The sequence below is a fragment of the Bacillus sp. MT(2024) genome (genome assembly GCF_036362845.1).
Lineage (GTDB): Bacteria > Bacillota > Bacilli > Bacillales > Bacillaceae > Bacillus > Bacillus velezensis.
This window is the reverse complement of record NZ_CP143632.1, coordinates 3912057-4021246: the sequence shown is the minus strand read 5'-3', so window position 1 is coordinate 4021246 and position 109190 is coordinate 3912057. Positions and strand designations below refer to the sequence as shown.

110 protein-coding genes, 4 tRNA genes, 3 pseudogenes and 1 riboswitch (1 of these 118 only partly in view) are annotated in these 109190 nt (G+C 44.8%); of the genes and pseudogenes, 87 read left to right on the top strand and 30 right to left on the bottom strand.

What is annotated here, in order from left to right; genetic code table 11:
* The first annotated feature begins 620 nt into the window (after positions 1-620).
* The 10 genes from rpmH to VP472_RS19985 all read left to right on the top strand — a co-directional run bounded on the left by rpmH (position 621) and on the right by VP472_RS19985 (position 9990).
* Complete coding sequence (gene rpmH, locus VP472_RS20030; RefSeq protein WP_003178075.1) at positions 621-755, top strand: 50S ribosomal protein L34; 135 nt, start codon at positions 621-623, stop codon at positions 753-755.
* Between the two features lie 154 nt (positions 756-909).
* Positions 910-1260 carry a ribonuclease P protein component gene (rnpA, locus tag VP472_RS20025; RefSeq protein WP_004392944.1) on the top strand — a complete coding sequence of 117 codons (351 nt, stop codon included), beginning with the start codon at positions 910-912 and terminating at the stop codon, positions 1258-1260.
* 160 nt (positions 1261-1420) lie between these two features.
* Positions 1421-2170 carry a YidC family membrane integrase SpoIIIJ gene (gene spoIIIJ / locus VP472_RS20020; RefSeq protein WP_071182106.1) on the top strand — a complete coding sequence of 250 codons (750 nt, stop codon included), beginning with the start codon at positions 1421-1423 and terminating at the stop codon, positions 2168-2170.
* Complete coding sequence (jag, locus tag VP472_RS20015) at positions 2167-2808, top strand: RNA-binding cell elongation regulator Jag/EloR (RefSeq protein ID WP_017418434.1); 642 nt, start codon at positions 2167-2169, stop codon at positions 2806-2808. Before spoIIIJ ends, jag begins: the two co-directional genes overlap by 4 nt.
* A 289-nt stretch (positions 2809-3097) precedes the next feature.
* Positions 3098-4477: a tRNA uridine-5-carboxymethylaminomethyl(34) synthesis GTPase MnmE gene (gene mnmE / locus VP472_RS20010; protein ID WP_004392954.1), complete on the top strand. Its 1380-nt coding sequence runs from the start codon at positions 3098-3100 to the stop codon at positions 4475-4477.
* A gap of 16 nt (positions 4478-4493) precedes the next feature.
* Complete coding sequence (mnmG, locus tag VP472_RS20005) at positions 4494-6380, top strand: tRNA uridine-5-carboxymethylaminomethyl(34) synthesis enzyme MnmG (RefSeq protein ID WP_070082677.1); 1887 nt, start codon at positions 4494-4496, stop codon at positions 6378-6380.
* Positions 6381-6393: 13 nt separating this feature from the next.
* On the top strand, positions 6394-7113 hold the full coding sequence (gene rsmG / locus VP472_RS20000) for a 16S rRNA (guanine(527)-N(7))-methyltransferase RsmG (protein WP_102422142.1): 720 nt from the start codon (positions 6394-6396) through the stop codon (positions 7111-7113).
* 121 nt (positions 7114-7234) lie between these two features.
* The gene (noc, locus tag VP472_RS19995; protein ID WP_007409900.1) at positions 7235-8086 is read left to right on the top strand and encodes a nucleoid occlusion protein; all 852 of its coding nucleotides are present in this window, start codon (positions 7235-7237) and stop codon (positions 8084-8086) included.
* A 298-nt stretch (positions 8087-8384) separates the two neighbouring features.
* Positions 8385-9146: a sporulation initiation inhibitor protein Soj gene (gene soj / locus VP472_RS19990; protein WP_007409899.1), complete on the top strand. Its 762-nt coding sequence runs from the start codon at positions 8385-8387 to the stop codon at positions 9144-9146.
* A complete protein-coding gene (locus VP472_RS19985; protein ID WP_070082675.1) occupies positions 9139-9990 on the top strand; it encodes a ParB/RepB/Spo0J family partition protein in 852 nt (283 codons plus the stop codon). Before soj ends, VP472_RS19985 begins: the two co-directional genes overlap by 8 nt.
* Positions 9991-10020: 30 nt before the next feature.
* Here VP472_RS19985 and yyaC read toward each other — a convergent pair whose 3' ends face one another.
* Positions 10021-10635 carry a spore protease YyaC gene (gene yyaC / locus VP472_RS19980; RefSeq protein WP_146275984.1) on the bottom strand — a complete coding sequence of 205 codons (615 nt, stop codon included), beginning with the start codon at positions 10633-10635 and terminating at the stop codon, positions 10021-10023.
* Positions 10636-10840: 205 nt separating this feature from the next.
* The gene (locus VP472_RS19975) at positions 10841-11278 is read right to left on the bottom strand and encodes a GNAT family N-acetyltransferase (RefSeq protein ID WP_225979770.1); all 438 of its coding nucleotides are present in this window, start codon (positions 11276-11278) and stop codon (positions 10841-10843) included.
* Positions 11279-11445: 167 nt separating this feature from the next.
* Here VP472_RS19975 and VP472_RS19970 point away from each other — a divergent pair, with 167 nt between their 5' ends.
* The 12 genes from VP472_RS19970 (at position 11446) to VP472_RS19915 (ending at position 20797) form a co-directional block, all read left to right on the top strand.
* Entirely contained in the window at positions 11446-12471 is a 1026-nt protein-coding gene (locus VP472_RS19970; RefSeq protein WP_088005468.1) for a YkvI family membrane protein, read from the top strand.
* Positions 12472-12556: 85 nt separating this feature from the next.
* Complete coding sequence (locus tag VP472_RS19965; RefSeq protein ID WP_004392973.1) at positions 12557-12763, top strand: DUF951 domain-containing protein; 207 nt, start codon at positions 12557-12559, stop codon at positions 12761-12763.
* A gap of 47 nt (positions 12764-12810) precedes the next feature.
* Positions 12811-14814, top strand: a complete 2004-nt coding sequence (locus VP472_RS19960) for a molybdopterin-dependent oxidoreductase (RefSeq protein ID WP_146275982.1) — start codon at positions 12811-12813, stop codon at positions 14812-14814.
* 126 nt (positions 14815-14940) lie between these two features.
* The gene (gene ychF / locus VP472_RS19955; protein WP_004392975.1) at positions 14941-16041 is read left to right on the top strand and encodes a redox-regulated ATPase YchF; all 1101 of its coding nucleotides are present in this window, start codon (positions 14941-14943) and stop codon (positions 16039-16041) included.
* Positions 16042-16152: 111 nt separating this feature from the next.
* The gene (gene rpsF, locus VP472_RS19950; protein ID WP_004392977.1) at positions 16153-16440 is read left to right on the top strand and encodes a 30S ribosomal protein S6; all 288 of its coding nucleotides are present in this window, start codon (positions 16153-16155) and stop codon (positions 16438-16440) included.
* Positions 16441-16479: 39 nt separating this feature from the next.
* Positions 16480-16998: a single-stranded DNA-binding protein SsbA gene (ssbA, locus tag VP472_RS19945; protein ID WP_004392979.1), complete on the top strand. Its 519-nt coding sequence runs from the start codon at positions 16480-16482 to the stop codon at positions 16996-16998.
* A gap of 43 nt (positions 16999-17041) precedes the next feature.
* Positions 17042-17281 carry a 30S ribosomal protein S18 gene (gene rpsR / locus VP472_RS19940; RefSeq protein WP_004392983.1) on the top strand — a complete coding sequence of 80 codons (240 nt, stop codon included), beginning with the start codon at positions 17042-17044 and terminating at the stop codon, positions 17279-17281.
* A gap of 188 nt (positions 17282-17469) precedes the next feature.
* A complete protein-coding gene (locus VP472_RS19935) occupies positions 17470-18051 on the top strand; it encodes a bifunctional transcriptional activator/DNA repair enzyme AdaA (protein ID WP_146275980.1) in 582 nt (193 codons plus the stop codon).
* Complete coding sequence (locus VP472_RS19930; protein ID WP_128574544.1) at positions 18048-18605, top strand: methylated-DNA--[protein]-cysteine S-methyltransferase; 558 nt, start codon at positions 18048-18050, stop codon at positions 18603-18605. The genes VP472_RS19935 and VP472_RS19930 overlap by 4 nt, the downstream gene beginning before the upstream one ends.
* Entirely contained in the window at positions 18602-19360 is a 759-nt protein-coding gene (gene xth, locus VP472_RS19925; RefSeq protein WP_146275978.1) for an exodeoxyribonuclease III, read from the top strand. Before VP472_RS19930 ends, xth begins: the two co-directional genes overlap by 4 nt.
* Before the next feature lie 62 nt (positions 19361-19422).
* Complete coding sequence (locus VP472_RS19920; RefSeq protein ID WP_146275976.1) at positions 19423-20361, top strand: LacI family DNA-binding transcriptional regulator; 939 nt, start codon at positions 19423-19425, stop codon at positions 20359-20361.
* Between the two features lie 55 nt (positions 20362-20416).
* Complete coding sequence (locus VP472_RS19915; protein ID WP_004392999.1) at positions 20417-20797, top strand: VOC family protein; 381 nt, start codon at positions 20417-20419, stop codon at positions 20795-20797.
* Between the two features lie 31 nt (positions 20798-20828).
* Here VP472_RS19915 and VP472_RS19910 read toward each other — a convergent pair whose 3' ends face one another.
* Entirely contained in the window at positions 20829-22160 is a 1332-nt protein-coding gene (locus VP472_RS19910; RefSeq protein ID WP_082998124.1) for an MFS transporter, read from the bottom strand.
* A 214-nt stretch (positions 22161-22374) separates the two neighbouring features.
* Between VP472_RS19910 and VP472_RS19905 the strand changes: the two genes are divergently transcribed.
* Positions 22375-23271: a CPBP family intramembrane glutamic endopeptidase gene (locus tag VP472_RS19905; RefSeq protein WP_102422139.1), complete on the top strand. Its 897-nt coding sequence runs from the start codon at positions 22375-22377 to the stop codon at positions 23269-23271.
* Here VP472_RS19905 and VP472_RS19900 read toward each other — a convergent pair.
* From VP472_RS19900 to VP472_RS19875, 6 genes and pseudogenes are all read right to left on the bottom strand, one after another.
* Positions 23268-25157 (bottom strand): thioredoxin domain-containing protein, encoded by a 1890-nt coding sequence (locus VP472_RS19900; RefSeq protein ID WP_146275974.1) that lies wholly within the window; start codon positions 25155-25157, stop codon positions 23268-23270. The genes VP472_RS19905 and VP472_RS19900 overlap by 4 nt on opposite strands.
* Positions 25158-25192: 35 nt before the next feature.
* Positions 25193-25348, bottom strand: a pseudogene (locus tag VP472_RS19895) (DUF255 domain-containing protein); the annotation flags it as partial.
* A gap of 146 nt (positions 25349-25494) precedes the next feature.
* Positions 25495-26184, bottom strand: coding sequence for a DUF554 domain-containing protein (locus tag VP472_RS19890; protein ID WP_049627734.1), 690 nt, complete (start codon positions 26182-26184; stop codon positions 25495-25497).
* A gap of 68 nt (positions 26185-26252) precedes the next feature.
* Entirely contained in the window at positions 26253-27065 is an 813-nt protein-coding gene (locus VP472_RS19885) for a MerR family transcriptional regulator (RefSeq protein ID WP_048367898.1), read from the bottom strand.
* Between the two features lie 161 nt (positions 27066-27226).
* Positions 27227-27394: pseudogene (locus tag VP472_RS19880) on the bottom strand (DUF255 domain-containing protein); the annotation flags it as partial.
* 148 nt (positions 27395-27542) lie between these two features.
* A complete protein-coding gene (locus VP472_RS19875; protein WP_146275972.1) occupies positions 27543-28454 on the bottom strand; it encodes a DMT family transporter in 912 nt (303 codons plus the stop codon).
* A 135-nt stretch (positions 28455-28589) separates the two neighbouring features.
* Between VP472_RS19875 and VP472_RS19870 the strand changes: the two genes are divergently transcribed.
* A complete protein-coding gene (locus VP472_RS19870) occupies positions 28590-30038 on the top strand; it encodes an aminotransferase-like domain-containing protein (protein ID WP_146275970.1) in 1449 nt (482 codons plus the stop codon).
* 205 nt (positions 30039-30243) lie between these two features.
* Here VP472_RS19870 and VP472_RS19865 read toward each other — a convergent pair whose 3' ends face one another.
* The gene (locus VP472_RS19865) at positions 30244-30678 is read right to left on the bottom strand and encodes a GNAT family N-acetyltransferase (RefSeq protein WP_146275968.1); all 435 of its coding nucleotides are present in this window, start codon (positions 30676-30678) and stop codon (positions 30244-30246) included.
* Positions 30679-30798: 120 nt separating this feature from the next.
* Here VP472_RS19865 and VP472_RS19860 point away from each other — a divergent pair, with 120 nt between their 5' ends.
* From VP472_RS19860 to VP472_RS19830, 7 genes are all read left to right on the top strand, one after another.
* Positions 30799-31251: a MarR family winged helix-turn-helix transcriptional regulator gene (locus VP472_RS19860; protein WP_014306189.1), complete on the top strand. Its 453-nt coding sequence runs from the start codon at positions 30799-30801 to the stop codon at positions 31249-31251.
* A 182-nt stretch (positions 31252-31433) separates the two neighbouring features.
* Complete coding sequence (locus VP472_RS19855; RefSeq protein WP_004393036.1) at positions 31434-32312, top strand: YitT family protein; 879 nt, start codon at positions 31434-31436, stop codon at positions 32310-32312.
* Between the two features lie 137 nt (positions 32313-32449).
* Complete coding sequence (locus VP472_RS19850) at positions 32450-32884, top strand: MarR family winged helix-turn-helix transcriptional regulator (RefSeq protein ID WP_004393037.1); 435 nt, start codon at positions 32450-32452, stop codon at positions 32882-32884.
* Positions 32885-32897: 13 nt separating this feature from the next.
* Positions 32898-33536: a nitroreductase family protein gene (locus tag VP472_RS19845; RefSeq protein WP_146275966.1), complete on the top strand. Its 639-nt coding sequence runs from the start codon at positions 32898-32900 to the stop codon at positions 33534-33536.
* Positions 33537-33566: 30 nt separating this feature from the next.
* Positions 33567-33935, top strand: a complete 369-nt coding sequence (locus VP472_RS19840; RefSeq protein WP_004393040.1) for a DUF1304 domain-containing protein — start codon at positions 33567-33569, stop codon at positions 33933-33935.
* A gap of 348 nt (positions 33936-34283) precedes the next feature.
* On the top strand, positions 34284-35501 hold the full coding sequence (locus tag VP472_RS19835) for an MFS transporter (RefSeq protein ID WP_146275964.1): 1218 nt from the start codon (positions 34284-34286) through the stop codon (positions 35499-35501).
* A gap of 50 nt (positions 35502-35551) precedes the next feature.
* Positions 35552-36061 (top strand): DinB family protein, encoded by a 510-nt coding sequence (locus tag VP472_RS19830; RefSeq protein WP_070082663.1) that lies wholly within the window; start codon positions 35552-35554, stop codon positions 36059-36061.
* A 77-nt stretch (positions 36062-36138) separates the two neighbouring features.
* On the opposite strand, the gene VP472_RS19825 is transcribed toward VP472_RS19830, so the two are convergent.
* The 7 genes from VP472_RS19825 to VP472_RS19795 form a co-directional block, all read right to left on the bottom strand.
* Positions 36139-36801 carry a GntR family transcriptional regulator gene (locus VP472_RS19825; protein ID WP_146275962.1) on the bottom strand — a complete coding sequence of 221 codons (663 nt, stop codon included), beginning with the start codon at positions 36799-36801 and terminating at the stop codon, positions 36139-36141.
* A 79-nt stretch (positions 36802-36880) separates the two neighbouring features.
* On the bottom strand, positions 36881-38437 hold the full coding sequence (locus VP472_RS19820) for a glycoside hydrolase family 32 protein (RefSeq protein ID WP_146275960.1): 1557 nt from the start codon (positions 38435-38437) through the stop codon (positions 36881-36883).
* A 61-nt stretch (positions 38438-38498) separates the two neighbouring features.
* Positions 38499-39920, bottom strand: a complete 1422-nt coding sequence (locus VP472_RS19815) for a glycoside hydrolase family 68 protein (protein ID WP_025650097.1) — start codon at positions 39918-39920, stop codon at positions 38499-38501.
* A 347-nt stretch (positions 39921-40267) separates the two neighbouring features.
* A complete protein-coding gene (locus VP472_RS19810; protein WP_281063059.1) occupies positions 40268-41185 on the bottom strand; it encodes an EamA family transporter in 918 nt (305 codons plus the stop codon).
* A gap of 235 nt (positions 41186-41420) precedes the next feature.
* Positions 41421-42668, bottom strand: a complete 1248-nt coding sequence (locus VP472_RS19805; RefSeq protein WP_128574537.1) for a DUF5068 domain-containing protein — start codon at positions 42666-42668, stop codon at positions 41421-41423.
* A 107-nt stretch (positions 42669-42775) separates the two neighbouring features.
* A complete protein-coding gene (locus VP472_RS19800) occupies positions 42776-43207 on the bottom strand; it encodes a hypothetical protein (protein ID WP_025854049.1) in 432 nt (143 codons plus the stop codon).
* 692 nt (positions 43208-43899) lie between these two features.
* Complete coding sequence (locus tag VP472_RS19795) at positions 43900-44829, bottom strand: manganese-dependent inorganic pyrophosphatase (RefSeq protein WP_004393053.1); 930 nt, start codon at positions 44827-44829, stop codon at positions 43900-43902.
* A gap of 206 nt (positions 44830-45035) precedes the next feature.
* On the opposite strand from VP472_RS19795, the gene VP472_RS19790 reads away from it, so the two are divergent.
* Positions 45036-45407 (top strand): winged helix-turn-helix transcriptional regulator, encoded by a 372-nt coding sequence (locus tag VP472_RS19790; protein WP_004393054.1) that lies wholly within the window; start codon positions 45036-45038, stop codon positions 45405-45407.
* Positions 45408-45443: 36 nt separating this feature from the next.
* On the opposite strand, the gene VP472_RS19785 is transcribed toward VP472_RS19790, so the two are convergent.
* Positions 45444-45929: a spore coat protein gene (locus VP472_RS19785; protein ID WP_017418488.1), complete on the bottom strand. Its 486-nt coding sequence runs from the start codon at positions 45927-45929 to the stop codon at positions 45444-45446.
* Positions 45930-46062: 133 nt separating this feature from the next.
* Between VP472_RS19785 and VP472_RS19780 the strand changes: the two genes are divergently transcribed.
* The 10 genes from VP472_RS19780 (at position 46063) to VP472_RS19735 (ending at position 56171) form a co-directional block, all read left to right on the top strand.
* On the top strand, positions 46063-46215 hold the full coding sequence (locus VP472_RS19780) for a hypothetical protein (protein ID WP_004393059.1): 153 nt from the start codon (positions 46063-46065) through the stop codon (positions 46213-46215).
* A gap of 243 nt (positions 46216-46458) precedes the next feature.
* Positions 46459-47394 (top strand): YybS family protein, encoded by a 936-nt coding sequence (locus VP472_RS19775; RefSeq protein WP_146275958.1) that lies wholly within the window; start codon positions 46459-46461, stop codon positions 47392-47394.
* A gap of 30 nt (positions 47395-47424) precedes the next feature.
* Entirely contained in the window at positions 47425-49404 is a 1980-nt protein-coding gene (locus tag VP472_RS19770) for a DHH family phosphoesterase (RefSeq protein WP_014306180.1), read from the top strand.
* A complete protein-coding gene (rplI, locus tag VP472_RS19765) occupies positions 49401-49850 on the top strand; it encodes a 50S ribosomal protein L9 (protein ID WP_004393063.1) in 450 nt (149 codons plus the stop codon). Before VP472_RS19770 ends, rplI begins: the two co-directional genes overlap by 4 nt.
* A 142-nt stretch (positions 49851-49992) precedes the next feature.
* Positions 49993-50556: a protein kinase family protein gene (locus VP472_RS19760; RefSeq protein ID WP_032858248.1), complete on the top strand. Its 564-nt coding sequence runs from the start codon at positions 49993-49995 to the stop codon at positions 50554-50556.
* Positions 50557-50643: 87 nt separating this feature from the next.
* On the top strand, positions 50644-51300 hold the full coding sequence (locus VP472_RS19755; RefSeq protein ID WP_004393067.1) for a PIG-L deacetylase family protein: 657 nt from the start codon (positions 50644-50646) through the stop codon (positions 51298-51300).
* Complete coding sequence (locus VP472_RS19750; RefSeq protein WP_094247328.1) at positions 51297-52631, top strand: glycosyltransferase family 4 protein; 1335 nt, start codon at positions 51297-51299, stop codon at positions 52629-52631. The genes VP472_RS19755 and VP472_RS19750 overlap by 4 nt, the downstream gene beginning before the upstream one ends.
* Positions 52621-53808, top strand: coding sequence for a carboxylate--amine ligase (locus tag VP472_RS19745; RefSeq protein WP_070082660.1), 1188 nt, complete (start codon positions 52621-52623; stop codon positions 53806-53808). Before VP472_RS19750 ends, VP472_RS19745 begins: the two co-directional genes overlap by 11 nt.
* Positions 53801-54856, top strand: a complete 1056-nt coding sequence (locus VP472_RS19740) for a phosphotransferase (RefSeq protein WP_146275953.1) — start codon at positions 53801-53803, stop codon at positions 54854-54856. Before VP472_RS19745 ends, VP472_RS19740 begins: the two co-directional genes overlap by 8 nt.
* A 22-nt stretch (positions 54857-54878) precedes the next feature.
* Entirely contained in the window at positions 54879-56171 is a 1293-nt protein-coding gene (locus VP472_RS19735) for a glycosyltransferase family 4 protein (RefSeq protein WP_146275950.1), read from the top strand.
* 55 nt (positions 56172-56226) lie between these two features.
* Here VP472_RS19735 and VP472_RS20175 read toward each other — a convergent pair.
* Positions 56227-56475 (bottom strand): annotated as a pseudogene (locus VP472_RS20175) (hypothetical protein); the annotation flags it as partial.
* An 82-nt stretch (positions 56476-56557) separates the two neighbouring features.
* Positions 56558-56701: a YycC family protein gene (locus VP472_RS19730; RefSeq protein WP_014306172.1), complete on the bottom strand. Its 144-nt coding sequence runs from the start codon at positions 56699-56701 to the stop codon at positions 56558-56560.
* Between the two features lie 118 nt (positions 56702-56819).
* Between VP472_RS19730 and VP472_RS19725 the strand changes: the two genes are divergently transcribed.
* Positions 56820-57029: a hypothetical protein gene (locus tag VP472_RS19725; RefSeq protein WP_015418617.1), complete on the top strand. Its 210-nt coding sequence runs from the start codon at positions 56820-56822 to the stop codon at positions 57027-57029.
* A 31-nt stretch (positions 57030-57060) separates the two neighbouring features.
* Here the strand turns inward: VP472_RS19725 and VP472_RS19720 are convergent, their stop codons facing one another.
* Entirely contained in the window at positions 57061-57258 is a 198-nt protein-coding gene (locus tag VP472_RS19720) for a DUF2188 domain-containing protein (protein WP_007407900.1), read from the bottom strand.
* A 169-nt stretch (positions 57259-57427) separates the two neighbouring features.
* On the opposite strand from VP472_RS19720, the gene dnaB reads away from it, so the two are divergent.
* From dnaB to VP472_RS19620, 20 genes are all read left to right on the top strand, one after another.
* Entirely contained in the window at positions 57428-58792 is a 1365-nt protein-coding gene (dnaB, locus tag VP472_RS19715) for a replicative DNA helicase (RefSeq protein ID WP_146275947.1), read from the top strand.
* Positions 58793-58909: 117 nt separating this feature from the next.
* Positions 58910-59323, top strand: a complete 414-nt coding sequence (locus VP472_RS19710) for a VOC family protein (protein WP_070082656.1) — start codon at positions 58910-58912, stop codon at positions 59321-59323.
* A gap of 238 nt (positions 59324-59561) precedes the next feature.
* Complete coding sequence (gene purA / locus VP472_RS19705) at positions 59562-60854, top strand: adenylosuccinate synthase (RefSeq protein ID WP_004393102.1); 1293 nt, start codon at positions 59562-59564, stop codon at positions 60852-60854.
* A 201-nt stretch (positions 60855-61055) separates the two neighbouring features.
* A tRNA-Lys gene (locus tag VP472_RS19700) sits at positions 61056-61131 on the top strand.
* 8 nt (positions 61132-61139) lie between these two features.
* A tRNA-Glu gene (locus VP472_RS19695) sits at positions 61140-61211 on the top strand.
* A gap of 84 nt (positions 61212-61295) precedes the next feature.
* Positions 61296-61372, top strand: a tRNA-Asp gene (locus VP472_RS19690).
* Positions 61373-61408: 36 nt separating this feature from the next.
* Positions 61409-61481: transfer RNA gene (locus tag VP472_RS19685), tRNA-Phe, on the top strand.
* A 335-nt stretch (positions 61482-61816) separates the two neighbouring features.
* A complete protein-coding gene (gene walR / locus VP472_RS19680; RefSeq protein WP_004393104.1) occupies positions 61817-62524 on the top strand; it encodes a cell wall metabolism DNA-binding response regulator WalR in 708 nt (235 codons plus the stop codon).
* Positions 62525-62530: 6 nt separating this feature from the next.
* Positions 62531-64366: a cell wall metabolism sensor histidine kinase WalK gene (gene walK / locus VP472_RS19675; RefSeq protein WP_004393106.1), complete on the top strand. Its 1836-nt coding sequence runs from the start codon at positions 62531-62533 to the stop codon at positions 64364-64366.
* Entirely contained in the window at positions 64356-65714 is a 1359-nt protein-coding gene (yycH, locus tag VP472_RS19670; RefSeq protein WP_004393107.1) for a two-component system activity regulator YycH, read from the top strand. Before walK ends, yycH begins: the two co-directional genes overlap by 11 nt.
* Positions 65701-66540 (top strand): two-component system regulatory protein YycI, encoded by an 840-nt coding sequence (locus VP472_RS19665; RefSeq protein WP_004393108.1) that lies wholly within the window; start codon positions 65701-65703, stop codon positions 66538-66540. The genes yycH and VP472_RS19665 overlap by 14 nt, the downstream gene beginning before the upstream one ends.
* A gap of 14 nt (positions 66541-66554) precedes the next feature.
* Positions 66555-67349 (top strand): MBL fold metallo-hydrolase, encoded by a 795-nt coding sequence (locus VP472_RS19660; protein ID WP_146275945.1) that lies wholly within the window; start codon positions 66555-66557, stop codon positions 67347-67349.
* 86 nt (positions 67350-67435) lie between these two features.
* Positions 67436-68632 (top strand): S1C family serine protease, encoded by a 1197-nt coding sequence (locus tag VP472_RS19655; RefSeq protein ID WP_146275943.1) that lies wholly within the window; start codon positions 67436-67438, stop codon positions 68630-68632.
* A 509-nt stretch (positions 68633-69141) separates the two neighbouring features.
* Positions 69142-69354, top strand: coding sequence for a winged helix-turn-helix domain-containing protein (locus VP472_RS19650; RefSeq protein WP_077723101.1), 213 nt, complete (start codon positions 69142-69144; stop codon positions 69352-69354).
* The gene (locus tag VP472_RS19645; protein ID WP_146275941.1) at positions 69351-70769 is read left to right on the top strand and encodes a sensor histidine kinase; all 1419 of its coding nucleotides are present in this window, start codon (positions 69351-69353) and stop codon (positions 70767-70769) included. Before VP472_RS19650 ends, VP472_RS19645 begins: the two co-directional genes overlap by 4 nt.
* A 231-nt stretch (positions 70770-71000) precedes the next feature.
* Positions 71001-72008 carry a ThiF family adenylyltransferase gene (locus VP472_RS19640; protein ID WP_146275939.1) on the top strand — a complete coding sequence of 336 codons (1008 nt, stop codon included), beginning with the start codon at positions 71001-71003 and terminating at the stop codon, positions 72006-72008.
* Positions 72005-73327 (top strand): periplasmic substrate-binding domain-containing protein, encoded by a 1323-nt coding sequence (locus tag VP472_RS19635; RefSeq protein ID WP_146275937.1) that lies wholly within the window; start codon positions 72005-72007, stop codon positions 73325-73327. Before VP472_RS19640 ends, VP472_RS19635 begins: the two co-directional genes overlap by 4 nt.
* 18 nt (positions 73328-73345) lie before the next feature.
* Positions 73346-74536: an MFS transporter gene (locus tag VP472_RS19630; RefSeq protein ID WP_014306161.1), complete on the top strand. Its 1191-nt coding sequence runs from the start codon at positions 73346-73348 to the stop codon at positions 74534-74536.
* Between the two features lie 27 nt (positions 74537-74563).
* Positions 74564-76189 (top strand): ABC-F family ATP-binding cassette domain-containing protein, encoded by a 1626-nt coding sequence (locus VP472_RS19625; RefSeq protein WP_070082649.1) that lies wholly within the window; start codon positions 74564-74566, stop codon positions 76187-76189.
* Positions 76190-76202: 13 nt separating this feature from the next.
* Complete coding sequence (locus tag VP472_RS19620) at positions 76203-76922, top strand: cupin-like domain-containing protein (protein ID WP_017418503.1); 720 nt, start codon at positions 76203-76205, stop codon at positions 76920-76922.
* Positions 76923-76967: 45 nt separating this feature from the next.
* On the opposite strand, the gene VP472_RS19615 is transcribed toward VP472_RS19620, so the two are convergent.
* Positions 76968-78383, bottom strand: coding sequence for a sigma-54 interaction domain-containing protein (locus VP472_RS19615; protein ID WP_404799123.1), 1416 nt, complete (start codon positions 78381-78383; stop codon positions 76968-76970).
* Positions 78384-78557: 174 nt separating this feature from the next.
* Between VP472_RS19615 and VP472_RS19610 the strand changes: the two genes are divergently transcribed.
* The 8 genes from VP472_RS19610 (at position 78558) to VP472_RS19575 (ending at position 85379) form a co-directional block, all read left to right on the top strand.
* Positions 78558-78845, top strand: coding sequence for an autorepressor SdpR family transcription factor (locus VP472_RS19610; RefSeq protein ID WP_015240946.1), 288 nt, complete (start codon positions 78558-78560; stop codon positions 78843-78845).
* Positions 78842-79477 carry an SdpI family protein gene (locus tag VP472_RS19605; RefSeq protein ID WP_109567565.1) on the top strand — a complete coding sequence of 212 codons (636 nt, stop codon included), beginning with the start codon at positions 78842-78844 and terminating at the stop codon, positions 79475-79477. Before VP472_RS19610 ends, VP472_RS19605 begins: the two co-directional genes overlap by 4 nt.
* Before the next feature lie 229 nt (positions 79478-79706).
* Positions 79707-80912 (top strand): ornithine--oxo-acid transaminase, encoded by a 1206-nt coding sequence (locus VP472_RS19600; protein WP_025650081.1) that lies wholly within the window; start codon positions 79707-79709, stop codon positions 80910-80912.
* A 223-nt stretch (positions 80913-81135) separates the two neighbouring features.
* Entirely contained in the window at positions 81136-82536 is a 1401-nt protein-coding gene (locus VP472_RS19595; protein WP_077723095.1) for an amino acid permease, read from the top strand.
* A 73-nt stretch (positions 82537-82609) separates the two neighbouring features.
* Positions 82610-83500: an arginase gene (gene rocF, locus VP472_RS19590; protein ID WP_007407883.1), complete on the top strand. Its 891-nt coding sequence runs from the start codon at positions 82610-82612 to the stop codon at positions 83498-83500.
* A gap of 131 nt (positions 83501-83631) precedes the next feature.
* Positions 83632-84747, top strand: a complete 1116-nt coding sequence (locus VP472_RS19585; protein ID WP_146275935.1) for a response regulator aspartate phosphatase — start codon at positions 83632-83634, stop codon at positions 84745-84747.
* On the top strand, positions 84734-84868 hold the full coding sequence (locus VP472_RS19580; RefSeq protein WP_007407881.1) for a hypothetical protein: 135 nt from the start codon (positions 84734-84736) through the stop codon (positions 84866-84868). Before VP472_RS19585 ends, VP472_RS19580 begins: the two co-directional genes overlap by 14 nt.
* 37 nt (positions 84869-84905) lie before the next feature.
* Positions 84906-85379: a GNAT family N-acetyltransferase gene (locus tag VP472_RS19575; RefSeq protein WP_017418509.1), complete on the top strand. Its 474-nt coding sequence runs from the start codon at positions 84906-84908 to the stop codon at positions 85377-85379.
* A gap of 29 nt (positions 85380-85408) precedes the next feature.
* Here the strand turns inward: VP472_RS19575 and VP472_RS19570 are convergent, their stop codons facing one another.
* Complete coding sequence (locus VP472_RS19570) at positions 85409-86389, bottom strand: aldo/keto reductase (RefSeq protein ID WP_146275933.1); 981 nt, start codon at positions 86387-86389, stop codon at positions 85409-85411.
* A 183-nt stretch (positions 86390-86572) separates the two neighbouring features.
* Here VP472_RS19570 and VP472_RS19565 point away from each other — a divergent pair, with 183 nt between their 5' ends.
* The 7 genes from VP472_RS19565 to VP472_RS19535 all read left to right on the top strand — a co-directional run bounded on the left by VP472_RS19565 (position 86573) and on the right by VP472_RS19535 (position 91817).
* On the top strand, positions 86573-87322 hold the full coding sequence (locus tag VP472_RS19565; protein WP_146277430.1) for a YiiX/YebB-like N1pC/P60 family cysteine hydrolase: 750 nt from the start codon (positions 86573-86575) through the stop codon (positions 87320-87322).
* Between the two features lie 10 nt (positions 87323-87332).
* Positions 87333-88496, top strand: a complete 1164-nt coding sequence (locus VP472_RS19560) for a hypothetical protein (RefSeq protein ID WP_146275931.1) — start codon at positions 87333-87335, stop codon at positions 88494-88496.
* A 5-nt stretch (positions 88497-88501) separates the two neighbouring features.
* Positions 88502-88759, top strand: coding sequence for a hypothetical protein (locus tag VP472_RS19555; protein WP_102422120.1), 258 nt, complete (start codon positions 88502-88504; stop codon positions 88757-88759).
* A 56-nt stretch (positions 88760-88815) separates the two neighbouring features.
* Complete coding sequence (locus VP472_RS19550; protein ID WP_165698148.1) at positions 88816-88986, top strand: hypothetical protein; 171 nt, start codon at positions 88816-88818, stop codon at positions 88984-88986.
* A 153-nt stretch (positions 88987-89139) separates the two neighbouring features.
* Complete coding sequence (locus VP472_RS19545; RefSeq protein ID WP_004393147.1) at positions 89140-89310, top strand: CxxH/CxxC protein; 171 nt, start codon at positions 89140-89142, stop codon at positions 89308-89310.
* An 80-nt stretch (positions 89311-89390) separates the two neighbouring features.
* Positions 89391-89870, top strand: a complete 480-nt coding sequence (gene rlmH, locus VP472_RS19540; RefSeq protein ID WP_013354196.1) for a 23S rRNA (pseudouridine(1915)-N(3))-methyltransferase RlmH — start codon at positions 89391-89393, stop codon at positions 89868-89870.
* Positions 89871-90017: 147 nt separating this feature from the next.
* Positions 90018-91817, top strand: a complete 1800-nt coding sequence (locus VP472_RS19535; protein WP_146275929.1) for a DUF262 domain-containing protein — start codon at positions 90018-90020, stop codon at positions 91815-91817.
* Between the two features lie 707 nt (positions 91818-92524).
* Here VP472_RS19535 and VP472_RS19530 read toward each other — a convergent pair.
* Together VP472_RS19530 and VP472_RS19525 are read right to left on the bottom strand one after the other, a co-directional pair.
* Positions 92525-92686: a hypothetical protein gene (locus VP472_RS19530; RefSeq protein ID WP_044052758.1), complete on the bottom strand. Its 162-nt coding sequence runs from the start codon at positions 92684-92686 to the stop codon at positions 92525-92527.
* 58 nt (positions 92687-92744) lie between these two features.
* Positions 92745-93299 (bottom strand): Pathogenicity island protein, encoded by a 555-nt coding sequence (locus VP472_RS19525; protein WP_095318288.1) that lies wholly within the window; start codon positions 93297-93299, stop codon positions 92745-92747.
* A gap of 314 nt (positions 93300-93613) precedes the next feature.
* On the opposite strand from VP472_RS19525, the gene VP472_RS19520 reads away from it, so the two are divergent.
* From VP472_RS19520 to VP472_RS19495, 6 genes are all read left to right on the top strand, one after another.
* Positions 93614-94630 carry an FUSC family protein gene (locus tag VP472_RS19520; protein WP_146275927.1) on the top strand — a complete coding sequence of 339 codons (1017 nt, stop codon included), beginning with the start codon at positions 93614-93616 and terminating at the stop codon, positions 94628-94630.
* Positions 94631-94699: 69 nt separating this feature from the next.
* Positions 94700-95716, top strand: a complete 1017-nt coding sequence (locus VP472_RS19515; RefSeq protein ID WP_146275925.1) for an XdhC family protein — start codon at positions 94700-94702, stop codon at positions 95714-95716.
* The gene (locus VP472_RS19510; RefSeq protein WP_146275924.1) at positions 95713-96333 is read left to right on the top strand and encodes an NTP transferase domain-containing protein; all 621 of its coding nucleotides are present in this window, start codon (positions 95713-95715) and stop codon (positions 96331-96333) included. The genes VP472_RS19515 and VP472_RS19510 overlap by 4 nt, the downstream gene beginning before the upstream one ends.
* Before the next feature lie 5 nt (positions 96334-96338).
* Positions 96339-98669, top strand: coding sequence for a xanthine dehydrogenase family protein molybdopterin-binding subunit (locus tag VP472_RS19505; protein ID WP_153986744.1), 2331 nt, complete (start codon positions 96339-96341; stop codon positions 98667-98669).
* Complete coding sequence (locus VP472_RS19500) at positions 98656-99498, top strand: FAD binding domain-containing protein (RefSeq protein ID WP_146275920.1); 843 nt, start codon at positions 98656-98658, stop codon at positions 99496-99498. The genes VP472_RS19505 and VP472_RS19500 overlap by 14 nt, the downstream gene beginning before the upstream one ends.
* Positions 99491-99955 carry a (2Fe-2S)-binding protein gene (locus VP472_RS19495; RefSeq protein WP_071392502.1) on the top strand — a complete coding sequence of 155 codons (465 nt, stop codon included), beginning with the start codon at positions 99491-99493 and terminating at the stop codon, positions 99953-99955. The genes VP472_RS19500 and VP472_RS19495 overlap by 8 nt, the downstream gene beginning before the upstream one ends.
* 51 nt (positions 99956-100006) lie before the next feature.
* On the opposite strand, the gene fbp is transcribed toward VP472_RS19495, so the two are convergent.
* The gene (fbp, locus tag VP472_RS19490; RefSeq protein ID WP_146275918.1) at positions 100007-101932 is read right to left on the bottom strand and encodes a fructose-1,6-bisphosphatase; all 1926 of its coding nucleotides are present in this window, start codon (positions 101930-101932) and stop codon (positions 100007-100009) included.
* 298 nt (positions 101933-102230) lie between these two features.
* Positions 102231-102311, top strand: a riboswitch (glycine riboswitch).
* Positions 102312-102456: 145 nt separating this feature from the next.
* On the opposite strand from fbp, the gene VP472_RS19485 reads away from it, so the two are divergent.
* Together VP472_RS19485 and VP472_RS19480 are read left to right on the top strand one after the other, a co-directional pair.
* The gene (locus tag VP472_RS19485; RefSeq protein ID WP_146275916.1) at positions 102457-103803 is read left to right on the top strand and encodes an amino acid permease; all 1347 of its coding nucleotides are present in this window, start codon (positions 102457-102459) and stop codon (positions 103801-103803) included.
* Between the two features lie 140 nt (positions 103804-103943).
* Positions 103944-105176, top strand: coding sequence for a Fic family protein (locus VP472_RS19480; RefSeq protein WP_102422106.1), 1233 nt, complete (start codon positions 103944-103946; stop codon positions 105174-105176).
* Between the two features lie 42 nt (positions 105177-105218).
* Here VP472_RS19480 and ahpF read toward each other — a convergent pair whose 3' ends face one another.
* The gene (gene ahpF / locus VP472_RS19475) at positions 105219-106748 is read right to left on the bottom strand and encodes an alkyl hydroperoxide reductase subunit F (protein WP_007614902.1); all 1530 of its coding nucleotides are present in this window, start codon (positions 106746-106748) and stop codon (positions 105219-105221) included.
* 13 nt (positions 106749-106761) lie between these two features.
* Positions 106762-107325 carry an alkyl hydroperoxide reductase subunit C gene (gene ahpC, locus VP472_RS19470; RefSeq protein WP_004393188.1) on the bottom strand — a complete coding sequence of 188 codons (564 nt, stop codon included), beginning with the start codon at positions 107323-107325 and terminating at the stop codon, positions 106762-106764.
* 298 nt (positions 107326-107623) lie between these two features.
* Between ahpC and VP472_RS19465 the strand changes: the two genes are divergently transcribed.
* Positions 107624-108310, top strand: a complete 687-nt coding sequence (locus VP472_RS19465; protein ID WP_146275914.1) for a VOC family protein — start codon at positions 107624-107626, stop codon at positions 108308-108310.
* A 36-nt stretch (positions 108311-108346) separates the two neighbouring features.
* Here the strand turns inward: VP472_RS19465 and VP472_RS19460 are convergent, their stop codons facing one another.
* Both VP472_RS19460 and VP472_RS19455 read right to left on the bottom strand, forming a co-directional pair.
* Positions 108347-108802 (bottom strand): RDD family protein, encoded by a 456-nt coding sequence (locus VP472_RS19460; RefSeq protein ID WP_102422103.1) that lies wholly within the window; start codon positions 108800-108802, stop codon positions 108347-108349.
* Between the two features lie 69 nt (positions 108803-108871).
* Positions 108872-109190: the 3' portion of an MFS transporter gene (locus tag VP472_RS19455; RefSeq protein WP_146275912.1), read on the bottom strand. 848 nt of this gene lie beyond the right edge of the window; the window shows 319 of its 1167 coding nt (coding positions 849-1167); its start codon lies off the right edge, out of view; its stop codon occupies positions 108872-108874.

Below are 109190 nucleotides of genomic sequence, written 5' to 3'. Positions count from 1 at the left end.
TATCCGGCACAGCCCTCCTTTTCTTTAAAAATCAGCGCCCTCCCCCTGTTATAGAACACAAAAAAAGAGCATATGGCTCTGACCATTCGTACACACGAAATGTTGAAAACATATAGTATAGTAGAAAAATAGCTTTTCGACAAATTCCACAAGTTGTGGACAACAATCTACACAAGCTGTGTGAAAACAATCCACAACTTATCCACAATTTGTGGATAAAGAGAATGGACTGGATAAGTAATTAAGAGTTAAAACACAAATATAATATCAAATTAAGCGAGGACTTGCAATGGTTCTCGTAATCTTATCCACAAACCTGACAACTTGTTGAAAAATCTTTGTCCACAGGGGTTAGCAATGTGAAAATGTTGTCGATAACGATTGTGGATATTAAAAAAAGACCGAAAAATTATCCACATGACGTTTTTCGGGGGAGCGCGGCTTTTTTTGTGCGTTAAAAAAAGGAATATGAAAAATAAGGTTTCTAATCTGGTTAAGGTATGTTATCCTATTATGGTTGTAAGAAATAAAAGCACTGCTGAAGTTGACAATGAATAGGCAGCACAAATATAATAAGTAAGACTGTCTTTAACAGCTATTCCTCGAGGGAGGTGTCATAAATGAAAAGAACATTCCAACCGAATAACCGTAAACGCAGTAAAGTTCATGGCTTCAGAAGCCGTATGAGTTCAAAAAACGGTCGTCTAGTATTAGCACGCCGTCGCCGCAAAGGCAGAAAAGTATTATCAGCTTAGGCCACTGAATAATGTCAGTGGTCTTTTTTCACATTAAGAGAAAAGAGATGTCATGCGTCGCCCGGTACTGGAGAAATTTCTTCAGTATTCCGGCGGCCCGTTTTTTTTAGATAGAAATAAAAGTTTCTGCGAGTGAATATCGGAGTGAATTAAAGTGAAGAAGCGAAATCGGTTAAAGAAAAATGAAGATTTTCAAAAAGTGTTTAAACGCGGAACGTCTATGGCAAACCGCCAGTTCGTGCTGTATACGCTTGATCAGCCGAAACAGGAAGAGCTCCGGGTAGGGCTTTCTGTCAGTAAAAAAATCGGCAATGCCGTCGTGCGCAATCGGGTGAAGCGGTTAATCAGACAGGCGGTTCAGGAGGAAAAAGAGCTGCTCAAGCCGAAAGATTTTATTATTATCGCAAGAAAACCCGCCGGCGACCTCAGTTTTGAAGAAACGAAAAAGAGTCTGCAGCACTTATTCAGAAAAACCTCATTATATAAGAAATCTTCGTCAAAATAGCTCATATTTTGTTTTCTTCACGTTTTTAAAAGCGCTTCCTTTTATTTGGCGAAAAATGAACGCCATTTGAAACTGAAAGATGCTAAAATACATACAAGGTTTATAAAGATTGGTATAGGAGGAAACGTTCTTGAAAAGGAGAATATGGTTACTACTGAGTATGGTCGGTATGCTCGTGCTGCTGGCCGGGTGCTCGAGTGTGAAAGAGCCGATTACGGCGAATAGTCCGCATTTCTGGGACAAATATGTTGTGTATCCATTGTCAGAAGTCATTACGTACGTAGCGAAACTGACGGGCGATAACTATGGTTTATCGATCATCATCGTTACGATTTTAATTCGTCTGCTGATTCTGCCGCTGATGATCAAGCAGCTTCGAAGCTCAAAAGCGATGCAGGCGCTGCAGCCTGAAATGCAGAAGCTCAGAGAAAAATACAGCTCTAAAGATCAAAAAACGCAGCAGAAGCTTCAGCAGGAAACGATGGCCCTGTTTTCAAAGCACGGGGTAAACCCGCTGGCGGGATGTTTCCCGATCCTGATTCAAATGCCGATTTTGATCGGATTCTACCACGCCATTATGCGTACGCAAGCCATTTCACAGCACAGCTTTTTATGGTTTGATTTAGGAGAGAAGGATCCTTACTATATTCTTCCTATCGTTGCCGGTGTGGCCACTTTTGTCCAACAGAAGCTGATGATGGCCGGAAATGCGACTCAGAATCCTCAAATGGCAATGATGGTATGGATTATGCCGATCATGATCATCGTATTTGCGATCAACTTCCCGAGCGCGCTTTCTCTGTATTGGGTAGTCGGAAACCTGTTTATGATTGCTCAGACATTCCTTATTAAAGGACCTGACATTAAACACGATCCGGAAACGCAGAAAGCCGGAGGAAAGAAAAAGTGAAGAAGGTGACTGCTGCGGGACGGAATGTCGAAGAAGCAGTTCAATCAGGCCTTCAGGAACTTCAACTGACGAAAGATCAAGTAGAAATAACAGTGGTGCAAGAAGAATATAAAGGGTTTTTGGGTATTTTCGGAAAAAAGAATGCGATCGTAGAACTTGAAGAGAAAAGAAATCCTGTTCAGGAAGCGAAAGCGTATTTGGAAGAAATCATCCATTCTATTGCCGGGCCTTCTGAGATTGTTACGGAAGAAAACAAGAAAACAGTCTGTTTTCACATTAAAGGTGAAAAAGCGGCGCTGCTTATTGGCAAAAGAGGACAAACACTCAATGCATTGGAAACATTGACGCAGCTTGTTTTGAACCGCGGCTCCGGCCAGTATCGCCAAGCCGTTGTCGACGCTGAGAATTATCGGCGGAAAAGAAGAGAAATTCTGGATCAGCTGGCAAACAGGCTGGCCAAGCAAGTGTCGAAAACGAAAAAAGATGTGCATTTAGAACCGATGCCGTCAGGTGAAAGAAAAATCATCCATGACGCGCTGTCAAAGCATCCAAATATCAAAACGTTTTCTACCGGTGAAGGCCGATACCGCCATCTCGTTATTTCCCATAAAGATAGCAGAAAACCGAAGTCCGGGTAAAATCGGAACTTCGGTTTTTTTATTGGTAAAAATGGCTCTATTCCTGAGCAGAATCGCATTTTTTGCGTTTAAGTTTTTTCTTTTTCGGTCTATGCTGTTGATAAAAAAGGTTTTAGGAAATAAAATTAATTGTTATTCACATGTGGATAAGTTAAAGTAATAAGGGATGAATTTCTGCCTTTGTGGATAACGTATCTTCCACTTCAAACCAAACTATGTTATCTTTTAATTTTGGCGTAAATAAAATTTTTTATATAGATGGAAACAGAGATAAAGAGAGGTGAACAGCATGGATACAATTGCAGCGATTTCAACTCCGATGGGTGAAGGCGCGATTGCGATCGTTCGGCTGAGCGGCCCGGAAGCCGTAAAGATCGCCGACAAAATGTACAAGGGTCCGAAAGGCAAAACGCTCAGTTCGGCAGAATCGCATACCATTCATTACGGGCATATCGCAGACAGTACGACGGGACGGATTATTGAGGAAGTCATGGTGTCTGTTTTAAGAGCGCCCAGAACATTCACAAGGGAAGATGTCATTGAAATCAACTGTCATGGGGGTATTGTGACGGTTAATCAGGTGCTCCAGCTTGCTTTAAGAGAAGGTGCGAGACTGGCAGAACCCGGTGAGTTTACGAAGCGCGCATTTTTAAACGGACGGATTGACCTTTCACAGGCGGAAGCGGTGATGGATCTGATCAGGGCCAAAACGGACCGTGCCATGAATGTCGCCATGAACCAGATGGAAGGACGGCTTTCCGCGCTTGTCCGCCGTCTGCGTGATGAGTTGTTAGAAACACTTGCCCATGTTGAGGTGAATATAGATTATCCGGAATATGATGACGTCGAAGAAATGACGCATCAGCTTTTAGTGGAGAAGGCAAGCGGCGTGAAGAAAGAAATCGAGGCGCTGCTCCGTACGTCTGAGCAGGGGAAAATTTTGCGTGAGGGACTGTCTACCGTGATCATCGGCCGTCCGAACGTCGGGAAATCCTCTCTGCTTAACAGTCTTGTCCATGAAACGAAGGCGATCGTAACCGATATTCCGGGAACGACGCGTGATGTGATTGAGGAATATGTCAATGTGCGAGGCGTGCCGCTTCGGCTTGTCGATACCGCCGGAATCCGTGAGACAGAAGACATCGTCGAAAGAATCGGTGTGGAACGGTCACGGCAGGTTCTGAAGGAAGCGGATCTCATTTTGCTTGTGCTTAACCACAGCGAAGCGCTTTCTGAAGAAGATGTGAAATTGTTTGAAGCGGTTGAGGGAATGGACGTCATTGTCATTATGAATAAGACGGACCTTGAGGCTAAGATTGACGCTGAGCGCGTCAAGGAATTGGCGAAAGGCCGGCCTGTCGTCACGACCTCATTGCTGAAAGAAGAAGGCATTCAAGATTTAGAGGAAGCGATTCAGTCGCTATTTTATACAGGAGCGATCGAAAGCGGAGATCTCACCTATGTCAGCAACACCCGTCATATTTCGATTCTGCATCAGGCCAAGCAAGCGATTGATGATGCGCTGAACGGAATTGAACAGGATGTTCCGATTGATATGGTGCAAATTGATTTGACAAGGTGCTGGGAACTGCTGGGCGAAATCATCGGTGATGCCGTCCACGAAAGCTTAATTGATCAGCTCTTTTCACAATTTTGTTTAGGTAAATAAAAGGGAGGAAAAAACCATGGGGTATGAAGCAGGCCAATACGACGTGATTGTCATCGGCGCCGGGCATGCCGGTGTTGAGGCTGCCCTCGCATCCGCGCGCCAGGGAGCCAAAACGCTTGTTTTGACGATTAATCTTGATATGGTTGCGTTTATGCCATGTAATCCGTCTGTCGGCGGCCCCGCGAAAGGGATTGTCGTCCGCGAAATTGACGCGCTCGGCGGAGAAATGGCTAGAAATATAGATAAAACTCATATTCAAATGAGAATGCTTAATACAGGAAAAGGTCCGGCCGTACGGGCGTTGCGTGCGCAGGCGGATAAATTCCAATATCAGCACGAAATGAAGCATACGCTGGAAAAAACACCGAATTTGACACTTCTTCAAGGGATTGCCGAGCGTTTAATCATTGAAGACGGAGAGTGCCGCGGTGTCATTACGCAAACCGGTGCTGAATACAAGGCAAAAACGGTCGTGCTGACAACCGGAACGTATTTAAGAGGGCGGATCATTCTCGGTGATCTGTCTTACTCAAGCGGCCCGAATAACCAGCAGCCGTCTATTAAACTTTCTGAGCACTTAGAGGAGCTCGGTTTTGATCTCGTCCGTTTTAAAACGGGCACGCCTCCTCGTGTCTCAAGCGATTCCATTGATTACAGCAAAACAGAAATCCAGCCGGGGGACCCGGTTCCGCGCGCTTTCTCATATGAAACGGTTGAATACATTACCGATCAGCTGCCTTGCTGGCTGACTTACACGAGTCCTGAGACTCATGAGATCATCGACAGCAACCTGCATCGTTCGCCGATGTATTCGGGTATGATTAAAGGAACGGGACCGAGATACTGCCCTTCGATTGAAGATAAAGTCGTTCGGTTTAATGATAAACCGCGCCATCAGATTTTCCTTGAACCGGAAGGCAGAAATACGCAGGAAGTATACGTTCAAGGTCTATCCACGAGTCTTCCTGAGGACGTGCAGCAGCGGATGCTGGCGACCATTCCGGGACTGGAAAAGGTGCAGATGATGAGAGCCGGATACGCGATTGAGTATGACGCGATTGTACCGACGCAGCTCTGGCCTACACTGGAGACGAAAAAAATCCCTAACCTGTACACAGCCGGTCAAATTAACGGTACATCAGGTTATGAGGAAGCAGCCGGGCAAGGAATTATGGCAGGGATCAACGCAGGGCGCAAAGCGCTTGGAAAAGAAGAAGTGATCCTCAGCCGTTCCGATGCTTATATCGGTGTATTGATTGATGATTTGGTAACGAAAGGAACCAATGAACCGTATCGTCTGCTGACTTCACGGGCGGAATACAGACTGCTGCTCCGTCACGATAACGCGGATCTTCGCCTGACGAAAATCGGCCACGAGATCGGCTTAATTTCTGATGAACGCTATGAAGCGTTTGAGAAGAAAAAAGCGGCGATCGAGGCAGAGAAAAAACGTCTCTGGTCTGTTATTATCAAGCCGTCTCCTGAGAATCAGGAATATATCCGTTCACTCGGCGGAAGCGAGCTGAAAGACGGAGTGCGCGGCACAGATTTAATGAAACGTCCGGAAATGAACTATGAAACAGTGACAAAACTTGCGCCTGCAGATTCTCCGGTTCCGCAAGATGTGGCGGAACAAGTGGAAATCCAAGTGAAATATGAAGGATATATCGAAAAATCCTTGCAGCAAGTGGAAAAGCTGAAGAAAATGGAAAACAAAAAAATCCCTGATCGGATTGATTATGACGCCATTAAAGGAATTGCTACTGAAGCCCGTCAAAAGCTGAAAGAAGTGCGTCCTTTATCAGTTGCTCAAGCGTCCCGTATTTCCGGCGTCAATCCGGCAGACATTTCAATCCTGCTGGTATACCTGGAGCAGGGCCGTATTGCCAAGGTAGCTGAATAGAAAGGATGACGGCATGAATATAGAGGAATTTACATCCAGTTTAGCGGAGAAAGGGATTTCCCTTTCTGACCGCCAGCTGGATCAATTCGAGTTGTATTACCGGATGCTCGTGGAATGGAACGAAAAAATGAATCTGACATCCATCACTGAGAAAAAGGAAGTTTATCTCAAGCATTTTTATGATTCGATAACGGCGGCATTTTATATTGATTTTGAAAAGGTCACCACTCTTTGTGATGTCGGCGCCGGCGCCGGTTTTCCAAGCCTGCCCGTCAAAATCTGCTTCCCGCATCTGCATGTCACCATCGTCGATTCACTGAATAAGCGGATTACGTTTTTGGAAACTCTCTCTGATGCTTTACAATTAGAGCATACGACATTTGTCCATGACAGAGCGGAGACATTCGGACAGCGGAAAGACGTCCGGGAAAGCTTCGATCTCGTGACGGCCCGTGCGGTGGCGCGTCTGTCAGTCCTGAGTGAGCTTTGTCTGCCGCTGGCCAAGAAAAACGGTATATTTGCGGCACTAAAAGCTGCAGCCGCTGATGAAGAGCTGAAAGCGGGGCAAAAGGCGATTAAAGTATTGGGAGGAGAGCTTGAACAAGTTCATTCCTTTACACTTCCCGTTGAAGAAAGTGAACGGAACATTATGATCATTCGCAAGACGAAAAGCACTCCGAAAAAATATCCGAGAAAACCGGGTACTCCAAATAAATCGCCAATTGAAGGGTAATTTAGACAGCCTGATGTGACAATTCCATCATATTTTCTGCAAAATTGATGAAGATACAGCAGGAAAAACCATGAGAAAATAGAATTATAAAAATGGCAGTTTTTAAAGGTGGTGTAGGTACATGAAGCATTCATTCTCTCGTTTCTTCGGGTTTGGTGAGAAGGAAGAGGAACCGGAGATAGCTGAGCATGATACAAACAAAGAAGAGATACTCGAAATACCGGTACATGCTATCGTTCCCAACCGTTTTCAGCCACGCACCATTTTCTCAGATGAAAAAATCAAAGAGTTAGCAATGACTATCCATACACACGGCATCATTCAGCCGATTGTTGTCAGACATACAGAAGATGAAGGACAATATGAGCTCATTGCGGGTGAAAGGCGCTGGAGAGCGGTACAGACGCTTGAATGGGAGAAGATTCCCGCAATTATTAAAGATTTTTCTGATACGGAAACAGCATCTGTCGCTTTGATTGAAAACCTGCAAAGGGAAGAATTGTCCTCCATTGAGGAAGCTCATGCGTACGCAAGGCTGTTAGAACTTCATGATTTAACACAGGAAGCCTTGGCGCAGCGCTTAGGAAAAGGCCAGTCAACGATTGCGAACAAGCTCCGATTGTTAAAGCTCCCGGAACCCGTCCAGGATGCGATTATGGAGAAAAAAATTACGGAACGTCATGCAAGAGCACTGATTCCGCTCAAACAGCCGGAGTTTCAGGTCACATTGCTTGCGGAAATCATTGAGAAAAGCTTAAACGTCAAGCAGACGGAAGACAGAGTGGTGAAAATGCTTGAACAGAATAAGCAGAAACCAAAGCCGAGACGCAAAGCGTTCAGCAGGGATACAAGAATTGCGATGAATACGATTCGTCAGTCACTGTCGATGGTAGAAGACAGTGGCGTCAGGCTGAACACTGAAGAAGAAGAATTCGAAGAGTACATCCAGCTTACCATTCGGATACCTAAATAAAAACTCTCCTGATCAGCAGGGGAGTTTTTATTTTAATCAAAAAACTATTTTGAGATAATGATAGATTTATTGTGCACTATACATTATATATGTAAAATTTTATCTTTTTGTGTCGTGAATTGTCTTTTTACAGTCAAAAAAGTCACTTTATCGGAGAACTTATATTAGAAAGTGTCTTTTTCGTTTACATTTTTTTCACTTGCTGATAAACAAATTATGAAAAAAATAAAACGCTTTACTCTTTTTTTGATAAGATAGAAACAAGACAGTACATGTTCATGTGAAGGTAGGTGACATCGTGGGAAAAATCATAGCAATTACGAACCAAAAAGGCGGAGTCGGGAAGACGACGACTTCTGTCAATCTGGGGGCTTGCTTGGCTTACATAGGTAAAAGGGTTCTTCTTGTTGATATTGATCCGCAGGGCAATGCAACGAGCGGATTAGGGATTGAAAAAGCCGATGTGGATCATTGTGTGTACGACATTTTAGTAGATGATGCAGATGTTACAGATATTATTAAACCGACTTCAGTAGAGAACTTAGATGTCATTCCGGCCACGATCCAGCTTGCGGGAGCGGAAATCGAATTGGTTCCGACGATCTCACGGGAGGTCAGGCTGAAAAGAGCATTAGAATCTGTGAAACAAAATTACGATTACATGATTATTGATTGTCCTCCGTCTCTCGGGTTATTAACGATTAATGCGCTTACCGCTTCAGATTCAGTCGTTATCCCGGTTCAGTGCGAATACTACGCTCTTGAAGGATTGAGTCAATTATTAAATACAGTTCGGCTTGTGCAAAAACATTTAAATACCGACTTAATGATAGAAGGAGTGCTTCTGACGATGCTTGATGCCAGAACGAATCTCGGCATTCAAGTGATAGAAGAGGTAAAGAAATACTTTAGAGATAAAGTGTATCAAACCATTATTCCTCGCAATGTCCGTTTAAGTGAGGCGCCGAGTCACGGCAAGCCGATCATATTATACGATCCGCGTTCGAGAGGTGCGGAAGTATATTTAGATTTAGCAAAGGAAGTGGCAGCGAATGGCTAAAGGCGGGCTCGGAAAAGGGATTAACGCGTTGTTTAATCAGGTTGATTTGTCTGAAGAGACAGTGGAAGAGATTAAAATCAGTGATTTACGCCCCAATCCTTATCAGCCAAGAAAACAATTTGACGATGAGTCATTAGCTGAACTGAAGGAGTCCATCATTCAGCATGGCATTCTTCAGCCCATTATCGTGAGAAAATCATTGAAGGGCTATGATATTGTAGCAGGCGAACGCCGTTACCGCGCCGCAAAACTTGCCGGTAAAGAGACAGTACCGGCTATCGTGCGGGATTTATCTGAATCGCTGATGCGGGAAATCGCTCTTTTGGAAAACCTTCAGCGTGAAGACTTATCACCGCTTGAAGAAGCTCTGGCATATGACTCACTGCTGAAGCATTTGGATTTAACCCAGGAACAGCTCGCTAAACGGCTCGGGAAAAGCAGGCCTCATATTGCCAACCATTTAAGACTGCTGACGCTGCCGGAAAGCATCCAGAACCTCATTGCAGAAGGTACGTTATCCATGGGACACGGCAGAACCTTGCTTGGTTTGAAAAATAAAAACAAGCTTGAACCGCTTGTGCAGAAAGTGGTTGAAGAACAGCTAAACGTCCGTCAGCTTGAGCAGCTGATTCAGCAGTTAAACAACAATGTTCCACGTGAAACAAAGAAAAAAGAACCTGTTCAAGATGTTGTGTTAAAAGAGCGGGAATCGTATTTGCAAAATTACTTCGGAACAACAGTCAATATTAAGAGACAAAAGAAAAAAGGGAAGATTGAGATTGAGTTTTTCTCAAATGAAGATCTTGAACGTATCCTGGAACTATTGTCCGAGAGAGAAGCGTAAAAACCATCTTTATTTATAAAAGATGGTTTTTTATATACGTCTTGTCAGCTTATGAAACGGACTGAGCCGTTCCTGCCGGCCTTCTGATTTATCTGTCAGCTGTAACCCCTCTGCTAAAACATTTGCCATGCTCATAACAAGATGAAGCCTCGTATTCTGCAGGACAAAATACTCCATAAACCCGCTGACATTGACGATTCCATTGATATGGACGTCACCGATTTCAGGAAGGTCTTTTTGAACACCTGCTCCGGGCTTCAGCGGCCCATCGCCGATTTGAAATGAGCCTACGCTTTTGACGCGGCCTAAACAAGCATCAACCGCTATAATAAACGGATTTTTATGTAGATGTTGAATATCTTTCAGCTTGTCTTTCATATTGACGGCGTGAACAGGATCTGACAGCGTGCCGTAAACGTGCAATCTGCCTAAATTCATTTTTTCTAACTTTGTTCCTACGAGCGGACCTAATGAATCTCCGGTCGACCGATCTGTACCGATACACACGGTGACTAACGGTCTGCCGGCTGCTTTACGTAAAGATGAAGTAAGGATCGCTTGTATTTGATTCGCAGCAGAAGAATCCGTATGGGATACATATTGTTTTGCCCGTTCTTGAGAAAAAAGCCTGCCTTTTCGATTCATAAGGTTCACTTCCTTGTCATGTCATACGAGTATTACATTGTTGTTTTTGGTGATGTATGGTTGTTTACAGTATATCCAGCGCTGCCTTTTTTTATGCTTATGTCATGATCAGCATGCCGGTTGTTTGAAAAGAGCGGGATAGAAAAAAGAACCCAGAGCAGTTATTCTCTAAGTTCATGAAAGAAATAAGACCATTTGATCTACATCAACATATTGCTGATGATCTAATTTCAGCGCTCTTTTTTCTGTAGAGAAGAGGATAAATCCTAACTGAGGCGCAGAGTTTTTTTGCGGGTTCATTTGTTGAAGTCACAGAGAGATGGAGCTGTTCTGTGTCTTTCATCTTTTTTGCTTGGCTGATGGCTTCCGTCATTAAAGCTTTTCCCGCGCCTGACCCTCGGTGTTTGGGGGAAATATACATAGAACCAATAACCGCAATGTGTCTTAGTTTAAACAGCGAATGCTTGGAGATCTTGAGGATTCCTATCAGTCTGTCTTGTTCAAAGGCGCCAAGCACGATGGCATTGCCGTCTTCAAGCCTTGCTTTGCATTTTTCGGATGGCCATTCTTTCTCCTCATCATAGCTGACGGCGAATGCGTCGGGGTGATCTTTCAAAGCTTTGAGCCTGATATCGGGTATCACTTGCGGTTAAACGCCTGATGTACATGATTTGAGCGCCTAACATAAATAAATTTTCTGAATAGTCAATCGTCGTTATCATACCATATTTGTCCCATTTGTATGAATGTTTGCCGCTGTCACTCAATATAGTAGCAATATGCGGAGATGATCAGAAATTTTATGAGGTGATGAGGGTGTGGAGAGCCGGGATGAAGTGGATGCTGCTCATATTAAGCAGCCAGATTGGGGCCGGGTATGCGAGCGGGCAGGAAATATGGCAGTTTTTCGGTGTCGAAAGCGGACTGGCTATTGTATTGTTTACAGTCATGTTTACGATTTCGGCTTATATTGTGTTGAAGATCAGCTATCGGGTTCAATCAACGCACTTTTTACCTGTGCTTGAGCATCTGATGGGGCCGGCTCTTGCTAAAGTCTATGATGTGCTTATTATGTTTTATTTGTTTTCAATGACGATGGTTATGATTGCCGGCGGCGGTGTGACACTGCAAATGTACAAGCTGCCGTTTTGGATCGGTATTTTTCTTCTTTGCATTGTGACCGTCGGTTTATTCTTTTGGGATATAAAAGGAATATTATCTCTGAATAGTATTTTGATACCGATTCTTGTAGCGGGGCTGTTATATGCATTGGTCTTTTTTCAGACAACCCATCATTACACGTGGACGATAGATTTGACCCGCCAGTATAATTGGCCGGCAAGCATTACCTTCACGTCCTTAAACATCCTTTCTGTTGTCGCTGTTCTTTCTTCAATCGGGAAAGATATGAAGGGACTGGGAGAAGCGAAAATCGCAAGCGTTGCAAGCGGGCTGATTTTCGGTATGATTTCATTTGTTTACAATGAAACGCTTGTACAGCTTTCAGGTAGTCTTACACAATATGAGATTCCTCTTTTCGCCGTCCTTGAAGGCGCTCCTTATCCGTTATTTCTTTGTATGGCCGCCGTGCTTTTTTTAGCCATCTATACGACAACGGTGACCGGTCTTTTCGGGCTGTCCAGCCGCATGCTTGCATTTGTGAAATTGCCGAGATGGACGCTCGTATCTCTTCTTTTAGCTGTGATGGTGCCTTTTACGACAATCGGTTTTTCAGATTTGATCGCCATTTTATATCCCATTTACGGGCTTTTAAGTCTTTATTTGCTGGTATGTCTTCTTCTTTACCCTATTTTAGGGAGATGGAAAAAAGTATAATGCTCATTTTGAGTGCGGCCGTTGCTCTTATCCTGTTTTTTTTTGTACAATAAATAAAGCAGTCTATGGAGAGAGGTGAAGGGTCTTGGCGGATAAAGACTTTGGCCTGAATGATATTGTTGAAATGAAGAAGCCGCATCCTTGCGGTGAAAACAGGTGGAAAATCATTCGGATGGGGATGGATATTCGGATCAAATGCACGGGTTGTTCCCACAGTGTCATGATTCCGAGAAGAGATTTTGAGAGAAAGCTGAAAAAAGTACTCGTCAAGCATGAGGAGCCTACATCATAAGGGGCTGGCGCTCATGCTTTTTCATATAGAGGAGAGGAAGAGGCCCGATGAGCAAAGTGCATCAGTCAGCGTGCCCGCTGAATTGCTGGGATAGCTGCGGCTTTTTGGTGACAGTTGAGGATGGAAAGGTGACGAAAGTAGACGGAGACCCGAATCATCCCATTACGGAAGGGAAAATTTGCGGCCGGGGCAGAATGCTGGAGACGAAAACGAATGCGCCGGAACGGCTTCGTTTCCCTTTAAAAAAGAAAGACGGCGAATTTGTCCGGATTTCCTGGGAGCAGGCGTTAGATGAAATTGCTGAAAAAATGGCGGTGATTAAGGAGACGCTGGGCACTGCCGCAGTGCTGCACAGTCATGACTACGCCAATAACGGTCTTTTGAAGGCGCTCGACCAGCGTTTTTTCAATGGATACGGCGGTGTAACCGAGATTGCGGGCAGCATTTGCTGGGGTTCCGGCATTGAAGCGCAGCGCTGGGATTTCGGGCGTTCTTACGGGCATGGACCGCTTGATATTTATCACAGCAAGCATGTGATCGTATGGGGCAGAAACGTGTCCCGGACGAATATGCACCTCTATCATCATCTGCAGCAGGTGAAGAAAAAAGGAGCGACACTGACGGTCATTGATCCTATTTTTAACCCGACTGCAAAGCTTGCCGACCGGTATATATCCGTCAAACCCGGCATGGATGGCTGGCTTGCGGCGGGTGTTTTAAAAATATTATGCCAAACCGGCAGAACCGATTCTGATTTTATTCAAAAGCATTCGGTTGGTTTTGAGGAAATAGACAAGCTTCTGCAGACGATTTCTTTTGAGGAGATCATTGAGAAAACAGAAACGTCTTTAGAAGTGCTTGAATATCTTGCCGATTTATATGCTGACGGTCCCGCCTCCACTTTTATGGGTCTTGGGATGCAGAGATATAAAAACGGGGGCGGGACGATACGGTGGATTGACGCTCTAGCTGCGGCGAGCGGAAATGTCGGTATCAAAGGCGGCGGCGCAAACTTCGGAAATGTGCAAGTCGGTGAAAGCTTTGCAAAGGCCGAGCTCACTCGTCCTGATTTGAAGAAAAGTTCGAGAACGTTTTCGATGATGACTCAAGCTGAAGAGGCGCTGAATGCAGCCGACCCGCCGATTGAGATGATCATCGTGACGTGCGGCAATCCGCTGACACAGGTGCCGAATACAAAAAAAGTGAAGGAAGCGTTTGAAAAAACATCGGTCACAGTGGCCATTGATTCGGTCATGACCGATACGGCGAAGCTCTGTGACTATGTGCTGCCGACGGCCGTTGTTTTCGAAGAGGAAGATATTTATTATTCCAGCATGTATCATCACTATGTTCAATATGGCAAGAAGCTTGCGGAACCGCAGGGAGAGGCAAAATCAGACCGCTGGATCTGGACGGAACTCGCAAAGCGTCTCGGATTCGGGGAGCTGTTTGATTACAGTACGGAAGATTTCTTAAAAATGGGGCTCTCTTCTTTGGAGAAAGAAGGAATCACCCTTGAGCAATTAAAGGAAAAAGGACATATGCCGCTTCCGGTTAAACAGGTTCCATGGAGTGATTTTCAATTTTTAACCCCGAGCGGAAAATTTGAATTCGTCTCGTCACTGGCAGAAGAGAAAGGATACAGCGGCCTCCCTCAATTGGAAGTGCCGGAGGAGTCTGTTTATCACGACGCCGGACTGGCCGGGAAATATCCGTATACGCTGCTGTCCATTCACCCGCAGCGCTCCAATCATTCACAGCACGTGCCGTTTATTGAAAAGCTTCAGCAGATTCAGGTGGACCTGTCGCCGGATATCGCGGAAGAGCTTTCTCTTCAAGACGGAGATACGGCAGAGGTTTACAATGACCGCGGCCGTCTGCGCGGCAGGGTGAAAATCATGAAGCAGGCTCACCCGAAGACGGTGAATATAGATGAAGGCATGTGGGCGGCATTCGGAGGCTCCGTCAACATGCTCACAAAGGATTCAAATTCCGATAATGGAATGGGAAGTACGCTTTTTGACTGTCTGGTAGCGGTTAAAAAAGGATAATCTAAGGAGAGAGAGGGCGGGAAATGCTTTTTTCTCAGCTTGTCTTTTCCTATGAACCTCCTTATAATTGCTCTAGGTTTACAATACGTTTATACGATGATGGTTTGATATAGAGGAGATGAAAGAATGGCTTTAACTGCTGGAATTGTCGGTTTGCCGAATGTCGGAAAATCGACGTTATTTAATGCAATTACCCAGGCTGGTGCCGAATCAGCCAACTACCCGTTCTGTACAATTGATCCGAACGTGGGGATCGTGGAAGTGCCGGATGAACGTCTGCAAAAGCTGACTGAATTGGTGAACCCGAAAAAAACGGTGCCGACTGCGTTTGAATTCACTGATATCGCGGGGATCGTAAAAGGCGCATCTAAAGGTGAAGGACTCGGAAATAAGTTTCTTTCTCATATCCGTCAGGTTGATGCGATCTGCCACGTTGTACGGGCATTCGCTGATGACAATATTACGCACGTGTCAGGGAAAGTCGATCCGATTGACGATATTGAAACGATCAATCTTGAATTGATTCTTGCCGACATGGAGACAGTCGAAAAACGCATCACACGTGTAAGCAAGCTTGCGAAGCAAAAAGACAAAGAAGCGGTTTTTGAATTTGACATTCTGTCTAAATTGAAAGAAGCTTTCGAACAAGAAAAGCCTGCCCGTTCCGTTGAATTTACGGAAGAACAGCAAAAGCTTGTGAAGCAGCTTCATTTGCTTACGTCAAAACCCGTGCTTTATGTGGCAAATGTAAGCGAAGATGAAGTGGCTGATCCTTCAGACAATGAATACGTTGCGAAAATCCGTGAGTACGCCGCGGGTGAAAATGCCGAAGTCATCGTCGTCTGCGCGAAAATTGAGTCTGAAATTGCTGAATTGGAAGGCGAAGAAAAGCAAATGTTCCTTGAGGAGCTCGGCATCGAAGAATCAGGTCTTGATCAGCTGATTAAAGCGTCATACTCTCTTCTCGGCCTTGCGACATACTTTACGGCGGGCGAACAGGAAGTGCGCGCATGGACATTCAGAAAAGGCATGAAAGCTCCTGAGTGTGCGGGTATCATCCACACTGACTTTGAACGCGGCTTTATCCGCGCTGAAACGGTTGCTTATGAAGACCTTTTGGCAGGCGGCGGAATGTCCGGAGCGAAAGAAGCCGGAAAAGTGCGTCTGGAAGGTAAGGAATATGTAGTCCAAGACGGAGATGTCATTCATTTCCGATTTAATGTATAGGACACAGTTGTAAAGGGACAAGAGCTTTGGTATAATATAAACTTGTGAGTAATAGAATTATTGCTCCTTGCCCATTATAGGGCCGCTTAGACCAAAAGGAGGTGCAAACAGATGAAAAAGTACGAAGTTATGTACATTATCCGTCCGAACATTGACGAAGAGTCAAAGAAGGCAGTTATCGAGCGTTTCAACAACGTATTGACTTCTAACGGAGCGGAGATCACTGGAACAAAAGATTGGGGTAAACGTCGTCTTGCTTACGAAATCAACGATTTCCGTGACGGTTTCTACCAAATCTTAAACGTTCAGTCTGAAGCTGCAGCGGTTGCTGAATTCGACCGTTTAGCTAAGATCAGTGACGATATCATTCGCCACATCGTTGTTAAAGAAGAAGAATAAGCAATTTGAAATATATAATGTTAAAAGGTGGTCTTTCATATGCTTAACCGAGTTGTATTAGTCGGAAGACTGACAAAAGACCCAGAGCTTCGTTATACGCCAAGCGGTGCGGCTGTCGCCACGTTTACTCTTGCTGTGAATCGTACATTCACGAACCAGTCCGGAGAACGTGAAGCCGATTTCATTAATTGTGTCACTTGGAGAAGACAAGCCGAAAACGTTGCAAACTTTCTTAAAAAAGGAAGCCTTGCCGGCGTAGACGGCCGACTCCAGACAAGAAATTATGAAAATCAGCAGGGACAGCGTGTCTTCGTGACAGAAGTCCAAGCTGAAAGTGTTCAATTTCTTGAGCCTAAAAACAGCGGCGGTTCTGGATCAGGCGGATACAACGAAGGAAACAGCGGCGGAGGCCAATACTTTGGCGGAGGCCAAAATGATAATCCGTTCGGCGGAAATCAGAACAACCAGAGACGAAATCAAGGAAACAGCTTTAATGATGATCCATTTGCCAACGACGGCAAGCCGATTGACATCTCGGATGATGATCTTCCGTTCTAATAGATTATCGCTATATTCATAACGAGAAAGGTGGGAAATGACAATGGCAGGAGGACGCAGAGGCGGTCGTGCGAAACGCCGTAAGGTTTGTTACTTCACTTCTAACGGCATTACGCACATCGATTACAAAGATGTAGATCTTCTTAGAAAGTTTGTTTCTGAGCGTGGTAAAATCTTACCTCGCCGTGTAACTGGAACAAACGCGAAATACCAACGTAAATTGACTATCGCGATCAAACGCGCACGTCAAATGGCTTTACTTCCATACGTAACTGGCGAGTAAGCCGAAAGAAAAGAGCAAGAGCCTGCGGGCTCCTGCTCTTTTTTTATATCAGTCCTCCTCCATCCTGCCGAAATGTTTCACATGAAACATGGAAGTGCTTCTTACACCTTTGTTATCTTGCTCCTCTATTCAAATACGCGTACTTATGCAATGAATTTGTTTATACTGAAGAACAGGGGGTGGCTGAGATGGAGACAGACAGAAATATCCTGACTGATGAAAAGTGGAGGGCAATCATACGCAATGATGCTTCTTATGACGGAGCATTTTATTATGCAGTAAAAACGACGGGGATTTTCTGCCGGCCTTCTTGTAAATCGAGAGTTCCGAATAAAGAAAACGTGCTGGTGTTTGATACGGCTGATGCAGCGCTCGATAAACATTTTCGTCCCTGTAAAAGGTGCCGGCCGAACGGTCTTCGTCTTCCTGATGAAGAATGGATTGCTCAAATCATTGAGTACATTGACCGCCATTATCACGAATCTCTGACTCTGAGTGTACTGGCCGAAATGTGTCACGGCAGCCCCTATCATTTACAGCGGACATTTAAAAAAATCAGGGGAATATCCCCGATTGAGTATATACAGAAAATAAGATTGTCGAAGGCGGAACACCTTTTAAAGCATACTGATATGACAGTCATGGAGATCGCTCTGACGGTCGGAATTCCAAACACAGCGCATTTCGCCACTCTTTTTAAAAAGAGAACCGGAAATTCGCCCACAGAATACCGAAAAACTGCCGGAATGGGAAAGGGAGGTTCAATATGAGTAAAGAGACAATGGTCTATTGGACACTTTTCACACGGAATGATTGGAGCCTGTATACAGCCGCCACATCTAAGGGGCTATGCTTTATAGGTTCAAATCATGGAAGCTTTGAAGAGCTTGAGCAGTGGGCAAAAAAATCACTGCCGCAATACCGATTGGCACGTGATGATGAGAAGCTGGCGTCTTACACGGCAGAGCTGTCCGAGTACATCGAAAATGGCAGATCAACTTTTTCAGTGCCGGTGGATCTTTACGGGACAGAATTTCAGCTTGCTGTATGGAAAGCGCTTATGGACATACCGTACGGCAAGACATACTCCTATTCGGATATAGCAGAAATGATTCAGAAACCGGCAGCCGTAAGAGCCGTGGGCGCCGCAATCGGGAAAAATCCGGTATTGATTACGGTTCCGTGCCATCGCGTCATCGGAAAAAACGGGAAACTGACCGGATTCAGAGGCGGTTTAGAAATGAAAAAGCAGCTGCTGGCATTAGAGGGCGGAAACATTGAAACACTGGAATGCGGGCTGAGCCGGACAGGAGGGAACACATGAAACTGATTTCTTGGAATGTAAACGGCTTGCGTGCCGTGATGAAAAAGATAGATATCAATACTTACGTTCAGGAAACGGCAGCGGATATTTTATGTCTGCAAGAAACGAAAGTACAGGACGGACAAGTATCATTACAGCTTGAAGGGTATCACGGCTATTGGAACTATGCGGTGAAAAAAGGCTACTCAGGCACGGCTGTTTTTTCGAAAGAAAAGCCGCTGCACGTGTTTTATGGATTGGGAATTGACGATCATGATCAAGAAGGACGGGTGATCACACTTGAATTTGAGAACGTGTTCGTCGTCAACTGTTATACGCCGAATGCCAAACGCGGATTAGAGCGAATTGATTACCGTCTTCAATGGGAAGCCGATTTTAAGGAGTATCTGCAGAAGCTTGACCGGAAGAAGCCCGTGATATTATGCGGCGATCTGAATGTCGCACACAGGGAGATAGACTTGAAAAATCCGAAAGCCAACCGGAAGAACGCCGGTTTCTCGGATCAGGAGCGGGAAGCGTTCAGTGCCCTGCTGAACACCGGATTTACCGACTCATTCCGCTATTTATATCCTGATCGGGAAGGCGCCTATTCCTGGTGGTCTTACAGGACGAACGCACGTGAGAAAAACATCGGCTGGCGGCTTGATTACGTCATTGTTTCAGACAGACTGAAGACGCGGATCAGCCAAGCGGCCATTTGTGCCGATATCATGGGTTCTGACCATTGCCCTGTTGAAATGACAGTGGATTTATGATGAGATAGCAGTAAGAGAAATCCACTCTTGCTGCTTTTTTATCACCGAAAATGGAGGAGCACATGGCAAATATAAAAGAGATTGCGAAACTGGCGAATGTGTCGGTGGCCACCGTATCACGCGTATTAAACCGACACCCGTACGTATCTGAGGAGAAAAGGCGTCTTGTGAATCAAGTGATGAAGGAGTTGGATTATACCCCTAATCGAACCGCCATTGATCTGATTCGCGGAAAGACCAATACGATCGGCGTGATATTGCCGTACAGTGACCATCCCTGCTTTGACAAAATTGTAAACGGTATCACGAAGGAAGCGTTTGCCCATGATTACGTGACAACCCTTCTCCCCACCAACTATGACCCCGCTATAGAGATGATCTATTTCGAACTGCTGAAAATGAAAAAGATTGACGGACTGATTGTCACGTCCCGCGCGAATGATTGGGAAACCGCCGTGCCTTACCTGGAATACGGCCCCATTGTCGCTTGTGAATATACGCAGCATCAAGAGATTCCCTGCGCTTATAATGACAGGCAGGCAGCTTACAGAGAAAGCTTTTTGTATTTGAAAAACCGCGGACATCAAGACGTTGCTTTTACATGTGTGCGGGAAGCGGAAAAAAGCCCGAGTACGGCCGACAAGGTAACCGCATATAAGGCCGTTTTCGGCTCTCTTGATGAAACCCGTATTCTGATCGGATGCCATGATATGGACGACGGAAAGCGGGCAGGTGAACACTTCTGGGGTTTCGACAAGGCGCCGACGGCCATCTATGCGCACAGTGATGACGTGGCTGCCGGCTTGTACCAGTTTGCGAAAGAACAGAAATGGGACGCGGAGATCATCGGCGAGGGAAATCTGAGCGTCAGCCGGGCATTGAATATCCCATCTCTGGAACTTCATTTGGAACGGGTCGGAAGGGAAGCATTTTTGCTGTTTTTGCACGGAGAAACGGCTAAAAAACAAATTATGCATCAATTTCAGCGGGAAAAGTCTTGAGCTGAAATGGGTTTCATGCTTTATAACTAGATTGAGAAAAAAAGGAGGCGGACATATGCGAATTGAACATGCGGCCATATGGGTGAAAGATTTAGAACGGATGAAAGAATTTTATGAGAAATACTTCGGCGCCAAGGCCAATGACCTTTATCATAATGAGAAAAAAGATTTCAAATCGTACTTTCTTTCGTTTGACTCCGGATGCAGGCTGGAACTTATGAAAAAAGGCGGCATTGATGAAGCTCCGTCACAGAATATGACCGGATGGGCGCATCTCGCATTTTCTACAGGCAGCAAGGAGCGGGTGAATGAATTGACGGAGACGTTTAAAAACGACGGATTTCAGGTTGTAAGCGGCCCGCGGGTGACGGGTGACGGATATTATGAGAGCGTGATAGAGGATGGGGAAGGCAATTTGATAGAAATCACAGTGTAACAGTGCGGGGGAACCCGCACTGTTTTATTGATTAAATTTGCTGAGCATTAGTTTTCGGACCGAAGAGAATTAACAAAACGGAACATAGAAGCCAGCAGCCGCCGATGAACAAAAAGACGCTGATGTAGCCGAGCTTAACGGCAATAAATCCGACGAGCAGGGAACCGAATATATTGGAAAAACGGCCGAGCCCGTATGCCAGCCCGCTCCCGGCCGAGCGATATTCCGTAGGATACGGCTCCGATGTATATGCGTATAAGTTTGAGGTGAAAACCCGTTCCGTGACGTTGACGACAAATCCAAACACAATAATCATGACGGGAATAAACGTCATGCCGTATAACAGTCCGGCAATGGCAGTCAGAAAAGCGCTTGCGGCCAGAATCCATTTTCTTTGGAACGTCTCGGATATCATGGAACCGAGCAATGCGCCAAGCGGTGCGCCGACAGAGTGAAGCACATTGTACCACAGCGTTTTTTCCATGGTGATACCGTTGCTTTTCAGCAGGCTGGGCACCCATGAAGCAAAGCCGTAAAAGCCAAAGGTTTCAAGAATCCATACCGCTGACAGGATGATGGTGATCTTTAAATTCCTGCCCTGAAACAGCCCTAAGTAGCCTGCGTGCTTCACTGTATGTACTTCTGCCGCCTCTTTTGGCGCGGGAAGCGGGCCTTTTTCTTTCTCTATACGTGCTTCAAGACGGTTCATAATGGCGTTTGCCTGATCATATGCGCCCCGATTTTCGTGCCATCGCGGCGATTCCTCAAGCCGGCGGATAAAAAAGAAATAAATGAGACCGGCCGCCCCCCATACGAATACGAGCCGCCACCCCCATGAGCCTAAAGGAATGACAAAAGCGGAAACAACGTTTGTGACGGGAACGCCGATTAGTCCGATCATGGCGCAAAAGGAGATGTATTTTCCCCGTACGGATGATGGAAAAAATTCCGCCAAATAGCTGTTCGTCACAATCATGGCGGCCGCGACGCCGAGCCCGGTCAAGAAGCGGAAAATCATTAAGGACGGAATGTCCCATGCCAGCGCATTCAGAAAAGATGAGATTGAAAAGACAAGGACAAAACAATTCAGCGCTTTTTTCCTGCCGATCCGATCTGACAGCCTTCCGCCGATGGAGGCGCCTAAAAACATGCCCAGGAAGGATGCGGCCGTGATGTCGGCAATGGTGGACAGCTTCACGCCCCAATGCTCAATCAGCGCCGGAGCCACGTTGCTGAGCGTAAACAGATCAGCGAGATCGAAAAAATAGATGATTCCGAGAGCGGTTAATACTTGATAGTGCACACGCGAAATGGGGAGACGGTCTAATCGGTTCGCTACATTTGAGAATGTCTGATGTTTCATAAAAAACCCCCTGATTTAGCAATTGTAATCAGAAAATACTGTAAATTTATCTGACGAATACATTATAAAGGTCTTTTTTTGGCAAAAACAGAGTGTAAATAACCAGAGCCAAAGGAAACGGCATAGCGCTTTCTTCTTAAAATATATAACATTTTCTATATCTGTTTCTGTTTATATTGTAAAATGTTGAAGGAAAGGAAGTTGATGCATAAATATGAATACATTTGTACGGCCCGCAGAGGGAAGAAATAGTGTATCGAGATATCTTCTTTCTCTGTTGCTCATTGTGGGTTTGTTCTTTTTCGGAAGCATACTGACCGTGTTTTATATGTTTCTCACGTCCGCTTTCAATCCTTCACTGACGATAAATTGGGATGAGGCGGCATTAAGTGACCCGCTGGCGGATATTTATTTACAGCATATCGTCTATTTCATAGCGATTCCGGGCATTTGGATAGCGGTTCGTTTCATTATGAAGCGGCGTTTTTTATCCATCATTACACCGAATCAGTCGCTGAACTGGAAGAGAATTTTCTTTGGATTCGGCACATATGTTGTGCTGATGTTTGTCGCGGGGCTGATTGATTTTCTAATTCATCCGGATCGTTTCACGCTTCAGGAATTCCATGCTTCACGTTTTCTGCTGCTGTTAGCGGCGGCCGTCTTGTTGGTTCCGATTCAAACCTCTGCGGAGGAATTTCTCTTTCGCGGTTTTCTGCTACAGTTCGCCGGAAAATTGACGGCAAACGCGGTGGTTCTGACGGTCATTATCGGCGGATTATTCGGCGCACTTCATTTCGGAAATCCGGAGATGGATAATGGGGCTCTATGGGCGGGAATCGGATATGTCACCATCGGCATGATCTGGACCTTTATCACGGTTAAAACGGGCAGTCTGGAGATGTCCCTTGGCGGTCACGCTGCCAATAATATGTTTTTATTTATCTTTCTCACAGAGGATCATTCGGTGTACGGCGGCATTCCGTCGGTATTTACAACAGCAGCCGGGGGCTACGAAATATACGATTGCATATCGACTCTGGTGATCAATATCATCTTCGCATGGCTCGCGTTCCGTTTTGTGAAAAAAGAAAAGCAGCAGGCCGCCTAGGCTCTGCTGCTGATTTGTAAGGTGTTCATCGCTTCATCAATATCCGTCGTCGGCCTCCGGCAGGCGAAATTCTCACAAATGTAGACTGTTGTCTTTCCGTCGATCATTTGATAACCCGCGGCAAAGTCAGAAATGCCATCAAGCTCATCCGGATGTTCTGCGGCGAGAATCGTATAGGCGGGAGTGAAATGCTCCTGAAGCGCCTCAATGAAACGTTTTCTGTCCGGGTCATCTTTCCTTCCGAACACAACGATTTCTTTTTGCGGCATTGTGTGTGCCAGTACGCTTTGCATGAAGAAAGCGTTGCTGCTCGGATAGGCCTCTATTTCCCGTTTGAACACGGAAAACATCGCTTCGGCTTTTTCAATCAGTGATACATCACCCGTCAGGCGGCCGAGACGAAGCAGCTGTACGGCAGCCGCGCTGTTTCCGGAAGGCACGGCCCCGTCATAAACCTCTTTTTCCCTGACAAGAAGGGTCTCAGCATCATTCCCCGTAAAGAAGAAACCCCCGTGCCGTTCATCCCAGAACAGCTCCAGCATGCTTGTACATAACGTTTTCGCTTTCTGCAGATAAGACGGATGAAAACCCGCTTCATACAGTTCAAGATAAGCCCAGATGAGAAAAGCGTAATCATCGATAAACCCTTTGTTTTTCACTTCGCCCTCGCGATAGCGGACCATGACGCGCCCGTCCGGCATGAGGTGCCGTTCGAGAAAGCGGATCGCTGTTTCCGCCATGCTGAGATAGTCAGGCTCGTGAAAGACCTTTGCGGCTTTTGCCAGCCCGGCAATCATGAGCGCGTTCCATGAGGTCAGCACTTTGTCATCTGTATGCGGATAGCTTCTGTTTTCACGCGCTTCCAGCAATTTTGTTCTTGCCTCTTCAAGACGTTCGCCCAGCTCATGTCCGGTGAGGCCGGTCTCTTCGAGGATGGCCTCACGCCGCGTGAAAATGAGGTGCGGGATGTTTTCGCCTTCAAAATTGCCTTGATCTGTGATGTTATACACCTTGCAATAAAGCGGGCCGAGTTTATCACCGAGAAGATTCATGATTTCTTTTTTGGACCATATGTAATATTTCCCCTCACGGCCTTCGGTATCAGCGTCTAAAGCTGAGAAAAAGCTGCCGTCTTCATGCATCATTTCCCGCTGAATAAACGTTACGATCTGCATCGCAATCTGTTTGTAGCGCTCATTACCTGTGACTTGATAGGCTTCCGTATAGGCGGTCAGGAGAAGGGCGTTGTCATACAGCATTTTCTCAAAATGCGGCACGAGCCATTCATTATCAGTCGAGTAGCGGGCAAATCCGAACCCGATGTGATCAAAAATTCCGCCGTTCGCCATGCCGTCGAGTGTCTTGGTTACGCCGGCCAAAGCCTGTTCCTTGCCCGTATAGCTGTAGTAGCGGAGCAGAAACATGAGCATATGCGGCATCGGAAATTTCGGAGCCTGGCCGAACCCGCCGTACACCGTGTCAAACCCGCCGGCCAGCTGGCGATACGTGTCATGAACCGCCTGTTCGCCAAGCATGCCCTCAGCCGGGTGAACCTTGACTTCAAGATGAGCGGCGGCGTTTTCAGCGATATCCTCGACATGCTGCCGGTCATTCGCAAACGTTTCGGACAGATGTTCAAGCACATCGATAAAGCCTGGACGGTTAAATTTGCTCGTCTTCGGAAAATACGTCCCCGCATAAAACGGCTTCTGATCTGGTGTGACGAACACGTTCAGCGGCCACCCGCCCTGCCCCGTCATCAGCTGGCAGATTCTCATATACACGGAATCCACATCAGGGCGCTCCTCACGATCAACCTTGATGGCTATGAATTTATCGTTTAACATACCGGCGATCTCTTCGTCCTCAAAGGACTCGTGAGCCATTACGTGACACCAATGACAAGTTCGCTAAGCTACCCGTACCCAATAGATAAAAGAACAGGTTTATTCTCTCGTTTCGCTTTTTCAAATGCTTCATCGCACCAAGGATACCAATCCACGGGATTATAAGCATGTTGGAGTAAGTACGGTGACTTCTCGTCGATTAATCTATTGGGTACTTTTTTATTTGGCATGGGATCACCTTCTTTCGTTCGTATTACCGTTGATATATCTTTACTGTACCATAAAGATGTGCAGTCTATTCTTTATTTGTTTCTGTCTAAAGAAAACTAGTCTGTAGTTGACAGAATGGACAAGGTGCCTGACAACTGATATAGAGCTATGCGCCTAATCCAAAAGCTTTCATAACAAAGATAACAACAGGCGGAATGATAAGTGACGGCAGAAGATTTAAGGTTTTACATTTTTTAATTCCCAAAATGCTTAACCCCGAGCTTAGTATCAGTATTCCGCCCACAATTGTTATTTCATTAATCATGTCTGCACTTAATGCACTCTCCATTACTTTTGCAAATAAATAGAGTGAGCCTTGCCAGGCAAATAACACAACAGCAGATAAGGCTATTCCAAAGCCAAACGCTGATGCGAGAACAATAGAAGTGATGCCATCCAACATACCGTTTGTAAGAAGATAAGTGGAATCATCATGGATCGCGGATTCAATGGGCCCTAATATCGACAATGATCCCATGCAAAACAATAAGATTGCAGTTGATAAGCCTTCAGCTAAGTTATTTTTAGAGAACTTGCTGACTAGATGGTTGAATCTAAGTTCCAAATTTACAAACTGTCCAAGTAGTCCGCCAACAGCTAAACTTACAATAAAAAGAATAGGGTATTTACTATCCGATAAATGCTGTGTAATGGCGTTTATTCCTAATCCAACTGCAACAAACCCCATCGCTTGCATAAGAATATCTTGATATTCACCTTTCATTCCTTTCTTGAATAGCCCTCCGAGTAAACATCCTGCGAAGATCATAAATGTGTTAAAAATTGTTCCAATCATGTGCTTTCTCCCCCAATAAAGTGTGCTTTTAAAAAAATAAACTCTCCAGTAACTAGAGAGTCAAGGGATTATTTAATGGGCAGCATGATTTCGGTCACATAATGATCCGGATTATTAGTAACACCATAATCAATTAACGTTATCTCAATGGAGTCGGCCGCTAACTCCAGATGATGCTTTTTCATATATGTCAGTAACTTTTTATAATATTGTTTGGCCTCTTTATGCGACCCCTTAAACCTGATTTGTAAATATTCATTTGATGGTAAGGTGATTACTGATGGGGGCAAATCATGCTCGTCTTCTAAGATCATAAAAATACTGGAGTAACGATCAAACTTATGCGCTTTTAGGTTTGACACTGAAATCGATAATCCAATCTTTCCTAAAAATATGTCTTCTTTAATAGTAAGATCATTTCTCAATTCTGTTAGAGAGTGTTCAATATCATGACCTAGAATATACTCATGCTGTAAATAAGCGACACGCAACTCCGGAAGTTTGATTTTTGTAATTTTGTCTAACGGTTTATTAACGGCATCTTCTATTTTGTTTAAACGGCGGGTGATCTTTTTTTCAATAAGCTCTAATTCCCTTTTTTTACGATCGATTTCGGTTTTTTGGTTTTTCAGTAATTGAATTAAGGTATCTGCATTGTGGGAATTATAAAAATCTAGGAGTTTGTTTATTGGCAAGCCTAAAGCCCGCAAATATTTGATTGTATCCAGTCTCTCAAACTGCTCTGTGGAATAGTATCTGTAGTTATTTTGCTTGTCTTTGTATGCAGGTTTCAAAAGACCGATCTCATCATAATATCTGAGAGTGGATATTTTGACGTGAAATAACCTGGATACCTCTCCGATAGAGAAAAAATTCTTCATGATCATAATCCTTCTGCTTTCATTTGTCTTAATAAACCTGTAAAAAATGGTTTTATCAACATTATAATATTCAGCAATTTAAAGATAAAGCATCCCCTCTGGATAGAAAAATTTTAATGGAGGGAATTGGAGAGGATTATATGGTAATCTGCGTGGCGTCAATGACACGTCGAATAGCCGATGCTGACAAGAACCGGCTTGTTTAAGCGTTTCGCTTTTTCGAAGGCTTCTTCTCCCCAAGGGTGCCAGTTTACGGGGGTGTGGGCGTGTTGGAGCAGATAGGGGGACTTCTCCGTGATTAAACTGTTGGGTTTACTATTGTTTGGCATGGGCTCACCTCTTTCTATTCATATTTGTATGTTTAACATACCACAATCCTCTAAAATAATTCATACACTCAACTTTGTGAACCACACCCAAGTCATTAAAAAGGAGAACGGCTTATGATTCTATTTTCAGGGTTAAACTTCATCCACCTTATTGCTTTTTAGATAAGAAATAAGGATTTAAAATCTTTATCATTTTATTTACTGTTAGATAAGTGAAACACACCCCAACGACTGTAACCATCCCGCCTGTCAGTGCAATAAACGCAGGTACTTCACCTAACCACACCCAAGAAATGGCCAAGGCTACGGCTGGTGTTAAATAAAGTGAAATGGCTGCTTCTGAAGCACCGACGAGTGAAGTTACATATGCAAGTGCAAAATAGGGCACAACCGTTGGTAATAAACCTAAGTAAACGATAGACAATGTTGAGTTCATGGAAGCGTTCAAAAACTCTTCCCCTAAGCCAGGCAGAAATACAAGCATAGGAATTGTCCCGCCCCAAATAGTGAATGTAACGAATGGAATAAATCCATATTTTTTTATATAGCGGGCTTGAAAAACGAAATAAATACTCTCCGAAAAAGCTGCCAGCAGGATTAACAAAATGCCGTTCACTGAATTTGTATAGTTTCCTGCCCCGAAAGAAATGATCGACACACCCAATAAACTTATGATAGAGCCAATCCATTTATAAAGCCCAAAATGTTCACCAAAAAACAGACGAGATAACATTGCAGAAAAAATAGGTGTCATGGTCACGAGTAAGCTCGCAACTCCAGCGCTGACTGTTTTTTCTCCGATATTCAGCAAAATGTGATATAGTGCAAAACCTAAAAATCCTAAAGAGAAAATAACAGGGATATCTTTCATGTCAGGTAAACGCATATGAGTCAAAACTGCAAAAACCACCAATGCCATTGACCCAATCAACAAGCGAAACAAAGCGAGGTGTTCCGGCGTGTAACTCTCAAGACCCGCGCGAATTCCCGGGAAAGCTGATGCCCACAACCCAATCATCAGACTGTAAGATATGCCGATTCGAACTGTTTTCTTTCTCATCTTTCTCACTCCTCTTTACAAAAACCAACCAGTTATTTAATGTTTTTCTATATTAATAAAGATTTGATGAGATGACTTCAACCAGTTAAATAGATTTTGACCCAACCACTTTAGTTTTTAAGGAGGATCCTTTTTATGAGCGCTCCAGAAGAAAAAAAGATGAGAAAGCTTCCTAAGTACATACAAATCATTCAATTTATAAAAGAGAAAATAGGAAATGGAGAATGGCCGATCGGAAGTAAGATTCCAAGCCAGCGCACGCTTGCCAAACACTTTGAGGTGAACAGGAGCACAGTCATTACAGCCTTAGAGGAATTGATGGCGGATGGATTAATCGAAGGCAGAATGGGCAAAGGGACAGTTGTTACGAACAATACATGGACACTTTTGGCTAAGAATTCCGCCCCCGATTGGGATCAGTATGTAACCTCCGGAATTCAGCAGCCAAGCCAAAAAATCGTTCAAGAGATCAATAAATCAGAATCAAATTCTGATCTTATACAGCTCAGTAAAGGAGAACTTTCACATGAGATTTTTCCTTTAGCTGTTATGAAAGAGACCATGGGAAAGGTATCTCAAAACATAGAGGCATTCGGATATGAGGAACCAAAAGGATATTTACCTTTGAGAGAGGCATTAAGCGGCTATTTAAGAACAATCGGCATTCAAGCTTCTCCTTCTTCCATTCTTATTGTTTCTGGAGCGCTGCAAGCCTTACAGCTTATATCAATGGGGCTTTTACAAAGGGGATCGACCGTTTATCTTGATCAGCCTTCCTATCTTTATTCATTACACGTCTTTCAATCAGCCGGTATGAAGCTGACTGGAGTTCCTATGGATCATGATGGACTTTTGCCGGAACATATCCGCATGGCAAGGGGGGAACGGGGGAGGGCTATCTTATATACAAATCCTTGTTTTCATAATCCGACAGGTATTTTAATGTCAAAAAAGAGACGAGAAGAAATCCTTGCGGCAAGTGAGAATACACAGCTTCCCATTATTGAAGATGACATTTATCGTGAGTTATGGATAGATGAGATTCCTCCAGATCCTATTAAAACAATTGATAAAAATGGGCATGTGCTTTACATAGGCAGCTTATCGAAAACATTAAGTCCGGGCTTGAGGATTGGATGGATCGTCGGGCCGGAACCAGTGATTGAACGTTTATCCGACATAAAAATGCAAACAGATTACGGCTCCAGTTCGTTATCCCAGAGAGTAGCGGCTGAGTGGTTTATATCCGGTGAATACCAGCAGCATCTAGAACAGGTGAGAAGTCAATTAAAGGTGAGAAGAGAATTGGCCTTGAGTGTTTTAGAAACTCATTTGAAAGATGTGGCGACATGGAATATCCCAAAAGGAGGATTCTTTGTCTGGGTAAAAATATTGCCTTCCATATCCATGAAATTACTTTATACCAAAGCCTTATCAAAAGGGGTTCTGCTCAATCTCGGCAGTATCTATGCTGAGGAAAAAGGGAATTATATTCGCTTATCATATGCTTATGCATCTCTTGAAGACCTTCAAAAGGGAATTTATGAATTGGGTTTGATGATTAAGGAATTGGCAAGCAGATAAATTTAAAAGACAGCGGCATACCGGAATTTAAACTGCATGGTTCGTTTTAAACTTGGCGAATCGGGATGCAGTGAGTGACAAGGCAGGGATAGATAAGAAAGTTAAAGGAGGTCAGAATATTCTAATCTCCTTTAACTTCGGTCAATCTTGCATCCTTAATATACTAAAGATTAAAAAGGAAGAAGTCCGGCCGTTTGTTATTCGGTTAAGCCAGCTCTTTTGTCATTAAGACATGCGGGATGCCGTCTTCCATAAATTCCGGTGAATCTGTCTGATAGCCCAGTTTGTGATAAAAGCCTTCCGCATGTGTTTGTCCATGCAGTTTACATTGGGTGATGCCTTTTTCTTTTACCATGTTTTCTAATTCGCTTATGATTACTTTGCCCAACCCGTATTTGCGGTAAGGTTTCAGGAGGCAGATTCGTTCGAGCTTGCCTGTATGGTTTACGATGCGGACCCGTCCTGTGCCGGCAGGCTGATTTTCATGATAAACCAAGACATGCCCGCACTGTTCCTCAAGCGTATCGAACTGATCAAATTCATCGGATTCAGGTACTTGCTGTTCCTCAATGAATACTGCTTTTCTAATCTCAAGCGCTGCTTGCAAATCAATTTCCGTTGTTATTCTTTTTATCCTCATGATCAATCAATCCTTTTCACATATTAATCTGGACTGCACGGCTTGCTTGTGGTCTTATAGAAGTAACGATAAAACAATTATATTGCAAATGCAACAAAAACATGAAAGGTTTGAAAAGATATGACTGATATTTTGCGGGAAATCGGCATGATCGCACGGGCATTGGATTCCATCAGCAATATTGAATTTAAGGAATTAGACTTAACAAAGGGGCAGTATCTCTATCTTGTGCGTATATGTGAAAACCCGGGAGTGATACAGGAAAAACTGGCGGAAATGATTAAAGTTGACCGAACAACAGCGGCGAGAGCGATCAAAAAACTGGAAATACAAGGATTTGTTGAAAAGCGTCCTGATGATCAAAATAAAAAAATAAAAAAACTGTTCCCGACCGAAAAAGGGAGAAAGGTTTATCCGTTATTGCAAAGAGAAGGAGAGCACTCTGCGGAAGTAGCCCTGTCCGGCTTTACGTCTGAGGAAAAAGAAACCATTTTCAGCCTTCTTCAGCGGGTGAGAAAAAATATAGAGCATGATTGGGAATATGTGAAGAAGGGAAACAAAAGAGACTATTAATGGATGATAATTCCTTTTACTGAATGATTGCGTTGTGAATGATTAAAGTCATAAATGGATACGTTATCTGTGAAATCTCCTTCCTCGGTTCCTGCTTCAACTAGCCGATAGGCTTATTTTTAACGAAAAGTATCAATTATGGTATATTTAAATAAGACAAAATAATTGAAGCGGGGAATGATATGAGTACAATCGAAAAACAAAGACGTAAGAAATTCAGAGCGAAATCAATCGTACGGGTCATCATGGTCATCATCGGCGGAATTATTGCCGCGTATGGACTGGAAACCGTACTGATTCCGAATAGTGTATCTGACGGCGGTGTAACCGGGCTCAGCATTGTCGGTTCACAGCTGTTTCATTTGCCTCTTGGGATCTTGATTGCGGTGATCAATATACCGTTTGTCTGGTTAGGATATAAGCAAATCGGGAAAGGTTTTGCGTTTCTATCAATTATCGGTATTGTCTCACTTGCCGCGGGCACGAGTTTTTTCCACCACACGCCGGCTATCATTGAGGGAGATACCCTGTTAATCACCGTTGTCGGCGGGATTATTCTCGGCTTGGGAATGGGATTGGCATTGCGCAACGGCGGCGCCTTAGATGGAATTGATATGCTGGCTGTGCTTCTGTCACGGAAATTGCCGTTTGGCACGAGCGATCTCATTTTATTTTTAAACATTTTTGTGTTTATTTTTGTTTCTTTTGTATTCGGGCTGCAAGGCGCATTGCTTTCCGTCATTGCTTACTACATCGCATCCAAGGTGATCCATGTGGTTGAGGAAGGCTTAAGCGGTTCTAAAACATTTCAGATTATCACCAACGAGCCTGCATTAATGGTAGAGACCATTCGTGAAGAATTGGGCCGGAGCGCTACGTATAAAGAAGCATACGGCGGTTTTTCTCATGAAAAATTCAAAGAAATCACATGTGTCATCAACCGTTTGGAAGAAACCAAACTGAAGGAAATTATTAATGACATTGATAATCAAGCCTTTGTGACGGTATATGATGTCGCTGAAGTAAAAGGCAGTAATTTCAGAAAAATCCATAATCATTAAGAAGGAGCTGCCGTTCACCGGCAGCTTTTTTTAAAAAAGGAGAAAACACTTGCAAAAAAAGAATAACGGATGTATATTGTTGATATATCAAACATTGACTAGTCAATTAATTGCGCAAAAGAAAGTAGGGATGGGTTTTGACAGCATGTTGTTCAGAGGAAGGCGAGATTTTGTATCAGCTCCAATCACTGCACAAAGTGATCGGCACGAAGTTTGAAGCGTGCACCGGAATCAGCCAATCCCGCCTTGAGCTTCTCGCCGTGCTTTTTTACGTCGATGAGATCAGCCAAAGCGATCTTCAGAAAAAGGTGAATATTGACGGCGCAGCCGTGACAAGACACTTGAAACAGCTTGAAGCCAAAGAAATGGTCACAAGAAGGCGGAAGCCCGAGGACAACCGAATTATACTTGTCCGGCTTACTGATCAGGGGCGGGAGAGAATTGAGGCTTCCAAAAAGGAGAAAGAGCGTTTCATAAAGGAAATGCTTGCCGGTGTCAGCGAGGAAGAACGCAGTATGTTAAAAAACGTATTGTCGCAGATGCAGAATAATATAGAAAATATGAAAGCATAGGAGTGTATTACACATGAAAACAGAACTGAAAACAAACGATTTTATGGACATTATGAAAGGCCGCCGTTCCATTCGGAATTACGATCCGGCCGTAAAAATCAGCAAAGAAGAAATGACTCAAATTCTTGAAGAAGCAACGACAGCGCCGTCTTCAGTCAACGCGCAGCCATGGCGTTTCCTCGTCATTGACAGCCCTGAAGGAAAAGAAAAACTCGCGCCGCTTGCCAGCTTTAACCAAACACAAGTCAGCACATCATCTGCGGTGATCGCGGTTTTCGCAGATATGAACAGTGATGACTATTTAGAAGAAATTTATTCAAAAGCGGTCGAACTGGGCTACATGCCGCAGGAAGTAAAAGACAGACAAATCGCTGCTTTGACGGCGCATTTTGAAAAACTGCCGGAGCAAGTGAACCGTGAAACGATTCTGATCGACGGAGGTCTCGTTTCCATGCAGCTGATGCTTACAGCACGTGCGCACGGCTATGATACAAACCCGATCGGCGGCTTTGATAAAGAAAAGATTGCCGAGGTTTTCGGAATGGATAAAGAGCGTTATGTACCGGTCATGCTGTTATCAATCGGAAAAGCGGCAGACGAAGGATATGCTTCCTACCGTCTTCCTATCGAAACAATCGCACAATGGAAATAAGGTTGAAGTGAAGCTGAGAGGAGAGGGACAGTGGACATAATTGCGGCTGTTTTCGTCGGAATTGTAGCTTTAGAACATATATTTATCATGATACTTGAAATGTTTTTTATCAATTCGAAGGCTGCCAAGCGGTCTTTCAAATTGCCAAAGCATTTAGAAGGTGACCGGAATGTAGCGGTCATGTTTGCAAATCAGGGTCTGTATAATGGATTTCTGGCTGCCGGCCTCATTTGGGGACTGATCCTCGGAGCTGATCCGATTGGCCATATGATTCAAATGTTTTTCGTTATTTGTGTGGTCATCGCGGCCATTTTCGGAGGCTTTACTTCAAACAAATCAATTATCGTAAAACAAGGACTTCCGGCTGTTCTAGCGCTTATTTTTCTTTTATTGGCGTAGCAGACGGAGTGAGGGCTTCCGGAAAGGAAGCCCTCTTTTTTTATTCTGTTTTGAAAATCATTTCTTATATACATCACTATAGATTGGGGAATGTCAAATCAGCGGGGGCAAGCAATGGATTGCAGTCGCTTGGAATGAGTATGGTTCCGGATGTGATCAGCTCGTTTCAACACATATATCCTTATGTCAATTTTCAGTTGAACCAAGCGTCAAATCAGCTGTCACTCCTTCTTAATTGTTATTTGCTGAAATAGATGGAGCGGACTCCATGTCAATCTGTTTTTTTGAAAAAAAGCTGATCGGCAAATATGGTATGATTTACATAATCAGGGAGTGGGGTTGCAGAGGATGAATACGAAGAGAGCGTATTACGCTATTTTATACAGCCAGACCGCTATCAACTTGGGGTTTTCACTTTATACGATGGCCGTTATCTTGTTTTTGTTTACAAAAACCGGTTCGACAGCGATGGCCTCTCTTATGACGCTCGTCAGCATTGTATGCCGCGTATTGGGCAGCGCCGTTTTGCCGCTGGTCACCGGCCGGTTCACGCTTCGTTCTTTGTTAATCAGTTCTCAATTGATACAGATCACACTGTTAGTCTGTTTGTTTTTTGTCATCCAAACCGGTTCATCCGCATTCTTTTTTCTGCTGTTTTGTCTGATCGGAGGCATTTCTTTTTGCAACGGATGGTTTGCTCCGATAAAAAGCGCGCTGATTGGGGAAATCATTCCTCCTGATCGAAGGGCGAAAGCGAACAGTTTATTATCTGCGGCGGATCAGACCGTTCAGTTTGCGGGGTGGTCTTTGGGCGGCGTCATCATAGCGTTCCTGGGAGAGAGCGATACAATGATCGTCACTGTCATGTTATTGGTTTCTTCGGTGTTAGGCATCATTCTGTTTCTTCGAGTACGCATGTGTGCGCCGGCAGCAGTCAGGGAACGTTCCCTTTTTGCAGATGCGGCAAGCGGCTGGGTGTATTTATTTCAGCAAAAACAGCTCAGGGTTCTCATTGTGATGGATGTGATCGAATCGTGGGCAGGCATGATATGGATCGGGTCTGTGTCCTTAACTTATGTGCATGACGTCCTTCATAAAGGAGAGGCCTGGTGGGGGTATGTCAACGGAGTCTATTATGCAGGGACGATGATCGGAGGACTGATCATCTATAAGTTATCCGGTAAGTTTCAGCATCATCTCATTCCGCTTATGCTGACGGGAGCCTTGGCATATGGAATGTTCACGTTTATTTACGGGCTGATCACAAGCGCCGTTACGGCCCTTTTTCTGGTGCTGTGTATGGGGCCGGCTTGTGTATTACGAGATCTCACGCAGGAAACATTACTTCAAAACATCACGACCGAAAAGACACGGGTCCATATATTAGCGGCGAGATCAGCTTTAGTTCAGTTCATTTTTATGTTTTCCATTATCGGAACGGGGATTATCTCAGATGTATTCGGCGTGCGGTTTATTTATATTGGCGCAGGCCTTCTCTTATTAATTTCGGCTTTTATCGGATTTTCTCAGCTGCGAATGAAGAAAATGGTACAGAGCGGCATGTAGTGTAGTATAATTAGGAACGTACGTTCTATATCGAGAGAGGAGAGGGTAATGTGGGACATCTGGCACTGCAATTGTATGATTATCATCTTTGGGCAAATCAGCAAATATTCACCCGGCTTAAAGAGCTTCCGGAGGATGTGTACCGTAAGGAGATTCAAAGTGTCTTTCCGTCGATAGCCGGTGTATTGACTCATGTGTATCTGTCCGATAAGGGGTGGTTTGATGTGTTCTCCGGAGAGCGTCTGGAGGATACGCTGAAATCAGCTGAACAGCAAAAAGGGGACATCTTGTCTAAAGAGATAGAAGAGCTGGAAGATCTATTTTTGGAATTATCAGACCGGTATCAACTATTTTTGCAGAAGGAGGAAAATATCAGCCTCCCCCTTGAAATAGAGCATCCGTCAGGTGACATCATGAAAACCGCAGCTGCCGATATGATCCTACATGTTGTGAACCACGGAACGTATCATCGCGGGAATATAACAGCCATGCTCAGACAGATGGGGTATGCTTCTGTGCCGACGGATTACGGTATTTATTTATATATAAACAAAAAGTAAACAAGACAGCCCACGCGGCTGTCTTGTGATATCCGTAAAAAAGCCAAATCATATGAGTGATTTGGCTTTTTCGTTTGCTATGCCATGTTTTGCAGCCGTTCTAAACTGTTTTTCCAATTCGCTTCAAGCGCTGTAAAAGCAGCGGCGGCATCTTGCTGTTCTAATGCGTGAATGATATCAGAGTGTTCATTATATGATCTGTTTAAAGCGCCGTTTTCACTGAAATAGCGGATTTCCAGTCTCTGAATTTTGACTTTCAGGCTTACAAGCAATTTGTGAAGTTCAGCGTTGTCCGCAAGCAGAATGATGCGATGGTGAAATGTATTATCCGCTTCCAGAACGGCCATTTTATCGCCGTCTTTCATCGTTTGAAGAAGATTTTCATTCAGCTGTTTCAATTCTTGAATCACGGCATCGTCCATACGCGGGAGGGCTTGCTGCAATGCGAGTTTCTCAAGCGTCCAGACGATGGAATACAAGTTTTCCGCTTCTTTTAACTCAATCGGAGCGACAAGCGTCCATCTGTTCGCTTTTGTTATCACCAAGCCGTCATCTTCCAGCCGCAATAAGGCTTCCCGTATCGGGGTGCGGCTGATTCCCAATGTTTCCGACAAATCCTTGTCCTTTAACTTTGTTTCCGGTTTGAGCTTGCCCGTTATGATCCAGTTTCTGAGTGTGCGATACACTTCGTCCCGCATGATGGTTCTTTTCAGCACAGGTTCTTTGTTTTGATTATCCAATGGAACACCTCATGAATCGTAGTATACATATTTGCATTTTACCACAGTCCGGGCGCCGGTTAGAAATGAAGAGGGACGTCTAAGGATGAATCGAACCGAGATGCTTCATCTCAATATGCTGAAAGTCAGCGGAGCCGCCTTCAGAAAAGAGCGTGATTCCCTGATCTTCGTGTTTTGGGAACACTTCATTTGTCAAAACGGTTTTTCCGTCGTCTGCAAATACTTCAATACTGGTTTTATCTACGAGAATTTTCAGATGAACGCGCCCTTTGTTTCCGTCAAATGGGGCTTTGCTTTCGACGTATGCGCCGGTTTTATCAGGCTGGTCTGTAAACGATCTGTTCACATAGGCACAGCCGTCTTCTGCTGAAATACCGACATCAATATGCCGGCTTTGGTCTGCTGATTCTCTGAGTCTGACGCCTGCATTTTTGATATCTGACCAAGCGATATCCATATCAAGCTGATATGTGTTACCTTTGATCGGCAGTGTCTCTGAACCGTTCACCTGTTTGTGTTCTATGCTGTCAGTTGAAGAGGTTAATTGGTTCAATGCTTCAACCGGCTCTGACACAAGGCTGTATGTGCCGCCGTCCTGCTGCTGAAGGCGGATTTCACGGACGATAGAATCCGTGCCGTTAAAGCCGTTTTTTAGTGTCGGTGTTTCATTCGGATAATCCCAATTGTTCATCCATGCCAGCGCATAGCGTTTTGTCAGCGGATCTTCGCTATTACCGTCTTCAAATGTGACGCCGCCGTACCAGTCAAAGCCGTAATCGAGCCATTGCGGTTCTTCTTGATCGGCGGTAAATTCCTTCCCGTCAAAGTTTCCGGTCCAATACGCGTACGTATTCGGTTTGCCTGCGGGTTTGCCGTTTGCGCTTGCGCCCAGAACCCATTTGGCTGTTCCGTCATCTGCACGCATCATATAAAGGTCGGGGCATTCGACGAGGCCGATCTGCTGAGTGATAAAGCCGCCCGTGTATTTCCAATTTTTTAAATCGGGTGATTCATAAAAACCGATTTTTTCTCCTTCGGCCATGGCCATCACCCATTTGTCATCCTGTTCATCCCAGATTACTTTCGGGTCCCGGAAATCCTTAGTTCCCGGGTTTTTCATAACGGGCTGATCACTATAGGAAGTAAACGTTTTTCCCTTATCCGTGCTGTACCATAAATATTGTTCCTGGGCTTTTGTTTTGGCAGTCGGCTGCGTTGTGACGGCGACCAGCGCGTTTTTGCCGAAGCCCGCCGTGTTGTGTTTATCAATGACGACAGAACCGGACCATATATCGCCGTTTTCGTTGGTGTATTTCGGAATAGCCGTGCCTTCGTCCGTCCAGTGCACCAAGTCCTCTGATACGGCGTGCCGCCATTCTGTGCCGTTGCCGTTCGGGTAATCCCGATTATAAAGATAGTAGTAATGATATTTCCCCTCGAAAAAAATGGGCTTTTGAGGGTCGTTTTTCCATTTGTCCGGGGTCGTAAAATGATACGCCGCCCGGTAATCCTTCTTATGCTCCGTGTTTGTGTCAGAGGAATTGTGGGTTTTGTTCGGCAGTAAGCCGACAAACAGGAACGCACCCAAAAAGATCAATATTACAACGGGCCATTTTCGAGCCATGATTGAGTTCACCATCTTGTTGAGAAATAAAAGAAAATGCCAATGAAGTATCGGCATTTTCTTTTTGTTGTTATTAGTTGTTAACCGTAAGCTGTCCTTGTTCAAGGATGCTGTTTTTAACAACGGATGTTTTCTTGCCTTTGATGTTCATTAAGAAGCTTGGCGCAAATGTCGCCTTTTTATCCTCAAAGAAGCCTCTGTTTGTCATGTAGCTTGTGATCACGACATTGTTGCCTTTGGCTTGCGGCACTGCGAAGTGAGAGTAAGTGAACGTTACATCGTTAGGATCAAGACCCATTTGCAGGACAAGACCAGTTTTGTTCAGCGGCTTGTAAGGACCTGTTAAAGAGTTTGATACATAACCAAGCATGTAAATATCGTTTGAGTTAATACCGTCGATCGTCATTTTTGAACCGCGTGAATCAGTGAACAGGTACCATTTGCCGTTCATTTTGAAAACATTCGCGCGCTCGATTTCATCAGTTACCGTGTTTGAAGTGATCAGCGGCTTCATGACTTTTTTCAATGTGTAATCATCGTTTAACTCTACCATACCGAGGGCGCCGTTCGCTAATTCAGCATCGCGTTTTTTAGCGCTTTGCTGAAGCTTCTGACTTTCTTTACGGAAGAAGTTTGTGCTGCCGCCGTAGTACGCTTTGTTAAATAAAGATTCTTCGCCTTGGTATCCGTTTTCTGTTCCCGTGTTGGCTTCGAATACAAGGTATTTATGGCCTTTGTCTTCAACGTAGTGAGGGTCTCTCAGCGTATGGTTGTCGCCGGATGTATAGTTCCCTTCATCGATAAACTGCTGAACGTTTTGATATGTTTTTCCGTCGCCGTCAAAAATCGTTTTATGATCTTCGACTCCGTTGATCTTGAGCGTGTCATCAGATTTTGACACATTTACCTGCGCCGTTGTCAGGCTTTGTTTGCCGTAATGTTTACCGGAAAAGTCAGTGTAGAATAAACGGATTTTTCCGTCAGATGTAAAGGTTGCAGAACCGGACCATTCTTGTGTCTGTTCTTTCAGGATTTCATCGTTGGCGTCGAACTTATCGCTGTCTTTAAAGACACGGCCCGCGTTTTTCCAGCTGTCGATCGAGTTGTCGCCGACTTTTTGATAAAACATGTAGATGGATGTGTCATCAGCGTCTTTCGGGCTTCCGGCAAGAGCAAACACGACGTGATAGCCGTTGTATTCAGCTACTGTTCCGTCAGCGTTTTGGAGCGGCCAGCTGTCCCACACATCCAGTCCTTTCGCGGACTCGATATTTTTAATTGTTGATTGGTCGAATTGAGGCACTTGGTATTTTTCACTTTGCTGCTGTTTAGGGATCTGCAGCATATCATGGCGTGTGATATGAGAGACGCCGTACGTTTCTTTGTAAGGTTTTTGGGTATTTTCTTTCGCGAAGGCTTGAGTCGCTCCCCCTGCCAGAAGTGCAGTCGTAAAAGTTAGAACTGTGGCTCGTTTTGCAAATTTTTTGATGTTCATGTTCATGTCTCCTTTTGTATGTACCTTTTTTTGCGATCTGCCGATTCGATCCTCCTGCATTCATGGATGGCAGGTTTGTTACAGAAAAAAAGACCTAAAATATGTATGGGGTGACGCCAAAGAATACACTTTGCCCTTAACACATTTTAGGTCTTGCCTGCTTTATCAGTAACAATCCTGCATGATTTACTTGTCGACATCATTCTATTAGACTCTGATTCTATTGACAACTGGTCTATTTTCCTCTTTTGGATGATAGTAAAATGAAAAAAGGCCTTTTAATATATGGGTAATTGAGACTAAGGGGTGCTCTGGGCCTAGGAAAAAACCTCTCTAAAAAAGAGAGGTTATTTTTTCTTGATAGATAATAAAGCGATGGTGGCTAAAATCAGCAAAGTACCCAGCCATTCTGATATTCCGAAGGGAACATGCAGCCAGATAACAGCTAAAAAAGCTGCCGACAGCGGCTCTGCACAGGCAAGCAGGCTGGTTTCAGAGGCACTCAGATATTTCAGGCTTTCCAAGTAGCAATAAAAAGCGATGAGCGTTCCGAAAATGATGATAAACACAATCGCGGCATATGCAGGAAAGGACCACTCGCCTTCAAATGTCCAGGGCGGGCGGATCAAGCTGAGGGCGGCTCCGCCGATCAGCATGCCCCATCCGACAACAATGGCGGATCCCCATTTCTTCAGCAGACGATGCGGCTGAAGGGTGTAAAACGCCAGTGCAAACGCCGAACTGATTCCCCAAAAGACGGCCAGACCGGATATGGACAGGCTTCCGGCATTCCCGTGCGTGACCAAAATGAATGTGCCGGCAACCGCCAATAAGACGGCGAGCAGTTCTTTTCCCGAAGGAATTCTCTTTGCGCGAATCGCTAAAAAGCATGTAATGATCGCCGGCCCTAAATACTGAAGAACGGTAGCAGTTGCCGCGTTGCCGTACTCAATTGCCGCGAAGTAGGTGTATTGAACGCCTAACATTCCGAAAATCCCGAATAAAAGAAGGGGAATTCTGTCCCGTCTGTCTTTCCAAACAGCCCATATCCGTCCTTTTTCTTTGCGGTACGCGATTCCGAGCAGAAGCGCCCCTGACACCAGAAGGCGCACCGAAGTCAGCCATTCTGTATTAAAATGGCGGTGCTGGAACAGATACTGGGCAACTGTTCCCGAGACCCCCCATAAGATAGCTCCTGTAAGCACAAGCCAAATGCCTGTTGTTCGTGAATAAGAAAGAGCAGCGTGTTTTTCCAGGATAGACACCCCCGATTCTGATGTTGTGACAGCAACTTACAATAATTAGGAAAACGAACGCCTTATATGTGATATATTATATATTGTATATTAACAGGAGTCAAAATAATTTTAAAGTAAGCGCTTACGAAACGGCTGTCTGATGAACGAGCTGTAAAAAAAACACCCCGGCTGGTTGCCGGGGTGTCAGGCTGTCGAGATTTTCTCGACAGCCTCAAGCAACCATTTCGGTTGCTTTTTTGTTTCAGCGTTTTATATTGAAGGATAGTTCGTGATCTTTCAATGCATCCCCACTATTACCCTCGATATGTCTAATCTTCAGTTTGAAGTTTTTATTCTTTTCAAATTCTGACTTCTTAAGCAAGAATACTAAATATTTATCGCCTCTTTGCCCGCTCTTAACATCCCCAGAATCGCTCTCTAACGAACCTTGGTTCAAATAATGCATAGCATCAGTATCTAAAAATGCACTAAATTGATTGATTGGTAATGAATCACTTGATCCGTTTTTGACTGTCATCTTGACTGTAACTGCAACAATGTCTTCATTGCCGAAACCTCTGAAAGAGTTTTTGAATGAATCAGTTGGATCTAATTTTGTAAATTGTACGCCTGTCAATGTAAGCTCAATATTATTCTGAGACTGTTTCTCGTTAATTTCATTTTTCTGTTCCAGTAACGTTTTTTCAGCAATGTTTTTGGTAACAATCTGATCATCAAAGAACTTGTTATCACTTTTTTGTTTTTTAGCGGAAGCACCTGATAAAGGTAAATCAACGATTTGTTTTTCTCCCAAGTGTTCTCTCATCATAGAATCTTTAGAAGCATTAGAGACTACCAGTTTTGATTTTTCTTTAACAAGAATTTCATATTTTTCTTTCGATAATTCATATTGAATGAATCCAGTTTTAGATTCCCCTTTATCGTAGTATGCTGGATTACTTGGCGTACCATCTTTTTTAGGCTTTACCCTGTCTGTTTCATCAACTAAACTGACGTCCGGTTGTTTCGTATTGTATTCATCTTTCCCCTGAACTGCCGGATTGTTGAAATAAGCCTTGCCGCCTGTCTGGTTTTCTACAGTGGCTTTAAGTGTTATTACATATCCTTCTTTATCTCCGTCAAAACTGTACGGCTCGTTTTCAGCATTCTTCACATGAACCACTTGATACTGAGATACCTTGAATTTAAATCCATCGAAGTTCAGATCGATTTTCGGATCTGCGTTATTGAAAATGACATCTGCTTGCCCTTTAGTTGAATCTGCAATATAAGAATTCAAAACACCATTTTTTGCAGTATCGCCGCTTGAACTCTCCGAAGATGTTTTATCTGTAAAAGAGGCATTATTTTCTTTACTCTTTGATTCAGATTGTGATGTTGTTTCGACTTTTTTCTCAGCTTTCTTTGTTGAACCGTCATCATGATTACCGCAAGCAGATAGTAATAATGCAGTTGAAAGAACAGAAATTACCCCCATTTTTTTCTTCAATTTTATAATCCTCCTATGACAATCAAAATAAAAAGCTACTGTTCGGATCAGTAGCTCAAACTATAATAATCAAGGTTAAAAAATCTTATCCGGTCATCAAAATGATCTTAATACATGGACATAAATTTATAATTTACAGTTTTCTTAGTGCCCGTGTTGGTAAGTTTGAATCTATAACTCGCAGAGTAGCTTTTTGATGCCTTGTTATAATACATACTCGTTTTCCCTTTTTTCTTAGCGTAAAATGTTTTTACATTTTTCCAACCTTTACTTGTCTTCTGTTGAAGAACAGCTTGGATTTTTCCACTTCCTGATCCATTAGCTGTTAAGAAACCAGACACTTTGCCTTTATAATATGGATGGAATACTGGAGTATATGTGTAATTTTTAAAAGAACCTGAATGCCAGTATTCAGTCCAAAGTCCACCTGTTTTTTTCCAGTCTTTAGCTTGTGCTTTGTTATTCGCAAGGTCAACGGCTGTAAAGCTTGTCAATGCAATAACCAAAGCGGCTAATATCATAATTAACTTCTTCTTCATTAAGTAATACCTCCTATGTCAATATGGTTCATTAATCATCACTTTAAATATAATAATAGTAATCAGAAGATTTTACATCCGACTAAAATACTAAAATTTGGAGATATTTACGTATTTTCGGACGGAAAATGACAAAAGACTCGTTTCTTTAAGTCTGTTTTTGCATTTCGCCATAGGTTAACAGTCGTTAAATTTGAACCTTCATCTCTGGTATGTGGTTATATTGGTCTAATCAAGGTGTTAAGGAAAAAATGCTGCGTTATTGCGGATCAATTATAGAATTCCCCTAGATAAAGCTGGAAAAAGGCTTTTTCTCTTGTATTTGCTGTCGAATTACCGTTCTGTTATTTAATCATGTTTGCTTTTTAAACCGCTCAGAAACGAATCTGAGCACGTTTAGAGGTAGTCCTTCCAAACCATTATCTTAGACTCTATCCTTAAAAAAAGGCTGTTGTCTATGAGATCCGGTCACTCCACAGCATTCAGAACAGCGGCACTTTTCTAAGTTCCCTTCTGCTCCATAGCGCTATTTATTGCTTTAAATGAAAACCCCCTAATGATATGGCTAGGGGGCAATTCTTAGAAAAACAAACGCCTCACTCTTGATATACTACATATCAAAATGTGATGGGTGAGCGCTTACAAAAAAAGACCGTAAAAAAACACCCCGGCTGGTTGCCGGGGTGTTTTGGTTATTCTGCAATCGCGTCTGTTAAAACAGGAACGACTTGTTTCTTTCTGGATACGACTCCTTTTAAAAGAGCCGTGTTGTTTTCTAACGTCACGTTGAATGCTTTTTCAACTTTTGACGCTTGATCACCGATGGCGAGCGCAAGGGAATCGTTTTCTAAAATATCCGTAATCACGAGAAGGAACAGGTCAAGGTTCTTCTCAGCAATTACTTTTGAAAGAGCCGCTTCTAATTCCGGCTGCCGCTTTTTGACATCTTCAATATCAACTGTGTTGACTTGGGCGATTTCGACTTTTTTGCTGCCGAGCGTGAACTCTTTCGCATCAAGAGAAATCAGTTCTTCCACAGTTTTTTTGCTTAAGTCGGCGCCTGCTTTCAGCATGTTTAAGCCGTACTCTTCCGCATCTACGCCGGCAATTTCAGCAAGCTCTTTTGCCGCTGCGATATCCTGCTCCGTGCAAGTCGGAGATTTAAATAACAGAGAGTCGGAAATAATTGCTGAGAGCATGAGGCCCGCAATTTCTTTCTCGATTTTCACGTTATTTTCTTTGTACATTTTGTTTAAGATCGTAGCCGTACAGCCGACCGGCTCAGCACGATAGTAAAGAGGTTCCGCTGTTTCGAAGTTGGCGATACGGTGGTGGTCGATCACTTCAAGAACCTGAACGTCTTCGATATCCTTGATGCTTTGCTGGCGTTCATTGTGGTCAACAAGGATGACGCCGTTTACTTCGTTTGCGGCAGTTTCCACCAAACGCGGGCTTTCCTGCTTGAAATAATCAAGCGCGTATTGTGTTTCGCCGTTGACTTGTCCAAGGCGGACGGGCTCAGCATTGAAGCCGAGTTTATTTTTTAGATCAGCGTAGGCAATGGCAGAGCAAATGGTATCTGTGTCTGGGTTTTGATGTCCGAAAATAAGAATTTTTTCCATAATAACTCCTTGTCCTTTTTTGTAGTGTAAACAATCTTTTTATAGTTTAACACGTCTTGCGGAGGGTGTAATCTTCAAAACCTTAAAAATTGATGTGAAAAAGAAGCATTTTTGTTGAGCGGTGAGGAGGATTGCGAGTAAAATACTGGGTAAGTCAGATGCTAATCAGCATATAGTATCAAAAAAGGTACTATGGAGGATGAAAAATGAACATATATCCGAATAAAGAAGGTTGTCCGGTTGAACTGACGCTTTCCGTTATCGGCGGAAAGTGGAAGGGTATTTTGTTTTATCATATGATCGGCGGAAAAAAGCGGTTTAATGAGTTTCGGCGCATTTGCCCCAGCATTACACAGCGTATGCTGACGCTTCAGCTTCGCGAGCTTGAGGCGGACGGCATCGTGCATCGCGAGGTATATCAGCAGGTGCCTCCAAAGGTGGAGTATTCTCTTACCGAATTCGGCAGGTCGCTGGAACCGATCGTTTTGCAAATGAAGAAATGGGGAGATGCCAACCGGGAGTTTCTCGAGACATACCGGGAAAAAACGTCGCCTCAAGATCAGTCCGCTCAAAAATAAGAAGCAGCAAAGGATTAAATTCCTTGCTGCTTTTTTTTATTTCATCGCGATGGCCTTTCTGGCGTTGCGCACGTCATTCTTCAGCAATTCGCTCAGATTGTAAGCCGGATATTGACCGCGTTCTTCCATATACTCAAAGACCATTTGATGCCACTTGATGGCCGCGTTTAAGTGCTTGACGAAAACGTGCCTTAATTGAGGTGTGGCCGTCTCTGTAATGGCTCCGGCGTAATTGCGGACAGACGTTTTGGCCATGATCAGCAGGCCGCCGCTGTAAAAGGAGGAATCAGCGCGCTCTTCTGTTTCATCCTCACGAAAAGCGGGAGCTTCAGGGAAGAAAGGAAGCAGTTCACGCAGATTTTGTTCCAGCGAATGGATGGAAAATCTGTAAAGCTGTTTTAATCTGGCATCGCTTACGTCTCGCTCTGTTCTTTTTAATTTCACAAGTCCGTTTGCCTGGAAAGCCACTAACTCATGCAGTTCTAACGTTTCATGCCATGCTAATGTTCTCCGCTCGGTCATGGTGTAAGAATCTCCTTTATCCTTCATTTTCACTTTCAGCATATGCCCCGGTCCCGATGTTGTTCCTGATGTTTTGAAGTTTCCAGAAAGGGAAACTCAATGTAAAGGAAATACGAAATAGAGGTGAAACTATATGTGGGACATGATAAAGAACTTCTTCCTTTTCAGCAGCGGGGTTTTACAGGCGACCACTCTCTTACTTATCGTTATCGTCTTGTTATATGTACGAAAAACCAAAAAGAAAAACAGAGATACTTCTGGTTTCATGGATGATCAGGATCACTGATACAACGGGCATTCTTTCACTGGGATGTCCGTTTGTCTGTTTTCATGTTTCACATGGAACATTGCGGGTGTCCGCGCTCATTTTACTTGCGATTTCGACTTATGTTAAAATATATACGTGTATTTTGGAGAGTTTATGGAAAATTCAGGTCTTGAAAGAGACATTGCGGCGTCAAAAGAGCAGTCGTCTAAGCTGCTCTTTTCTATTCGTATGTTCGAATGATACAAGGTTTGAGGTGAGTAAGTGAAAAATACAAGGGCTCTAATAGAAGGCGCCATTTTGATCAGTATTTTTGCAATCATTTCCCTTTTGGTCGTGTACCTCCCTTTACTGGGGGCAATTCTTCTCTTTGCTTTGCCGCTGCCGATCATTCTTTACACCATTCGGCACGGTCTGAAGCCCGGGGTATGGATGGGGCTTGCCAGCCTTCCTGTCAGCTTTATTGTAAGTTCGTTTACCGGGCTTACAGGCGCTTTTACGGCTGCCTGTACGGGAATCGCCATGGGATATTATTTTAAAAAGAAACAGCCCGGCTATGCGGTTACTGCCGGCGCTATGGCGTATGTGCTGTGCGGCGTCGTTTTTTTTGTGGTCAGCATCGTGTTTCTTAATATGAATGTGATCGATACCACCATGTCCCAGCTTCGGGAGTCGCTGTCTTTAGCAGAAACCATGTCAAAGCAGCTCGGTTACGGAGATCAGTTCGGGAAGCAGATCAAGCTGATGGAAAGTCAGCTGAGCACGGTTCAATATCTTTTTCCGACAGTGCTCGTATTGACCGGCATCGTTTTTTCTTTCCTCAGTTATGCTATGGCAAGGCCGCTTTTACGGCGATTTTCCCCTGATCTTCCGAAGATGAAGCCTTTTAGAGAGCTCAAACTCCCGCAAAGCGTTGTCATTCTGTATTTTATTGTGACGATATTAGGGTTTCTGCCTTTAGAAAAAGGGCATATGCTGTATTCGGTTTCATTGAATGGGGGATTTATTCTCAGCTTGCTGATTTGTATTCAAGGATTAGCGTTTATTTTTTTCTATTGCCGCGAAATGGAGATGCCGAAAGCCGTTCCTGTTTTAGCAATTGTGCTGGGTGTGCTTTTTCCGCTCATCTTGTCCGTGTATCTCCTCTTAGGCATCATTGACATAGGCTTTAACATAAGAAATAAGGTGACGCGAAATTGAGTGTGACTTACAGGTGGGGAGTTGATAGAAATGCCTAGTTTTTATGAAAAACCGTTGTTTCGGTATCCCATCTATGCATTGATTGCATTGTCAATCATCATAATCCTCATCAGCATTTACTTTAACTGGCTGATAGGAGCCATCGGCGTTGTGCTGCTCGCCGTGATCCTGTTTTTCATTAAGCGTGCGGATTCTCTGATCAGAAAAGAAATTGACGATTATATCTCCACGTTATCGTATAGATTGAAAAAAGTAGGCGAAGAGGCATTAATGGAAATGCCTATCGGGATTATGCTGTTTAATGATCAATATTACATTGAGTGGGCGAATCCGTTTTTGTCTTCCTGTTTTAATGAAAGCACACTCGTCGGGCGCTCGCTGTATGACACATGCGAGGCCGTCGTGCCGCTGATCAAGCAGGAGGTCGATTCGGAAACGATCACCTTGAATGAGCGGAAGTTTAAAGTAGTGATTAAAAGAGATGAGCGCCTGCTCTATTTCTTTGATGTGACAGAACAGATTCAGATTGAAAAGCAGTACGAAAATGAGAGAACCGTGCTGGCATATATCTTTTTAGATAACTATGATGACGTCACACAGGGGCTGGATGACCAAACGAGAAGCACGATGAACAGCCAGGTCACCTCATTATTAAATGCGTGGGCGCAGGAGTACGGCATTTTCCTGAAACGGACGTCCTCTGAGCGGTTTATCGCGGTGTTAAATGAACACATTTTAACGGAGCTTGAAAACGCGAAATTTTCGATTTTGGATGAAATTCGAGAAAAAACATCCGTTCATACTGTATCTTTGACCCTCAGCATCGGGATCGGCGCATCGGTTTCTTCCTTGAAGGAGCTAGGAGATCTGGCGCAGTCCAGCCTCGATTTGGCTCTCGGCCGCGGAGGCGACCAAGTGGCGATCAAAATGCCGAACGGCAAGGTGAAATTTTACGGCGGCAAAACAAATCCGATGGAGAAACGCACAAGGGTGCGCGCCCGGGTGATTTCTCACGCGCTCAAGGAGATTGTCTCAGAAAGCAGCAATGTCATTATCATGGGGCACAAATTTCCTGATATGGACGCAGTCGGAGCCGCAATCGGAATATTGAAGGTGGCGCAGGCCAACGGCAAAGAAGGCTACATCGTCATTGATCCGAACCAGATCGGATCAAGCGTTCAGCGCCTGATTGAAGAAATTAAAAAATATGAAGAGCTGTGGTCGCGGTTCATCACGCCGGAAGAGGCGATGGAAATTTCAAATGACGACACGCTGCTTGTCGTCGTTGATACACATAAACCGTCCCTTGTGATGGAAGAGCGTCTCATGAACAAAATCGAGCACATCGTTGTGATTGACCACCACCGCAGAGGCGAGGAATTTATTAAAGACCCGCTGCTCGTTTATATGGAGCCATACGCTTCATCCACCGCAGAACTCGTGACGGAGCTGCTTGAATACCAGCCGAAGCGGCTCAAAATCAATATGATTGAAGCGACGGCCCTGTTAGCTGGTATAATAGTGGATACGAAGAGTTTTTCCCTTCGCACGGGCTCGCGGACGTTCGACGCCGCTTCTTATTTGAGAGCGAAAGGCGCAGATACGGTTCTGGTGCAGAAAGTTCTCAAAGAATCCGTCGGTTCTTACATCAAGCGGGCGAAACTGATCCAGCATACGGCTCTTTATAAAGAACATATCGCGATTGCTTCTCTTCCTGAGAATGAAGAGGAGTACTTTGACCAGGTGCTGATTGCGCAGGCGGCTGATTCCCTTCTATCGATGAGTGAAGTGGAAGCTTCATTTGCGGTAGCCAGACGGGATGAGCATACGGTGTGCATCAGTGCGAGATCGCTGGGCGAGGTCAATGTGCAGATTATTATGGAGGCGCTGGATGGCGGAGGGCATTTAACCAATGCGGCAACCCAGCTATCGGGCATTTCTGTCTCAGAAGCGCTCGTCCGGCTGAAGGAAGCCATTGATGAATATTTTGAGGGAGGCGTTCAGAGATGAAGGTTATTTTCTTACAAGATGTAAAAGGTAAAGGAAAAAAAGGCGAAATGAAAAACGTAGCAGACGGTTATGCACATAACTTTCTCATTAAAAAAGGCCTCGCTGTCGAAGCAAATGCGACAAACATCAGCGCATTGAAAGGACAGAAAGAAAAAGAGAAAAAAGAAGCGATTGCCGAGCTTGAAAGAGCGAAAGATTTGAAAGAAACGCTTGAACAGCTGACTGTTGAGCTGAGTGCCAAATCCGGTGAAGGCGGCCGTCTGTTCGGATCTGTCACAAGCAAGCAGATTGCAGAAGCGCTGCAAAAAACGCATAAGATTAAAGTGGATAAACGGAAACTGGAGCTCCAAGACGGTATCCGCACACTGGGATATACAAACGTTCCTGTAAAGCTGCACCCTGAAGTTCAGGCTGTGCTGAAGGTTCACGTAAAAGAAGAAGCGTAATACACAATGAAAAACCCGCCGATCCGGCGGGTTTTTTTTTATGTCAGCAGACGGCGCAGCGCAAGAAAATGATGAGATTGTTTCATTTCCGATCGCTACCAGATTGCATATTATATTACATCATAACGAAGGATGTGTCGGTATGAAACGATTTTTTTCTGAAACATATTTTAATAATCCGGAGAATAAAAAGGCGCTGGAGCACTATCCGCTGATCGGAGACGGAAAAGACGGGGAAGTCTACCGCTTAACACACAACAAATGCATAAAATACTTCTTTGAAAAAGGGACATGCAAGAAGGAATTGGCGGCTTTAAAGACCGGACAAGGTTCCCCGGTGATTCCAAGACTGTATGAATACGGAGATCGTTATATTGTGATGGAATATGTCCAAGGCACCTCTCTTGCCCGCCATATCAGAAAAGAAAAATCTCTGTCCGTCAAACTGACTGCTGATATTTTAAATATGCTGGATGAATTAAAAAGAATCGGTTTTACCAGATGGGATGCCGAAATCAGGCACATTCTGATTAACGAACACGGAAATCTTAAGGTCATCGACCATAAAAGAGCTTTTTCCGCCATTACCCGGTTTCCCGTAAAACTATTAAAAGGACTGGACAAATACGGCTTGGCAGATGAGTTTTTGAACACTATAAAAAAATTAAATCCGTCACGTTACCTGGAATGGCAGCCGCACATGTAAGTTTCTGAAAATCCGCATATGTAAGTTTCCTTTTTTTAGGGTCGTCATATGATATTTGTAACATTTGTTTGGTGGAGTGTGGAAAAAATGGCAGAATACATTATGGTTATCGGCGCTCATCCCGATGATGAACTATTGGGAGCAGCGGGCACCATAAAACGGCTGATCAATGAAGGATATAAAGTGATTTCCATTATTACGGCATTAGGAAGAAAAGAAGAAGCTCATCATATTAAACAATTAGGCGAACGCGCGAATCAAGAGCTTGGAATTGAGAAAGTCATCTTTTTGGAGCATACGAATTTAGAGCTGGAATGTATCCCGCTTCATAAGCTTGTCAAAGAATTAGAGCAGCTCATTCGCGTCTATCAGCCTGATAAAATCTTTACACATCATTACGGCGATATCAATATGGACCACCAGAGAACATTCCAAGCAGTTTTAACAGCCGCCAGACCGCTTCCGAATCAAAAACCTATCGAACTGCTTACGTTCGAAACGCTATCTTCAAGCGAGTGGGAGAGGAATACGGCTGATAAACTCTTCAAACCTAATTACTTCGTTAACATCACAGACACAATGGATGCTAAACTCGCGGCGCTTCACCACTATGACGTAGAAATGAGGGATTACCCTCATCCCCGTTCATATGAAGGCGTTAAACATTTAGGAAGAGTCAGAGGGATGACGGCGGGTGTGGAATACGCCGAAGCTTTTGAAGTCGTGCGGAGGATCTGGAAATGATCAAGACATTTTCCGTCCCGTATCCGTATATGGTCCAGACGCTTGACCGCTACTACGGGGTCAAAACGCGCCCTCAAAAAAAGGCGGCAGTAAAGACACAGTTGAAACATGAACATCATATTCCGCGGTTATACAGGAAAAAAAAGAAGTTATCCATTTTGATTGCCACGTTTTGGGACTACCCGCACACGGGCGGTTTATCAAACTATATTAAAACGCTTAGTGAAGGCCTGAAAAAGAGAGGTCATAAGGTCGATGTCATCTCCCCTAATCTGTTTCCGTCCGCACAGGTAAAAGAACTGCGGGCGGCTGTTGTTCCGAAGTTAAAAGATTTCTTTAAGGACAGATATGGGGATTATAACAATCATATTTTGAAAAATAATAGGCTGATGTTTATATACGAGCAAATGCTTCAAAAGATTCATTTGGAAAGATATGATGTGTTTCATGCTCAAGATTTATTTACAGCCAATATATTAGGCAGATTCAATCAAATCTATAAGAAACCTTTATTTTTCACACCGCATGGCATGTTTACTTTCAACAGACTTAAATTTCACATCTTTAAAAAAGGATCGGTAGAAGAGTTTTATTATAAAAAACTAGAGATGAAAGCCATTGAATACGCAGATCGCCTGATTATTATCAGCGATACGTTCCGCAGCCCGCTCATGAAGCTCGGAGCCGAACAGGAAGACATGACAACGGTGATCACAGGAATCGATTACGATGCAAAAACAGGCGGGAAAAGAAAAATCCCGCTGCCGAAAAATAAGATCATCATCTCGTGTATTGCAAGATTAGGCCCGAGAAAAGGACATAATCATTTGCTTGACGCACTTTCACGAATTCCGTCTGATGTGCTTGAACATGTTCAAGTGCTGATCGCGGGCGACGGAGAGATGAGGAGCGCCTTAGAGGAACAGGCTCGAAAACTGAATCTATCTATGGTCTCCTTTTTAGGAAAAAGAGATGATGTTCCCGCTATTTTGAATATGACGGATATATTCGTACTGCCGACCATTAATGATAGTCTGCCCATCTCGATTATTGAAGCGATGTTCAGCGGCTCGGCTATCATCGCGACCGATTGCGGGGGTATTCCGGATCTGATCCGCCATAACAAAACGGGACTTATTGTCGAGCCGGGAAATGCAAAGGTTCTTGCCCGGGCTTTAGCGTTTTTTATCTCTAACAAATCTGCGCGGGAGAAGGCTGCTTCAAACGCAAAGGCCTACGCGGAGAAATATTTAAGCAGTGAGACGATGATAAAAAATATCGAATCGATTTATCAAAATACCAACAGCTCGGAGGGAGATCATGAAACATGAACATGCAGCCGTTGTACTTGATTTCAGTGCAAACGGGATTGGGATCATTCGCAGCCTGGCCCGAAGAGGAATCGATGTTTACGCGTTTGACACGGAGGGACCTTATCGTATCGGAAAATCAAGATTGGCAGATTGCGGGATATGTCCCAGCCCTTTAACACAAGAGGAAGAACTGCTGACATTCCTGACTGATTTCGGGAAGCGATTCCAAGCAAAGCCGGTTCTGTATGCAGGTTCCGATGATTATGCGGGATTTATATCTAAATTCCGCGAGACATTAGCCGGTTTTTTTTTATTTTTGCTCCCGAGCCGCTCTCTGTTAGAAACGGTCTTAGATAAAAGCAAAGCATATGAATTAGCGGTCAAGCATAACATCCCCTGCCCGAAAACCTTTTTTCCGAACAACCGGGATGAGCTGGAAGAGGCCATCGCCAATATTGACTTCCCGTGTATTTTAAAACCGGTGGCCGGCCATGAATACAGAAAAAAAGTAAACAAAAAAGCAATTGTAATGAAGGATGCCGCACAATTGCGCAAGGAGTTCAGCTCCTACAGAGAAAATGGAGAATTGCTCGTGCAGGAGATCATCCCCGGAGACAACCAGTGTTTTTATAAAGTCGCCACTTTTTATGATGACCAAATGAAATTAATGGGCTTATTCTCTCTGCAAAAGAACCATCAATTCCCTGCTGATTTTGGCGCGGGGGCCCACGTCGTCAGCAAACGGCTTCCTGATTTAATCGAGAAGACCCTGCCGTTTTTTGAAGCGATTCAGCTGAAGGGAGTAGGCATGGCAGAATTTAAAAAGGACCCCCGGGACAATGTTTATAAGTTTATCGAAATTAATCCGCGCTTTTGGCTCAGCCATAGCCTGACAGAACCGGCAGGCATTCATTTCGTTTACATGTACTATCTGTATTTGACCGGACAACAGGTGAAGCCCCAGCTCGAACAAAAAGACGGAATCAACTGGATTTATGAGGTGCGTTACTTCTTAACGTTTTTGAAGAAACGAAAAAGAGGAGAAATGACGTTCCGGGATTTTTGGAAAGGATTTAAAGGAAAAAAAGAGTACGCTCTTTTTGCTTGGAATGACCCGATGCCATTTATCAGAAACACTTGGTCTCATCTCAAAAACAGCTGGAAACGGAAGCGGAAGGAAGATCGGCATGTATGAAAAGGATCTTTTGTATGACGCATTTCAAAAACTGAGAATTGACGAAAAACTGTCGTATTCGTTCGGTGAAAGGGCTGCGGTGAATCCGGATGACATCACATGCCTGAAATCAACAGACAGAAGCGCCATTTATAAACTGTTTGTAAAGAAAAAATCCGGCACTGTTCCGCTGATATTGAAGGTGTATAAATCTTCCCGTGAAAAAAACAAGGTCGAGATTAATATATACGGGAAAGCCCGTTCTGTTTTAGGGGATTTGCTGCCGGACATCTATCTTATAGAAGAAAGTGACCATGAAACGTGGATATTTATGGAGTTTGTCAGCCAGATCAGAGGACAGCTTACATTTCACCCAAAGCATTTCAAGTATATTATTCCGTCTGTCGCGGAACTGCACAGCCGCACCTTTGAAAACAAGACTATTTCTGACGGTAAATGGCGGTCGTGGCTGCCGGTATACGAATCGGAAACCATGAGAAAAGGGCGTAAAAAGCAGATCAAAAAGACAGCGGAATTATTGGATAGAGCTCTTAAAGATGAGCGTACAAAGGATATCGTGAAGCCTCATTATCGGCAAATCACAAACTTGCTGGAGCAGGCGGAGCCGGGTTTTTTCCCTGAATTGATCCAAAACGGCTCAGCCATCACACACGGTGATCTTCATATGCAGAATATCTGCACCCACGATGCGTCCGGACATGAACCGTGGGATATTCAATTCATCGATTGGGAATCCGCAAAGTACGCGCCGGTTTGGTTTGATATGACGGTGCTGGTCGAAATTCTGCTCGGCTTCAGAAAAGATTGGAGCCGGCACGCAGAAGATATTCGGACGTATTGCGTAAAAGTGTATACGAAAGAAATGAAAAAGCGGGGCATGCATTTTCAGACCCCTCCTATGACGCTTTATAAAATGGCTTATTTGCAGAGAACACTTGAGAAAGGGCTTCATACCCAATTGCGGAGAATCTTCGACAATCGGGGAGGAGAACTGCTGCCGTATCATGTTGACAAAGTGTCAAAATGGGGACGGGAATTAGGATTATAAGTTTAAGAGAGGGGGAGCGGATTTGAAAGAAGAGATCGGCAAGCCGAACGGTCTGGTGCCTCTTGCCTTATTGCGCGTCATGGATCAATTTTACGGGATCGAACATCAAAGTGAGCCGGAGATGCTGTATTCGTTCTGTGCGGAAGGAAAAAGCTCCCCCAAACGAAAAAAGCCATTGCGTATTCTGTACGCAACCTTTCTCCGTTACCCGAATGTCGGAGGACTGGCGAGTTATATCACGTCAATTAAGACGGGTTTTGAGCGCATCGGTCATCAGGCGGATGTCATCTCGCCGCTCCAAATGCCGCCAGCTTTTTTTCAGGAAGATATCCCGCGGGCCGCTGACGAGATCAGAGCGTTTCTTGTTGGCAGATACGGCGCCGCAAACGAAAAGTTTGTGAAGAATCTCAGCTATTTACATGTCTTTCAAAGATTTTTGAAGGAGAAAGACTTAGAACAATATGACCTGTTTCACGTGCAGGATTTATTTGCGGCATTTTTACTGGGATACCTTAATCAAACGTATCGGCGTCCGCTTTTTTTCACGCCGCACGGACATTTCACGAAAAGCCGGATGAAGTTTCATAAAATCCAAAAGGGTTCAATAGAAGAGGCATATTTCAGTGAAATAGAAAGGCAGGGTATTCGGGCTTCGGATAAAATCATTACAATCAGCGACTCCTTTCACGAGCCCTTGCTGGAGTACGGAGCGAAGGAGGCTCAGCTGACGACTGTTCATACCGGCATTGACATCCGGGATGCACCCGAGCCAAAACGTGCTGAAAAGCTCGTGATTGCGTGCGTTTCCCGTCTGACCGAGCGAAAAGGACATGATGTGCTGCTGGACGCTCTCGCCCGCATCCGGCACCATTTATCCGGAGTGGATATATGGATCATCGGAGACGGAAACATGAAAGGGTTTCTGGAAGAGAAGAGACGGAAACTGGGCCTCACAAATGTGTTTTTCCTCGGAAAACGGCATGATGTGCCGGCGCTTTTGGCTGAATCATCTATATTTGTCCTGCCGACATTGAATGATAATTTCCCCATAGCGATCATCGAAGCGATGTTCTCAGGTCAAGCCATTGTCGCAACTGACTGCGGAGGAATCCCTGAGATGATCCGGCATGAGGACACAGGGCTTATCTGTCAGCCCGGCAACAGCCGCGAACTTGCTGATGCCCTCGTAATGCTGATTACGGATCAGTCTCTCAGGGAACGGCTTGGAAAAGAAGCGCGCTCCTATGCCGGCCGGTATCTGCGTCAGGAACTGATGGTTTCAAAAATAGAAAGGATTTATCAATCATTTTTCTGAATGATACCGGCGCCGCATGGCAGGTGCTTCAAGAGCAAAATAAAGAGGCCGGTGTTTAACTATCCAGCCTCTTTCCGAGCTGTTTTTTCATCTCATACAGAGTCCGCTGGCTTTGTCCGCCCGGGCCGCCTGTCATTCCTCGCCGGGCTGAGCTTGTTTTTCCGGTGCTGTATCGGTCAGCTGAGATTTTTGTGCCGATCTTTTTAATCCATGAGACAAGCTTTGTGTTGCCTGAATTGTTGCCGGATAATAAGAAATAGTTCACTTTTCTTTCGTCAACAAGTTTTTTCAGCTGTGAGACGGTTTTACCGAAATTTTCTTCACGGAAAAAAGAGGCGGAAAGCCATCGCTTCCGCCTCCCGCACATATATATGAGAGAGCGGCCTTTATTTGTGATCGTTCTCTTTTTGGATCTCAGCTAATTTGGCAAGCAGAATGTGCTGAGGCATGTGCATGATTCTCTCAAGCGGCATATTCAGTGATTCTGCGAGCTTTTGCGCCGTTTCGGCGGAAATTTGCAGCGGTTTCATGTGATCACTCCTTCCGTTTCTTTATTGTACTAAAATCAGAAATCTATCGTAAGAGGATATGACAAAGGAATGGAGGTTTGAAAAGCGGGGCTTTATAACAGAATGGGGGAGGTTTTTTATGCAATCGCCATTGATGTTATTACAGCTGAAGCTGGCTGATTATCAGAAAAAAGCCGCAGAACTGCGGACAATTGACGAATTTATCATACTGAAACAGACATTGCAGGACATGATGAAAGTATTCGCCGCCTGTGAAGAATGGGAGCTGTATCAAAAAACGGCCGATCTCATGGCGCAGACGGTGCTGCACATCCGTTTCATCGAATAAGGAAAAGCCCTCGCTCGGGCGAAGGCTTTTCTTAAAAGGACCGTTCTTCTTCAATGTTTTTATGCTGATCATAAATGACAAGCTTAGACGGGCTGTTCTCTTTCGCCGTCTGCTCCGCTTTCTCGATCGCCGCGTCCTTTGATGTATAAAGAGCCGTCGGCGCCACATTTTCCACCTTCACAAACCATCCGTCCGCATCAACACTGGGTGTTACAGCATATGTTTTCATCCTTCTTACCTCCCGGTTTCGATTTATTTATTTGTTTCCCGGCATTCGGAACGGCAAAACACATAACCCTCTCCTCCAAATACAGGGAAAGTGATATTTTTCTATTCTTTTTCATGAGAAATGGTAAAATGGAGTTTGGATATTTTTTAAGGAGAGGACGGTGCTTAGCATGACAGACCTTCTGAATGATCGGCTGCCGCCGCAAAACATAGAAGCTGAGCAGGCCGTGTTAGGTGCTGTTTTTTTACAGCCGTCTGCGTTGACACTGGCTTCTGAAGTGTTGATTCCGGATGATTTCTACAGAATGTCACATCAAAAAATTTACAATGCCATGCTCGTGCTCGGAGACCGCGGCGAACCGGTTGATTTGATCACGGTAACGTCAGAGCTTGCGAATACCGATTTGTTAGAAGAGGTGGGAGGCGTCTCTTACCTGACGGACATCGCGAATTCCGTTCCGACAGCGGCTAATATAGAATATTACGCGAAAATCGTTGAGGAAAAATCCATTCTCCGCCGTTTAATCAGAACGGCGACCTCGATCGCTCAAGACGGGTATACGCGCGAGGATGAAGTTGAAGATTTATTAAGCGATGCGGAAAAAACGATTATGGAGGTCGCGCAGCGAAAAAATTCGGGCGCCTTCCAAAATATTAAAGACGTGCTTGTGCAAACATACGACAACATTGAGCAGCTTCACAACCGGAAAGGCGATATTACCGGGATTCCGACCGGCTTTATCGAGCTTGACCGGATGACGGCGGGTTTTCAGCGGAATGATTTGATCATTGTCGCAGCCCGTCCGTCCGTGGGGAAAACGGCGTTTGCCTTAAATATTGCGCAAAACGTGGCCACCAAAACGGATGAGAGCGTCGCGATATTCAGTCTTGAGATGGGTGCCGAGCAGCTTGTCATGCGTATGCTCTGCGCTGAAGGGAATATTAACGCCCAAAATCTCAGAACGGGTAATCTGACGGAAGAAGATTGGGGCAAGCTGACGATGGCGATGGGAAGCCTGTCAAACAGCGGTATCTTTATAGATGACACCCCCGGCATCCGCGTCAGCGAAATCCGTTCAAAATGCCGCAGGCTGAAGCAGGAGAACGGATTGGGCATGATTTTAATTGACTACCTGCAGCTCATTCAGGGAAGCGGCCGTTCGAGCGACAACCGTCAGCAAGAGGTATCGGAAATTTCACGGGCGCTAAAAGCGCTGGCGCGGGAGCTCGAAGTCCCGGTCATCGCCCTGTCTCAGCTCTCCCGGGGTGTTGAGCAGCGGCAGGATAAACGTCCGATGATGTCAGATATCCGTGAGTCGGGAAGTATTGAGCAGGATGCCGACATCGTCGCCTTCCTGTATCGTGATGATTACTATGATAAAGAATCCGAAAACAAAAACATCATCGAAATCATTATTGCCAAACAGCGTAACGGCCCGGTGGGCACCGTCTCACTGGCTTTTGTGAAAGAATACAATAAGTTCGTAAACCTGGAAAGGCGCTTTGATGACGGCGGTGTTCCGGCAGGTGCGTAAAGCCTCAAGCAATGTCTTGAGGCTTTTTTTCATCCGAAAGAATGAGAGAATGCCGTCCGTTCGGCAGACGAAAAAAAGAAAGCGCTTTTATATAATGGCATTAAGGGAGGGATGATGATGACAATTGAATTTCCGCAATTCCAAGCGGCGCAAATCCGGATTGCCCGGCCGACCGGACAGCTCAAAGAAATCATCAGGTTTTATGAAGAAGGCCTCGGATTGAAGAGAATCGGCAGTTTTTCCGGACATGAGGGCTACAGCGGCGTCATGTTCGGCCTGCCGCATACGCAATATCACTTAGAATTCACCGAAGAAACCGGCTCGTCTCAGCCGGCGCCCGTTCCGCACGGCGACAGCCTGCTTGTCTTTTACATCCCTGATCAGCAGGAGGTCATTCGCATCAGCACGAAATTAAAGCAGATGGGATATGAGGAGAAAGAATCCGAAAATCCGTACTGGGAAGAAAAAGGCGTGACCATCGAAGATCCTGACGGCTGGCGGATCGTCCTGATGAATACAAGCGGAATATAAATGACTGTCTGAAGAACCTGGGATACGGGTTCTTTTTCATGTTAAAGTATGAAAGTTTCGGGAGTAATAGATAGCAAATGAAAGAGAAAACGCTTTTAATCAGGTTTAAGGCGAACAAATATAGAATAATAAGATTTAAACGTTCGGATTTACGATTGACTTTCTGTTTCTGCACTGATACACTTAATTTGTTTGAATGAGATATCGTTTTGAAAGGTTAACGGAGGTGCACGGATATATGTCTTCAGTAGTCGTAGTAGGTACGCAGTGGGGCGATGAAGGAAAAGGCAAAATTACAGATTTCCTATCAGAAAATGCAGAAGTGATCGCACGTTATCAAGGCGGAAACAATGCAGGACATACCATCAAGTTTGATGGCGTCACGTACAAGCTTCATTTAATCCCATCAGGAATTTTTTATAAAGAAAAAGCGTGTGTCATCGGGAACGGAATGGTTGTTGATCCGAAAGCGCTCGTAACGGAGCTTGCGTATCTTCATGAACGCAATGTGAGCACGGATAACTTGAGAATCAGCAACAGAGCCCACGTCATTCTTCCATACCATCTGAAACTGGATGAAGTAGAGGAAGAACGCAAAGGGGCCAACAAGATCGGCACAACGAAAAAAGGCATCGGACCTGCTTATATGGACAAAGCGGCGCGGATCGGCATCCGGATCGCAGACCTGCTAGATCGTGACGTGTTTGCAGAAAAGCTTGAACGGAACCTTGAAGAGAAAAACCGTCTGCTGGAAAAAATGTATGAAACGGAAGGCTTCAAAATTGAAGATATTCTGGATGAGTATTATGAATACGGCCAGCAGATTAAAAAGTATGTATGCGATACATCCGTCGTTCTGAATGACGCGCTGGATGAAGGCCGCCGCGTTTTATTTGAAGGCGCTCAAGGGGTTATGCTTGATATCGACCAAGGGACATACCCGTTTGTCACTTCATCCAACCCGGTCGCCGGAGGGGTGACGATCGGTTCAGGCGTAGGCCCGACAAAAATCCAGCACGTCGTCGGCGTATCGAAAGCGTACACAACCCGTGTCGGTGACGGTCCTTTCCCGACTGAGCTGAAAGATGAAATCGGAGATCAAATCCGTGAAGTCGGACGCGAATACGGCACAACGACAGGCCGTCCGCGCCGTGTCGGCTGGTTTGACAGCGTTGTTGTCCGCCATGCCCGCCGCGTCAGCGGAATCACAGATCTTTCTCTGAACTCAATCGATGTGCTGACTGGCATTGAAACATTGAAAATCTGTGTCGCTTACCGCTACAAAGGTGAAGTGATTGAAGAATTCCCGGCAAGTCTGAAAGCTCTCGCAGAGTGTGAACCGGTATATGAAGAAATGCCTGGCTGGACGGAAGATATCACAGGCGCAAAAACATTGAGCGATCTTCCTGAAAATGCGCGCCATTATCTGGAACGCGTATCTCAGCTGACAGGTATTCCGCTTTCTATTTTCTCTGTCGGTCCCGACCGTTCACAAACGAACGTCATCCGCAGCGTATACCGCGCTAACTAAGAATTTGCAGCAAACAAGCCTCCGGTCACGGAGGCTTGTTTTTTATGTAGGAAAAAAATAATAGATTTTTTTCAAAAAAGTAGTTGCCACTTTCGAATGTTCTATGATATTATAAATCTCGTTGTTACGGAACAGCTTCAATAGAGTACTGCAAGAAAGCTTTTGTCTCAATGCTCTATGATACATAATCCGACACATCAAGAGCCATTAGCTCAGTTGGTAGAGCATCTGACTTTTAATCAGAGGGTCGAAGGTTCGAGTCCTTCATGGCTCACCACTTTTTATGGCCCGTTGGTCAAGCGGTTAAGACACCGCCCTTTCACGGCGGTAACACGGGTTCGAATCCCGTACGGGTCATTGATTTACTTTAGCGTTATTGCTAACTCCTTATTTGTCCTCGGAGGGCCGCCACGATACGGTTCTCCGGACAAATTACTGTAAGGTCCGGTAGTTCAGTTGGTTAGAATGCCTGCCTGTCACGCAGGAGGTCGCGGGTTCGAGTCCCGTCCGGACCGCCATTTTACTTTACTTTATAGTATAGAAAAGAAACATCTGGCTCGGTAGCTCAGTTGGTAGAGCAACGGACTGAAAATCCGTGTGTCGGCGGTTCGATTCCGTCCCGAGCCACTTACCCAAACGCATCTGCAATAGTAGGTGCGTTTTTTCTTTGTTATAAAAAAGGGAGAGCCGGCTTTTCAGCCGGCCCAGAAGAAGACGTCAAACACTAGACGGCGTTTTTTTTCGTGAGGTTTCAAAAAAATATTATTTTTTAAAAGAAAATAAAAAACATGACAAAAGGATGGCAGTTCAATACGTTTTTGCGCTGTTCTCTTTAATTTTTTTATCTTTTGACCTGAAACCGTTATAATAGACGGGGAACGTTTTTCATGATCCGAATTGTGATCATCATGAAACATCAATAGATGAAATGAAGTCATTCTGGCAGGAGGAAAATCAAGATGATGGATAAGAAAATCCTTGTAGTCGATGATGAAAAACCGATTGCAGATATATTAGAGTTTAATTTAAGAAAAGAAGGCTATGACGTGCATTGTGCGTACGACGGAAACGAAGCCGTGGAAATGGTGGAGGAGCTTCAGCCTGATTTAATTCTTTTAGATATTATGCTTCCGAATAAAGACGGAGTTGAAGTGTGCCGGGAAGTCCGGAAAAAATATGATATGCCGATTATTATGCTGACGGCAAAAGACTCGGAGATTGACAAGGTCATCGGGCTTGAAATCGGAGCGGATGACTATGTCACGAAGCCTTTCAGCACGCGTGAGCTTCTGGCCCGCGTCAAAGCGAACCTGCGCCGCCAGCTTACAGTTGCGCCGGCTGAGGAAGAATCAGCTTCTAATGACATTCATATCGGTTCTCTCGTCATCTTCCCTGACGCTTATGTCGTATCAAAAAGAGAAGAAACGATCGAGCTGACTCATCGTGAGTTTGAATTGCTTCATTACTTAGCCAAACATATCGGACAGGTTATGACGCGTGAGCATCTGCTGCAGACTGTGTGGGGCTATGACTATTTCGGTGACGTGAGAACGGTGGATGTAACAGTGCGCCGTCTCCGTGAGAAAATCGAGGATAATCCGAGCCATCCGAACTGGATCGTCACAAGACGGGGTGTCGGTTATTACTTGAGAAATCCTGAACAGGACTAACCGGCGATGAATAAGGTTGGTTTTTTTCGGTCGATTCAGTTTAAGATCACGCTGATCTATGTGCTTCTCATTATCATCGCCATGCAGATTATCGGCGTGTACTTTGTGAAACAGGTGGAGAATTCTCTTCTCAAGTCCTATGAATTATCGTTAAATCAGCGGATTGACAATCTATCCTATTATATTGAGCAGGAATATAAAGGAGATAATGACAGCACCGTCATTAAAGATGACGTCAAACGGATTTTGAATGATTTTACGAAAAACAATGAAATACGGGAGATTACATTTGTTGATAAAAGCTATGAGGTCGTCGGTTCTTCGAGGCCTTATGGCGAGGAAATAGCGGGGAAACAGACGACTGACCCGATTTTTAAACGGATTTTCTCAACAAAACAGGCCTATTCAAAAAAATATTATGATCCTAAAAGCAAAAACAGAGTGCTGATTTCAGCAAAACCTGTCGTCACAGAGAATCAGGAAGTTGTCGGCGCGATTTATGTCGTGGCCAGTATGGAAGATACCTTTAACCAGATGAAAACCGTCAACTCGATTCTTGCTTCAGGAACAGGCTTAGCCCTTGTTCTGACGGCCCTTCTCGGTATATTTCTCGCCCGCACCATCACCCATCCGCTGTCGGATATGCGGAAGCAGGCGATGGAACTGGCAAAAGGGAATTTCTCCAGAAAGGTGCGGAAATACGGGCATGATGAAATCGGTCAGCTCGCAACGACGTTCAACCATCTGACGAGAGAGCTTGAAGATGCCCAAGCCATGACGGAAGGGGAGAGAAGAAAGCTTTCTTCCGTTATCGCGTATATGACGGACGGTGTCATCGCTACGAATCGCAATGGAGCTATTATTCTTTTAAACAGCCCTGCGCTTGAGCTGCTGAATGTTTCACGTGAAACGGCTTTAGAGATGCCGATTACGTCTTTATTGGGCATAAAAGAGAACTTTACATTTGAGGATTTAGTAGAACAGCAGGATTCAATGCTGCTGGAGATCGAACGTGACGATGAAACGACTGTACTGCGGGTGAATTTTTCCGTTATTCAGAGAGAGCACGGAAAAATCGACGGTTTAATCGCGGTTCTTTATGATGTCACCGAACAGGAAAAACTCGATCGGGAACGCAGAGAGTTCGTTGCCAACGTGTCTCATGAGCTGCGGACACCGCTGACGACCATGCGAAGCTATTTAGAGGCGCTTGCAGAGGGCGCGTGGGAAAACAAAGATATCGCTCCGCGTTTCTTAATGGTGACCCAAAATGAGACTGAGCGCATGATCAGATTGGTGAACGACCTGCTTCAGCTTTCTAAATTCGACAGCAAAGATTATCAGTTTAATCGGGAGTGGATTCATATGATCCGCTTTATGTCACTGATTATCGATCGTTTCGAAATGACGAAAGAACAGCATGTTGAATTTATCCGCGAGCTTCCGGACAGAAATCTGTACGTGGAGATTGATCAGGATAAAGTGACGCAGGTTCTCGATAATATCATTTCTAACGCACTGAAATACTCACCGGAAGGCGGGCATGTCACTTTCTCAGTCGATGTGAACGAGAAAGAAGAGCTGCTTTATATCAGCGTAAAAGATGAAGGTATCGGCATTCCGAAAAAAGATGTGGAAAAAGTCTTTGACCGTTTCTACAGAGTGGATAAAGCGCGCACGAGAAAACTCGGCGGCACCGGGCTCGGCCTTGCGATTGCAAAAGAGATGGTTCAGGCGCACGGCGGAGACATTTGGGCCGACAGTGTAGAAGGCAAAGGAACGAAGATTACATTTACTCTTCCATATAAAGAAGAGCAAGAGGATGATTGGGATGAGGCGTGAAAATATAAAAACAGTCATACTGTCAGTGCTGGTCGTCATTAGTCTTGTTTTAACATGGGGAATTTGGACATTCCAGCCCAATTTTTCAGAAGGCACGGCCTCAACCAAATCGACTGTCCGGGAAAAGCATAAAATTGATAAAACGAGCCAAAAAGTGTCGCAAACGGTAAAACCCCGGGATATGTTTATTCATACAAACGGCTCTCATTATAAAGTGGATGATGAGACGCTCTTTAATGACCTGTGGGCGGATTTGCCGCAATGGGAAGTAAAAGGGATGAAGGATATTTCCGATCAATACGACAAGCTCGGTTTTAAAAATTGGCTTTACGGCAGAAACGGCAATTCGGCAAAGCTCGATCTGCAATTCAATGACACCATTCCGATTGATTTCTTCCAATCGATGTTTAAATGGTCAAATCCGTCAATGGAATACAGCTCATTTGACCATATTGTTATTCCGTTTAATGAGAATAAGACGAATAAGAAGATTTACATGGTCTCATACAGCAAGCAGCTGATTTTGGAAGTGACTGTGGAATCGGCGAATTACCGCAATCTGATGAATGAGCTGTACAGCAAAAAGTCGAGTATGCCGTTATACCACCTCTATTCGGTCGGAAAAAGCAAAGAATTTCTCATGCCGAATGCGCGGTTTAATATGAAGGAAAAAGAATTTATCACTGAAACCATTAAGACGAACCTGTTTAAGCAGACGCTTTTTAATGATCCGAGCACGGTCAGAGAGGACCCGAATTACAATCGGAATGTGCTGACTGACGGAATCAGCCGTCTGGAAATCAATTCGACACAGCGGCAGATTCAATTCCAGCATCGGAACCTGGCACAAAGCGCTTCTTACCAAACGGGTGAGCTGATTAAGAAAAGCTATAAATATTTAGAGGATACGGGAAGCTGGACGGATCATTATCAATTTTTCAATGTGAGTGATAACCAGCAGCTGAGTTTCTACATGTTTAAAGACCAAATGCCTGTGATCAACAGCACGTCTAAGCCTTTCGGATCCGGACCTGTTTTGACCCTGCAATGGGCCAATGACGAGGTTCTCAGCTACAAGCGGCCGAACTATGTTCTCGGGCCGAATCCGATTAAAACAAAAGACGTAAAAATGATGAACGGCAATGAGGTTGTGTCTCTGCTGGAGCAGCAGGATAAATACGACGTGAACAAAATCGACCAGATCTTCCTGTCCTATCAAATGGTCTCTTCGTCAACGAATGATCTTGTTGAGCTGGAACCCGTCTGGAGTATGAAAATCAACGGGAAGATCGTCCCGATTACGAAAGATCTGCTGGGGAAGGAGGAGGACGATAATGGAGTGGAATAAGACAAAAACGATCTTCATCATTGCCTTCCTCATCCTCGATATTTTTCTCGGCTATCAGTTTTTTGAAAAACGCTCGAGCAGTGAATACGAAGTGATTAAAAATTCAAACGTGGAAAAAGACATGGAGATGGACCATATCACATTCGGCAACCTGTCTTCTGATTCCGCGACGGGCTACCGGCTGACGGCGGGCCAAAAGGTATTTACCGCTGAAGATATTGATGCTTTGAAGGATCAAAAGCCGTTAATGGAGATGCCGGCGGATGATCATAAGGTCACAACGCTGAAAATGAAATTTACCGATCCGGTCGGTTTATCGAAGCAAAAACCGCAGGAGGATGCGGAATCGCTCGTCAGCTCTAAAGTAACCGGCGGTGAAAAATATAAACTGTGGAAAGTCGACAAGGATCAAAAACAGATCATTTTTTACCAGACGTATGACGGACAGTTTATTTATCAGGATTTTGACTCGTCCACGGATGCGATCGGACAGGTGATTCTGCATCTGAACGATAAAAACCAGGTCGTATCTTACGAGCAGACCATGCTGGAGTCATTCAAGCGAATCCAGACGGAGAGCCTGATTCCTGAGCTTGATGCGGTCGAATTATTGTATTCTCAAAATTACTTAAAAGCGAATTGCGCCGTTAAAAGCGTCAAGTTCGGCTATATTGCCCAATACCCGCTGACAAGTACGCAGGTGCTGGCGCCGGTATGGAGAATTACAATTGAAGATAAGTCAAAAGGGACGAAGAAAAAGACACAGCAAACGTACACTGTGAATGCATTGGAAAGCACAGTCATTGATAACAATCAAAATAAATAATGGAGTGAGACACAATGGGCTTGCAATTTAGCGTGCTTGCGAGCGGGAGTACCGGAAACGCGTTTTATCTGGAGACAGAGGAGCACTCTTTTCTGGTGGATGCCGGCCTGAGCGGTAAAGCGATGGACGGGCTGATGGAGAGAATCGGCCGTAAGATAGACGACGTCGACGGCATCTTTGTCACTCACGAGCACAGCGACCATATTAAAGGGCTCGGCGTCATTGCGAGAAAGTACGGTCTACCCGTCTACGCCAATGAAAAGACGTGGAAAGCGATGGAGAATCAGATCGGCAAGCTGGATACCGGACAAAAGTTTTTGTTCCCGATGGAAAGCGTGAAATCTTTCGGCGGGCTTGATGTTGAGTCATTCGGCGTCTCTCATGACGCGGCCGAGCCGATGTTTTACGTTTTCCACTACCAAGGCAGAAAGCTCGCGCTGGTGACGGACACCGGATATGTGAGCGACAGAATGAAAGGCATCATCCGTTCGGCCAATGTGTTTGTGTTTGAAAGCAACCATGACGTCGGCATGCTGCAAATGGGCAGATACCCTTGGAGCATTAAGCGGCGGATTTTAAGCGATGTCGGCCACGTCTCGAATGAAGATGCGGCGCTCGCCATGACTGATGTCATCGGCGACGGCACATCGCGCATCTATTTGGCGCATCTGAGCCAAGACAACAATATGAAGGAACTGGCGAGAATGTCCGTGCAGCAGACATTGGCTGCGAAAGGATTTGTCGCCGGGGAAACGTTTCAGTTATTTGATACCGATCCGAAAATTCCGACGCCGCTGTGCGCCGTGTAATTTTTCCAAATGAATCATGATTATTAATCCGCGATCTGACCCACACTATAAGCAAATCGAGTACTCTTGAAAGGATTTGAGATAGGGTGGATTATAATCGCGATGATGAACAGTACGCCTCCGAACAGCCCCGCCGAAGCAAGAGAGGATACTTTCTATCAAGTCTGATCGGCGTCATCGTCGGGGCCGCGCTCATGGCTATCCTGCTGCCGTACTGGACAGGCGGAGACCATGGAGACAGCAGCAAAAGCACCAGCCGGCGTCTCGGCAGCGAACAGGTGAAAACAGTCAACGTAAATGTCAATGACGCTGTCACGAATATGGTCAGCCGTGTATCGGATTCGGTAGTCGGCGTTCTCAATATCCAAAAGACCGATATTTGGGGAGAGGGCGGCGAAGCGGGAAGCGGGTCGGGCGTCATTTATAAAAAGAACGGAAACACTTCTTATATCGTAACCAATCATCATGTCATTGAAGGTGCGACTGAGATTGAGATCAGCCTGAAGGATGGCTCGCGCGTGCCTGCTGAGCTGATCGGGAGCGACCGTCTGATGGATCTCGCGGTACTGAAGGTGAAGTCTGATAAAATCAAATCGGCCGCCCAGTTCGGCAATTCTGATCAAGTCAAAGTCGGAGAACCGGTCATTGCGATCGGAAATCCGCTCGGACTTGAATTTGCGGGTTCAGTGACACAGGGGATCATTTCAGGCACGGAAAGAGCGGTGCCCGTTGACTCAAACGGCGACGGACATCCGGATTGGAATGCGGAAGTGCTGCAGACCGACGCCGCGATTAATCCCGGCAACAGCGGCGGCGCTTTGATGAATATATCGGGCAAGGTGGTCGGCATCAACTCAATGAAGATCGCTGAATCCGCCGTTGAAGGAATCGGCCTGTCCATTCCGTCAAAGCTTGTCATTCCCGTTATTCAGGATTTAGAAAAATACGGAGAAGTCCGACGGCCTTTCCTCGGTATTGAGATGAAATCCTTAACGGATATTGCGAGCTACCATTGGAGCCAGACGCTGAAACTCCCGAAAGGCGTTAAAACCGGAGCGGTCATTATGGGTGTCGACGCGTTTTCACCGGCCGGAAAAGCGGGTTTGAAAAAGCTCGACGTGATCACCGGGTTCGACGGACATAAGGTCAATGACGTTGTGGATCTCCGCGAGCGCCTGTATCGCAAAAAGATCGGCGACCGTGTGAACATCACGTTCTACCGTTCGGGAAAGAAAAAAACAGCGGAAGTCAAACTGACAGAAGCGGATCGATTACAGAAATAAAAAAGCAGCCCGGACATCCGGGCTGTTTTTTATTGATTTATTTGTTAATATTATACTATTGTGAAGCGGGGAGGTGAAACACATGAAAACGGCTGATGTGATCATCGTATTGAATGAAATCGAGGGTGAATGTGAAGGAAGAATTATTTTAGAATGCAGAATTTAAGAAAATGAAACACGTCATATCAAACGTCCTTTTTCGGGGGCGCTTTTTTTATGCCTTTTTTCAGAAGCCATAAAAAAGAACTGAACGCGGGTCTCAACACGTTCAGTTAAAAATGGGTATGTTTAGAAAAAGGCAGACATGACCTTAGAACTTTGTGATTGAAACAGACTGGTGCTGAATTGAAGCGGCAGCTTATTGATTATGATTTGCAGATGGCTCCGTTTTCAGCGTTTACTTTCACCAATTCAGCTTAGCTTCCGTTTTGTTTCTGATAAAAGCGAATAATAGAAGGGGAAGCGAAAAAAATAAACACAGGCTGATACATCTAAGGAGAGACTGCATCATGAATAAGTTGAAAGGCATCAAGCTGCTGAGTGCAGACGGCGAGTCTGCACTCATTGATTCTTTAACGATGGGGCTTCATCACGGAACGGTCCTCGGGGAAGACAATATCGTCGAGGCATACATCCGTTCTTTGCGCGAAAAGCTGAAGGACAAAGAGCACAAGGTGATTCGCACGGTTCGGGGCGCCGGGTACAGGGTGAACCTGGCATGAAACGGCTTTACAGAACCCTGCGGTTCCAGCTCCTGTTCAGGTCACTGGCGATGTTGACCTTGCTGTTATGTTTCATCGGCGGCACACAGTACATGTTGATGAAACGGACGATGTATGAAAATCAGGCGATCAGCATTCAGAGTGATATCAATTCAATGGATCAAAGCGTATGGAGGTCAATCAAAACCCTTGCCCGTTCCGAAACACCGGCTCATCCGAAGGTGATTTACCCCGGGGTGACGGTTGCTTTTATCAATCAATCATACAAGATGTCAGTTTTATCAGAAGACCCGCACGCGGGGGCCGCTCCTTCTTTTCCGAAAAACGTGTATCGGGATGCGCTGACAGATACAATGGCGCTTCACTATCAGGTGGCTCACAATAAGGCGGGTGAGGAAATCATCGTCGTGTTTCAGGCGATTTCCGTTGACGGAAGGCAGGCGGGAGTTGTGCAAATGAGCACGCTGACACAGCCTCTGAATGATTCGCTTTTCCGCCAGATCAGCATTTTCGCGATGCTTTCCTTTGCGGCTTTGGTCATCGGACTGTTTGTTTTTTTGCCGGTGATCCGGCTCACACTCAAGCCGCTGTCCCGCATTGTGCATATGATGGGTGACATTCATGCCGGCAGTCTCGATAAACGGCTGCCGATTGATAGGAAGCAGGCCGAAATTGAGTCATTGGGCATCTCCATCAATCAGATGCTGGAACGGATTGAAACCGCGTTTCAGGCGGAAAAAGAAGCGAAGGCGCGCATCCGGCGGTTTGTATCAGACGCATCACATGAGCTGAGAACGCCGCTTACCTCCATTCACGGCTTTATCGAAATTTTAATGCGCGGAGCGGCGGAAAAGCCGGAGCAGAAAGAAAAAGCGCTTCAAAGCATGTACGCGGAATCCGTCAGGGCGAATAAACTGATAAAGGATCTTTTGTTTCTCGCGAAGATTGACCGGGAGCCGAGCTTTGAAATGAAAAAAGGGGCATTGGGAGACGTCATTTTGGAAATGGAGGCTGAGCTGAAGCTGCTCGCGAGAAACCGGAAACTCGAGTTCTTTGTCGATCAAAAGATAGAAGCTGTTTTTGACAAAGACAAAATGAAGCAGGCCATTCTCAATCTCTTTTACAATGCGGTGCAGCATACGGATGAAGACATGGGTGTCATCACCGTCTCCCTGCAGAAAGACGGAGGAATCATGCTGATGATTGCGGATAACGGAACGGGAATCGCTCCGGAGCATGTGCCTCATGTGTTTGACCGGTTTTACAGGGCGGAAACCTCCCGATCCCGTCGATCCGGCGGCGCGGGGCTGGGTCTTGCCATTACAAAAACCATTATCGACAGCCATAACGGAACAATTGAAGTGAAAAGTGAGCAGGGAAAAGGCTCCGTGTTCATCATCCGGCTGCCGGGATAAACCGGGATGCCGGAAGAAATATCACAATTTATATATAAATTCTAAATTTTCAAAAAATAACTTGTCCTTTTCCAATATTGATGTTAATATCTAGATATTGGCAAAGGGGGTGTGTACTGATGAAGATTGAAGAACTTGATCTTGATACAGAAACAGCAAGCTTGGTGCAGCGTTGCTAGTAAAGCCGTGACTCCCCTCATTGGGGAGTTATTATCTTTCAGGGGGTATGTCATGATGTCAACGGACTGTAAGCGCTGGAAGTTTAAAGACAGCGTGCAGGTGCTGACCTACACGGCGCATATTATCATTCAATATCGAAAGGCGATTAAGCTTGGGCATACGAGTGAGATAAAAGAGGCGGTTGAACGGCTGATCACCGGCTGTGAAAAACAAGAGCTTTCTGATCTTCTGGGAGAGGAAGCGGGAAACCGGTTTTTCGATGCGTTAATGAAATTGGATGCTTTAATAGAGCCATGGCAAAACGGCCGTGAAGGCTGCATCACTGAAAAGCAGCTGTACCATTTTGAGAAATACAACCAAAACCCCAATCTGATCCAAAACAGGTTAGACGGCAGCAGGGCAGCGATCGTGGGTCTGGGGGGCGTCGGAACGATCATTCTTCAAAACCTTTTGGCGGCGGGCATCCAGCATTTTATTCTCATTGATTTCGATGCCGTATCAGTACATAACCTGAACAGACAATTCGTCTATAATAAATCTTCTGTAGGCAAATTAAAGATCTCAGAATGCAGAGATTATATTGCGGGTATCAATCCCCATGCGGACGCAGCACTTTACCATCAGGAAATGACACAGCCGCAGGACCTGCGTGTGTTAGATCCGTACGAAATTGATATCGTCATAAATGCCGCTGACAAACCCCATAACATTTCTGAATGGGTTTATCAGTATTGTAAGCAGCGGAATATCGCGTTTATGACCGGGGGTGTCGGCAGCTTCAGCGGCCAATGGGGGCCTCTGCTCACGCCTGAATCCTATCAATCCGGCGTCACCTATGAAAAAAGCATGCCAGCCGGACTTCTGAACTGTTACCCCGATGAACCGATCAAAGGTTCTTTAGGAGCGACAAACGGTATTATATCCTCGTTTATGTCTCATGACATTATCACATACCTTGCAGGCGGAAGCCCGAAATCCCTGAATACCCGCATCGGCTTGGACTTTGACGGCCTTCATATTACAGAAACGAAGCTATCTCAAAAGGAAAGCGCTTTATGAAGACGATGCATCGTACGGCGAGAAAACCGGGCGACCCTCTGAAAATAGAAATCGACACAAGCCCGATACGCTTGAACCCATTAGATACGCAGGATTACACAAGCAAGATGATTTGCAGCATTATGTATGAAAGTCTGCAGGACGGCTATAACTGCCGAATCATCCGCAAAGATCGCCGCACCTGTCAGGTGGACATTCACCCAGACTATTTAGGTGACGCCGAGGGTGTGGTTCAAACGATCATCTATCATCTGACGAAAGAAAACCAAAGTCCCCATCTCGGCAGTTTCCTGAACATAAAACAGGCCGTTCCGTATGTAAAAGGCCTCGTCTCTTCCGATCAGCTCGGGGTGAACGTAACGGGTGAAAAACGATTTGAAGTCACCTTGGACGAGCCGTCTGATGAAATAGAAGCCGTTTTGCAGAGCAGCTTTCTGATTCCGGCGACCGCCGGGGGCGATGTGCCGGAAAACGGCCCGTACCGATTCAAGCGAACGTTTGAGAAGGGGCTGGAATTTGAGCGGAATCCGCAATATAAAATGACGCCCGCGGATCACCGCACGGTTCAGACCATCCAATTTATTTTGAATGATGATCTGGAAAAAAGCATCGGGCTGTACGAAGCGAATCAAACGGACGTGACCTGCCACACCCAGTTTCATCATTCAAACATGAGGTATCGGCAGTATGCTGATTTTAAAGAAAATCATTTGCCGATGTTATTTACCTTCAAGGTAAAGGACGGCATGCTGAGAACTTTCATTCAGCATTATTTTGATAAACAAAAGCTGGCCGGGGATTTGGGGCATATCATCACACCGACTGATTCACTGATCGGTATATGGGAAAGCGGGAGGACACCGCAGAAAGATCCGCCCCTTTTGACAAAAGAAGAGCCGATCCGAATCGTTTATGCCGATTATTATCCCAACGGAGAGATCATTGAAAGGCTGGCTGAATTGTTTCGGCGGGCCGGAGCGGACGTATCCGTCTCCAGCGTCAGTCAATTCAATGATTATTACCATATGGATAAAAGCGGGTTTGATATTGAGCTCCATTTGTTCCTGCCGGCTTACATGCATGAGCTGAGCTATATCAAATATTTCATCCGCGACATCAGCGATCCGGGGAAGAAAAAAACGATCATTGATGCCGCAGGATCTGAAAAAAAGAAGGAACTTTTTGGGTTATTCGAGAATACAACTCATTATTGCCCAATTTGTTTTGGGAAAAGTCTGTATCTGCAAGATCCATGTATAGAGGGTTTTAGTGTAAAGACTGACGGGCTCCTTTCTGTTCATGATGTTAAATGCAGATAGCTGGAAAGGGGTATTCATTTGCGGAATCGAAATTTGCTTTACTTCTCCGGTTTTTTCGGAAACTTCTTTTTCGAACGGGGAATTTGGATTTTATATTTAACAAGCATGAATTATTCATTGTTTCTTGTGGGCATCCTGCAATCGGTCCTGAATTTGGCGATGTTTCTGGCGGAAGTGCCGAGCGGCGTCATCTCGGACAGAATCGGGAGAAAAAAATCGCTCTTGCTCGGCCATTTTATGGTCATTGTCTATTTGGTGATGTTCCTGAGCTTCCATAACTTCATTGCTCTCTTCATCGCCCATATTATATACGGTATCGGGCTGACGTTTATATCAGGAACGGATCACGCCTTTTTGTTTGATTCACTGAAAGAACAAGGGAAAGAAAAGTGGTACGGCAAATCCATCGGAAACTATAACGGACTTGTCATACTCGGTCTTGCGATCGCCATGGGCATCGGCGGCTACTTGCAGGAAATATCATGGTCGTATGTGTTTATCGCCGGGATTGTGACTCAGCTGATTGCGATGGCGGTCATTACACAGCTGACGGAAATCAAATTTGAAAACAGTGAACACGAAACGCAGACGGTCGGGGACATCTTAAAAGAAGTCAAAGATTTCTTCAGACTGAACAAAGCCTTTAAATATCTGGTGCTGTCACTGTCTGTTTTCTTTGCGATTACATCGGTTTTTTATATGTACGGACAAGATTTGTTAAGTCAGGAAGGGCTGTCCGTGCGCAATATATCCATTATTTTTGCGGGACTGTCCATCTTGCAGGCGCTGTGCTCCATCTTTTCTTCAAAGCCGGCGGAAAAATTCACGCCGAGGCGCGTGCTTCTGCTGACATTCTGCATCATCGGGGCGGCCTATCTGTTTATACCTTCGGGCAGCCTGTACGTGACGATTGCAGCTTTTGTCGTCATCAACGCGCTCTATGATGTGATAGAACCCGTATCCAGTCAGGTGGTGAATAATGAGATTCCGTCCAGAACGAGAGCCACGCTGCTGTCCATTATCAGTTTGATGACCTCGCTCTTCATGTTCATTGCCTTTCCGTTTATCGGATTCTTAACGGACTATTTTGATTCAGCTTTGCTGCTGACCGCAATCGGGGTATTATCCATCTTATTGTCGCTGTTTATGATGCTCAGCTTTTACAAACTGAAAGCGAGCGTCGCCATCCAGAATAAAGTCGAGCTTTGAACCAGAATGACAAAGGGATGATGTGAATTGCTGAATATTCATAATCTTACGGTAAATTTAGCGGGAGATACCATTTTCAAACAAGTTTCTTTCTTCATCAATGAAGGCGAAAAAGTGCTTGTGGCCGGGCCGAACGGTTCCGGCAAAAGCACGCTGTTCAGGGTGCTTTCCGGGGAGCTTGAGGCGGATGAAGGAACGATTGCGATCAACAAAGGGGCGAAGGTCGGTTTGCTGAAGCAGATCGCTGATCCCCATGAGGATCTGACATTGTATCAATATCTGGAAAAATCGTTTGAAGCTCTCGCGGCGATCCAGAAGGAAATGAAGGCCATTGAGCTGAAGCTTTCGGAACCGATGAGTGATGACGAGCTGACTGCTTTATTGGAAAAGTACAGTCAATACACGGAAACATTTGAGCGGAACAACGGCTACCAGATGCATGCGATGATTGACGAGGTATGCAACGGGCTCAGCCTCAGCGAATTAAAGGATCAGCCGTTTTCAAAGCTGAGCGGCGGCGAAAAAACAAAAGCCGGCCTTGCCGAAATTTTAATCCGCAACGACGACATTATACTGCTGGACGAGCCGACCAACCATTTGGATGTCCATGCGATTGAGTGGCTTGAAGGGTTTATAAAAAAATCGAACAAAACCATTCTGTTTACGACCCACGATAAAACGTTTGCCGACCAGACGGCGATGAAGGTGCTCGAGATTGACGATACCGAGGTGAAGATTTGGCCTTACGGTTTCAGCGAATACCTGAAAAAGCGGGAAGAATTCATCATCGCCCAGTTTGAGAAATATGAAGAACAGCAGAGAAAAATACAGAAGATGAAGGAATCCATCGCCCAGCTGAGAGATTGGGCCAACCGCTCGAATCCGCCGTCTGTCAGCCTGCACAGACGCGCGAATAATATGGAAAAGGCGCTGAAAAGGATCGAGCTGATCAATAAGCCGGTCCGGACGGAGCAAAAATTAAAAAACGCATTTCAGGAAGCGGGCGCCGGTTCAAAAGATATTGTGTTCATTGAAAACGGAAAGGTGGCCAACGGATCTTCCCTTTTATATCAAAATGTGAATCTGCGAATAAAGCATAAAGACAGAATCGGCGTCGTCGGCAGAAACGGCGTCGGCAAAACAACGCTGATCCGCTGTATCATCGGGGAAAGAGAACTGTCGGACGGCACCATTAAAGTGGGGGAAAATCTTAAGATAGGCTACATTGATCAAAAGAGCCAAGTCGGAGATTCGAGTCAGACGATTCTGCAATTCTTTAAAGAAAATCTGCTGACTGAAGAGGGCATGGCCCGGAATATGCTGGCCAAGTACGGATTTTACGGGTCGTCGGTCTTTAAAAAACTTTCCGTCCTGTCGGGCGGTGAGAGAATCAGGCTGAAGCTGTCCATCTTAATGGAAAAAAAGCTGAATGTTTTGATCCTGGATGAGCCGACCAACCACTTGGACATTGAATCTCAGGAAATTCTCGAAAACAGCCTGATGCAGTTTCAAGGCACCATTATCTGCGTTTCTCACGACAGAAACCTGCTGGAGAAGTTCAACAAGATTTTCTGGCTTGAGAATCAAAACGTCACCATCTTTTCAGGTCCATACAGTTACGCCAAACAAAAAAAACGGCAGATTGCCGAATAAAAGGGGAATGGATATGACCATTGACAGACTGACAATCAATGAGTTATCGTACGATCTTTTTGTAAGCGAGTATGCTGATAAGAAACCTTTTATTTTGACGGGGGCAATGGATCACTGGGAATGCAGGCCGTGGACGCTTGAATACATTGACGAACACTATGGAGACAGAATGGTCACCATCCGGAAATCAGATATCGAAGGGGTCAAAACGTTTAAACAAGTAAAGCTTTCCAACTATATCGAGTACATTGATCAGAATGATGACAAATGGTACTGTGACTGGAATTTTACGCAGCTGAACCAAAATGACTTAGACCTTGTCTATTCCGCACCCGAGTATTTTACAAAAGACACATTGAGAGCGGATGAAGAAACGGGACGGGACTGGAAATGGTTCTTTCTCGGTTCTAAGCAGACAGGCACGCCGCTGCATCAGGATTTTAACAGCACGCACGCGTGGAACGGCGTCATTTTCGGGGAGAAGGAATGGATCTTCTATCATCCGGACGACTCTCCGTATTTATACGAAGGAAATATCAATGTCTTTGATGAAAAAGACATTGAGCAAAAACCGCTGGTGCAAAAGGCGTCTCCGATCCGCTTCAGACAAAAGGCGGGAGAAATCATTTACGCGCCGCGCCATTGGTGGCATCAAGTCGAGAATACGGAACATACATTGGCAGTGAGTGAGAACTTTTGGTTTACCGGAGAGCGGCTTGCCAATCAGATATAACCTGACGAAAGGCTGAGGAGCATCTCAGCCTTTTTTTGTATGGATTCATTTCATCCGGTCCAGACCGAATTTTTTCAGGCGGTATTGCAGGCTCTGTCTGCTGATTCCGAGCTCGTTTGCCGTTTTGGATATGTTATTGCCGTGTTTTCTCAGGGTTTTTTCGATCATGTATTTTTCGAAGTTTTCCATTTTTTCTTTTAAATCGGTGCCGGGCTGGGTGGTTGCGGCGGCTTTGCTTTCCGTGTCAGCGGGTTTGATTTTCATCCGGTATTGGTAAGGCAGGTGGGCCGCCGTAATCGTCGTTTCATCCGTCATAAAGTTCATGGCGCCTTCAATCATATGTTCAAGCTCGCGGATGTTGCCCGGCCAGTCATACTCCAGGAAAAATTGCTGCACATCGTCACTGATCGAATCGACATGCATTTGGAACAGGTGGTTGTTTTTCTGGATAAACACTTCGGCCAGAGGCAGAATATCCTCCTTGCGCTCTCGGAGCGGGGGAATGATCAGCGTGACAACGCTTAAGCGGTAGTATAAATCTTTGCGCAGCCGCTCTTCTGAAATGGCGGTGATCGGGTCTTCATTCATCGTGGCGATGATACGGACGTCAATCGGTTTGTCCTGAGCTGATCCGATGCGCCTGATTTTCTTTTCCTGAAGGGCGCGGAGCAGTTTTGCCTGCAGGCTGAGATTGAGAGAGTTGATCTCATCGAGGAGCAGGGTGCCTCCCTGCGCCTGCTCAAATAAACCGGGCTGGTCGATGGCTCCGGTAAAGGCGCCTTTTTTCGTGCCGAATAAAATACTTTCGACCAGACTGTCCGGCAGGGCGGCGCAGTTTTGTGAGATGAACGGGGCCCCTGAGCGCTGGCTGCCGTTGTGAATGCTTTGGGCGAACAGTTCCTTGCCTGTTCCCGTCTCGCCGGCCAAAAGCACGGACGATGACGTACGGGTTGCCCGTTTCGCGTTTTCGATGACTTCCTGAATGACCGGGCTGTTCCCGAGAATGCTGTCAAACGTGTAGCTGTTCTGTTCTTTTCTGTGCATGTTCTCCCTGATCAGCCGTTCGAGCTTGGTGACGTCCTTGGCGATTTCCACGGCGCCCTTGATCTCGCCGTTTTGCACAATCGGGAAGGTGTGGTTGATCGTCGTGATTTCCTGGCCTTTGTTATTGAAATAGCTCTGCTTTACATTTTTAATCGTTTTGCCTTCTTGAAGGGCCTGAACGAGCGTGCTGTCCTGCTGATTGGAAAACATAAATACATCAGTCAGGTTTTTATGCAGGACGTCCCGTTCATCCATATCTTCAATCTGCATCATTTTCTTATTGTAAATGACGGTGCTGCCCTTCTCGTCCACCACATGCAGCCCGACATCAATCTCTTCCAGAATGCTTTGTAACACGAGTGTGTAAAATTCGCTGGTTGTATGCAGGTCAATTCCCCCTCTCAATCGTCTTAACATTCATTATTTTAAAATAAATCGAACAGGAAACGCAAAAAAATTTTGCGCTTGGACGATGTTTAAAAATAAATGGAAATTGAGGTAATAAAATCATTGACTTTTTTAGGGAAATGATTGATATTTAGATATATACTTAAATATCTAAATCATGTACGTATGAGAGGGGGAAAGTTTTTGAATAAAGCTTTTAAAGCACTGGCCGATCCTACAAGGAGAAGAATTTTGGACTTATTAAAGAAACAAGACATGACAGCTGGTGAAATTGCGGAACACTTCGACATGTCAAAACCCAGTATTTCTCATCATCTTACCATATTGAAAAATACTGATTTGGTTCACGATGAGAGGAAGGGCCAATTTATTATGTATTCATTAAATACCACTGTATTACAGGATCTTATAGGCTGGTTCTTTTCTCTGACTGATTCAGAACATGATAATAAGAAAGGCGGGGAATCATGAAAAAATATCTCTTTTCGGCAGGAATCATTGTTTTAACTGTTTTCACATGGGTTTGCACTTATTCATCTTTACCGGACAATTTGGCGACACACTGGGGATTAAACGGAAGTGCAAATGATTACCAAACGAAAGCTGATGCGATGATGATGCTTATTGGCATCATGATTATTGTATATATTTTAATGGTTATCATCCCTAAGATTGATCCTAAAAATAACTACAAAACATTTATCCGGCCATATATGGCTATATTTAATACAATGTTTGCGGTTCTGTTTGTCATTAATCTGATGACCATCTTGACCGGCCTGGGATATGATCTCCCTATATCTTATTTAGGAAACTTTATAGTGGGAGTCATTTTCATGGTGTTTGGAAACTTCATTCAGATCGTGAAGCCTAATTTCTTTTTAGGGATAAGAACACCTTGGACGCTGAGCAGTGAAAGAGTTTGGAAGGATACACACAGGGTTAGTTCGAAAATTTTTGTCGTAGCGGGCATACTCATGATGCTTGCAGCCTTTTTGCCGCCGGTATATAGAGTGTCAGTCATTTTCATTGCGGCAATCGGCTGTATCATATTATCTTTACTATATTCTTACATTGTATATCAGAGACAATTAAATAAATAATTGTTGAACAGGAGCAATCTAATCGGATTGCTCCTATTTTGTCAGCGGGAAACGCAAAAAAATTTTGCGCTTGGCTGAAGTTTGCACGCAAACTGCCGGAATATTTTGCAGGAAAAGAAAGAATGCCGGCGAAACATCCCGTTTTTTCGGATTGGCACGGAACTTGCTTTATAAAAAGGGAAAGCAAGATCTAATGTTGAATGATTACAAAACAAGGGGGAATCAGATTATGTCAGCTTTCACAAAATCTCAAGAAATTATCAGCCAAACTTCACATTACGGCGCGAACAATTATCATCCTCTGCCGATTGTTATTTCCGAAGCACAGGGTGTATGGGTAAAAGACCCTGAAGGCAATCAATATATGGATATGCTGAGTGCTTATTCTGCGGTGAACCAGGGGCACAGACATCCGAAGATCATTCAGGCGCTGAAGGATCAGGCGGATAAAATCACTCTGACGTCACGCGCGTTCCATAATGATCAGCTCGGCCCGTTTTATGAGAAAACAGCCAAGCTGACCGGAAAAGATATGATTCTGCCGATGAATACGGGAGCGGAAGCCGTTGAATCCGCTGTCAAAGCGGCGAGACGCTGGGCATATGAGGTCAAAGGAGTAGCCGATAACCAGGCGGAAATCATTGCGTGTATCGGCAACTTCCACGGCAGAACGATGCTCGCGGTATCCCTTTCTTCAGAAGATGAGTATAAACGCGGTTTCGGACCTATGCTTCCGGGTATAAAATTAATTCCATACGGAGACGCAGAAGCGCTGCGCCGGGCGATCACGCCGAACACAGCCGCTTTCTTATTCGAACCGATTCAGGGAGAAGCGGGCATCGTCATTCCGCCGGAAGGATTTTTACAAGAAGCGGCCGCTATTTGTAAGGAAGAAAATGTGCTTCTGATCGCTGATGAAATTCAGACGGGACTCGGCCGCACAGGGAAAACATTCGCGGTTGACTGGGAAAATATCGTACCGGATATGTTTATCTTAGGCAAAGCGCTCGGCGGGGGCGTCTTCCCGATTTCGTGCATCGCGGCGAACCGTGACATTCTCGGCGTGTTTAACCCGGGTTCCCACGGCTCGACATTCGGCGGAAACCCGCTCGCTTGCGCGGTATCGCTCGCATCTCTTGAAGTCCTTGAGGAAGAAGGGCTGGCAGAGCGTTCCCTTCAGCTTGGCCGTTATTTTAAAGAAGAGCTTGAGAAAATTGATAACCCGATCATAAAAGACGTGCGCGGACGCGGCCTGTTTATCGGTGTTGAACTGACAGAAGCGGCCCGCCCGTACTGTGAAAAGCTGAAAGGCGAAGGGCTTTTATGCAAAGAAACACATGATACCGTGATCCGTTTTGCACCGCCGTTAATGATTTCCAAGGAAGACTTGGACTGGGCGGTCCAAAAGATCACAAACGTGCTTCAAAACGCGTAAAACCTTGATGCGGCAATGCTTTCCCTCGGCTTGTATGGAATTTACAAATAAAAAATTCAGCACACTCTATTTGCGCGGAGACAGTATTTTAGTATAATGTATCTTTATGTACGAAAATGAATTTCATATAACATTCATATACAAATAGAGGCTCTTTGGACAGCAAATCGGTTTCAAAGCACCGGCTTGGTTCCAATACAAGTTGCTGAAGGGGTGCAGAATAGTGAATACAAATCAAAAAGAGAATCAGCTTCAGCGCACAATGAAATCGCGCCATTTGTTTATGATTTCATTAGGCGGAGTGATCGGCACCGGGTTTTTCCTGAGTACCGGATTTACAATTAACCAGGCGGGACCGCTGGGCGCGGTTCTGTCTTATCTGGTCGGCGGTTTTATTATGTTTTTGACAATGCTCTGCTTAGGCGAGCTTGCGGTTGCCCTTCCCGTATCAGGGTCGTTTCAGACGTACGCAACCAAATTCATCAGCCCCGCTTTCGGTTTCGCATTCGGCTGGCTGTACTGGCTCGGCTGGGCGGTGACATGCGCCATTGAGTTTTTATCTGCGGGACAATTGATGCTCCGCTGGTTTCCGCATGTTCCCGTATGGGTGTGGTGCCTCGTGTTTGTCGGGTTGATGTTTCTTTTGAACGCGATTACCACAAAAGCGTTCGCTGAGTCGGAATTTTGGTTTTCCGGCATTAAAATTTTAGTCATTCTGCTGTTTATTATTTTGGGCGGCGCCGCCATGTTCGGCCTGATCGACATGAAACACGGCGAGCAGGCTCCTTTCTTCTCTCATTTTTATGAGGATGGATTGTTTCCGAACGGCATGAAGGCTATGCTTATTACGATGATTACCGTAAACTTCGCGTTCCAGGGAACGGAGCTGATCGGGGTTGCCGCGGGAGAAAGTGAAAATCCCGAGAAAACGATTCCCCGCTCTATCCGGCAGACGGTATGGAGAACCCTTGTCTTTTTCGTTCTTTCCATCATCGTCATTGCCGGGATGATTCCTTGGAAGCAGGCGGGAGTGGTCGAAAGCCCGTTTGTCGTGGTGTTTGAACAAATCGGTATTCCATATGCGGCCGATATTATGAACTTTGTTATCTTAATTGCGCTGCTCTCAGTGGCCAACTCAGGCCTGTTTGCATCGACGCGTATCCTATATGCCATGGCGAACGAAGGACAAGCCTTTAAATCGCTCGGCAAAACAACTAAACGCGGCGTGCCGATGAATGCTTTGATCGTGACGCTGGCCGTCGCCTGCCTGTCCCTGCTGTCTAAAGTGGCAGCGCCGGAAACCGTTTATATGTTTCTCTTATCATTAGCCGGACTAAGCGCGCAGGTCGGCTGGATCACGATTTCCCTGTCACAGCTGATGTTCAGACGGAAATACATCCGCGAAGGCGGCAAAGTGGAAGACCTGAAGTTTAAAACACCGCTGTACCCGGTGCTGCCTATTATCGGGCTGACGTTAAACACGGTCGTTCTGATCAGTCTCGCATTTGATTCAGAACAGCGGCTCGCCCTTTATTGCGGCATCCCGTTCATGGCGGTGTGCGTTATCGTCTATCATCTGTATGTAAAAAAGCATAAGCAGTCAGAAAAACAGATAGAGCTTTAAATCTTTTCGTGTCCAAGTCATCTTTGAGAAACCCGCACAGGACAACATACAACATGTTGAGGTGGAAAAACGGATGAACAAGAATATCTCAGTTATTGGAATGCCGATGGATTTAGGACAAGCACGACGCGGAGTGGACATGGGCCCGAGCGCCATCCGCTACGCGCATCTCATTGAACGGTTATCTGACATGGGGTATGCGGTGGAAGACTTAGGCGACATCCCCGTCAATCGTGAAAAACTCAAAAATGATGAAGAGCTGAAAAATTTGAACTCTGTGCTCTCAGGGAACGAGCAGCTCGCCCAAAAGGTGGACAGCGTCATTGAGAATGAGCGGTTCCCTCTCGTCTTGGGCGGCGATCACAGCATCGCGATCGGAACGCTGACAGGAACGGCAAAGCACTATAAACAGCTCGGCGTCATCTGGTACGACGCGCATGGCGACTTAAACACCCTGGAAACATCGCCGTCAGGCAATATTCACGGAATGCCGCTGGCCGTCAGCCTCGGCGTCGGGCACGACACGCTGGTGAATCTGGGCGGGTATGCCCCGAAAATCAAGCCGGAGAACGTCGTCATCATCGGCGCGAGATCGCTTGATGAAGGCGAGCGTGAATACATTAAGGAAACAGGCATGAAAGTCTATACGATGCATGAGATTGACCGCCTCGGCATGACAAAGGTCATTGAAGAAACCATTGACTACCTGTCAGACTGTGACGGCGTTCACCTCAGCCTTGATCTAGACGGCCTTGATCCGAGCGACGCACCCGGCGTAGGCACGCCTGTCGTCGGCGGCATCAGCTACCGTGAAAGCCACTTGGCAATGGAAATGCTGTATGATGCCGACATCATCACTTCAGCTGAATTTGTCGAAGTCAACCCGATCCTCGATCACAAAAACAAAACCGGCAAAACAGCGGTCGAGCTGGTGGAATCTTTGTTAGGAAAAAAACTATTATAAAATATGCGCCTCCGCACCTGCGGAGGTTTTTTTTGTTGCCACGAGGAAACTAGCAGGCTGCCACCCTCTTTTTGGACCTGTAAATATGATATATTTATTACACAAAATGGGAAAGGGAGGTGTCCTGACAGATGGCTGAAGTGATGGCCCACGAAACAGTTGCGAAAAAAATCAGTGACTGGTATGAGGAAATCAAAAAGCACAACACTGAATCGGCTGAGGCGTTAAGAGAACAACTGCTTACGGATCTGCAAAATATGACACAAAATCAAACGGTGCTCCTTTATTTTAATTTAATTGATTCCCGTTATAAGCTTTTGATGGAAGAGTATGAGAAAACAGACGGCATTTTAAAAACGATCCAACTGAACGCCGATAAAGAAAAAACAGACCAGATGATTCAATACTATTATTATTTCTTTTCCGGAATGCACGAGTTTTACCGTAAACGGTTTATGAACGCTATTAATTTTTACCGGATTGCTGAAAGCAGGCTCCGGCACATACCGAATGAGATTGAAAGAGCCGAGTTTAATTATCAAGTGGCGATTGCCTACTATGAAATCCGCCAAAACTACTTTGCGATGAACCACGCGGAAAAAGCGTTGGAGATCTACAAAGCCAATGAAATGTACGCGGTCAGAGAAGCACAGTGTTTAATGGTGATCGGCTGTAACAGAATGGACTTGTTTCACTATCAGAAAGCTGAAGAGCTCCTGCAGACAGCGGTTCATCAAGCCGCCAAAGCGGGCGATCCGCATATTGAAGCGCTCGCCCACTTTAACGCAGGCATTTGCTATGAAAGACAGGAAAAACTGGAGGAGGCGCGGGTCGAGTTTGAAACGGCTCTTGATCAAAAGGAGCATTTGCGATCAGCGTATTCGGTCCGGAGTCTGTACATGCTGGCCAGAGTGTTATTGAAGCAGGAAAAGACGGATGAGGGCCGGTTTTGGCTGCATAAAGCGCTGAATGCCGCTGAAGAAAAAAACGAGCCCGTATACACCCAAAAGCTGAGCATCTTACAGCATGTCTTTATTGACCGCAATGAAGAAGCGCTTGAATCAGCTTTCGCCGAGTTAAGAAGGAAAGAGCTGTGGAGTGACGTTTCCGATTTGTCGTATCAGGCCGCGGCGCATTTTAAAAAACAGGAGAAATACAAACCGGCGGCGAAGTATTTTCAGGAATCAATTGATGCCAATGACCAAATTTTGAGATTAACGGAGGGGATTCGTAATGAAAACATGTAAATTCATTGTACTCTCAGCAGCCTTGGCAAGTCTCATTTCGATTGGATTATTTGCACAAACTGGTTCAACGGCACAAGCCGAACAAATCATAAAACCGGCGGAAAACGGAGCCTTCGGATAATACTTCATGATACCGCTTTCGTGTAAGGAGTGATTCAATGGCTATCACGCTGCAGCCGATGACAGGACAAGAATTTCAGTCCTATCTCGCTCATTCAACCAAGCATTACGCTGAAGAAAAGGTAAAAGCGGGAACGTGGCTGCCTGACGAAGCGCCGGAATTAGCGGAACTGGCGTTTGAAGACCTGCTTCCTGACGGCTTGGAGACGGCCGATCACTATTTATGGACGCTGACATTGGACGGAAAGGAAAATGCCGGCTGGCTGTGGCTGCACGCCGATCCGGACAACCCGCAGCAGGACGCATTTATTTATGATTTCGGCCTTCATCCGCCTTTCCGCGGCAAAGGCTATGCAAAAGAGGCGCTCGCAAGGCTGGAGGACAAAGCCAAAGACCTGGGTGTCCGCAAGATTTCTCTCCATGTGTTCGCTCATAACGAAACGGCGCGGAAGCTGTATGAGAAGACGGGATTTCTGGAGACGGATGTCATCATGAGCAAAAAGCTGTCATGAAAAGAGGCCCGCACGATGGGCCTCTTTTGTTATTCATCTAACAATGTCATCATTTGTTCCGGATAACGCTCGCCGGCCGCCGTTCCGATCGGAAACATCTCATCCAACCGCGCCTTCACATCCTCCGGAAGCACAATGTCGAGAGCGGCGAGGTTCTCTTCCAAGTAGTGTTTCTTTTTTGTACCCGGAATCGGAATGAGATCGTCGCCGTTTGCGAGAACCCATGCGAGCGCAAGCTGAGGCGCGGTGATATTCATTTCCCGGGCAATGGCGGTAAGTTTTTGGACGAGCCCTATATTCACCGCCAAATTGTCTTCCTGGAATCTCGGCGTTCTTCTTCTGTAATCATCGGCATCCAGCTGATCTGTCGACGTCATCTTTCCGGAAAGAAAACCTCTGCCGAGCGGACTGTAAGGCACAAATGAGATGCCGAGCTCACGGCAGGCGGGCAGCACATGCTCCTCCGCTTCCCTGCTCCATAACGAATATTCCGATTGAAGCGCGGCAATCGGGTGAATGCGGACGGCGCGCCTGATCGTTTCTGCGGAAGCCTCTGACAATCCGATATACCTCACTTTTCCTTCGTCAATCAGCTCCTTCATGGCGCCGACAGTTTCTTCAATCGGCACCCGCGGATCAACCCGGTGCAGATAATAAAGGTCGATATAATCCGTCCCAAGGCGTTTCAGACTGGCATCACACGCTTTTTTCACATAATCGGGCTGTCCGTTAATTTCGATAAACTCACCCTTTTCGCTTCGGACATAACCGAATTTCGTCGCGAGGCACAGCTCCTTTCTGAATGGGGCAAGCGCTCTGCCGACAAGTTCTTCATTCGCACCCAATCCATATTGATCAGCTGTATCAAACAAATTCACGCCGAGATGAACGGCATGATGCAGTGTGGAAATCGACTCTTCCTCACTCTGGCTGCCATAGTATTCCGACATGCCCATGCACCCTAACCCCATTGCGGAAACCCGCATCGAACCGATTGTTCTGTCCTTCATATGTCCTCCCCCTTTCTTGTATGATAACCGGATTTCCTGATATTTGAAAATGTTTTATGCATAAGATTTACATATTGTTATAAAATTTTTAAAAATCTGTAAATTGTATATTTTTTTATCGCAATTCCGTCATATAATACAAATGTTGAAAAATTATACTCAAAGAAAAGAGGCGAAGTCATGATGTGTAAAAAGCTGTTCAAAGCCGTCCTCCCGTTTGCCCTGTCATTCACCATGGTTCTGTCGTTCTCCGGTATGAATGTAAAAGCGAAAGAAACAGAAATATCACGCTACGCAAAAGAAATCGCAGACCTTCAGCAGGGCACGACTCCTCAAGACGTTCTCCAATCCGCCAAAGAGCTTGCCAAACAGAAGCACGTTTCAACAGAAGCAATTCTCAAGCAGTTTCATCAAGAAATCACGGCAGACAAGGTGCAAGGAAATGTAATCGCTTCCAAAGAAGAACTCTCTGCAATGGGCGGATCGTCAGGAACCAAAAAACTTCCGAAAAGCACAAAAGGCAATATTTATTACACGAACTCATACACGGCTTATTACAACCACGGGCATGTCGGCATGTATTCATCCGCTGATAAAATTGTCGAATCCGTGCCGGGAGACGGCGTCCGCCAGATTGCGTATAACGGAAGAGAAGTCGAAGACAATTCAATCGTCCAGACCGTGAAAGTTACCGATGCTCAAAAACAAGCCGCCGCTGACTGGGCCGTATCAAGAGTCGGTGATGAGTACTCCTTCAACTTCGTCAATAACAGAAATACGGGCCATGAAGGCGCCAAAAACTGCTCAAAACTGCTGTGGTCGGCATTCCTTTTAAAAGCGGGGATTGATATCGACTCTAACGGCGGTTTAGGCGTATACCCGCGCGACATCACAAGCTCGTCCTACACAACCACGATTCTGACCATTCACTAGGGAGAACAACGTGAAAAAAATCATCTGGATACCCTTAGTGATCATCGCCGCCGCCGCGGTCTTATGCTTCTTCTATTTCCGCACGGAAGCTCCTGCGGAGGTTGCGAGAGACACATTAAATGACCCTGATTTTCTGAAAGATAAAGAGGCGCTGCTGTATTTCTCCACTGCGGCTGACCAAGACACGTTCGGCGGCGGAAAAAGCTACGCCCTCTTCGCCGATGAAAAAGGGCGGCTCTCTTCTTATCAAATGAAGGGGCTTGAGCTCGGATCGGCCAAAGTGCATGACGAAAGCGTCCTGCTGGAGGACAAAAAAGGAATCTACACCGTTCAGCACGGCCTTCACACGTATAAAAGAGCGTATCAGCATACGGGAGACAGCGCGGGATATATCGAACGGGCGAAAGGCTTTTACACGCTGTATAATTCGGGCTACGACAAGAGCGGCGGCAGCTATCGCTCAGAGCTGTACCGCCAGATGGACGGCAGGTGGAAGCAAGACGTCATCCCGCACTATATCCGCGCTTCAGGCTTTTTTAAAGATCATCTTTTCGCGCTCACGCCGACAGATGACGAAAAAGGCTATCACGTCCAAGACATTCAGGCCGATAAAGAAAAGCTCCATACAAACTCAATCGCGACATGGACGTATAAAGAAGGCACGTCTGTCGAATCCCAGCTCGCCGCGGACGACAGCGCCGTCTGCTTTGTTACCAGAGGGGAAAAAGCCGATCACATCTATCAAATGGTGAAAGTCATGAAAAACAGCGGCGCCATCAAAACGTATGACATCGCCGCTTATAAAAATGACGAACAGACGATCTATGACTCCATGCCGTTCAGCTTCAAAAAAAGCTTTTTCATGGAGCATCGCAGCTTCTATTTCGTTGACGGCTTCGGAACCGTCTACCGCATCAACCCTGAGACCGGAAAAAGCAAAAAGGCCTTCACCCTCCCCGCATCACGAATGAAAGCCGACTTCAAGGAGCTGACCCATCAAAACGGAAAGCTGTATCTGTTTACGTACAGCTACAAAAAGCCCGCCAAAATCGAATCCTTCGACCTGAAAACGGGCAAAAAACTGAACGACCTGACCATCCCAAACTTAAAAAACATCGTCACGCCGAAAAGCCATCTCAAGCTGTATGATGTGCAGGTGATGGAGGGGTTTTAAAGAGTATGAACATTTGGGAAGAGCTTGCCGCTTTTGGTAAGCTTTTTATAATGAAACGTTACTGCAAGAAAGAAGGTGTTCATTTGAAATCATTCAGTCTCTTCTTATTGTTGTCCGTCATTTGTATAACCATTGTTTTTGTCATAATGAATATGTTGATTGGATACCCTGATGTGAGTAACGGGGCATTGATTATGATTGTATATATCGTTGTGACCCTCATGATAAGGCTATATAACAAGAAAAAAGCCGACCGAGCATAGAGATAGAGGAATTTGACCCGTAAAAGCAGAAGACAGTCAGATGAAGGAGGGAGCCGATGAAGAAAAAGCTTGCCGCGGTGACCGTCACCATTCTCCTGGTTTCCGTGATAACCAACTCTTTTTTAAACGGCGGAAAGCCGGACTGGATTGATGTATGCTGTACGCTGCTGGCGTGTATATTAGGAATTCTGTTCGTCCTTCGCTTAGAAAAAAGAGAAAACACGTAAAGAGCCGGATGCTGAAAACACCGGCTCTTTTTGCGCGTGATTTGCCGAATTGTGGATAAAACTCAGCCCGAAGCACTACTAACATGTGTATAAATAGGTTATATTGAAAAGAGAACAATTGCCGCGTGCAAAAGAAAACCGGAGGACGTAACGATGAAAACCGCTTATTATTCTTGTGAAGAACATATCGAAACCGTGCTGGACATGTACATAGATGATCATGAGCTTCCGCCCGAAATCAGAAAAATCGAACATACTAACAGTTTATCCACAGCCTGTGAATTATGTGGGGACACTGCAACATATCTAGTAGGGAACGAATGATCCTACACAAAATACAGAAAAGATATCCACAATTGTGGACAATATATATGAATAACTTGTTTCTAAAGTGGGGATGACCTGTGAATATCAATATTGTGACAATCGGAAAACTAAAAGAAAAATACCTTAAGCAAGGCATTGAAGAATACAAAAAACGACTCTCAGCCTACGCAAAAATCGACATCATCGAACTCCCGGACGAAAAAGCTCCGGAAAACCTGAGCGACCAAGACATGAAAATCGTCAAAGACAAAGAAGGCGAACGCATCCTGGCCAAAATCAGCCCGGACACCCACGTCATCGCCCTCGCCATCGAAGGAAAAATGAAAACATCCGAAGAACTGGCCGATACAATAGATAAGCTGGCGACTTATGGAAAAAGCAAAATCACCTTCGTCATCGGCGGCTCACTCGGCCTAAGCGACGCCGTCATGAAACGGGCAGACGACAAACTGTCATTCTCGAAGATGACATTTCCTCATCAGCTGATGCGGCTTATTCTGGTGGAGCAGATTTATCGGGCGTTTCGGATTAATCGTGGGGAGCCTTATCATAAGTGAGTGTGGGTTTTTCAAAATATAATTGTAAATAATTGTGGAAGAGTTGTTTTTATAGAAAAAAGAAGTTAGTTGATTATTTATCTTTGAGAAATATTTTATTTTTTATTTATTTACTTTTAAAATGCAAAATAAGAAGGGGAAGAAAAAATGAATTTTGAAGCAATGAGTGATAACATACGGGGTCTATTTACAGCTACAAGAACATATAAAATACCTAGATTTCAACGTGATTTTTCCTGGGATCAAAATAATTATAATGAATTTTTAAATGATATGTTATCACAAATATCATTTAATCCCGATACCGCCAAATTTGAAACATCACAATATTTTTTAGGTAATATGTTATTCTTGGGAGAGAAAGATAAAGATTTAGTTCAAGTTGTAGATGGTCAACAAAGATTAACTATATCTACAATATTATTAGCAGCATTAAGGAATTCATTGTATGATGTGAAAAACTCAGCATTATATGGTGATGCACAAGTAGAAGCTGCTAGTAATTATGCTGATACTATACAAAGTGAATATTTAATAAAAAAAATTGATGGAACTCCACAAAGGAAAGTACAAACAACTTCTAGTTTTCCGTATTTTACACAAACAATTCAAGATTATCGTACTAAAAATAGTGAAGTTGAGCCCGCTACAGAAGAGGAAGAATTATTAAAAAAAACATTTGATTTCTTTTTAAGTGAATTGAAACCAAATGTTTTTTTAAAGAAAATTTCGACAATGTATCAGTTTCAATTTAAAATAGAAAATTATGTAGATTCTTTAAAAGCATTAAGAGACCAATTACTAAAGTCCGAAATAATTGATGTGTTTGTTTCAGAAAAAGAACAAGCTAATAAAATCTTTGAAAATATAAATTCCAAAGGTAAACCGCTTTCGCAGGTAGATTTAATAAAAAACTCTATTTTTAGCAGAATTGATATTACTGATGGTGGAGTTGATGAAATATCGAGAACTTGGAATGATTTTAAAAAACTAATTGTAGATTTAGATACTACTTTCAATGAATTTTTCTTACACTATTGGAAGGCGGTTTATCCACAAGATAGTGCAAACGGAAATAACTTGTATAAAAAGTTTCTTAAAAGATTTGGAACAAGTACAGATCAAGAACTTGAAAAATTTGTTAGAGAGTTAAAACAAGGTCTAGAATTTTATAAAACAATAGTTTCACCAGATCGAAATCAATTTACGAGAAAAGAGTTAAAAGCAGAATTAGAATATCTTGTAGCGATTAATAGATTTAAAGGTGTACAGGTACGACCTGTTTTGCTCTCATTATATATCACTGACGCTAAACTAGGCAAAAAGAAATTACCTCAAAAAGAAAAAACTTTATTCTTACAGTTTCTAAGTAATTTTCATTTTGCAGCATTTGGAACAAATTTAAAAGTTAGATCTAATAAAGCTACAAGTCCGTATAAAAATTTTTCGGAAAAAGTTTCTAATGCTAGGTCAAAAAACGATATTAAAGTAGCTATTTCAGAATTAAGAAAAGAATTAGTAAAACTTCTTACTAAGGAAAACTTTGTTGTAGCGTTTGAGAGCTTAGAGTTTTCTAAAGAAAAAGCCAGAGGAGGGCTAGAAGCCTTTCCTGCTTCCTATGCTATAAAACAATTAGCTAATCGGATGGATAATAGAAGATTTGATGATGATGAATATTCTATAGAGCATATTTTAGATGAGTCGTTGGGTGACACGGAAAATATCGGAAATTTAACAGTGCTTGAAGAAAAATATAATAGAGAATTAAATGAAGAGAAAAAACAAAATAAAGATATATCATTTGAACAAAAGAAATCTATATATCTAAAGAGTAACTATACTATGGTTCAAACATTATGTGAAAAACATAATAGGTTTACTCGTGAGGATGTTTCTAGAAGAGCTAATAAATTGGCAAATTCTTTTTGGGATTCCTTCTTAATTTAGAAAAAATCTTCATTGTGATAACTAAATTCTTATATAGCTATATTCTCAAATTGAGAAATAATTAGAAGTTCGAGTCGGATAAGAGTCGTATTAGTTCTAATTTAGACTAACTATAAAGAGAATAAAACGTCATTTATTTACACGACGGTAGTCTTATCATAAGTGAGTTGTACTTTTAATGTAAAATAAAATTAAGTGAAATATGAAGAGGAGAAAATGATTTACTAGAAATTAATCAAATAAAAACAAATTTAGAGTATAAATATTCAGATTTAATAAATGTAGTTGCTGATAAGGAAATTATGAATGAACACCAAAAAAGAAATTTTTGATCCAAAATATTGGCAGTATACAGGTGTAATAGGAAGATACGGTCAGATTTCTGAGGAAAATAAATTAAATTAAGTAAAGTAGCAATAAATATAAAGATCTTTTCGATAAGCAATACGGATGATGAAGGAAACTATTATAAAGGTCAAGTATTTTTAAATCGAGTTACAACCCAGACTAATAGGCAAAATAGTATTAGCAGCAGAGACTTTTTATCACTAGATCAGTGTTACGCTGTAAAAGATTTTTTTGAACATAGGGCTTTGCGTTTGATAAAATATTCATCTTATTTGGTTTTCTTCGCATTTCTTTGAAAATGAATAGAAAAAAACCAGATTCCAATACAAATCTGGTTTCCTACATCTGATGAAAGCAACCTACTGTTGCTTCTCTTTCACCATCTTAATAAAGAGAAAGAAGACAATGATTACAATAAAATAATTCAATGGATTCTTAACGATGCTTATCTCCAGTGAAATCTGTAAGAGTATCCAGAGAATGAAGATGGCTAGTATTGAAGGAATGATGATTTTGTACATGTCGACCACCTTCCATAGTTAGTAAAAGAAACGGGCGCGGGCCCCTTTTTCTTCATGGTTAAAAGCAAGATGCGGCAGCTCCTGTCATTGCACCGCCAACAGCGCCGGTAATGGCTCCGACGGCACCCGCTCCTACTGTTCCGATGCCGGGTATTGTGACTGTTCCTACAGCAGCTCCTGCGAGACCCAGTGTGCCGCCTCCAGTTACCGCACCGCCGCCAGTACCTAAAATACATTTTCCGACTGATTGGGTGCTGATTGACCCGCTTGTTTTTCCAGCGTCTTTGTTTACGACTTTGACTAAAACGCCATTTTTGATTTTTTCATATTTCAGTGTAACGGGGTCACCATTTTTGTCAGTAGAGCTTTTCGGAAGAGCCTGCTCCTCGCCCGTTATGTTGTCTTTTAGGGTTGCATTGCCTTTAGCGTCAATATGAACATCTGCATGATTGAACGTCATCTTCAGCTCACTGTCGTTGAGGTTTTCAACTTTGTATGTAGCTTGGGATTCTGCGGCAGCCGCAGCATGGGGTAAAACCGGGAGGGCAAAGGCACCTGCTAGGAATACCAAGGCTGCCAGTTTCACTGCGGTTAGCTTCATTCTGCTTTGCATAATTGATCCTCCTCCTTTGGTTGCCATACTAACAAAGGCATTCTGCTTGTTAAACCCTTACCATATAAAATGATAAAAAATTCACCCAATTTCATCACATTAACCAACACGGTTTGTATGTTTCCCTTCGAAAGTCATAGGAGAGCAGGGTTCATATCTGATGCGAAGTTATCAAGGAGGGCAGAAACGTAAAGAAGAGCTCAGAGAAGCACCTTTATTGCAAACAACAGCTTCCTTCGCTTTTTCCACACGTCAGTATAAATCCCTTTCCGTCACGGAAACCTAGTGGAAAAGGTTTCTGAAAGGAGGGGGATATGATGAAAAGTGAAAAAATTCAAAACAAAACATCTTTGGTTTGGAAGATGGCGATTGCCTCTGCGGTTTCTTGGGAAGCGGCAAAACTGGCGGGCTCTGATCATCCCTATTTAGCGCCTCTATCTGTTATCTTATGTTTGCAGCCAACGATAGATCAGTCGATTCGTTTTTCTTTTCATCGTATTGCGGGAACTGCGATTGGGATCATGCTAACGTCCTTTCTTGTCAGTCACTTGCCAATGAATGGCTGGATGCTGGGGCTGTTCCTGTTAGGCGGTACTTACATAGCGAAGTGGTTGCGAATAGATGTAACGGTTCTGCATCAGGTAGCGCTCACCATTTTATTGGTCTTTACGTTTGAACGAAACTCTAAAGATTATGCATTCGACCGAATCATCGATACGGTGATCGGCGTCATCATCGCGATTCTGGTTCACATGTTCCTGTTTCCGCCGGATTACACAAAAAAGGCAGCGGACTCTTTTCAAACATTGGCCCGTCAGCTTTCCGGCACACTTTCAGACCTTTCCAAATGGGTGCAATCAGAGTGGGGACAAGGAAAAGGGAACCTTATGGAATATAAAATGAACCATCTTCTGCAGGAGCTGCATACGGCAAAAGAGATGCTGCAAACAGCCTCTGACAGCTTAAAATTCAACCCCGTCAGAAAAAAACATAAAAACATCATTTCAAGCTATCAAATAGAGATGCAAAAGTTGAACGCCGGATTTGAGTATCTGTCAAATATAGTGAAAACGTTAAAAGAATGGGAAAAAGAAGGAGCTTTATCTTCAAGTGACAAAAGGGAGATGGGGAATAATTTACAAGTGTTAAGTGAATATTTTGCGGGTTTTAAAGGCATACAGCAGGGTGAAACAGACAATCGGAAACAGAAGGAACAGAACGTGTTATTGGAATCTCTCCGCTCCGACATGCTGTCGCACCCGCCGCCCGGTCATAGGGTCTATAAAGACTCTTTTTTTTTAGAAACGAAGAAATTGCTGAAGCGTTTGTAATGTTTTCTGGAAAAAAAGAATACGGATATACAGATGCAGATATGATCAGGTAAAAGCGGGGGACATGAAATGGATGATATACACCGGATTTTGGATGTCATCGCCAATTCTAAAAAAGCTAAGGTACTGGCTACCATCATTCAAACAGAGGGGTCCGCTTATAAGAAAGAAGGGGCTTCAATGTTGATTTCAGGGGATAAAACAAGAGTCGGCATGTTATCCGCCGGTTGTCTGGAAGAAGATCTCGTTGAAAGGGCAGAGCAGGTCTGGTCTGCGGGAGAACCGTTGATTGTCCGCTTTGATATGAGTGCGGAAGACGATTTATCCTGGGGACAGGGCATTGGCTGTAATGGTGTTTTGACGGTGTTGCTTGAGCCTGTAAAAGGGGAATTGGAACGACACCTGATGACAGTCAAGACATGCTTAGATGGAAAAAAATCTGTGACCCGAGTGAAACGATTCACTGAAACGTTAGAGCCGAAGGAAGATCTGTATATCGCTGAAGACGGCAGCGTGTTTGGAACCGGGGATGTGATGGAGCAAGGCTGTATTCAAAAACTGAGACAGACAGAGAAGGGAATCAAAAGGGATGAACATACATCTGATTTGTTTTTTATCCATCAGATGGTGCCAAAACCTTGTTTATATGTCTTCGGAGCAGGAGAAGATGCGAGGCCGTTAGTTTCGTTGGCGGCTCGTGCGGGCTTTCATGTGACGGTGATTGACTGGCGTCCCGCCTTATGTCATCACGGGCATTTTCCTGAAGCCGGCCATTTGATAACGGGAGCGCCGGAAGAAGTCATGGAAGGCCTGAGCATGACAAAAAGGGATTTTGTTGTCATTATGACGCACAGCTTTCAAAAAGATCAAATCATTTTACATACAATAAAAAACGAGAATGTGTTTTATAAAGGCGTTTTAGGCCCCAGAAGGCGCACGGAGCGGCTGTTAGGCGGGGCAGAGATTCCGGCAGATATTCATTCCCCTATCGGCCTTCCCATCGGGGCACAAGGCCCTGAAGAGATTGCTGTAAGCATTGTTGGCGAGATGATTCAAAAAATGCGAAAACAAAGGTCTCGCCTATGAAAACAGCAGGCATTTATCTGGCAGCCGGTACAAGCAGACGCATGGGGACGGATAAGCGAAGTTTAGTTCTCAATGGCGTCTCCCTCGGAAGTATGGCGCTTAAACATGCTTTGTTATCTGAATTAGATCATATTTTCGTTATTACGGGAAAGGGAGATTCACTGCATTGGCTTTCGGAATTTTTCTTTTTATCCCCTATGTCAAATAAGTGGAGCCAGGCAGAATGTGAGAAGGCGGGTAAGGGCCAAGGCCATTCTATACAATGCGGTGTAAAAAAAGCGGCAGCGTACGAGGCTGACGCCGTTATCATTCTCCTTGCAGATCAGCCGTTTGTCACCTCAGATATCATCAATACGTTAATTGATTCCTATCAAAAGGAGCGCCGTTATTTATTTATCGCCGCTGAAAATCAGCATCTTCCTATGCCCCCCATTTTATTCTCCAATCAATGTTTTCCGGTATTGCATCAGTTAAAGGGAGATCGGGGCGCCCGGCATGTGATCCGTGAAAGTATGATCAAGGCGGGAAAAATGATCAGCTTTCAAGATCCTTTGCTTTTTTATGACGTCGATACAGTTGAAGATTATACGCTGCTGCTGAATAAATTCGGGGAGTGAATGAGTTGGAGTATATCGGGAAGAGTGTCATTCGGAAAGAGGCCCTTGAAAAAGTGACGGGTAAAGCGAAATATACGGATGATTTTCAAGAAACAGGGACGTTGCACGCAAAAATGCTGACCAGTCCATATGCTCATGCCGATATTGTGTCGATGGACTTTTCAGAAGCTTGGCAGATTCCCGGTGTGAGAGCGATATTGGGGGATGAACCTTTTCCGCTTGCAGGTGAGGAAATTAAAGACAGATCGCCGATTGCTTACAAAAGGGTCAGATACCATGGTGAGCCGGTTGCTGTTGTTGTTGCGGAAAATCCGATTACAGCTAAAAAGGCCGCGGATGCCATCAAAGTATCCTATAAACCTCTTCCCGTCGTCAATTCCCCCCGTGAGGCCTTTCAAAAGGATGCGCCGCTCGTCCATGAACATGCGGACCGCTATGAGAAGACAAAAGGTGTATTCCCGGTTCCGAAGACAAATATCGCAAACCTGGATAAGGTTAGAAAAGGAAATATTGAAGACGGATTTAGGGAAAGTGATGTGACAGCAGACTTCCAGATTTCCTTTAACCCTTCTGATCACGCTGCGATGGAGACAAGATGCTCGATCGCTGAAATTCGGGCGGATGAGGAGATTATCATTACCACATCCTCTCAAGCTCCTTTTGCCATTAAAAAATTAATGCAGTGGTATTTTGGAATTGAACCCGGAAAGGTTATCGTCAAAACGCCTTTAGTAGGCGGGGCGTACGGGGGAAAAGCAGCCGTTCAGTTAGAGGTGATTGCCTATTTGGCATCAAAAGCAGTCGGAGGCCGGCCCGTCAAATTGTTTAATACGAGAGAAGAGGATATGATCACATCTCCCGTTCATGTAGGATTGGATGCCATTGTCAAATTAGGGGCCACAAAGGATGGAATTTTAAAGGCGGCGGACATTCAGCTTTTATTTGATGGCGGAGCATACTCTGATAAAGGAGTGGACATCAGCCGGGCTGCGGTGGTTGATTGTACGGGTCCGTACGCTATCGACCATATATCGTGTGATTCATATTGTATGTATACGAATCATCCATATCCCAGTGCATTCAGGGGCTACAGCCATGCTGAAGTGTTATTTGCTTTTGAGCGGACGATGGATGTATTGGCGGAAAAGCTGAACATGGACCCGTTAGAACTTCGCTATAAAAATGCCATTCGCCCCGGTGACACCACACCGACTCAAGTTCTTCTCAATTCAAGCACGGTCGGAAATGTGCCGAAATGTATTGAAAGATTGAAGGAATTAATGAATTGGGACGAGGGACAGCGAATTGAAATCGACGGCCGGAAGATACGGGCGAAGGGGATCAGCTGTATTTGGAAAACCTCAACATTTGATACAAATGCAACGTCCGGAGTGATTTTAACCTTTAATCCTGATGGAAGCATTAATTTGATGTCAGGGATAGTGGAAATTGGAACAGGGACAAAAACAGTGCTAGCCCAAATCTTAGCAGAACGAATGAAAATGGATATAAGCAAAATTCACGTAAAAATGCTTGTAGATACACAAACAACACCCGAGCATTGGAAAACCGTGGGGAGCAGAGGGACGTTAATGGCCGGAAAAGCCGTACTGAATGCAGCGGAAGAAGCCATTCGAAAGCTGAAGGACGCGGCATCATGTGTGTTGCGGGTTCCTGTCGAGGAATTGGAAGTGGCCGACGGAAAGGTTTATTTTATAGATCATCCTTCTGTACATGTTGACATAAAAGACATTGCTTACGGATATACGTTTCCGAATGGAAATACCATTGGCGGCCAAATCATTGCGAGCGGCAATTATACACTAACCCGGATGACGAATTTAGACCGGGAAACGGGAAGAGGAAAGCCGGGACCCGAGTGGGCTGTCGGTGCTCAGGGGATTGAAGTTGAGTTGGATAAGCGGGATTATACGTATCGGATTACAAAAGCCTATTCTGTTGTGGATATAGGAACTGTACTGAATGAAAAAGCTGCAAGGGGGCAAGTGATGGGGGGGATGAGTATGGGAATCGCATTCGGAGGAAGAGAAACCTTTGTCTTTGATTCATATGGCAGAGTATTAAATCCTCAGCTTAGAACATACCGCCCCCTTCACTATGGAGAGCAGCCTGAATATATCATTGAATTTGTTGAAACCCCGCATGAGATTGCGCCTTATGGAGCGCGCGGCGGCGGGGAACACGGACTGCTGGGGATGCCGGCCGCATTGGGAAATTGCCTTTCCGCCGCTTTAGGTGTCCAATTGAATCAACTTCCTCTCATTCCCGAACAATTATGGAGAACGCAAGAGGAGTGGAAAGATGATACCGTTTGATTTTGACTATTTTAAACCGAAGACCATTCAAGAAACAATCAATCTATTTCACTCGCTTGCGGCCGAAAAGAAAACACCGATGTATTATTCCGGCGGCACGGAAATTATCACGTTAGGAAGGCTGAATATCGTCTATACGGATGCGGTGATAGATATGAACGCGCTTCCGGAATTTCACGCCATCCGTTTTTATGAACGTTATCTGGTGATCGGAGCGGGCGTGTCATTAACGAAACTGGAGGAAGAAAATCCATTTCCGCTTTTAAGTAAAACGGTAAGTGAAATTGCGGATCGGACGTCTCGAAATAAAATCAGCCTGGGCGGAAACATTTGCGGGGGCATCTATTACCGTGAGGCCGTGCTGCCGTTGCTGATTTCTGATAGTTTGCTAGGGATTGCAGGGAGAGCGGGGATTCATTACCGTCCCATAAATAAAGTATTTAACAAGGAAATACAATTGCGAAAAGGTGATTTTTTATTTCATATCGTTGTCGATCGAGCGTATGTTGACCTGCCGTTTGTCAGTATCAAAAGAAGACAGCAGTGGAATGTCGGATATCCATTGGTGACAGTCTGCGCGCTGAAAAAAGATGATGAGATCAGAATGGCCTTCAGCGGCGTATGTCCATTTCCGTTTCGTTCTGCTGAAATGGAGGCTGTGCTTAATGATCAAAGTTATTCATTAGAAGATAGAGCGCGCAGGTCTTTACAGTATGTACCCAAACCCGTTCTTGATGATGCGGAAGGCTCAAGTGAATACCGAATATTTGTCTTGCAACATACAATTTTAGATGCCTTACAGGAATTAGAAGGAGGTCCAAATGTCTGATCCTATTACGTTGAAAGTAAATGGCGAGGAAAGACAGATGACGGTCAGACCGGCTGATACTTTGTTATTTGCTCTTCGTCTTCGTCTCGGATTAACTGGTGCAAAACCGGGCTGCTTAAATGGGGATTGCGGCGCCTGTACGGTATTAACGGACGGGGTGCCGATGAAATCTTGCTTAATGCTTGCGGCAGAAGGGGAAGGAAAGGACATTACGACAATTGAAGGACTGATCAATACGCCGATTCAAAAGGCTTTTATTGAAAAATTCGCGTTTCAATGCGGTTATTGCACACCGGGTTTTCTCATGAATTGCCATGCTTTAGTGAATACTGAGCCGAATGCAAGTGATGACACGATAAAAAATTGGCTGGAGTCCAATATTTGCAGATGTACGGGTTACAGGGAGATTGAAGAAGCGGTTAAATCCGTTTTACATACAGGGAAAGGGACTTCTTAGTTCGCAACTGTAAAAAAGAGCCCAGAGAATTATCTCTGAACTCCATATTCTTCACTTCATATACCGATACTCCCGCAGTTTCTCCAAAATCGCCACTTCTTTCATCAGTTCTTCACCGACGTTTGTTTCTTTCACTTTCTTCCGCTCCAGCTCTTTGTCGACTAATCGTTTCACTGTTAAGACGTCGGTTCCGGTGCTCAGCACTTCGGCCTTAGAGTTAAAGTGTTTATGGGCGACGAGCTGCATGCCGTAGGAGTTGTATAAGAGCGTGTAGCCGGCGATGCCTGTTGTGGATTGGTAGGCTTTGGAGAAGCCGCCGTCGATGACGATCATTTTTCCGTTTGCCTTGATCGGATCTTCTCCTTCGATTTCTTTTACCGGTGTATGGCCGTTGATGATATGGCCGTGATCCGGATTGAGGCCGAATTCCTTCAGGATGTTTCGGCAGGTTGCCTCGTCTTCACGCAAATAGTAATACGGGTTTTTCTTTTCTTTATGCGTTTCCTTCTCTTTAATGAAATACCGCTCAAAGGTTGTCATGGCCCGTTTTCCGAAGAGGGAGGAGTATTCGCCTGTCCATAAGTACCACGTCATATCTGTCGCCAGATCATCGGTTTCTTCCGGATGGGCAAACGCTTCCCGTAAGAACCGTTCAAATACATCGAGCAGCTCACGGCCCGCATAAGCTTTATCCTCTATCATCATCGTTTCCATGCTGCCGTTTTCATCGACGGGAATACAGCCGTGAATCAACAGGTTGCCGTTATATTTCAGATACAGGCTGCCTTTTTTCATCATAAAATTCATATGGCGGCCCAGCTTTTCGGAGTGCTGGACAGAAAACAGCAGTTTGTCCATGACTTCTGCTTCTTCTTCTAGCAGCTCGTCAGGCTGTTTAGGATTCACCGTCGCAAAGCAGGTGTTTTCCAGTTGATATGTTTTTCCGTTCAGCGTGATTTCATTGCGGTCATAATCGATCTTTTCCAGTAACAGCCGTTCTTCCATATTAAAGTTCGGCCGTCTCTTAATAATCGGGCTCTCAAGCTTGAATTGGATCATCGCGATCGCCTGATGAATTTTTGTGATTTGTTTAATCTCATCTTCCGGTCTGTTTTCGTCCGCTTTCGGGCGGAAAGACGGGTTATCATCGTAATATTTTTCGGCAAGGTTCAATAGCGGTCTCAGATTGATGCCGTAAACGTCTTCAATAATATCCAGATTGTCATAGCGGGCACAGATGCGGATAATATTTGCCAGGCATACTTTTGAGCCGGAATAAGCGCCTATCCAGAGAACATCATGATTCCCCCATTGAATATCCACTGAATGATAGTTGATCAGTTCTTCCATGATTTTATCCGGCTGCGGTCCGCGGTCATAAATATCGCCGACAACATGCAGATGGTCGACCACCAATCGCTGCGTGCTGTAGGCAAGACCGGTGATCAGCTTATCGGCCTGGCCGAGCGCAATGATCTGTTCTATGATTTCGGAGTAGTATTGTTCCTTGTTGGCGGCTTGTTCTGTTTTGTACAGCAGCTCTTCGGAAATATAAGCAAATTGGGCGGGCAGTGCTTTGCGCAATTTGGAGCGGGTGTACTTGGAAGAACAATAAGAAACGAGCTTAATCATCCGATGAATCGTTTCTTTATACCACTCGTTTAATGCCTCTTTCGTATCAAAGTTATGTTTGATCAGCTTCAGTTTGTCTTCCGGGTAATAGACCAAAGCCGCCAGTTCATCAATTTCTCTATCGTAAATGACGCCGCTGAAAATATCGCGGATCTTCTCTTTTACTCTTCCTGAACCGTTCCGCAGCACGTGCTGGAATGCCTGATACTCCCCGTGCAGATCACTGACGAAATGCTCGGTTCCTTTCGGCAGGTTCAGTATCGCTTTCAGATTAATGATTTCCGTGACCACTTTTTCTTCACAATCGTATTTTTGTGCGAGCAGATCTAAATATTTGGTTTCCAATCTCGTCCATCCCCTTTTTATTTACGAGCAATTGTATGGTAAGGCGAATTTAAAGTGTGACATAATGTTTACATCATTAGACCTTATATGATAGTACCGCATAACGCCTTTTTGAGACAATGAAAACGGAAAATACGGCGCTTCAGGCATCAAAAATTGGACCGGGATAACGCTGTGAGCGCATACCCCTATTGACAATGCATTCAACTTCCATTAAAATAAAAAGTTAGCTGATAGTTATTTCTATCGGAAACTTAATACGTAGCAGGCTATGATTGCTGTGGGTCGCACTACAGCAGGAGCGGCTTCTGGAGAGACCGCGGGTTTTCCGCGGCGCCGAAGGGTTCACAATCTCAGGCAAAAGGACAGAAGAGTACCGAATATGTATTTGTCATGCTGTTGATTGTCAGCGGCGCAAATATAATTTGATATTCTTATGACCATGAGATTGGAGGGCATCCAATCTCTTTTTTTATTGGCTTTTTTTGCTCGTCGTTCACTAGAGAGGTAAGGAGGAGTCAGATGTGGAGCAGCGAGAGCTAAAGAGGGACTTATCGAATCGGCACGTGCAGCTGATCGCCATTGGCGGCACGATCGGCACCGGATTGTTTTTAGGGTCCGGTAAGGCGATTCAGCTGGCGGGTCCTTCTATCATCTTTGCGTATTTTATTGTAGGTATTGCGCTTTTTTTCGTCATGCGGGCGCTGGGAGAACTGCTGTTATCTAAAGCAGGGTACCAATCATTAACGGATATAGCCGAGGCGTATTTAGGGCCGCGTGCAGCGTTTGTCACCGGCTGGACTTATTGGTTTTGCTGGATTATGACGGCTATGGCGGATGTGATCGCCGTCGGTGTGTATGTGAAATATTGGTTTGACATTCCGCAGTGGGTTCCTGCACTTATCTGTTTGCTCATTTTATTAGGGCTTAATCTGTTAACGGTTAAGATTTTTGGAGAATTGGAGTTTTGGTTCGCCTTAATTAAGGTAGTCACGATTCTCGCGTTAATTGTCATCGGGGTGGTTCTGCTGGTGATTGGGTTCAAAACGCATACCGGAACGGTTTCAGCGGCGAATCTGTGGGAGCACGGCGGCTTGTTTCCGAACGGATTTTCAGGCTTTTTGCTTTCGTTCCAGATGGTGATCTTCGCCTATGTCGGTGTGGAGTTAGTGGGTGTGTCAGCGGCGGAAACGTCAAATCCGAAAAAAAATATTCCGTCCGCTATCAATAAAATTCCTTTACGGATTTTATTTTTCTACGTCGGGGCATTGATCATTCTTTTATGTATTAATCCGTGGATGCAGCTGAATGCAACGGAAAGTCCATTTGTAAAGACCTTCAGTCTGGTCGGCATTCCGTTGGCCGCGGGAATTATTAATTTTGTCGTATTAACGTCTGCCGCTTCTGCTTGTAACAGCGGGATGTTTTCAACAAGCCGGATTTTGTATAACTTAAGCAAAACGAAACAGGCGCCGGCAAGTTTTGCGAAGCTGAATAAAAATCATGTGCCGAGCCGCGCATTATGGATATCGGTTATTGTGCTGTCAGCTGGCGCTCTTTTAAGCAAATTGATACCGGAAGCGGCCTTTGGCATCGTGACCACCATCAGCGCGATTTGTTTCATTTGGGTGTGGGGCGTGATTCTTGTCTGTCATATCAGATACAGGAAAACCCGTCCGGACTTACACGCAAGCTCGCCTTTCAAGGCGCCGTTTGCGCCGTTTATCAATTACACCGTGCTGGCGCTGTTTGCCGTCATTCTGGTGATTATGCTGTTTGCGGATGCGACGCGCCCGGCTTTGCTGCTGACGCCGCTGTGGTTTATTGGATTATTTCTCATCTATCGGGCGAGAGGGAGAAAGACAGATTGAATTACTTCAGACGGTGTACTGCCATGCAGTATGCCGTTTTTTGTTTTGATTGGAAAGCGAGAATATTTGTTAGAAATCAGGCTATAATGATTGTATAATTTAAAAAAAGTGTATAATTTTAAATTAAGCGAGGTGATGATATGAAGTATGAGAAGTTATCTAAGCTTTTTTATAAAATGGATGCTGATTCATATGAGAAAGAATTTAAAAAGAGAACAAGCAGCTATGGCAGTTATTCAACATCATTAAACATACGGGGGTTCCGAAAAGGCCGACCCACGGACGATTCATTTGAGCTATTCTATGTAAATACACATAGTCTCATGAAGCTGAATAATGAAGTGTTGTTAAACAGTTCCAAAATTTCATCCCTTATCAGTCAGCTCCCCGAATTTGCCGTCAAACCTTATTTTGATAAATTAATTATTAATGAAGCACAGAGTAATAATGAAATTGAAGGAATTCGCAGTACAAAAAAAGAATTGAAAGAGGCTCTTAAAGCGTTAGAACAATCCGAGCCCTCACATAAGCGGTTTGTCGGATTGATGAAAACATATCAATTTATAGACCGAATTCCGTCGTTTACAAGCATTCATGACTTTAGGGAATTATACGACGAGCTGGTCGCAGATGAAATCGGAGCAGAAGATGCGCCGGATGGTGAGCTGTTCAGAAAAGGCTATGTTGAAGTGAACGATGGGAACATGACCACCCATATCGGCGTCAATTCTGAACAGAAGATAACAGAAGCGCTTGAGGCTTTAATTGCTTATCTTCATGATGAAACACATCCTCAGCTGTATCGTTACATGACAGCTCATTACTACTATGAATACATTCATCCTTTTTATGACGGCAATGGAAGAACAGGACGCCTTATCGTTGGGAGTTATTTGTCCCGATATTTAGAAAAATATTCAGCCATCACTTTTTCTTACGCAGTTAATAAGAACAAAGATAAGTATTATAAGGCATTAGAGGAAATTCCCGCACCTTTAAACCGGGGAGAGCTGACTTTTTATTTAATGGATATGCTGGAATTGCTTCTGTCAGGACAAAAAGGGATTATTGAGGATCTTGAATTTAATTTAATGAAACTGAAACGAATTAGGAACTATATTGATAGCGATCAATGGGCTGATTATAAAGATGAACGTGATATTTTTAATATCATTATCACGATTAATGTATTTGTAAATGATCAGGTTACGCTGTCGGTGCAAGATTTAATGGAGCTCTCAAATAAATCGAGACATAAAATTAACAGAGTAATGGATTATTTAGAACAGCAAGGATTTGTTGAGCTCGTAAGCAGAAGGCCAAAATCTTATAAAATCAGCGAGGATTGTTTAGAGGAGATACTGCCTTCTTAATTCATATTTAAAAAAGCCGCCATATGAATGGCGGCTTTCACATTAATTCCGGATCAAATAATCAAATGCGCCTAAAGCGGCAGTTGCACCTGATCCCATGGAGATAATGATTTGGTTGTACGGGCCGTCTGTGCAGTCCCCTGCGGCGAATAGGCCGGGAACGCTTGTTGCGCCGCTCTTATCGACGATGATTTCGCCGATGCGGTTGCGTTCGACGGTTTCGTCTAACCATTCTGTATTAGGCACGAGACCGATTTGGACGAATACACCTTGGAGTTCAACGTGTTTTTCTTCGCCTGTTTCACGGTCAACGAACGTAATGCCGTTTACGTTTTGGTCGCCTGTGATTTCTTTCGTTTGTGCATTTTTGTGCACAGTGACGTTTGGCAGGCTGTAAAGACGTTTTTGCAGGACTTCGTCTGCTTTCAGTTCAGGCGCGAACTCCAGCACAGTCACGTGATTGACGATACCTGCAAGGTCAATCGCCGCTTCGATTCCGGAGTTTCCGCCGCCGATAACCGCTACGTCTTTGCCTTCAAACAATGGTCCGTCACAGTGCGGGCAGTATGCAACGCCTTTGTTTTTGAACTCTTGCTCACCAGGTACGTTGACATTGCGCCAGCGGGCACCTGTTGAAAGGATCACTGTTTTACTTTTCAGTACAGCGCCGTTTTCAAGTTCAAGTTCGAAGAGGTCTTTTTTCTCAAGGCGTTTCGCGCGCTGAAGGTTCATGACGTCAATATCATAATCTTTCACGTGCTCTTCAAGGCTTGCAGCGAGCTTCGGTCCTTCAGTCGCTTTGACGCTGATGAAGTTTTCGATGCTCATGGTGTCGAGTACCTGGCCGCCGAAGCGTTCAGCGACGACACCGGTGCGGATGCCTTTACGCGCCGTGTAGATCGCCGCGCTTGCGCCGGCAGGTCCGCCGCCGACAACAAGAACGTCAAACGGCTCTTTGTCGGCAAACTCAGACGCATCTGCGCCGCTGCCCATTTTTGCGAGAATCTCTTCGATGGTCATACGGCCGCTTCCGAAAGATTCACCGTTTAAGAAAACAGTCGGAACAGCCATGATGTTTTTGCTTTCTACTTCTTCTTTGAATGCCGCGCCGTCAATCATTGTATGTGTGATATTCGGGTTGAGCACGCTCATCATGTTTAATGCTTGGACGACATCAGGGCAGTTGTGGCACGTCAGGCTGATATAAGACTCAAAGCGGTATTCTCCGCTGATGTTCTTAATCTGGTCAATGACCTTTTGATCAGCCTTAGGCGCTCTGCCGCTGACTTGAAGCAATGCCAGCACTAATGATGTAAATTCGTGGCCGAGAGGAACACCGGCGAATGTAACGCCTGTGTCTTCTCCGGTACGATTAACGCTGAAGCTCGGTGTTCTGTTTAATTCAGTTTTTTCAACTGAAATTTTAGATGACATGGAAGCCAGTTCGTCAACGAGAGCCAGCATATCCTTAGAAGTGTCATCGTCACCGGCGCTTACTTTGAGAACAATGTCGTTCTCAATTAGCTGCATGTATTGATTTAATTGTGCTTTGATATTTGCATCAAGTACCAATGGAATGCACTCCTTAGATTTTACCTACCAAATCAAGGCTAGGTGTAAGTGTTTCGCCGCCTTCTTCCCATTTAGCCGGGCAGACTTCACCTGGGTTTTGACGAACGTATTGAGCTGCTTTTACTTTGTTTACTAGGTTGCTTGCGTCACGGCCGATACCGCCTGCATTGATTTCAACTGTTTGAATAACGCCATCAGGATCGATGATGAATGTTCCGCGGTCAGCAAGACCAGTTTCTTCGTCAAGAACGTCGAAGTTGCGGGAGATCGTTTGAGATGGGTCACCGATCATTGCGTAAGTGATTTTGCCGATTTTTTCAGAGCTGTCATGCCAGCCTTTGTGTACGAAGTGAGTATCTGTAGAAACAGAGTATACTTCAACACCTAATTCTTTCAGTGCAGCGTATTGTCCTTGAAGATCTTCAAGTTCAGTCGGGCAAACGAAAGAGAAATCTGCTGGGTAGAAGCAGAAAACGCTCCATTGACCTTTCAAATCTTCGTTTGTTACATCGATGAATTCACCGTTTTTGAAAGCTTTTGCTTCGAATGGCAGTACTTCTTTTCCGATTAAAGACATAATATCTTCCTCCTGAAATGTGATTTGAAATATATTAAAAAGACAAAGCATTCACTTTATCTTTCAATAATAATTCTAATTATATATAGATTATTAAATAACATTTATTTTTTGTCAAGCTATATGGGGTATTATTTTCTGCTTTTTTTGCTTTAGACATTTAAAAACGCCTGGTATAAGCGGTTTGGCGCTGTTTGTCATGTGTAGCGCCGGGCGAAAGGGGGATTCTCAATTGGTGAATCGAAACAGTAGGAATTCACCCCTCTATATGGCAGTATAAACCAAAGGGGGTATGATCATGCAAATAAATCACATTACTTTGTACAGTTGTGCGTTGGAGGAGACGAAACACTTCTATGAACGGGTGTTAGGTTTTCCTTTAATTGATGAGTCCGGTGATTCGTTTACCATCAAGGCGGGAGAAAGTGAGTTGGAATTCAGGCGCGCCGATTCTCACTCTCAACCGAATTATCATTTCGCGTTTAACATTCCGAATAATCGTTTTGATGAGGCGAAGGCGTGGATAAAGGATAAAATCGTTTTTCAAACGGAAGATGGGGAGGATGAGGTGTATTTCACTCATATTCAGGCGCGTTCCTTTTATTTTAAAGATCCGTCCAACAATCTGGCGGAATTCATCGCGAGAGGCACATCGCCGGCAAGCGCGGAACGTTTTTCGATTGAGTCCGTCCTGAATATCGGCGAGGTGAATCTGACGGCTGCCGAGGTGGTATCGACGGGGAAGGAGCTGCAGCGTTTCGGTATACCGGTGAGAGACGGCGCGCCTCTTAAGGAAAACGGGTTTCATTTTATGGGTGATTACAATGATGGGGCGTTTTTGCTTTTAGGGCCGAGCGGCCGCCGCTGGATTTTTTCTGATCAGCATGCGGAGTTCCATCCGCTGTCTGTCAATGTGAACGGGACGATCCGCATTGAGGCTGACGGAAAGGGCGGCATTGACATCAGCCAGGCACAGCCGTCATAAAAAAGCCCGGGCTCAAAAGGCCCGGACTTGGGGACATTATTTATAAACAACCCGGGTGCTGCACATGATGTCGTGCAGCGTTTTTTTCTCTCCGAAGGCACCCATGATGAATCCGATATAAAGAATGAGCTTAGATATGATATATGCGAAAGCGCGTCCGAAGGCCTGGCCGATGGAAATGCGTCCGCCATCTTCATTGACGACCTTAAGGCCGAGCAATGCTTTTCCCAGGGTCCCCTGCATCTTTGAGGCCGTGAGCAGGCTGAAATATAAGATGCTGATCACAATAGAGCTCACAAGAATCGGGATGACGCCGAACACCAGAAAAGAGATGTTAAACTGATGTTCGGTCATGAAGGGGTCAGCCGCCGCAACGCCTGCCGCAAATAAAAAAGAGACCATAAATTGAATGATAAAAATCGGAATTCCTATGATGATTTGATCAATGACGTAAGCCAGAAACCGAATCCAAAATCCTGCCGGTCTTTCCATGTATCTTTTTCTCTCCCTTGCTTTAATCTGGAATATTATACGTAATCATTCCGGATTTTGCAACGGAGCTTAGGCTTCTGCGAGCAGCCTCTTTCCCCATGCCAAGCGTCCCATGATCAGCCCGAAAGCCAGAAGGGCAAACATGATGCCGCACCACATCAGCTGATGGATTCCCAAATGTGAAATAAACCAGCCGCCCGCCGCCGTTCCGATGTTGATGCCGAGGTTGGAAAAAGAGACAAACAGGCTGTTGCCGAATTCGGGCGCCTCCTTTGCTTCCGCAGTAAGCCATGTCTGGCTGACAATGAGACCGCCGGAATGAACGGCGCCCCATACGAAGACGAGGACAGCCATCGGCGCGAAAGACGTCCCAAACCCGTTTATGAGC

Bases quoted from the DNA above. Each gene is read 5' to 3' on its own strand.
- VP472_RS19615 (WP_404799123.1), bottom strand. From the start codon at position 78,383: ATGTTAAGACGATTGAGAGGGGGAATTGACCTGCATACAACCAGCGAA.
- VP472_RS19515 (WP_146275925.1), top strand. From the start codon at position 94,700: ATGGATGATATACACCGGATTTTGGATGTCATCGCCAATTCTAAAAAA.
- VP472_RS19790 (WP_004393054.1), top strand. From the start codon at position 45,036: ATGAACATATATCCGAATAAAGAAGGTTGTCCGGTTGAACTGACGCTT.
- VP472_RS19915 (WP_004392999.1), top strand. From the start codon at position 20,417: ATGCGAATTGAACATGCGGCCATATGGGTGAAAGATTTAGAACGGATG.
- ychF (WP_004392975.1), top strand. From the start codon at position 14,941: ATGGCTTTAACTGCTGGAATTGTCGGTTTGCCGAATGTCGGAAAATCG.
- rplI (WP_004393063.1), top strand. From the start codon at position 49,401: ATGAAGGTTATTTTCTTACAAGATGTAAAAGGTAAAGGAAAAAAAGGC.
- yycH (WP_004393107.1), top strand. From the start codon at position 64,356: ATGAGGCGTGAAAATATAAAAACAGTCATACTGTCAGTGCTGGTCGTC.
- VP472_RS19465 (WP_146275914.1), top strand. From the start codon at position 107,624: ATGCAAATAAATCACATTACTTTGTACAGTTGTGCGTTGGAGGAGACG.
- rpsR (WP_004392983.1), top strand. From the start codon at position 17,042: ATGGCAGGAGGACGCAGAGGCGGTCGTGCGAAACGCCGTAAGGTTTGT.
- VP472_RS19580 (WP_007407881.1), top strand. From the start codon at position 84,734: ATGAAAACATGTAAATTCATTGTACTCTCAGCAGCCTTGGCAAGTCTC.
- VP472_RS19875 (WP_146275972.1), bottom strand. From the start codon at position 28,454: ATGAGAAAGAAAACAGTTCGAATCGGCATATCTTACAGTCTGATGATT.
- VP472_RS19650 (WP_077723101.1), top strand. From the start codon at position 69,142: ATGAATAAGTTGAAAGGCATCAAGCTGCTGAGTGCAGACGGCGAGTCT.
- walR (WP_004393104.1), top strand. From the start codon at position 61,817: ATGGATAAGAAAATCCTTGTAGTCGATGATGAAAAACCGATTGCAGAT.
- VP472_RS19780 (WP_004393059.1), top strand. From the start codon at position 46,063: ATGTGGGACATGATAAAGAACTTCTTCCTTTTCAGCAGCGGGGTTTTA.
- VP472_RS19760 (WP_032858248.1), top strand. From the start codon at position 49,993: ATGAAACGATTTTTTTCTGAAACATATTTTAATAATCCGGAGAATAAA.
- VP472_RS19935 (WP_146275980.1), top strand. From the start codon at position 17,470: ATGGAGACAGACAGAAATATCCTGACTGATGAAAAGTGGAGGGCAATC.
- VP472_RS19890 (WP_049627734.1), bottom strand. From the start codon at position 26,184: ATGATTGGAACAATTTTTAACACATTTATGATCTTCGCAGGATGTTTA.
- ssbA (WP_004392979.1), top strand. From the start codon at position 16,480: ATGCTTAACCGAGTTGTATTAGTCGGAAGACTGACAAAAGACCCAGAG.
- VP472_RS19535 (WP_146275929.1), top strand. From the start codon at position 90,018: ATGAATTTTGAAGCAATGAGTGATAACATACGGGGTCTATTTACAGCT.
- VP472_RS19565 (WP_146277430.1), top strand. From the start codon at position 86,573: ATGTGTAAAAAGCTGTTCAAAGCCGTCCTCCCGTTTGCCCTGTCATTC.
- VP472_RS19845 (WP_146275966.1), top strand. From the start codon at position 32,898: ATGAAAACAGAACTGAAAACAAACGATTTTATGGACATTATGAAAGGC.
- VP472_RS19600 (WP_025650081.1), top strand. From the start codon at position 79,707: ATGTCAGCTTTCACAAAATCTCAAGAAATTATCAGCCAAACTTCACAT.
- VP472_RS19530 (WP_044052758.1), bottom strand. From the start codon at position 92,686: ATGTACAAAATCATCATTCCTTCAATACTAGCCATCTTCATTCTCTGG.
- VP472_RS19525 (WP_095318288.1), bottom strand. From the start codon at position 93,299: ATGCAAAGCAGAATGAAGCTAACCGCAGTGAAACTGGCAGCCTTGGTA.
- VP472_RS19960 (WP_146275982.1), top strand. From the start codon at position 12,811: ATGAGCAAAGTGCATCAGTCAGCGTGCCCGCTGAATTGCTGGGATAGC.
- rsmG (WP_102422142.1), top strand. From the start codon at position 6,394: ATGAATATAGAGGAATTTACATCCAGTTTAGCGGAGAAAGGGATTTCC.
- VP472_RS19815 (WP_025650097.1), bottom strand. From the start codon at position 39,920: ATGAACATCAAAAAATTTGCAAAACGAGCCACAGTTCTAACTTTTACG.
- VP472_RS19860 (WP_014306189.1), top strand. From the start codon at position 30,799: ATGACTGATATTTTGCGGGAAATCGGCATGATCGCACGGGCATTGGAT.
- VP472_RS19985 (WP_070082675.1), top strand. From the start codon at position 9,139: ATGGCTAAAGGCGGGCTCGGAAAAGGGATTAACGCGTTGTTTAATCAG.
- VP472_RS19550 (WP_165698148.1), top strand. From the start codon at position 88,816: ATGAAGAAAAAGCTTGCCGCGGTGACCGTCACCATTCTCCTGGTTTCC.
- VP472_RS19520 (WP_146275927.1), top strand. From the start codon at position 93,614: ATGATGAAAAGTGAAAAAATTCAAAACAAAACATCTTTGGTTTGGAAG.
- xth (WP_146275978.1), top strand. From the start codon at position 18,602: ATGAAACTGATTTCTTGGAATGTAAACGGCTTGCGTGCCGTGATGAAA.
- ahpC (WP_004393188.1), bottom strand. From the start codon at position 107,325: ATGTCTTTAATCGGAAAAGAAGTACTGCCATTCGAAGCAAAAGCTTTC.
- VP472_RS19635 (WP_146275937.1), top strand. From the start codon at position 72,005: ATGAAGACGATGCATCGTACGGCGAGAAAACCGGGCGACCCTCTGAAA.
- VP472_RS19585 (WP_146275935.1), top strand. From the start codon at position 83,632: ATGGCTGAAGTGATGGCCCACGAAACAGTTGCGAAAAAAATCAGTGAC.
- rpmH (WP_003178075.1), top strand. From the start codon at position 621: ATGAAAAGAACATTCCAACCGAATAACCGTAAACGCAGTAAAGTTCAT.
- VP472_RS19900 (WP_146275974.1), bottom strand. From the start codon at position 25,157: ATGGCTCACGAGTCCTTTGAGGACGAAGAGATCGCCGGTATGTTAAAC.
- VP472_RS19570 (WP_146275933.1), bottom strand. From the start codon at position 86,389: ATGAAGGACAGAACAATCGGTTCGATGCGGGTTTCCGCAATGGGGTTA.
- VP472_RS19645 (WP_146275941.1), top strand. From the start codon at position 69,351: ATGAAACGGCTTTACAGAACCCTGCGGTTCCAGCTCCTGTTCAGGTCA.
- VP472_RS19785 (WP_017418488.1), bottom strand. From the start codon at position 45,929: ATGACCGAGCGGAGAACATTAGCATGGCATGAAACGTTAGAACTGCAT.
- VP472_RS19800 (WP_025854049.1), bottom strand. From the start codon at position 43,207: ATGAAGAAGAAGTTAATTATGATATTAGCCGCTTTGGTTATTGCATTG.
- VP472_RS19755 (WP_004393067.1), top strand. From the start codon at position 50,644: ATGGCAGAATACATTATGGTTATCGGCGCTCATCCCGATGATGAACTA.
- VP472_RS19730 (WP_014306172.1), bottom strand. From the start codon at position 56,701: ATGAAACCGCTGCAAATTTCCGCCGAAACGGCGCAAAAGCTCGCAGAA.
- VP472_RS19720 (WP_007407900.1), bottom strand. From the start codon at position 57,258: ATGAAAACATATGCTGTAACACCCAGTGTTGATGCGGACGGATGGTTT.
- VP472_RS19870 (WP_146275970.1), top strand. From the start codon at position 28,590: ATGAGCGCTCCAGAAGAAAAAAAGATGAGAAAGCTTCCTAAGTACATA.
- VP472_RS19725 (WP_015418617.1), top strand. From the start codon at position 56,820: ATGCAATCGCCATTGATGTTATTACAGCTGAAGCTGGCTGATTATCAG.
- VP472_RS19910 (WP_082998124.1), bottom strand. From the start codon at position 22,160: ATGAAACATCAGACATTCTCAAATGTAGCGAACCGATTAGACCGTCTC.
- VP472_RS19970 (WP_088005468.1), top strand. From the start codon at position 11,446: ATGAGGGTGTGGAGAGCCGGGATGAAGTGGATGCTGCTCATATTAAGC.
- VP472_RS19740 (WP_146275953.1), top strand. From the start codon at position 53,801: ATGTATGAAAAGGATCTTTTGTATGACGCATTTCAAAAACTGAGAATT.
- VP472_RS19750 (WP_094247328.1), top strand. From the start codon at position 51,297: ATGATCAAGACATTTTCCGTCCCGTATCCGTATATGGTCCAGACGCTT.
- noc (WP_007409900.1), top strand. From the start codon at position 7,235: ATGAAGCATTCATTCTCTCGTTTCTTCGGGTTTGGTGAGAAGGAAGAG.
- VP472_RS19905 (WP_102422139.1), top strand. From the start codon at position 22,375: ATGAATACATTTGTACGGCCCGCAGAGGGAAGAAATAGTGTATCGAGA.
- VP472_RS19605 (WP_109567565.1), top strand. From the start codon at position 78,842: ATGAAAAAATATCTCTTTTCGGCAGGAATCATTGTTTTAACTGTTTTC.
- VP472_RS19885 (WP_048367898.1), bottom strand. From the start codon at position 27,065: ATGAAGAATTTTTTCTCTATCGGAGAGGTATCCAGGTTATTTCACGTC.
- VP472_RS19500 (WP_146275920.1), top strand. From the start codon at position 98,656: ATGATACCGTTTGATTTTGACTATTTTAAACCGAAGACCATTCAAGAA.
- walK (WP_004393106.1), top strand. From the start codon at position 62,531: ATGAATAAGGTTGGTTTTTTTCGGTCGATTCAGTTTAAGATCACGCTG.
- VP472_RS19865 (WP_146275968.1), bottom strand. From the start codon at position 30,678: ATGAGGATAAAAAGAATAACAACGGAAATTGATTTGCAAGCAGCGCTT.
- VP472_RS19770 (WP_014306180.1), top strand. From the start codon at position 47,425: ATGCCTAGTTTTTATGAAAAACCGTTGTTTCGGTATCCCATCTATGCA.
- VP472_RS19545 (WP_004393147.1), top strand. From the start codon at position 89,140: ATGAAAACCGCTTATTATTCTTGTGAAGAACATATCGAAACCGTGCTG.
- VP472_RS19920 (WP_146275976.1), top strand. From the start codon at position 19,423: ATGGCAAATATAAAAGAGATTGCGAAACTGGCGAATGTGTCGGTGGCC.
- VP472_RS19835 (WP_146275964.1), top strand. From the start codon at position 34,284: ATGAATACGAAGAGAGCGTATTACGCTATTTTATACAGCCAGACCGCT.
- VP472_RS19620 (WP_017418503.1), top strand. From the start codon at position 76,203: ATGACCATTGACAGACTGACAATCAATGAGTTATCGTACGATCTTTTT.
- dnaB (WP_146275947.1), top strand. From the start codon at position 57,428: ATGACAGACCTTCTGAATGATCGGCTGCCGCCGCAAAACATAGAAGCT.
- VP472_RS19930 (WP_128574544.1), top strand. From the start codon at position 18,048: ATGAGTAAAGAGACAATGGTCTATTGGACACTTTTCACACGGAATGAT.
- VP472_RS19795 (WP_004393053.1), bottom strand. From the start codon at position 44,829: ATGGAAAAAATTCTTATTTTCGGACATCAAAACCCAGACACAGATACC.
- VP472_RS19495 (WP_071392502.1), top strand. From the start codon at position 99,491: ATGTCTGATCCTATTACGTTGAAAGTAAATGGCGAGGAAAGACAGATG.
- VP472_RS19640 (WP_146275939.1), top strand. From the start codon at position 71,001: ATGATGTCAACGGACTGTAAGCGCTGGAAGTTTAAAGACAGCGTGCAG.
- rocF (WP_007407883.1), top strand. From the start codon at position 82,610: ATGAACAAGAATATCTCAGTTATTGGAATGCCGATGGATTTAGGACAA.
- VP472_RS19555 (WP_102422120.1), top strand. From the start codon at position 88,502: ATGAACATTTGGGAAGAGCTTGCCGCTTTTGGTAAGCTTTTTATAATG.
- VP472_RS19510 (WP_146275924.1), top strand. From the start codon at position 95,713: ATGAAAACAGCAGGCATTTATCTGGCAGCCGGTACAAGCAGACGCATG.
- VP472_RS19460 (WP_102422103.1), bottom strand. From the start codon at position 108,802: ATGGAAAGACCGGCAGGATTTTGGATTCGGTTTCTGGCTTACGTCATT.
- rpsF (WP_004392977.1), top strand. From the start codon at position 16,153: ATGAAAAAGTACGAAGTTATGTACATTATCCGTCCGAACATTGACGAA.
- mnmG (WP_070082677.1), top strand. From the start codon at position 4,494: ATGGGGTATGAAGCAGGCCAATACGACGTGATTGTCATCGGCGCCGGG.
- VP472_RS19480 (WP_102422106.1), top strand. From the start codon at position 103,944: ATGAAGTATGAGAAGTTATCTAAGCTTTTTTATAAAATGGATGCTGAT.
- spoIIIJ (WP_071182106.1), top strand. From the start codon at position 1,421: ATGGTCGGTATGCTCGTGCTGCTGGCCGGGTGCTCGAGTGTGAAAGAG.
- VP472_RS19575 (WP_017418509.1), top strand. From the start codon at position 84,906: ATGGCTATCACGCTGCAGCCGATGACAGGACAAGAATTTCAGTCCTAT.
- purA (WP_004393102.1), top strand. From the start codon at position 59,562: ATGTCTTCAGTAGTCGTAGTAGGTACGCAGTGGGGCGATGAAGGAAAA.
- VP472_RS19745 (WP_070082660.1), top strand. From the start codon at position 52,621: ATGAAACATGAACATGCAGCCGTTGTACTTGATTTCAGTGCAAACGGG.
- mnmE (WP_004392954.1), top strand. From the start codon at position 3,098: ATGGATACAATTGCAGCGATTTCAACTCCGATGGGTGAAGGCGCGATT.
- yyaC (WP_146275984.1), bottom strand. From the start codon at position 10,635: ATGAATCGAAAAGGCAGGCTTTTTTCTCAAGAACGGGCAAAACAATAT.
- VP472_RS19855 (WP_004393036.1), top strand. From the start codon at position 31,434: ATGAGTACAATCGAAAAACAAAGACGTAAGAAATTCAGAGCGAAATCA.
- VP472_RS19660 (WP_146275945.1), top strand. From the start codon at position 66,555: ATGGGCTTGCAATTTAGCGTGCTTGCGAGCGGGAGTACCGGAAACGCG.
- VP472_RS19710 (WP_070082656.1), top strand. From the start codon at position 58,910: ATGACAATTGAATTTCCGCAATTCCAAGCGGCGCAAATCCGGATTGCC.
- VP472_RS19665 (WP_004393108.1), top strand. From the start codon at position 65,701: ATGGAGTGGAATAAGACAAAAACGATCTTCATCATTGCCTTCCTCATC.